Source organism: Stenotrophomonas sp. ASS1 (assembly GCF_004346925.1).
Classification (GTDB): domain Bacteria; phylum Pseudomonadota; class Gammaproteobacteria; order Xanthomonadales; family Xanthomonadaceae; genus Stenotrophomonas; species Stenotrophomonas maltophilia_A.
Window position 1 is genome coordinate 4,359,258 of record NZ_CP031167.1, and the last position, 113,811, is coordinate 4,473,068.

Annotated in this window: 103 protein-coding genes, 1 tRNA gene, 1 pseudogene and 1 riboswitch (2 of these 106 running past the window's edge); of the genes and pseudogenes, 37 read left to right on the forward strand and 68 right to left on the reverse strand. The window is 67.3% G+C overall.

Annotated features, from left to right (window positions below):
- Positions 1-752, forward strand: the 3' portion of a protein-coding gene (locus MG068_RS20120) for a lytic polysaccharide monooxygenase (protein ID WP_132811001.1). 424 nt of this gene lie to the left of the window's left edge; the window shows 752 of its 1,176 coding nt (coding positions 425-1,176); its start codon lies beyond the left edge, outside the window; it ends in the stop codon at positions 750-752.
- A 112-nt stretch (positions 753-864) separates the two neighbouring features.
- Here MG068_RS20120 and MG068_RS20125 read toward each other — a convergent pair whose 3' ends face one another.
- Positions 865-1,614: a ferredoxin--NADP reductase gene (locus tag MG068_RS20125; protein ID WP_024958208.1), complete on the reverse strand. Its 750-nt coding sequence runs from the start codon at positions 1,612-1,614 to the stop codon at positions 865-867.
- Positions 1,615-1,698: 84 nt separating this feature from the next.
- On the opposite strand from MG068_RS20125, the gene MG068_RS20130 reads away from it, so the two are divergent.
- The 5 genes from MG068_RS20130 (at position 1,699) to MG068_RS20150 (ending at position 6,683) form a co-directional block, all read left to right on the forward strand.
- A complete protein-coding gene (locus MG068_RS20130) occupies positions 1,699-2,667 on the forward strand; it encodes an ABC transporter ATP-binding protein (RefSeq protein ID WP_049400895.1) in 969 nt (322 codons plus the stop codon).
- Positions 2,664-3,455 (forward strand): ABC transporter permease, encoded by a 792-nt coding sequence (locus tag MG068_RS20135; protein ID WP_010482250.1) that lies wholly within the window; start codon positions 2,664-2,666, stop codon positions 3,453-3,455. The genes MG068_RS20130 and MG068_RS20135 overlap by 4 nt, the downstream gene beginning before the upstream one ends.
- 340 nt (positions 3,456-3,795) lie before the next feature.
- The gene (locus MG068_RS20140; RefSeq protein ID WP_132811002.1) at positions 3,796-4,563 is read left to right on the forward strand and encodes a hypothetical protein; all 768 of its coding nucleotides are present in this window, start codon (positions 3,796-3,798) and stop codon (positions 4,561-4,563) included.
- A gap of 300 nt (positions 4,564-4,863) precedes the next feature.
- Positions 4,864-5,802: a 2-dehydropantoate 2-reductase gene (gene panE, locus MG068_RS20145; protein WP_132811003.1), complete on the forward strand. Its 939-nt coding sequence runs from the start codon at positions 4,864-4,866 to the stop codon at positions 5,800-5,802.
- A 29-nt stretch (positions 5,803-5,831) separates the two neighbouring features.
- On the forward strand, positions 5,832-6,683 hold the full coding sequence (locus tag MG068_RS20150; protein WP_206138731.1) for a Rossmann-fold NAD(P)-binding domain-containing protein: 852 nt from the start codon (positions 5,832-5,834) through the stop codon (positions 6,681-6,683).
- A gap of 55 nt (positions 6,684-6,738) precedes the next feature.
- Here the strand turns inward: MG068_RS20150 and MG068_RS20155 are convergent, their stop codons facing one another.
- Positions 6,739-7,536, reverse strand: a complete 798-nt coding sequence (locus MG068_RS20155; protein ID WP_132811166.1) for a TatD family hydrolase — start codon at positions 7,534-7,536, stop codon at positions 6,739-6,741.
- A 67-nt stretch (positions 7,537-7,603) separates the two neighbouring features.
- On the opposite strand from MG068_RS20155, the gene hrpB reads away from it, so the two are divergent.
- Positions 7,604-10,108: an ATP-dependent helicase HrpB gene (gene hrpB / locus MG068_RS20160; RefSeq protein ID WP_132811005.1), complete on the forward strand. Its 2,505-nt coding sequence runs from the start codon at positions 7,604-7,606 to the stop codon at positions 10,106-10,108.
- A 135-nt stretch (positions 10,109-10,243) separates the two neighbouring features.
- Positions 10,244-10,618 (forward strand): hypothetical protein, encoded by a 375-nt coding sequence (locus MG068_RS20165; RefSeq protein ID WP_019336760.1) that lies wholly within the window; start codon positions 10,244-10,246, stop codon positions 10,616-10,618.
- A 94-nt stretch (positions 10,619-10,712) separates the two neighbouring features.
- Here the strand turns inward: MG068_RS20165 and MG068_RS20170 are convergent, their stop codons facing one another.
- The 3 genes from MG068_RS20170 to MG068_RS20180 all read right to left on the reverse strand — a co-directional run bounded on the left by MG068_RS20170 (position 10,713) and on the right by MG068_RS20180 (position 12,561).
- Positions 10,713-11,252 (reverse strand): pseudouridine synthase, encoded by a 540-nt coding sequence (locus MG068_RS20170; RefSeq protein ID WP_132811167.1) that lies wholly within the window; start codon positions 11,250-11,252, stop codon positions 10,713-10,715.
- Positions 11,253-11,320: 68 nt separating this feature from the next.
- Entirely contained in the window at positions 11,321-11,584 is a 264-nt protein-coding gene (locus MG068_RS20175) for a hypothetical protein (protein WP_223276875.1), read from the reverse strand.
- A gap of 119 nt (positions 11,585-11,703) precedes the next feature.
- Complete coding sequence (locus tag MG068_RS20180) at positions 11,704-12,561, reverse strand: class I SAM-dependent methyltransferase (RefSeq protein WP_132811006.1); 858 nt, start codon at positions 12,559-12,561, stop codon at positions 11,704-11,706.
- 169 nt (positions 12,562-12,730) lie between these two features.
- On the opposite strand from MG068_RS20180, the gene MG068_RS20185 reads away from it, so the two are divergent.
- From MG068_RS20185 to MG068_RS20200, 4 genes are all read left to right on the forward strand, one after another.
- Positions 12,731-13,687 carry an aldo/keto reductase gene (locus MG068_RS20185; RefSeq protein ID WP_049447040.1) on the forward strand — a complete coding sequence of 319 codons (957 nt, stop codon included), beginning with the start codon at positions 12,731-12,733 and terminating at the stop codon, positions 13,685-13,687.
- A 644-nt stretch (positions 13,688-14,331) separates the two neighbouring features.
- Positions 14,332-14,405, forward strand: a tRNA-Thr gene (locus MG068_RS20190).
- Between the two features lie 357 nt (positions 14,406-14,762).
- Positions 14,763-15,887 carry a slipin family protein gene (locus MG068_RS20195; protein ID WP_049398660.1) on the forward strand — a complete coding sequence of 375 codons (1,125 nt, stop codon included), beginning with the start codon at positions 14,763-14,765 and terminating at the stop codon, positions 15,885-15,887.
- A gap of 57 nt (positions 15,888-15,944) precedes the next feature.
- A complete protein-coding gene (locus MG068_RS20200; RefSeq protein ID WP_132811007.1) occupies positions 15,945-17,165 on the forward strand; it encodes an RtcB family protein in 1,221 nt (406 codons plus the stop codon).
- Between the two features lie 164 nt (positions 17,166-17,329).
- Here MG068_RS20200 and MG068_RS20205 read toward each other — a convergent pair whose 3' ends face one another.
- The gene (locus MG068_RS20205) at positions 17,330-18,235 is read right to left on the reverse strand and encodes an NAD(P)/FAD-dependent oxidoreductase (protein WP_049424167.1); all 906 of its coding nucleotides are present in this window, start codon (positions 18,233-18,235) and stop codon (positions 17,330-17,332) included.
- Positions 18,225-18,680, reverse strand: a complete 456-nt coding sequence (locus tag MG068_RS20210) for an Rrf2 family transcriptional regulator (RefSeq protein WP_033833804.1) — start codon at positions 18,678-18,680, stop codon at positions 18,225-18,227. Before MG068_RS20210 ends, MG068_RS20205 begins: the two co-directional genes overlap by 11 nt.
- 183 nt (positions 18,681-18,863) lie before the next feature.
- On the opposite strand from MG068_RS20210, the gene MG068_RS20215 reads away from it, so the two are divergent.
- The gene (locus MG068_RS20215; RefSeq protein ID WP_132811008.1) at positions 18,864-20,984 is read left to right on the forward strand and encodes a methyl-accepting chemotaxis protein; all 2,121 of its coding nucleotides are present in this window, start codon (positions 18,864-18,866) and stop codon (positions 20,982-20,984) included.
- A 197-nt stretch (positions 20,985-21,181) separates the two neighbouring features.
- On the opposite strand, the gene MG068_RS20220 is transcribed toward MG068_RS20215, so the two are convergent.
- Positions 21,182-22,084: a LysR family transcriptional regulator gene (locus tag MG068_RS20220; RefSeq protein WP_132811009.1), complete on the reverse strand. Its 903-nt coding sequence runs from the start codon at positions 22,082-22,084 to the stop codon at positions 21,182-21,184.
- Positions 22,085-22,191: 107 nt separating this feature from the next.
- Between MG068_RS20220 and MG068_RS20225 the strand changes: the two genes are divergently transcribed.
- The gene (locus tag MG068_RS20225; RefSeq protein WP_132811010.1) at positions 22,192-23,406 is read left to right on the forward strand and encodes an MFS transporter; all 1,215 of its coding nucleotides are present in this window, start codon (positions 22,192-22,194) and stop codon (positions 23,404-23,406) included.
- Between the two features lie 125 nt (positions 23,407-23,531).
- The gene (dkgB, locus tag MG068_RS20230) at positions 23,532-24,341 is read left to right on the forward strand and encodes a 2,5-didehydrogluconate reductase DkgB (RefSeq protein WP_019336772.1); all 810 of its coding nucleotides are present in this window, start codon (positions 23,532-23,534) and stop codon (positions 24,339-24,341) included.
- 68 nt (positions 24,342-24,409) lie between these two features.
- On the opposite strand, the gene MG068_RS20235 is transcribed toward dkgB, so the two are convergent.
- Together MG068_RS20235 and MG068_RS20240 are read right to left on the reverse strand one after the other, a co-directional pair.
- Positions 24,410-26,155 carry an ATP-binding response regulator gene (locus MG068_RS20235; RefSeq protein ID WP_132811011.1) on the reverse strand — a complete coding sequence of 582 codons (1,746 nt, stop codon included), beginning with the start codon at positions 26,153-26,155 and terminating at the stop codon, positions 24,410-24,412.
- 12 nt (positions 26,156-26,167) lie between these two features.
- On the reverse strand, positions 26,168-26,560 hold the full coding sequence (locus MG068_RS20240; protein WP_240792102.1) for a hypothetical protein: 393 nt from the start codon (positions 26,558-26,560) through the stop codon (positions 26,168-26,170).
- 309 nt (positions 26,561-26,869) lie between these two features.
- On the opposite strand from MG068_RS20240, the gene MG068_RS20245 reads away from it, so the two are divergent.
- Positions 26,870-27,646, forward strand: a complete 777-nt coding sequence (locus MG068_RS20245; protein ID WP_132811013.1) for a YdcF family protein — start codon at positions 26,870-26,872, stop codon at positions 27,644-27,646.
- Here the strand turns inward: MG068_RS20245 and MG068_RS20250 are convergent.
- Positions 27,609-28,310 carry an alpha/beta fold hydrolase gene (locus MG068_RS20250; protein ID WP_132811014.1) on the reverse strand — a complete coding sequence of 234 codons (702 nt, stop codon included), beginning with the start codon at positions 28,308-28,310 and terminating at the stop codon, positions 27,609-27,611. The two genes, MG068_RS20245 and MG068_RS20250, sit on opposite strands and share 38 nt — an antisense overlap.
- Positions 28,311-28,448: 138 nt before the next feature.
- On the opposite strand from MG068_RS20250, the gene MG068_RS20255 reads away from it, so the two are divergent.
- Positions 28,449-28,829: a YbjQ family protein gene (locus MG068_RS20255; protein ID WP_071228577.1), complete on the forward strand. Its 381-nt coding sequence runs from the start codon at positions 28,449-28,451 to the stop codon at positions 28,827-28,829.
- Positions 28,830-28,892: 63 nt separating this feature from the next.
- Here the strand turns inward: MG068_RS20255 and MG068_RS20260 are convergent, their stop codons facing one another.
- Together MG068_RS20260 and mgtE are read right to left on the reverse strand one after the other, a co-directional pair.
- Positions 28,893-31,613 carry a bifunctional acetate--CoA ligase family protein/GNAT family N-acetyltransferase gene (locus MG068_RS20260; protein ID WP_132811015.1) on the reverse strand — a complete coding sequence of 907 codons (2,721 nt, stop codon included), beginning with the start codon at positions 31,611-31,613 and terminating at the stop codon, positions 28,893-28,895.
- Positions 31,614-31,756: 143 nt separating this feature from the next.
- Positions 31,757-33,127 carry a magnesium transporter gene (gene mgtE, locus MG068_RS20265; RefSeq protein WP_132811016.1) on the reverse strand — a complete coding sequence of 457 codons (1,371 nt, stop codon included), beginning with the start codon at positions 33,125-33,127 and terminating at the stop codon, positions 31,757-31,759.
- 346 nt (positions 33,128-33,473) lie between these two features.
- Between mgtE and MG068_RS20275 the strand changes: the two genes are divergently transcribed.
- Positions 33,474-35,252 (forward strand): monovalent cation:proton antiporter-2 (CPA2) family protein, encoded by a 1,779-nt coding sequence (locus MG068_RS20275; RefSeq protein ID WP_132811017.1) that lies wholly within the window; start codon positions 33,474-33,476, stop codon positions 35,250-35,252.
- Between the two features lie 132 nt (positions 35,253-35,384).
- On the opposite strand, the gene MG068_RS20280 is transcribed toward MG068_RS20275, so the two are convergent.
- From MG068_RS20280 to MG068_RS20415, 28 genes are all read right to left on the reverse strand, one after another.
- Positions 35,385-38,723 (reverse strand): ankyrin repeat domain-containing protein, encoded by a 3,339-nt coding sequence (locus MG068_RS20280; RefSeq protein ID WP_132811018.1) that lies wholly within the window; start codon positions 38,721-38,723, stop codon positions 35,385-35,387.
- Positions 38,716-38,976, reverse strand: coding sequence for a YcgL domain-containing protein (locus tag MG068_RS20285; protein ID WP_010482302.1), 261 nt, complete (start codon positions 38,974-38,976; stop codon positions 38,716-38,718). The genes MG068_RS20280 and MG068_RS20285 overlap by 8 nt, the downstream gene beginning before the upstream one ends.
- Positions 38,977-39,136: 160 nt before the next feature.
- Complete coding sequence (locus MG068_RS20290) at positions 39,137-39,577, reverse strand: hypothetical protein (protein ID WP_010482305.1); 441 nt, start codon at positions 39,575-39,577, stop codon at positions 39,137-39,139.
- A 62-nt stretch (positions 39,578-39,639) separates the two neighbouring features.
- A complete protein-coding gene (locus tag MG068_RS20295) occupies positions 39,640-40,878 on the reverse strand; it encodes a beta-ketoacyl-ACP synthase (RefSeq protein WP_032129167.1) in 1,239 nt (412 codons plus the stop codon).
- Entirely contained in the window at positions 40,878-41,609 is a 732-nt protein-coding gene (locus MG068_RS20300; protein WP_012512461.1) for a 3-ketoacyl-ACP reductase FabG2, read from the reverse strand. The genes MG068_RS20295 and MG068_RS20300 overlap by 1 nt, the downstream gene beginning before the upstream one ends.
- Entirely contained in the window at positions 41,606-42,061 is a 456-nt protein-coding gene (locus tag MG068_RS20305) for a hotdog family protein (RefSeq protein ID WP_032129169.1), read from the reverse strand. The genes MG068_RS20300 and MG068_RS20305 overlap by 4 nt, the downstream gene beginning before the upstream one ends.
- Positions 42,058-43,242, reverse strand: a complete 1,185-nt coding sequence (locus tag MG068_RS20310; RefSeq protein ID WP_049424190.1) for a beta-ketoacyl-[acyl-carrier-protein] synthase family protein — start codon at positions 43,240-43,242, stop codon at positions 42,058-42,060. Before MG068_RS20310 ends, MG068_RS20305 begins: the two co-directional genes overlap by 4 nt.
- Positions 43,239-43,796 (reverse strand): DUF3261 domain-containing protein, encoded by a 558-nt coding sequence (locus MG068_RS20315; protein ID WP_132811019.1) that lies wholly within the window; start codon positions 43,794-43,796, stop codon positions 43,239-43,241. The genes MG068_RS20310 and MG068_RS20315 overlap by 4 nt, the downstream gene beginning before the upstream one ends.
- The gene (locus MG068_RS20320) at positions 43,784-45,034 is read right to left on the reverse strand and encodes an NAD(P)/FAD-dependent oxidoreductase (RefSeq protein ID WP_132811020.1); all 1,251 of its coding nucleotides are present in this window, start codon (positions 45,032-45,034) and stop codon (positions 43,784-43,786) included. Before MG068_RS20320 ends, MG068_RS20315 begins: the two co-directional genes overlap by 13 nt.
- Before the next feature lie 52 nt (positions 45,035-45,086).
- A complete protein-coding gene (locus tag MG068_RS20325) occupies positions 45,087-47,462 on the reverse strand; it encodes an MMPL family transporter (RefSeq protein ID WP_132811021.1) in 2,376 nt (791 codons plus the stop codon).
- Positions 47,434-48,063: an outer membrane lipoprotein carrier protein LolA gene (locus tag MG068_RS20330; RefSeq protein WP_071228588.1), complete on the reverse strand. Its 630-nt coding sequence runs from the start codon at positions 48,061-48,063 to the stop codon at positions 47,434-47,436. Before MG068_RS20330 ends, MG068_RS20325 begins: the two co-directional genes overlap by 29 nt.
- Positions 48,060-48,491, reverse strand: coding sequence for an acyl-CoA thioesterase (locus MG068_RS20335; RefSeq protein WP_006402018.1), 432 nt, complete (start codon positions 48,489-48,491; stop codon positions 48,060-48,062). The genes MG068_RS20330 and MG068_RS20335 overlap by 4 nt, the downstream gene beginning before the upstream one ends.
- Positions 48,478-50,028, reverse strand: a complete 1,551-nt coding sequence (locus MG068_RS20340; protein WP_132811022.1) for an HAL/PAL/TAL family ammonia-lyase — start codon at positions 50,026-50,028, stop codon at positions 48,478-48,480. The genes MG068_RS20335 and MG068_RS20340 overlap by 14 nt, the downstream gene beginning before the upstream one ends.
- Positions 50,018-50,959: a lysophospholipid acyltransferase family protein gene (locus tag MG068_RS20345; protein ID WP_110714117.1), complete on the reverse strand. Its 942-nt coding sequence runs from the start codon at positions 50,957-50,959 to the stop codon at positions 50,018-50,020. Before MG068_RS20345 ends, MG068_RS20340 begins: the two co-directional genes overlap by 11 nt.
- 1 nt (position 50,960) lies before the next feature.
- A complete protein-coding gene (locus MG068_RS20350) occupies positions 50,961-51,731 on the reverse strand; it encodes a glycosyltransferase family 2 protein (protein WP_132811023.1) in 771 nt (256 codons plus the stop codon).
- Complete coding sequence (locus MG068_RS20355; RefSeq protein ID WP_132811024.1) at positions 51,721-53,406, reverse strand: ApeI family dehydratase; 1,686 nt, start codon at positions 53,404-53,406, stop codon at positions 51,721-51,723. Before MG068_RS20355 ends, MG068_RS20350 begins: the two co-directional genes overlap by 11 nt.
- Positions 53,399-53,950 (reverse strand): COG4648 family protein, encoded by a 552-nt coding sequence (locus MG068_RS20360; RefSeq protein WP_132811025.1) that lies wholly within the window; start codon positions 53,948-53,950, stop codon positions 53,399-53,401. Before MG068_RS20360 ends, MG068_RS20355 begins: the two co-directional genes overlap by 8 nt.
- 22 nt (positions 53,951-53,972) lie before the next feature.
- Entirely contained in the window at positions 53,973-54,230 is a 258-nt protein-coding gene (locus MG068_RS20365; RefSeq protein WP_005411609.1) for an acyl carrier protein, read from the reverse strand.
- Between the two features lie 17 nt (positions 54,231-54,247).
- On the reverse strand, positions 54,248-54,505 hold the full coding sequence (locus tag MG068_RS20370; protein WP_005411610.1) for a phosphopantetheine-binding protein: 258 nt from the start codon (positions 54,503-54,505) through the stop codon (positions 54,248-54,250).
- Positions 54,492-55,289, reverse strand: a complete 798-nt coding sequence (locus MG068_RS20375; protein WP_132811026.1) for a lysophospholipid acyltransferase family protein — start codon at positions 55,287-55,289, stop codon at positions 54,492-54,494. Before MG068_RS20375 ends, MG068_RS20370 begins: the two co-directional genes overlap by 14 nt.
- Positions 55,282-56,025: a beta-ketoacyl synthase chain length factor gene (locus MG068_RS20380; RefSeq protein ID WP_110714121.1), complete on the reverse strand. Its 744-nt coding sequence runs from the start codon at positions 56,023-56,025 to the stop codon at positions 55,282-55,284. Before MG068_RS20380 ends, MG068_RS20375 begins: the two co-directional genes overlap by 8 nt.
- A gap of 217 nt (positions 56,026-56,242) precedes the next feature.
- Positions 56,243-57,256: a cytochrome d ubiquinol oxidase subunit II gene (gene cydB / locus MG068_RS20385; RefSeq protein WP_005414876.1), complete on the reverse strand. Its 1,014-nt coding sequence runs from the start codon at positions 57,254-57,256 to the stop codon at positions 56,243-56,245.
- A gap of 1 nt (position 57,257) precedes the next feature.
- On the reverse strand, positions 57,258-58,655 hold the full coding sequence (locus tag MG068_RS20390; RefSeq protein WP_054172818.1) for a cytochrome ubiquinol oxidase subunit I: 1,398 nt from the start codon (positions 58,653-58,655) through the stop codon (positions 57,258-57,260).
- Positions 58,656-58,783: 128 nt separating this feature from the next.
- On the reverse strand, positions 58,784-59,971 hold the full coding sequence (locus MG068_RS20395) for an ABC transporter permease (RefSeq protein ID WP_240792104.1): 1,188 nt from the start codon (positions 59,969-59,971) through the stop codon (positions 58,784-58,786).
- Between the two features lie 13 nt (positions 59,972-59,984).
- Positions 59,985-61,283, reverse strand: a complete 1,299-nt coding sequence (locus MG068_RS20400; RefSeq protein ID WP_107433476.1) for an ABC transporter permease — start codon at positions 61,281-61,283, stop codon at positions 59,985-59,987.
- A 318-nt stretch (positions 61,284-61,601) separates the two neighbouring features.
- Complete coding sequence (locus MG068_RS20405; protein ID WP_132811028.1) at positions 61,602-61,817, reverse strand: hypothetical protein; 216 nt, start codon at positions 61,815-61,817, stop codon at positions 61,602-61,604.
- A complete protein-coding gene (locus tag MG068_RS20410) occupies positions 61,814-62,467 on the reverse strand; it encodes an RNA polymerase sigma factor (protein ID WP_132811029.1) in 654 nt (217 codons plus the stop codon). Before MG068_RS20410 ends, MG068_RS20405 begins: the two co-directional genes overlap by 4 nt.
- A gap of 37 nt (positions 62,468-62,504) precedes the next feature.
- Positions 62,505-62,834, reverse strand: coding sequence for a hypothetical protein (locus tag MG068_RS20415; protein ID WP_012512481.1), 330 nt, complete (start codon positions 62,832-62,834; stop codon positions 62,505-62,507).
- Between the two features lie 167 nt (positions 62,835-63,001).
- Here MG068_RS20415 and MG068_RS20420 point away from each other — a divergent pair, with 167 nt between their 5' ends.
- The 6 genes from MG068_RS20420 to hemF are packed head-to-tail and all read left to right on the forward strand — an operon-like array spanning position 63,002 to position 70,137.
- A complete protein-coding gene (locus MG068_RS20420) occupies positions 63,002-65,371 on the forward strand; it encodes a S9 family peptidase (protein ID WP_132811030.1) in 2,370 nt (789 codons plus the stop codon).
- Positions 65,368-65,787 carry an NUDIX hydrolase gene (locus MG068_RS20425; protein WP_132811031.1) on the forward strand — a complete coding sequence of 140 codons (420 nt, stop codon included), beginning with the start codon at positions 65,368-65,370 and terminating at the stop codon, positions 65,785-65,787. The genes MG068_RS20420 and MG068_RS20425 overlap by 4 nt, the downstream gene beginning before the upstream one ends.
- A gap of 30 nt (positions 65,788-65,817) precedes the next feature.
- The gene (locus tag MG068_RS20430; RefSeq protein WP_049398641.1) at positions 65,818-66,378 is read left to right on the forward strand and encodes a hypothetical protein; all 561 of its coding nucleotides are present in this window, start codon (positions 65,818-65,820) and stop codon (positions 66,376-66,378) included.
- Between the two features lie 35 nt (positions 66,379-66,413).
- Positions 66,414-67,532 carry a hypothetical protein gene (locus tag MG068_RS20435; RefSeq protein ID WP_132811032.1) on the forward strand — a complete coding sequence of 373 codons (1,119 nt, stop codon included), beginning with the start codon at positions 66,414-66,416 and terminating at the stop codon, positions 67,530-67,532.
- 37 nt (positions 67,533-67,569) lie between these two features.
- Positions 67,570-69,186: a hypothetical protein gene (locus MG068_RS20440; RefSeq protein ID WP_132811033.1), complete on the forward strand. Its 1,617-nt coding sequence runs from the start codon at positions 67,570-67,572 to the stop codon at positions 69,184-69,186.
- 54 nt (positions 69,187-69,240) lie between these two features.
- Positions 69,241-70,137: an oxygen-dependent coproporphyrinogen oxidase gene (gene hemF / locus MG068_RS20445; protein WP_132811034.1), complete on the forward strand. Its 897-nt coding sequence runs from the start codon at positions 69,241-69,243 to the stop codon at positions 70,135-70,137.
- Positions 70,138-70,220: 83 nt separating this feature from the next.
- On the opposite strand, the gene MG068_RS20450 is transcribed toward hemF, so the two are convergent.
- Positions 70,221-70,700: a DUF421 domain-containing protein gene (locus tag MG068_RS20450; protein WP_049424227.1), complete on the reverse strand. Its 480-nt coding sequence runs from the start codon at positions 70,698-70,700 to the stop codon at positions 70,221-70,223.
- A 328-nt stretch (positions 70,701-71,028) separates the two neighbouring features.
- Positions 71,029-73,803, reverse strand: a complete 2,775-nt coding sequence (gene polA / locus MG068_RS20455; protein ID WP_132811035.1) for a DNA polymerase I — start codon at positions 73,801-73,803, stop codon at positions 71,029-71,031.
- A gap of 98 nt (positions 73,804-73,901) precedes the next feature.
- On the opposite strand from polA, the gene MG068_RS20460 reads away from it, so the two are divergent.
- Entirely contained in the window at positions 73,902-74,186 is a 285-nt protein-coding gene (locus tag MG068_RS20460; RefSeq protein WP_014038952.1) for a DUF2782 domain-containing protein, read from the forward strand.
- Between the two features lie 259 nt (positions 74,187-74,445).
- On the opposite strand, the gene MG068_RS20465 is transcribed toward MG068_RS20460, so the two are convergent.
- The 9 genes from MG068_RS20465 to rpmB form a co-directional block, all read right to left on the reverse strand.
- Complete coding sequence (locus MG068_RS20465) at positions 74,446-74,892, reverse strand: universal stress protein (RefSeq protein WP_005411629.1); 447 nt, start codon at positions 74,890-74,892, stop codon at positions 74,446-74,448.
- Between the two features lie 294 nt (positions 74,893-75,186).
- On the reverse strand, positions 75,187-75,741 hold the full coding sequence (locus tag MG068_RS20470) for a hypothetical protein (RefSeq protein ID WP_132811036.1): 555 nt from the start codon (positions 75,739-75,741) through the stop codon (positions 75,187-75,189).
- A gap of 178 nt (positions 75,742-75,919) precedes the next feature.
- Positions 75,920-76,246: a low molecular weight protein tyrosine phosphatase family protein gene (locus MG068_RS20475; protein ID WP_053498324.1), complete on the reverse strand. Its 327-nt coding sequence runs from the start codon at positions 76,244-76,246 to the stop codon at positions 75,920-75,922.
- Positions 76,247-76,424: 178 nt separating this feature from the next.
- Complete coding sequence (gene uvrD / locus MG068_RS20480) at positions 76,425-78,617, reverse strand: DNA helicase II (RefSeq protein WP_132811037.1); 2,193 nt, start codon at positions 78,615-78,617, stop codon at positions 76,425-76,427.
- A 9-nt stretch (positions 78,618-78,626) separates the two neighbouring features.
- Complete coding sequence (locus MG068_RS20485) at positions 78,627-80,048, reverse strand: FAD/NAD(P)-binding protein (protein WP_132811038.1); 1,422 nt, start codon at positions 80,046-80,048, stop codon at positions 78,627-78,629.
- 105 nt (positions 80,049-80,153) lie between these two features.
- Positions 80,154-80,786, reverse strand: a complete 633-nt coding sequence (locus MG068_RS20490; RefSeq protein WP_132811039.1) for a hypothetical protein — start codon at positions 80,784-80,786, stop codon at positions 80,154-80,156.
- Positions 80,787-80,852: 66 nt separating this feature from the next.
- On the reverse strand, positions 80,853-82,271 hold the full coding sequence (cls, locus tag MG068_RS20495; protein WP_014038958.1) for a cardiolipin synthase: 1,419 nt from the start codon (positions 82,269-82,271) through the stop codon (positions 80,853-80,855).
- A 338-nt stretch (positions 82,272-82,609) separates the two neighbouring features.
- Positions 82,610-82,777, reverse strand: a complete 168-nt coding sequence (rpmG, locus tag MG068_RS20500) for a 50S ribosomal protein L33 (RefSeq protein WP_170272460.1) — start codon at positions 82,775-82,777, stop codon at positions 82,610-82,612.
- A 10-nt stretch (positions 82,778-82,787) separates the two neighbouring features.
- Positions 82,788-83,024 carry a 50S ribosomal protein L28 gene (rpmB, locus tag MG068_RS20505; RefSeq protein ID WP_005411638.1) on the reverse strand — a complete coding sequence of 79 codons (237 nt, stop codon included), beginning with the start codon at positions 83,022-83,024 and terminating at the stop codon, positions 82,788-82,790.
- 278 nt (positions 83,025-83,302) lie between these two features.
- On the opposite strand from rpmB, the gene MG068_RS20510 reads away from it, so the two are divergent.
- Positions 83,303-84,517 (forward strand): glycosyltransferase, encoded by a 1,215-nt coding sequence (locus tag MG068_RS20510; RefSeq protein WP_132811040.1) that lies wholly within the window; start codon positions 83,303-83,305, stop codon positions 84,515-84,517.
- 13 nt (positions 84,518-84,530) lie between these two features.
- On the opposite strand, the gene dnaQ is transcribed toward MG068_RS20510, so the two are convergent.
- Positions 84,531-85,040 (reverse strand): DNA polymerase III subunit epsilon, encoded by a 510-nt coding sequence (gene dnaQ, locus MG068_RS20515; RefSeq protein ID WP_032130518.1) that lies wholly within the window; start codon positions 85,038-85,040, stop codon positions 84,531-84,533.
- A gap of 55 nt (positions 85,041-85,095) precedes the next feature.
- Complete coding sequence (locus tag MG068_RS20520) at positions 85,096-85,989, reverse strand: LysR family transcriptional regulator (protein WP_132811041.1); 894 nt, start codon at positions 85,987-85,989, stop codon at positions 85,096-85,098.
- Between the two features lie 108 nt (positions 85,990-86,097).
- Here MG068_RS20520 and MG068_RS20525 point away from each other — a divergent pair, with 108 nt between their 5' ends.
- From MG068_RS20525 to MG068_RS20545, 6 genes and pseudogenes are all read left to right on the forward strand, one after another.
- Positions 86,098-86,487 carry a RidA family protein gene (locus MG068_RS20525; protein WP_012512496.1) on the forward strand — a complete coding sequence of 130 codons (390 nt, stop codon included), beginning with the start codon at positions 86,098-86,100 and terminating at the stop codon, positions 86,485-86,487.
- Positions 86,488-86,691: 204 nt separating this feature from the next.
- A pseudogene (locus MG068_RS21360) lies at positions 86,692-86,778 on the forward strand (RidA family protein); the annotation flags it as partial.
- 199 nt (positions 86,779-86,977) lie between these two features.
- A complete protein-coding gene (locus MG068_RS20530; protein ID WP_049399170.1) occupies positions 86,978-87,319 on the forward strand; it encodes a hypothetical protein in 342 nt (113 codons plus the stop codon).
- A 56-nt stretch (positions 87,320-87,375) separates the two neighbouring features.
- The gene (locus MG068_RS20535) at positions 87,376-88,629 is read left to right on the forward strand and encodes a TolC family protein (protein WP_132811042.1); all 1,254 of its coding nucleotides are present in this window, start codon (positions 87,376-87,378) and stop codon (positions 88,627-88,629) included.
- Complete coding sequence (locus tag MG068_RS20540; RefSeq protein WP_132811043.1) at positions 88,626-89,831, forward strand: efflux RND transporter periplasmic adaptor subunit; 1,206 nt, start codon at positions 88,626-88,628, stop codon at positions 89,829-89,831. The genes MG068_RS20535 and MG068_RS20540 overlap by 4 nt, the downstream gene beginning before the upstream one ends.
- A gap of 10 nt (positions 89,832-89,841) precedes the next feature.
- Positions 89,842-93,051, forward strand: coding sequence for an efflux RND transporter permease subunit (locus MG068_RS20545; protein WP_132811044.1), 3,210 nt, complete (start codon positions 89,842-89,844; stop codon positions 93,049-93,051).
- Between the two features lie 133 nt (positions 93,052-93,184).
- On the opposite strand, the gene MG068_RS20550 is transcribed toward MG068_RS20545, so the two are convergent.
- The 9 genes from MG068_RS20550 to MG068_RS20590 form a co-directional block, all read right to left on the reverse strand.
- Positions 93,185-94,957 (reverse strand): DUF885 domain-containing protein, encoded by a 1,773-nt coding sequence (locus MG068_RS20550; protein ID WP_132811045.1) that lies wholly within the window; start codon positions 94,955-94,957, stop codon positions 93,185-93,187.
- A 269-nt stretch (positions 94,958-95,226) separates the two neighbouring features.
- Entirely contained in the window at positions 95,227-95,574 is a 348-nt protein-coding gene (locus tag MG068_RS20555; protein WP_005414908.1) for a lipid-A-disaccharide synthase N-terminal domain-containing protein, read from the reverse strand.
- A complete protein-coding gene (locus MG068_RS20560) occupies positions 95,574-96,296 on the reverse strand; it encodes a glycosyltransferase family 2 protein (protein ID WP_010482377.1) in 723 nt (240 codons plus the stop codon). Before MG068_RS20560 ends, MG068_RS20555 begins: the two co-directional genes overlap by 1 nt.
- Before the next feature lie 89 nt (positions 96,297-96,385).
- Entirely contained in the window at positions 96,386-97,351 is a 966-nt protein-coding gene (locus MG068_RS20565) for an NAD-dependent epimerase/dehydratase family protein (RefSeq protein WP_049424262.1), read from the reverse strand.
- Between the two features lie 46 nt (positions 97,352-97,397).
- Entirely contained in the window at positions 97,398-98,138 is a 741-nt protein-coding gene (locus MG068_RS20570; protein ID WP_132811046.1) for a suppressor of fused domain protein, read from the reverse strand.
- A 126-nt stretch (positions 98,139-98,264) separates the two neighbouring features.
- Positions 98,265-99,188: a ParB/RepB/Spo0J family partition protein gene (locus MG068_RS20575; protein ID WP_008267278.1), complete on the reverse strand. Its 924-nt coding sequence runs from the start codon at positions 99,186-99,188 to the stop codon at positions 98,265-98,267.
- Positions 99,188-99,985 carry a ParA family protein gene (locus tag MG068_RS20580; protein ID WP_032128472.1) on the reverse strand — a complete coding sequence of 266 codons (798 nt, stop codon included), beginning with the start codon at positions 99,983-99,985 and terminating at the stop codon, positions 99,188-99,190. Before MG068_RS20580 ends, MG068_RS20575 begins: the two co-directional genes overlap by 1 nt.
- A gap of 112 nt (positions 99,986-100,097) precedes the next feature.
- A complete protein-coding gene (gene rsmG, locus MG068_RS20585; RefSeq protein ID WP_012512505.1) occupies positions 100,098-100,736 on the reverse strand; it encodes a 16S rRNA (guanine(527)-N(7))-methyltransferase RsmG in 639 nt (212 codons plus the stop codon).
- A gap of 39 nt (positions 100,737-100,775) precedes the next feature.
- On the reverse strand, positions 100,776-101,375 hold the full coding sequence (locus MG068_RS20590; RefSeq protein WP_107433456.1) for a 4'-phosphopantetheinyl transferase family protein: 600 nt from the start codon (positions 101,373-101,375) through the stop codon (positions 100,776-100,778).
- 84 nt (positions 101,376-101,459) lie between these two features.
- Here MG068_RS20590 and MG068_RS20595 point away from each other — a divergent pair, with 84 nt between their 5' ends.
- A complete protein-coding gene (locus tag MG068_RS20595; RefSeq protein WP_005411656.1) occupies positions 101,460-101,711 on the forward strand; it encodes a GlsB/YeaQ/YmgE family stress response membrane protein in 252 nt (83 codons plus the stop codon).
- A 104-nt stretch (positions 101,712-101,815) separates the two neighbouring features.
- Here MG068_RS20595 and xth read toward each other — a convergent pair whose 3' ends face one another.
- From xth to MG068_RS20615, 4 genes are all read right to left on the reverse strand, one after another.
- Complete coding sequence (gene xth, locus MG068_RS20600) at positions 101,816-102,598, reverse strand: exodeoxyribonuclease III (RefSeq protein WP_132811047.1); 783 nt, start codon at positions 102,596-102,598, stop codon at positions 101,816-101,818.
- Between the two features lie 118 nt (positions 102,599-102,716).
- Positions 102,717-104,126: a coniferyl aldehyde dehydrogenase gene (locus tag MG068_RS20605; protein ID WP_132811048.1), complete on the reverse strand. Its 1,410-nt coding sequence runs from the start codon at positions 104,124-104,126 to the stop codon at positions 102,717-102,719.
- 183 nt (positions 104,127-104,309) lie between these two features.
- Positions 104,310-105,971, reverse strand: coding sequence for an MFS transporter (locus MG068_RS20610; protein WP_132811049.1), 1,662 nt, complete (start codon positions 105,969-105,971; stop codon positions 104,310-104,312).
- Positions 105,972-106,131: 160 nt separating this feature from the next.
- Entirely contained in the window at positions 106,132-107,559 is a 1,428-nt protein-coding gene (locus MG068_RS20615) for a DcaP family trimeric outer membrane transporter (protein ID WP_132811050.1), read from the reverse strand.
- A gap of 245 nt (positions 107,560-107,804) precedes the next feature.
- On the opposite strand from MG068_RS20615, the gene acs reads away from it, so the two are divergent.
- The 4 genes from acs to MG068_RS20635 all read left to right on the forward strand — a co-directional run bounded on the left by acs (position 107,805) and on the right by MG068_RS20635 (position 112,075).
- Positions 107,805-109,748, forward strand: coding sequence for an acetate--CoA ligase (gene acs / locus MG068_RS20620; RefSeq protein WP_032128463.1), 1,944 nt, complete (start codon positions 107,805-107,807; stop codon positions 109,746-109,748).
- 121 nt (positions 109,749-109,869) lie between these two features.
- Positions 109,870-110,535: a response regulator transcription factor gene (locus MG068_RS20625; protein WP_005420420.1), complete on the forward strand. Its 666-nt coding sequence runs from the start codon at positions 109,870-109,872 to the stop codon at positions 110,533-110,535.
- A 168-nt stretch (positions 110,536-110,703) separates the two neighbouring features.
- Entirely contained in the window at positions 110,704-111,075 is a 372-nt protein-coding gene (locus MG068_RS20630) for a hypothetical protein (RefSeq protein WP_132811051.1), read from the forward strand.
- A gap of 246 nt (positions 111,076-111,321) precedes the next feature.
- A riboswitch (yybP-ykoY riboswitch) is annotated at positions 111,322-111,411 on the forward strand.
- A gap of 88 nt (positions 111,412-111,499) precedes the next feature.
- Positions 111,500-112,075 (forward strand): manganese efflux pump MntP, encoded by a 576-nt coding sequence (locus MG068_RS20635; protein WP_107433447.1) that lies wholly within the window; start codon positions 111,500-111,502, stop codon positions 112,073-112,075.
- Positions 112,076-112,121: 46 nt separating this feature from the next.
- Here MG068_RS20635 and MG068_RS20640 read toward each other — a convergent pair whose 3' ends face one another.
- Positions 112,122-113,811, reverse strand: the 3' portion of a protein-coding gene (locus MG068_RS20640; RefSeq protein WP_132811052.1) for a hybrid sensor histidine kinase/response regulator. Its footprint extends 1,757 nt past the window's final position; the window shows 1,690 of its 3,447 coding nt (coding positions 1,758-3,447); its start codon lies off the right edge, out of view; its stop codon occupies positions 112,122-112,124.

The window sequence follows — 113,811 nt, forward strand, 5'->3', positions numbered from 1 at the left end:
GTTGGCAGCCGGGCAGCCCGCTGCGCTGGGCCGACCTGCAGGAATTCTGCACCCTGGGCAACGTGCCGCTATCCGAAGGCGGTGTCTACAAGCTGGACTGCCCGCTGCCCAAGCGCACTGGCCAGCACATCATCTACAACACCTGGCAGCGCTCGGATTCGCAGGAAGCCTTCTACACCTGCATGGACGTGCGCTTCGAAGGTGGCGGTGGCGTGGTTCCGCCGCCGCAGTGGCAGGATGCCGGCGCGGTGACCGCCAATGGCGCACTGGACGTGGACAGCACCGTGACCCTGCGTGTGTTCAATGCCAACGGCAACGATCTGGAGCGCGTGGAAACCAAGCTGGCCGCTGGCCAGACCAGCCCGACGCAGTGGCCGCTGGCCCTGGCCCGCAAGGTCAATGCCAGTGCACAGCATGCGCGCGTGGGCGTGATGAAGAACGGCGTGATCACGCCGGTCGCCTCGGCCACCGACAACCGCGTGTACCTGAAGCCGGGCAACCGCTTCCAGCTGGAAACCCAGGTGCCGGGGCCGGGCCCGATCGATCCGGTCGATCCGCCGGGCGGCGACTTCGACTTCGTGTACCCGGCCGGCCTCAGCAACTACAAGCCGGGCGAGACCGTGGTGAAGGGCACTGACGGCAAGCTGTATGCCTGCCGCCCGTTCCCGGAAGGCGCCTGGTGCAACATCAATGCCGATGCCTATCGTCCGGGCACCGGCTATGCGTGGCGCGACGCCTGGATCGCGTACTGAGGCAGGACACCGGGGGCGGCGTGATGCCGCCCCTGGTTCATGGGCTGCCGGCCAGCGGCCGGCACTACCAGGGTCCACGCGGTTGCCGGCCAGCGGCCGGCACTACGCAGGCTTACTTGCTGCTGACGTACTTCTCGCGGCGGATCTGCGGGTTGCCCAGGCCAGCGGCCTTCAGCAGTTCGGCACAGGCGTCGACCATGTCCGGGTTGCCGCACAGGTAGGCAATGTCGGTGGCCGGGTCCGGGGTGAAGCCGGCCAGCGCCTGCTGCACGTAGCCGTGCTGCACGTCCGGATGCGGATCAGCCGGCAGTTCGCGCGACAGGCATGGAACATAACGGAAGTTCGGGTGCTTTTCGGCGAAGCTGTAGAAATCTTCGCTGTACAGCAGCTCACCCGGGCTGCGCGCGCCCTGCAGCAGCACGATCTGCACCCCGCGCTCGGCCATGGCCTTTTCCAGCAGCGGCAGCATCGAGCGGTACGGGGTAACGCCGGTGCCGGTGGCGATCAGCAGGTAGCGGGCATTGTGGTCACCGGGATTCAGGCAGAACCGGCCATAGGGGCCGGACGCACTGATCTGGCCGCCCTGCTCCAGCGCCTCGAACAGGGCCGTGGCGGCGCCACCGGGGACGAAACTGACCGCGATATCCACCGCCTCGCCCGGGCCCAGCGCGTGGTCGTGGATGGTCGCCAGCGAGTAGCTGCGCTTGGTTTCGGTGCCGTCGGCGTAGCTGAAATGGACCTGGATGAACTGGCCGGGCTGGAAATCCAGCGGCTGCCCATCGTCACGCACGAACTGGTAGTGGCCGACGGTCGGGGCCAGCATGCGGCAGCCGACCAGCTTGAGGGGGAATTGAACAGGCACGACTTTTCGGGACAGTGTGTAGCCGGGGCAAGCCCTCGGGGTCTTCTATAATAGCCCCTCCCCGCCCCTCTCCAGCGCCAGCCCATGGGCGCGAAGGCTTCGAGCTTGGCATCCCAGAACGATACGGCGCCCGCCCTGCGCGTGCGCGACCTGCGCAAAACCTATGACAACGGCACCCAGGCCCTGAAGGGCGTTTCCCTGGAAGTGGCCCCGGGCGACTTCTTCGCCCTGCTCGGCCCCAACGGTGCCGGCAAGTCCACCCTGATCGGCATCATCAGCTCCCTGGTCAACCTCAGCGAGGGCCAGGTGGAAGTGTTCGGCAGCGACCTGGTGCGCAACCGCAGCGCCACCATGCGCCTGATCGGGCTGGTGCCGCAGGAAATCAACTTCAACCTGTTCGAAAAGCCCTTCGACATCCTGGTGAACTACGCCGGTTTCTATGGCGTGCCGCGCGAGGAAGCCGAGCAGCGTGCCGAAGAGGAACTGAAGCGGGCGCACCTGTGGGAAAAGGCACAGGTGATGAGCCGTACGCTGTCCGGTGGCATGAAGCGCCGACTGATGATCGCCCGCGCGATGATGACCCGCCCGCGCCTGCTGATCCTGGACGAGCCGACCGCCGGCGTGGACATCGAGATCCGCCGCGACATGTGGCGCGTGCTGAAGGAGATCAACGCCGCCGGCACCACGATCATCCTCACCACGCACTACCTGGAAGAAGCCGAGTACCTGTGCCGCCACCTGGCGATCATCAACCATGGCCAGATCGTCGAGCAGGGACCGATGCGCACCCTGCTGGCCAAGCTGGACGTGGAAGGCTTCCTGCTGGACATCGACGGTGACCTGCCGGCGCAGCTGCCGGTGATCGAAGGCGCGACCCTGACCGCGCCGGACCCGCATACGCTGGACATCGACATGCCGCGCGCGATGGACCTCAACCGCGTGTTCGCCACGCTCAACGAGTCCGGCATCCGCGTGCGTTCGATGCGTACCAAGAGCAACCGCCTGGAGGAGCTGTTCGTGCGCCTCACCGGCAACCTGGAGAAGCCTGCATGAGCACCACCGAGCTGACCGACGGCCAGCGCAACCGCGTCGCACTGATGACCATCGTGCGCCGCGAAGTCGCCCGCATCATGCGCATCTGGGGCCAGACCCTGGTGCCGCCGGCGATCACCATGACCCTGTACTTCCTGATCTTCGGCAACCTGATCGGGTCGCGCGTGGGGGACATGGGCGGCTACACCTACATGCAGTTCATCGTGCCGGGCCTGGTGATGATGAGCGTAATCCAGAACAGCTACGGCAACATCAGCTCCTCGTTCTTCGGCGCCAAGTTCGGCCGCCACGTGGAAGAGCTGCTGGTCAGCCCGATGCCGAACTGGGTGATCCTGTGGGGCTACGTGGCCGGTGCCGTGCTGCGCGGCCTGATGGTGGGCGTGATCGTGCTGATCATCGCGATGTTCTTCACCCCGGTGCGCATCCCGCACCCGCTGGTGATGCTGACCACGGTGATCCTGGGTGCGACGATCTTCTCGCTGGCCGGTTTCATCAACGCGGTGTATGCGAAGAAGTTCGATGACGTGGCGATCGTGCCGACCTTCATCCTGACCCCGCTGACTTACCTGGGTGGCGTGTTCTATTCGGTGAAGCTGCTGCCGGGCTGGGCCGAGGCCGCGACGCACGCGAATCCGATCTTCTACATGGTCAATGCATTCCGCTATGGCCTGCTGGGCAGCAGCGATGTGCCGCTGCCGGTGGCCTACGGGTTGATGATCGGATTCGTGGTGGTGCTGACGGCGCTGGCGCTGTGGTTGCTGCGCCGTGGCGTGGGCATGCGCAGCTGAGGCGTGCCTGCAGGGCCTGCGGCCCTGCACCTGCAGTGGTAGTGCCGGCCGCTGGCCGGCAACAGCAACAGCCAAGGCGGAAGCATCACGAGTTGGGCAGGGCGGTGTGGGGGTGCAGGACACGCCGTAAACCCGTCCGTGGGGGCTCGATGGCGCCATCCATGGCGCCAACGGTCCTGCACCCCCACACCGCCCCACCCCTGACAGTTTCCGGTCGCTGTTGGTAGGTGTCGACCTTGGTCGACACGATGGATACATGCCATGCGTGGATGAAGCGTTCCCTGTAGAGCCAAGCCGATGCTTGGCTCTTTTCGTTTCGGATTACGGCTAGGCTGTAGCGATGAAGATCACTTCCATTGCGTTGGACAAGGCCGTGTCGGATGGTCCGATCGATGCGTTCAGCCATGTCCTGCTGAGCGATTCGCCCATGCTGGATGAGGTGCTGGATTGCCTGGCCTCGCTGCACGTGGCTGATCCCCTTCATCGTTATCTGTGCACGCTCGACGAAGTCGGCCAGTGCCGCTACACCAGCATGCACGCGTCCGACGACGAGCGCATCGCGCTGTACGAGAACGAAGACCCGGCGACGCCTGAAGATGCGTTGGCGGCACGCGAGCGGTTGCTGGCGCACGTCGTCGCGCAGCTTGAGCATTCCACGCATCGGCTGCAGTGGACAGCGCTGGCGGGTACGTTGATGTGCAGCGACGAGGACGTCGAGGCGCTGGTCGCTGCCAATGCGACACCTGATCTCATCATCGATGACGCGGTCTGCGTGCAGCAGGTGCCCGTGACCCGTGATGACCTGCTGATCGCCGCCCTGCCCAACGGCTACTTCAGCGCGGACTGGGACATCTTCCAGAACCACGCCCTGATCCGGTATCTGCAGGAGCGCTACGACTACCGCCTGTTCGGACTCGGCGCATCGTGGCTCGGTTTCCAGCGCGACCGCGCACCGTCGCCTGCAGAGGCGAGCGCGTTGGTCGCGGACCTGCAGCACATCTACGCGGCCGGAACGCACGACACGTGGGCACAACTGGCTGCAACGCTGGCCACCCGCACCACACTGCTATTGGGCTACACCGAAGACTTCAGCGAACAACTACCCTGAGCACCGCTCTACACGAGCGAGCGCAGCGAGCGACCCGCTTCCGCTCTTGATCTGTCTTCCGTGGTGGCCGCACCCGGAACATGTCCGTGGCCGGGCGGGTAGGTTGCGCAGAGGCGTGAGCCGCATGGATGCGGCGACCGAGCTTACATGGATGTACTTGCAGCGTCCCCTGCGCGGCCTACCCGCCCGGCCAACCCCAGTGAACAGTGCATTCCGCGAACCACCACGAGGGGCTCCGCCGTTGGCCGCAATCTCCGGCACAATCGCACTCCTGATTCCCCAGAAAACGGTGAACGTGCAATGCGCATCCTGATCCTCGGCGCCGGCGGTACCGGCGGTTACTTCGGCGGTCGCCTGGCCCAGGCCGGCGTAGATGTGACCTTCCTGGTGCGCCCCGCACGCGCCGCCCAGCTGGACCGCGATGGCCTGGTCATCCGCAGCCCGCTCGGTGATGCCAGCTTCCCGGTGCAGCACGTCACCGCCGACGCCCTGCCCGCGCTTGCCGCACAGAAGCCGTTCGACCTGGTTATCCTCAGCTGCAAGGCCTATGACCTGGACAGCTCGATCGATGCCATCGCTCCGGCCGTGGGCGCGAACACCACCGTGCTGCCGATCCTCAACGGCCTGCATCACTACAACGCGCTGGACCTGCGCTTCGGCCGCGACGCTGTGCTCGGTGGCCTATGCTTCATCAGCGCCACCAAGGCCCCCGACGGCGCCGTGCTGCACTTGGGCAAGCCGGCCAAGCTCACCTTCGGCGAGCGCGATGGCGGCGCGGCGTCCGCACGCGTGCGTGCCTTCGCCGCCGCCTGTGCGCAGGCCAACCTCGATCACCTGGCCAGCGAGCACATTGGCCAGGAACAGTGGATCAAGTACACCTTCCTGACCGCGCTGGCCGCCTCGACCTGCCTGCTGCGCGCGGATATCGGCAGTATCGTCGCCACCGATGATGGCGAGGCGATCGTGCGTGGCCTGTACGACGAATGCCTGGCCGTGGCCGAAGCTGCCGGTGAGCCGATTCCCGATGCCGCGCAGGACACCGCACGCGGCACCCTTACCCAGGCGGGCTCGGCATTGAAGGCGTCGATGCTGCGGGATCTGGAAGCCGGCCAGCAGGTAGAGGCCGAACAGATCGTCGGCGACATGCTGGCGCGTGCACGCAAGGCCGACCAGGAAGCCCTGCTGCTGCAGGTCGCCTACAGCAGCCTGCAGGCCTACCAGGCACTGCGCGGCGCGTGAGCCTCCCGTTGCAGGCCGGCGCGCTGCCTATGCGGGTGCTGATCCTCGGTATGGGCTGGAGCGGATGCGTGCTGGCCCCGCATCTGCAGGCGCGGGGCGTGCACGTCGTCGGCACGGTGCGTAACCCCTCGTCGGCGCCGGACGATGGCCTGCTGCGGCATCAGCTGCACGCTGACTCCCCACCGTCGCCCGCCCTGCTCGATGAGGTCGCGCAGGCCGAGGCCGTGCTGTGCAGCGTGCCGCCAGATGCCGCGGGCGACCCGGCACTGCGCCTGCTGCTGCCGGCTCTGCGGGCCAGCCCGGCACTGCGCTGGGTGGGCTATCTGTCGTCCACGTCGGTGTATGCCGATAGGGCCGGCGGCTGGGTTGACGAGCGCAGCGCAGCCGATGCCACCGAAGCAGCCGGCGTGCAGCGCCTGCGTGCCGAAGCGCAATGGCGTGCGCTTGCAGAGGTACGTGGCATCGCTTCGGCGGTGTTCCGCCTGCCCGGCCTGTACGGGCCGGGGCGCAATGCGTTGCTGCAGCTGTCACAGGGCCGTGCCCGCCATGTGATTCGGCCGGGCCTGGCGTTCAACCGCCTGCACGTAGAGGATCTTGCGGCAGTGATCGTCGCGGCGATGCAGCGACCGGTTGCGCAGGGGATATACCTGCCCAGCGATGACGAGCCGGCACCACCGCAGGATGTGCTGGCCTTCGCCGCGAAGCTGGGCGGGTTTGCGATGCCACCTGCCGTGGCATGGGACGACCCTGCACTCAGCCCGACGCTACGGCGCTTCTACGAGAGCAACAAGCGCATCGACAGTCGTGGCACGCGTGAAGCGCTGGCGTGGCAGCCGCGCTTCCCCAGCTACCGTGAGGGCCTGCGCGACCTGCTCCGGTAGTGCCGGCCGCTGGCCGGCACCACGGTTGATTGCCGGCCAGCGGCCGGCACTCCCATCAACCCGCGTCGGGCAGGCGGAAGAACGCACGCGTGGCGGCAGTGGCATTGGCCGCCGTCACTGCAACGTCCTCGCCACGGTCACGTGCCAGTTCTTCCACGATATGCGAAAGGAACATCGGTTCGTTGCGGCGGTCCTTCGGCATCGGCTTCAGCGTGCGTGGCAGCAGGTAGGGCGCATCGGTCTCGATCATCAGGCGGTCGGCCGGGATGTTCTTCACCAGTTCGCGCAGGTGCGCGCCACGGCGCTCGTCGCACAGCCAGCCGGTGATGCCGATGTACCAGTCCTGGTTCAGGTAGTCGAACAGCTCGTCGCGTTCGCCGGTGAAGCAATGCACCACCGCCGGGCCGATGCGACCTTCGAAGTTCTTCATCTGTGCCATGAAATCGGCATGCGCGTCGCGCTGGTGCAGGAACAGCGGCTTGCCATTGTCCGCGGCCAGCTGCAACTGGCGCTCGAAGGCACGGTGCTGCGCCGGGCGCGGCGAGAAGTCACGGAAGTAGTCCAGCCCGCACTCGCCCACCGCCACCACTTCCGGGTGGTCATGCAGCGCGCGCATCTCGGCATCACATTCCTCGGTGTACTCCACCGCATGATGCGGGTGCACGCCGGCGGTCGCATACAGGAAGCCCGGGTGCTGCTGCGCCAGCTGCACGGCCAGCGGCGAGTGCTCGCGGCTGGCACCGGTGATGACCATCTGCACCACGCCGGCCTGCCGTGCGCGGTCCAGCACGGCATCGCGGTCGCGGTCGAAGGAGTCGTGGGTCAGGTTGGCGCCGATATCGATCAGGTGCATGGTCATCGCGGGGGAAAAGTGCCCGCGCATTGTACCTGCGGCTGCCATGGCCCCTTATCCTTTGCACATGAACGCCCCGCTCTTCCCGATTTCCCCGCTGCTGCCGCAGATCCAGCAGCACCTCGCCGCGCAGCCACGACTGGTGCTGGAGGCGCCGCCCGGCGCCGGCAAGACCACCCAGGTGCCGCTGGCGCTGCTCGATGCACCGTGGCTGCAGGGGCGGAAGATCATCCTGCTGGAACCGCGCCGGGTCGCCGCACGCAGCGCCGCGCTGTTCATGGCGCGGCAGCTGGGCGAAGAGGTGGGCGGCACCGTCGGCTACCGCATCCGCTTCGAGAACAAGGTCTCGTCGCGCACCCGCATCGAGGTGGTTACCGAAGGCATCCTGACCCGCATGCTGCAGGACGACCCGATGCTGGAAGAGGTCGGCGCGATCCTGTTCGACGAATTCCACGAACGCCACCTCAGCGGTGATCTCGGCCTGGCACTGGCGCTGGACGTGCAGGCACAGCTGCGCGATGACCTGCGCCTGGTGGTGATGTCGGCGACGCTGGATGGTGAGCGGCTGGCCCGCTTCCTCGATGCACCGCGCCTGAGCAGCGAAGGCCGCAGCTACCCGGTGGCGATCAGCCATTTCCCGGCGCGCCGCGATGAGGCGCTGGAACTGCAGGTTCGCCGCGCGGTGCAGCAGGCCCTGGCTGAATATCCCGGTGACCTGCTGGTGTTCCTGCCCGGCCAGCGCGAGATCGCGCGGGTGCAGGCCGGGCTGCAGGAATCGCTGGATGCCGGCGTCGAAGTGCTGGCCCTGCACGGCGAACTGCCGGTGGAGCAGCAGGCGCGGGTCCTGCAGGCGGCCAGTGATGGTCGTCGGCGCGTGGTGCTGGCCACCAACGTCGCCGAGTCGTCGGTGACGCTGCCCGGCGTGCGCGTGGTGATCGACAGCGGCCAGGCGCGCGAACCGCGCTACGACCCCAACAGCGGCTTCACCCGGCTGGACGTGGTGGCCATCGCCCAAGCGTCGGCCGACCAGCGCGCCGGTCGCGCCGGTCGCGTGGCCGAAGGCGTGGCCTGGCGGCTGTGGCCGCAGTCGCAGCGGCTGGAGCCGCAGCGCCGCGCCGAAATCGATCAGGTCGAGCTGGCCGGACTGGCGCTGGAACTGGCCGCCTGGGGCAGCAGCGACCTGCGCTTCCTCGATCCGCCACCGGCCGGCCCGATGGGTGCCGCCCGCGAACTGCTGCAGCGGCTCGGCGCGCTGTCCAGCAGCGGTGCGATCACCGCACTTGGCCGCCGTGTGCTGGCGCTGGGCACGCATCCGCGGATGGCGGCGATGCTGCTGGCCGCGCCCCATGCCCGCGCACAGGCGCTGGCCGCCGATCTGGCCGCCCTGCTGGAGGCGCGCGATCCGTTGCGCCAGGGCGGTGATGCGCTGGCCGCGCGTTGGCGTGCGCTGGCGGCATTCCGCAATGGCCGCGCACCGGGCGACGCCAACCGCAGCGGCCTGGCCGCGATCGATGCCGCCGCCAAGCAGTGGCGTCGCCGCCTGCGCTGCGAGGCCGCACCACCGGCCAGCATCGAGGCGCACGAAATGGGCGACCTGCTCGCGCACGCGTTCCCGGACCGCATCGGTGTCCAGCACCCCAGCGATCCGCTGCGCTACCTGCTGGCCAATGGTCGCAGTGCACGCCTGCACGATCTGAGCGACCTGCGTGGCGAGCCGTGGCTGGTAGCCAGTGAACTGCGCTTCGAGGCACGCGACGCGCTGCTGCTGCGTGCCGCACCGGTGGACGAAGGCCAGCTGCGCAAGGCCTGGCCGGAGCGCTTCGTGACCGAGGACGTAGTGCGCTGGGACAGCGAGCGTCGCGCCCTGGTGGCACTGCGCGAGACCCGTTTCGACCGCATCGTGCTCGACACCCGCTCGGCCGGGCGGGTCGATCCGCAGCACGCCGCGCAGGCCCTGACCGACGCGGTAGCTGAACTCGGCCTGCAGGCGCTGCCGTGGACCGAAGGCCTGCGCCAGTGGCAGGCACGGGTGGAATCGCTGCGGCGCTGGATGCCGGAGCTGGACCTGCCCGACTGCAGCGACGACGCCCTGCTGGCCACGCGCGCGCATTGGCTGCAGCCCGCGTTCGCCGGCAAGAGCCGCCTGGATGCGCTGGACGAGGCCAGTTTCGGCGAAGCGCTGAAGTCGCCCTTGGAGTGGTCGCAGCGGCAACTGGTTGAACGGCATGCACCCACCCGCATCACCGTGCCGTCCGGGCTGGAGCGGCCGATCACCTACGCGTTGGACAGCGAGAACGGCGAACCGTTGCCGCCGGTGCTGGCGGTGAAACTGCAGGAACTGTTCGGCCTGGCCGACACGCCGCGCATCGCCGACGGCCGCGTGCCGCTCACCCTGCACCTGCTCTCGCCCGGTGGCCGCCCGCTGCAGGTCACCCAGGACCTGCGCAACTTCTGGGAAAACACCTACGCGGAAGTGAAAAAGGAAATGAAGGGCCGCTACCCGCGCCATCCGTGGCCGGATGACCCGTGGACGGCGACGGCCACCCATCGGGCCAAGCCGCGCGGGACCTGACCGGTGGGGCCGGCTGCGGACCCTGCCTGATCCTGAATGGCTGCGGTAAAGTCACACCACGTGCCACCCCGGCTGACATACCGTTTACGGGCAACACGCGACACTGGACTTCGACCCGAGGCAAAGGACCCCCGCATGAGCAAGCTGACCGTAATCACCGACCGCGCTCTGGAGCGCGCCCTGGAGCTGGCCCACACCGCCGGCGATGGCCTGAAGAGCGCCGGTGGCAGCCTGCGCAATGCGGACTGGATCAAGACCGGCGCCGCCATCGGCGCAGTGAAGACCGGCGGCAAGGCCGCAACCAAGTTCGTGCGCCGCAATCCGGCAGTGGCCGTGGCCGCCGCTGCGGTCGGTGTAGGCCTGCTCGGCTACGCGCTGTACCGTAAGCAGCAGAAGAAGAAGGCCGCCAATGGCCACGTGGTGAATGGGCAGGCGCAGCGCATCAACGCACGTGACCGCCGCAACGACACCGTGGTGGACGAGCACAGCGATATCGGCAGCGACGCCTGAGCCTGCCGGGGTCGGTTCCCTTCCACAGGAAGGGCGCTGACCCCAAGGCACTACATGAGGGCCGGACACCGGAAGGTATCCGGCCCTTTCTGCATCAACCGATCTGCAGCCACTGCCCCGGCTGCAGGTCGTCCAGCCGGTAAGGCCCCATCGACACGCGGACCAGCCGCAGCGTCGGCAGGTTCACCGCCGCGGTCATCCGCCGCACCTGGCGGTTGCGGCCCTCGCGGATCGTGATCGCCAGCCAGGCATCGGGCACGGTCTTGCGGAAGCGCACCGGCGGATCGCGTGTCCACAGCGACGGCGCCGGATCGAGGCGCTCGATCTTCGCCGGCAGGGTCGGCCCGTCATTGAGCACCACGCCGTCGCGCAGCTGTTGCAGCTGTTCGTCGCTGGGCATGCCTTCCACCTGCACCCAGTAGGTCTTGTCAGCCTTGTGCTTCGGGTCGGTCAGCTTGTGCGCCAGCGTGCCGTGGTCGGTCAGCAGCAGCAGGCCTTCGCTGTCATGGTCCAGGCGACCGGCGGCATACACGCGCGGCGGCAGGCCGAACCCGGCCAGGGTCGGCCGTGGCGGCACGCTGCGGTCGGTGAACTGGCAGAGCACGTTGAAGGGCTTGTTGAAGGCGATCAGCATTGCGGGCACGGCAGGCGGCGGGTGGGGCATTGTCCCATTCCCGCATCGCCGCCGCGATCACGGCCGGCTCAGCCGAAAACCTTCCATTCCAGCAGGAACGAGCCCAGCACCAGTGCGATGCCGCACGCGGCGATGACATTGGCCCGGCGCCGCAGGCCTGCGGCCGGCGGGTCGGCCCTGCGCGAACGTTCCTCCAGAAGGGCACCCGCGAACAGCACGGCAAACCCTACCGTCGCCATCAGATCGTGGGCATGACCACCGTAGAACACAAAATCGATCAACCGCCCCAGCACCAGCACCGCGACAGCGATGTAAAAGACCTTCTTCAACAATTCATGTCCTTGCATACGATCGAATTCCGGCGCATGGCCGGTTGGGACCAGCCATGCGCCGCGCTACGCGGGATGAGCCGAGCAGGAACGATGTCGGCCGTCCTGACCGGCACCCCCTCTTACGGCTTGATGAAGCGCAGGGTCATGCGGTCGCTTTCGCCAATGGCCTGATACTTCGCATCATCGGCCTTGTCATGCTGGTTGGTCGGCGGCAGCGTCCACACACCGTTCGGGTGGTCCTTGGTATCGCGCGGGTTGGCGTTGACCTCACTGCGCGCATCCAGCTTGAAGCCGGCGGCTTCGGCCATCGCGATCACCTGCTGCTGGCCGACGTAGCCGGTGTCATCGTCGTCGGCCACGTCGGCCTTGGCGCGATGCTCGACCACGCCCAGTACGCCGCCCGGCTTGAGCACGTTGAAGAAGCCCTGGAACATGCCCTGTGCCTGGCCGGCCTTGCGCCAGTTGTGCACGTTGCGGAAGGTCAGCACCACGTCGGCTGAACTGGCCGGGCCGAACACCGGCTTGGCCGGATCGTAGGCCACCACGGCGGTCTTGCCGAACTGTGCCGGCGCACCGGCGTACTTCTTTTCCAGGCTGTCGCGGCTGCGCTGCTGGTAGTCACGGCCGCGCCCTTCGGCAACCGCCATCGGATCGACCACGGCAGCAATGTAATGGCCCTTGTCATGCAGCAGCGGCGCCAGGATTTCCGAGTACCAGCCGTTGCCGGGGGTGATCTCGATGACGGTCTTTTCCGGCGTCACCTTGAAGAACGACAGCGTCTGCGCCGGATGACGGAAGCCATCGCGCTTGACGTTGTTGGCATCACGGGTCGACGCCTTCACCGCCGCATCGATGGCCGGTGACACCTGGATCTTCGCCGGTGCCACCGTGGCCGGTGCGGCGAACGCGGGAACAGCGGCAAGCAGGGCTGAAGCAAGCAGCAGGCGGCAACCACGCAGGGACGAAGCAGGCATCATCGGAGCGACTCCAGCGGAAGATGCGGCGAGACTAGCAGCCGCGGCGTCCCAGGTGTTCACAAAACGTTAGCTGCGTGCGCATCGCGGAACACTGTTTTGTGGTCACCGCCGCAGCACGGTCACACAACGCGTTTTATTCTGGAGCACTTCCCCCAAGGAGTCCGTGCCCATGACGGCAACCCGCGAACTGGGCCGTTCCGGCCTGCATGTACGTCCGCTCGCCTTCGGTGGCAACGTGTTCGGCTGGAGCGCCGATGAGAAGGCCAGCTTCGCCCTGCTCGATGCCTTCGTCGATGCCGGCTTCAACCTGGTCGACACCGCCGATGTGTATTCGGCGTGGGTGCCGGGCAATGCCGGCGGCGAATCGGAAACGCTGATCGGCAAGTGGTTTGCCCGTAGTGGCAAGCGCGACAAGGTGGTGCTGGCGACCAAGGTGGCCAAGTGGGCCGAGCGCCCCGGCCTGACCCCGGACAACATCAACGCCGCGGTGGAAGATTCGCTGCGCCGCCTGCAGACCGACGTGATCGATCTGTACCAGGCCCACGAGGATGACGAGTCAACGCCGCTGGAAGCGACCCTGGCCGCATTCGGTCGGCTGATCGAAGCCGGCAAGGTGCGCGCGATCGGTGCCTCCAACTACAGCGCCACGCGCCTGGCCGATGCGCTGAAGGTATCCACCGACTACAAACTGCCACGCTACGAAACCCTGCAGCCGGAGTACAACCTGTATGACCGCGCCGGCTACGAAAAGGAACTGGAACCGCTGGTGCAGCGCGAACAGATCGGCGTGATCGGCTACTACGCGCTGGCCAGCGGCTTCCTCAGCGGCAAGTACCGCACGCCGGCTGATGCGGCCAAGAGCCCGGCACGTGGCGAGAACGTGGTGAAGCGCTATCTGAATCCGCGTGGCCTGCGCATCCTGCAGGCGCTGGATGACGTGGCCAGTAAGCACAGCGCCAGTGCCGCGCAGATCGCACTGGCGTGGCAGATCGCACGGCCGTCGATCACCGCGCCGATCGTCAGCGCCACCAGCGTCGAGCAGCTGCACGATCTGTTGGCCGCAGCCAACGTGTCGCTGAGCGTGCAGGATGTCGCGCAGCTGGATGCCGCCAGCAAAGAAGGCTGAGGGGTAGTGCCGGCCGCTGGCCGGCATCGCACAATGCCGAAGAAAATAATTGAACAAAATGGTTGCGCACGAATAAATCGTGGTTTATCGTGCGCACCTCGTTTCAACAACCACTGGAAACTTCCCTTGAACGCGCATTCCGTCGCCATCGCCAAACTGCTGCCATGCCTGCGCATGGACGTGCTGGCGCGCGCGTTCGGCAAGGAAGTCCAGCTGACAACGGCCTGATACCCGCCCTGCGGAGATCGGCCACCCCGATCTCCGAGGCTTGACGACGCCCTCGGAACGCAAGTCCCGGGGGCGTTTTCGTTTGCGTCGGCACAAGGACCCGCGATGCCAGAACTGCACCCCGCGCGGCAACCCGCCGCTCACTGACACAGGTTTTTTCCGCTCCGCCGAAGGATTTACTTCGCGCGAGTGGCGACGCCTGGACATTATCTGCATCGCATCAAAACATTATCGCTCGCGATAATGTCGATGGCCTGCACCCTCGATTCTCCAACGGTCCCGTTTCCACCACGGGCTGGTGCGCGCGGCGTTGCCGTGGCGTATGCCGGAGGTCGCGGACATGCCATCGCCTGGATCGCCTGCTGGAAGCAGGCATCGGTTCGCCGGTACGCGGTTCGATTCCGCGCGGTCCCCAACTGGATAGCTCAGCTTGGTCAGAGCAACGGATCCGTAATCCGTCTGTCGTGGGTTCGATTCCCACTCCAAACCACATGACCTGTCACGTCATGACTTGAAGCAACACCCGGGGCGCAAGCCCCAGCGGCCATCGCCGCCGTCCACGGACAACGCCTTCGGGCAGGAGCGTGGAAGGCAACGGACCGCACGCCGGGCCCCGGCCCGCCGCCACTGCCAGCCACGTTCCGCACCGGTGCTGCCTGCCGGGAACGACGATGGCAGCAGTGCCGGTGCACCGAAGGCTCCGCGCGCGGACCGTCCGCCGATGGCCGCCCTCTTCCGCTGCCTGCACGTGGTGTGCAGGCGGCCTCGCCACGACCTGATCGGCCCGGGTCATGGCGATTCATTCCCATCGGGTCGAACCACCAGAGCCATACAAGGAGAGACTCCCATGTTCTGGACCATCAAGGTCGTGATCGGCGACGGCGAGCGCGGCCTGGTGTATCGCAACCGTCGTTTCCAGCAGATCCTGCTGCCGGGGGTGCACCGCCTGTCGCCGTTCGGCGGCCGCCCGCACGTGGACATCCACACCGCATCGAAGGGCGCGGCCTATACCGGCAGCGACCAGGACAGCCTGATCGAAGCGCTGGGCACCGAGCTGGACACGCACTTCGTGCTGGCCAACGTCGGCGCCAGCGAGGTCGGCCTGTTGCTGCGCAACGGCCGCATCGATGAAGTGCTGCCGCCGGGCAGCCGCCGTCTGTACTGGCGGGGTTCGGTCGACACCCAGGTGCGCGTGATGGCGCTGGGTGACGAGCCGCGCATTCCGGCGGACGTGCAGCAGCGCCTGGGCCAGTTGGGCGTGCTGCCGCGTGTGGCGGTGATCAGCACCGTGCCGAGCGAGTCGGTCGGCCTGCTGTTCATCGATGGCACGCTGCGACAGACGCTGGACGCCGGCCTGCACGCGTTCTGGAACTTCAACGGCAACGTGTCGGTGGAGCGTGTGGAGCTGCGTGCGCGTTCGCTGGACGTGTCCGGCCAGGAACTGCTCAGCCGCGACAAGGTGACCCTGCGGGTGAACCTGGCCGCGACCGTGCAGGTGGTCGACCCGGTGCGTGCACACCGCACGCTCAGCAATGCCGACGAGTTCGTCTACCGGCAGCTGCAGTTCGGCCTGCGTCAGGCGATTGCCGCGCGCAGCCTGGACGAGCTGCTGGGTGACAAGGCGGCACTGGACGGCGAGATCGCCGCCCATGTGCAGGCGGCGATCGAGGGCCACGGCGTGCGGCTGCTCGGCGTGGGCATCAAGGACGTGATCCTGCCGGGTGAGATGAAGGAGATCCTCAACGGTGTGGTGCTGGCCGAGAAGCAGGCCCAGGCCAGCGTGATCCGCCGTCGCGAGGAGGCCAACGCCACGCGTTCGCAGCTCAACACCGCAAAGCTGATCGAGGACAACCCGGTGCTGATGCGCTTGAAGGAGCTGGAGGCACTGGAGAAGGTCACCGAGAAGATCGACAAGCTCACCGTGTTCGGCGGCCTGGATGGCGTGCTGAAGCAGCTGGTGACGATCAGGTAGGGGGGTCGCGGCGGCGCAGGGACGCGCCGCCGGCCCATCAAGGACATACACGAAGACATGGACACTCAACACAATTATCAATGGCTGCACGCCGAGGGCACCACGCCGATCAAGGGCTGGGTCAACGGTGTGCCGCTGGAAGCGCAGGCGCATGAGCAGCTGCGCAACATCGCCGCGATCCCGTTCGTCGGGCCGTGGGTGGCCGTGATGCCGGACGTGCACCTGGGCAAGGGCGCGACCGTGGGCTCGGTGATCCCGACCCGCGGTGCGATCATCCCGGCGGCGGTCGGCGTCGACATCGGCTGCGGCATGGCCGCGGTGCGTACCACGCTGCGTGCCAACGACCTGCCCGATGACCTGCGGCAGCTGCGCAACAGCATCGAGCGCAGCATCCCGGTCGGCAACGGCCGTGGCGGCGAGCACCACCGCATGCCCGACAGCATCCATACGCGGCTGGTGCAGTCCGGGCTGGCCGCCGGCCTGGAGAACATCAAGGACAAGCACCGCAGGATCCGCACCGACAAGCTCGACCGCCAGCTGGGTACGCTGGGCGGCGGCAACCACTTCATCGAACTGTGCCTGGACGAGACGGACACGGTGTGGGTGATGCTGCACAGCGGATCGCGCGGCACCGGCAACCTGATCGGCACCTACTTCATCGAGAAGGCGCGCGAGGAACTGGCCCGGCGCGTGCTCGGCTTCCACCTGCCGGACAAGGACCTGGCGTTCTTCATGGAAGGCGAGCCGCTGTTCGATGACTACGTCGAAGCAGTGTCGTGGGCGCAGGACTACGCCCGGCAGAACCGCGAGGCAATGATGTCGCGGGTGCTGGCCGAGATGCGCCACCGGCTGCCGAAGTTCCAGCTGGCGGCGATGGCGGTGAACTGCCACCACAACTACGTGCAGAAGGAGACGCACCACGGCCAGGAGCTGCTCGTTACGCGCAAGGGTGCAGTGAGTGCCCGCGAGGGCGAGCTGGGCATCATTCCCGGCAGCATGGGCACGCGCAGCTACATCGTGCGTGGCAAGGGCAACGCGGAAAGCTTCCACAGCTGCAGCCACGGTGCCGGCCGGGTAATGAGCCGTGGCGCTGCGCGCCAGCAGATCACGCTGGCCCAGCACCGCGAGGCCACCGCGCATGTGGAATGCCGCAAGGACAGCGGCGTGCTGGATGAGTCGCCGGCCGCGTACAAGTCGATCGACGATGTAATGGCCGCGCAGCTCGACCTGGTCGACGTGGTGCACACGCTGCGCCAGGTGCTGTGCGTGAAGGGATGATGGAACGGTGCCGGCCTCGGCCGGCACCTGCTCGACGGGCACGGGCGAATGGATGCCCGGGATCCGTAGCGTCGAGCTTGCTCGACTGCTCTTCCACGCCATGCGTGGATGAAACGGCGCCGACCAAGGTCGGCATCTACCAGAGCAGCACGTCGCGTCGGGGGTCAGCGCGGCACGCTGTCCTCGGCCACCAGCGCATGATGCACGCCGATCCCCGCGCGCACGCCTTCGGCGGCGGCCAGGGTGATGTTGCCGACCGTGGTCGCATCGCCCGCGGCGTATACGTTCGGCACCGAGGTCTGCTTCATCATGTCGACCTCGATCAGCACCCCCAGCGGGCTCTCGACCAATGTGCACCCCAGCTGCTGCACCAGCGGCGTGGCCATCGCCTGGGTAGCCGGCACGAACAGCGCACGCTGTGCGATGCGGCGGCCATCGGCCAGCTCCACTTCCAGCCAGGTCGGCTGGTCGCCCTGCACACCCAGCACGGGTGACGTCTCGATGTGCACGCCACGCTGCTGCATGGCGGCGCGTTCCTCATCGGTGATCTCCAGACCCATGCTGAAGAACGTGACATTGCCCCAGTCGGCGAACAGCGGCGCCTTGCTGGCGGACATCGGATGCCCGCCGAGCAGGCCGATGGCACCACCACCGACTTCATAGCCGTGGCAGTAGGGGCAGTGCAGCACGGTGCTGCCCCAGCGCTCGGCCAGTCCGGGCAGTTCCGGCAGCTGATCGGCGATGCCGCTGGCCAGCAGCAGCTTGCGCGCGGCCAGCACCTGGCCATCGGCGGTACGCACTTCCACGCCTTCGGCGGTGGTGCGGGCGTGCTCCACTTCGGCATGCACCCAACGCACCGTGGGGTAGTCCAGCAGCTGCTGACGCGCGGTCTTCAGCAGCTCGGCGCCGCTGATGCCATCCAGCCCCAGCACCCCGTGCGAATGACTGGCGAAGCGATTGCGCGGTGAACCGGCATCGATGACGGTGACCGGGCGACGGGCACGGGCCAGGATCAGGCCGGCGGCAATGCCGGCGTAGCTGCCGCCGACGATGAGCACATCAGGATTCATGGTGACCTTCCAGGGAACGGTGATGGGCAAGATGGCGGGCGAAGTCGGCGCCGAGCTGGTCCAGCGTGGTCGCCTGCAGGCGCTGCTCAAGCAGCCGCTGCGCCTCGCGCGCGCCTTCGAGCAGGGCGCTGTTGACCAGCTGCTGGATCGGGCAGCCACCGCCGGAATCGCGAGCGCCGACCTGGACCAGCGGCGGTGCTCCCACCGCCAGATAGATGTCATGCAGGGTGATCGCCGCGGCATCGCGTGCCAGCAGGCTGCCGCCGCCGTGACCACGGGTGCTGCGCACCAGGCCGGCCTTGTGCAGCTGTGCCAGCAGACGACGGATCACCACCGGATGGGTCGGCAGGCACGACGCCAGCTGTTCGGACGTGCGCGGGGCGGCATGGCCGACCAGATGCGCCATCACGTGCAGGGCGTCGGAGAGGGGGTTCGCGGATTTCATGTAACAACATTAGTTACATTTAATTCCTCTGTCGAGGGTCTGCTTTCGTTCCATATGGACACATCTGTCCTATGAAACATCTCCTTCACATCACTAAACGAAACGCGAATGTGATCAACATCCCACTTCAGGGCGTGCGCAGCGGGTCGATACCGCAGTGCCCCTTCCCGAGAGTTCTTCCCCATGAATGCGTCTGTCCGTGCTCCGCGCCTGCAGTCCAAGCTGCTCGGCGCGGTTTCTGTTGGTCTGGCTGTGGTCCTGCTGTGCGCTCTGGCCGGCCTGGCCTCCGCCTGGTTGAAGTTGTCCACCGAGGTTCCACCCGAAGTCGCGCACAGCCGCGATGCCGAACGCCTGCAGCGCGAGTTCCGCGGTCAGGTGCAGGAATGGAAGAACGTGCTGCTGCGCGGCCACGACGACGCGTTGCGCCAACGCCACCTGGACGCCTTCGACAGCGAGGGCCGTCTGGTCGAGCAGCTGGCCAAGGGCCTGGTCAGCAGCCCGGATGCACGCACGCGCGAACTGGCGCAGGCCTTCATCGGCCTGCATGCGCAGCTGCAGCAGGACTATCACGCGGCGCTGCAGGCGTTCGCCGAGGCCAGCTACGATCCCGCCGCCGGCGACAACCTCGTGCGCGGCAAGGACCGCCCGGTGGCAACCGCGCTGGATGCGTTGAGTACGCACGCCACGCAGGTGGCCGAAGCGGCGGTAGCGGTCCGTTCGCAGCAGGCGCGGCAGACGCTGCTGCTGTGCGCGGCGCTGACCGTGCTGGCCGCCGTGCTGCTGCTGATGGGCCTGGGATGGTGGCTGCGGCGTGCGGTGGTGCAGCCGGTGCTGGCGGTGGAAGCCGCTGCGCGTGCAGTGGCCGCCGGTGATCTGCAGCATGTTGTGCAGGTGCGCAGCCGCGATGAGATCGGTCGCCTCGCGCAGGCCATGCAGGCCGTGCAGTCCACGCTGCGCGGTGTGCTCGATGCACAGGCCACGATGGCACAAGCGCATGAAGCCGGCACCATCAGCCACCGCATGGATGCCAGTGCCTTCCCCGGTGCATTCGGCACGATGGTGGCCGACAGCAACGCGCTGGTCGATGCGCACATCCAGGTGAAGCTGCGCGCGATTGCGATCATGGGCCGTTACGCCATCGGTGACCTCAGCCAGGACATGGAGCGGCTGCCGGGCGAGAAGGCCGTGATCACCGACGCACTGGATACCGCCAAGGCCAATCTGGGCACGATCAATGGCGAGATCCGCCGCCTGGCCGAAGCCGCTGCCATGGGTGACTTCGGCCAGCGTGGCGACAGCGCGCGCTTCGAGCATGACTTCCGCGCGATGGTCGACGGCTTGAACCGATTGATGCAGACCACCGAACTGAACCTCGGCGAGGTCTCCAGCATGCTGCGCGCGATTGCCGATGGCCGCCTCGGCGCGCGCATGCATGGCGATTTCCAGGGCGTATTCGCACGCATCGCCGGTGATGCCAACACCACCGCCGCACAGCTGGCGACCATCGTCACCGACATCAAGCACGCCTCCGGCAACATCCACACGGCGGCGGCGGAGATCGCCGCCGGCAACAACGATCTGTCACGCCGCACCGAACAGCAGGCGGCCAACCTGGAAGAGACCGCCGCCTCCATGGAGGAGCTGACCTCCACCGTTCGCCAGAACGCCGAGCATGCGCGCCAGGCCAACCAGCTGGCGATCGGCGCACACACCGTTGCCTCCCACGGCGGCAGCGTGGTCGGTCAGGTGGTGACGACGATGAGCGCGATCGAAACCTCGTCGCGGCAGATCGCCGAGATCATCAGCGTGATCGATGGCATCGCGTTCCAGACCAACATCCTGGCGCTGAACGCGGCAGTAGAAGCGGCGCGGGCCGGCGAACAGGGCCGCGGCTTCGCGGTGGTTGCCAGTGAAGTACGCACGCTGGCGCAGCGCTCGGCCGCGGCCGCGAAGGAGATCAAGGCGTTGATCGAAGCCTCGGTTGAGCAGGTCGGGCACGGTGCACAGCGCGTGCGCGAGGCCGGTGACACCATGGCCGAGATCGTGGCATCGGTGCAACGCGTGACCGACATCATGGCCGAGATTTCCGCGGCCTCGCAGGAGCAGAGCGCGGGTATCGAGCAGGTCAGCCAGACCGTGATCCAGATGGATGGCACCACCCAGCAGAACGCCGCGCTGGTGGAGGAAGCCAGTGCCGCCGCACGCAGCCTGGAACAACAGGCGAACCGGTTGATCGACGCGGTGGATGTGTTCGATCTGTCGACCACGGCGGCAGCGAAGGACGCGTTGGCGCGTGCGGCCTGATTGATCCGGTTGCCGGCCAGCGGGCGGTACCACCCGTGCGATGTGCCGGCCGCTGGCCGGCAGCGTCCGCCGCCACATGGGTAGCGCCCGACCGTTGGTCGGGCGACGGCAGGATCAGTGCGGACCAACGGTCCGCACCCACCAGAGCAGCCGCGCCCACCGGCGCGTGCGGTAGTGCCGGCCGCTGGCCGGCAACCTCAGCGCACGTAATCGCTCTGCGCCATCGCGTCGGCCAGGTAATCCACGAACGAGCTGATCCGCGACGACACGGCGGTGTTGCGGTAGTACACCGCATGGATCGGCTGGTACACATCCAGCGTCTGCGCCGCCAGCACCTGCACCAGGGTGCCGGCGCTGCGGTCGCGATCGGTGACGAAGTCAGACAGGCAGGTGATGCCCACACCTTCCACCGCCAGCCGGCGCAGCGTCTCGCCACTGGATACGGCAATATCCGGGCGCACCAGCAGCAGCCCATCCGACTCTCCGGGCAGCGGCCAACGGTTGAGTGATTCCGGCTCGTTGAAGCTGAGCAGCGTGTGCTGGCCCAGCGCGGCGACGCTGGCCGGTTCGCCGTGCCTGGCCAGGTAGTCCGGGCTGGCCACCAGCCGCAGCTGGCAGCGGCCCAGCAGCCGCGCATGCAGGGTGGAGTCGGCCAGCGGGCCGATCCGGATCGCCAGATCGGTGCGCCGTTCGAGCAGGTCGATGTAGCGGTCGGAACTGTTCAACTCCAGCTGTACTTCCGGGTAACGCGCGCGATAGCCGGCCACCAGCGGCGCAATCACGTGCAGCACGAACGGCATCGCCGCATCCACGCGCAGGCGCCCCGCCGGGCGTTCGCGGCGCGCCGCCATCTGTTCCTCGGCCGATTCCACCGCATCGATGATCGCGCGCGCATGGCGCAGGAACGCCTCACCCTCGGCAGTCAGGTGCAGGCGGCGGGTGGTGCGGGTCAGCAGGGTGATCCCCAGCTTGTCCTCCAGCCGCCCCAACGCACGGCTCACGCCCGAGGGCGTCTGCCCCAGCTGCTCAGCGGCGGCACTGATCGAGCCGCTGTCGATCACCGAAAGGAACGCCTGCATTTCATCGAGAGTGGTCTTCATGCCCCTATTATTGACTGCACAGCAATAGTGATTGGCGTGAAGACCGGTTTTTCAGCAAAGGTCGGCGGCGCAGACTGCGCAGCCTCTTCCTCCTGCTGGACCCTGTCATGACCCGTGGCATTCCCCTCGCCCTGCTGGCGTTGACCCTCGGTGCCTTTGCCATCGGCACCACCGAATTCGTCATCGTCGGCCTGATCCCGACCATCGCCGGCAACCTGCAGGTCAGCCTGCCCTCGGCCGGCCTGCTGGTCTCGCTGTACGCGCTGGGTGTGGCCATCGGTGCGCCGGTGCTGACTGCGCTGACCGGACGCGTACCGCGCAAGCAACTGCTGGTGGCGCTGATGGTGTTGTTCACGCTCGGCAATGTCGTCGCCTGGATGGCACCCGGCTATACCTCGCTGATCATCGCCCGCATCCTCACCGGCCTGGCGCACGGCGTGTTCTTCTCGATCGGCGCGATCATCGCCACCGCCGTGGTACCGAAGGAGAAGGCGGCCAGCGCGATCGCCATCATGTTCACCGGCCTGACCGTGGCGCTGGTGACCGGCGTGCCGCTGGGCACTTTCATCGGCCAGCACCTGGGCTGGCGCGCCACCTTCCTGGCGGTGGCCGGGCTCGGCGTGATCGCATTGCTGGGTGCGCTGCTGTTCGTGCCGCGCAGCGTGCCGCAGAGCGCGCCGTCCAGCTTCCGCCAGCAGCTGGCCGTGCTCGGCCAGCCGCGCCTGCTGCTGGTCTATGCGATGACCACGCTGGGTTATGGCGGGACCTTCCTGGCCTTCACCTACCTGGCGCCGATCCTCCAGGACGTCACCGGTTTCTCGGCCAATGCGGTCAGCCTGGTGCTGCTGGTGTACGGCGTGTCAGTGGCGATCGGCAACCTGTGGGGCGGGCGCATGGCGGACCGCATGGGCCCGGTGCCCGCGCTGAAGCGCATCTTCGCGCTGCTGGCCATCGTGCTGTTCGCGCTCACCTTCACCGCCTGGAACGCCCGGCTGATGCTGCTGACCGTGCTGGCGCTGGGCGCCGTGGCCTTCGGCAACGTGCCCGGCCTGCAGGTCTATGTGGTCAAGCAGGCGCAGCGCTATGCACCGCAGGCCACCGACGTGGCCTCGGGCCTGAATATCGCCGCCTTCAACATCGGCATCGCACTGGGCGCTTCGCTGGGTGGCCTGGTGGTGGAGCACGTCGGCCTGATGCACACGCCGTGGCTGGGCGCACTGGTGGTACTGGGCGCGTATGCGCTGACCGCGCTCAGCGGCCGCCTGGACCGTCGTGATGGCATCAATGATCGCGCCGATGGCATCGCCGTGGCCGCGCATTGAGACAGGTCATGCCGTGCCGGCACCCTGCCGGTACGGTGGTGCAATGCACCGTTGCCGGCACGTATGCGGCCACTGGCCTACCCTTTGCCGGATATTCGCATCCCTCCCCTCTGCTGGAGCTCCCCATGACTGTCCCCGCCTTCGGTCTCGGCACCTTCCGCCTCAAAGACCAGACCGTGATCGACTCCGTGCGCAACGCGCTGGATGTCGGCTACCGCGCCATCGATACCGCACAGATCTACGGCAATGAAGCCGAGGTCGGCCAGGCCATTGCCGACTCCGGTGTGCCGCGCGATGAGATTTACCTGACCACCAAGGTCTGGATCACCGAGTTCAAGCGCGAAGCGCTGCTGGCCAGCCTGCGCACCAGCCTGGAGAAGCTGCGCACCGACCATGTCGACCTGGCACTGATCCACTGGCCGTCGCCGAACGACAAGGTCGACGTGCCGATGGAGGAGTACCTGACCGCACTGGCCGAGGCCAAGGCACAGGGCCTGACGAAGGAGATCGGCATCTCCAACTTCACCATCGCACAGACCCGCAAGGCGATCGAGATCCTCGGTGCCGATGCGATCACCACCAACCAGATCGAGATCCATCCGTACCTGCAGAACCGCCTGCTGGTGAAGTTCCTGCAGGACAACGGCATCCACATTACCGCCTACATGAGCCTGGCCTATGGCGAGGTGATCAAGGACCCGGTTATCCAGGCCATTGCCGGCCGTCACCAGGCCACGCCCGCGCAGATCGCGCTGGCCTGGGCACTGCAGCAGGGTTACTCGGTCATTCCGTCTTCGACCAAGCGCGAGAACCTGTCGGGCAACCTGGAAGCGGCAGCAATCCGCCTCACCGACGAAGACATGGCGCAGATCGCCAAGCTGGATCGTGGGCACCGCCTGGCCAACCCGGAAGGCATTGCGCCGGCCTGGGATTGAGGCCCCGTTGTTGTAGAGCCGAGCCCACGCTCGGCTGCCGTCTCCCTGGAGCTGAGCATGGCTCGGCTCTACAGACTGGATCCCCGGGGCGCCACCTCGTGCAGCATCCGCAGCACCTCGTGCACATCCAACGGTTTGCACAGGAAGCCGGCGGCGCCCATTGAACGCGCCCTCTCGATGACCTGCAGACGCGTGTCCGCGCTCATCACCAGGATGGGCGGACCGTCCGTTCTGGAGCCGACCGCTTCAAGTACGTCCCAACCGCTGCAACCCGGCATATGAAGGTCCAGCAGCACCACGTCTGGCGCAAGCGACGCCACCTCAGCCTGCGCATCGCGCCCGTCGTGCCGGCAACTCAGTCGATGACCTGCACATTCCATCAGCCGCTCGACCACCTGCCGGTTGGTTTCCACATCCTCGAACAGCAGGCAATGCAGGGATCGGACCGACGCCGCATGTGCCTTGAACACCGCCTCAAGCGAAGGTGATGCTGCCTCGCCGATCACGGCAGGAGCGGTGAAGCACCACTGGAACGAGGCGCCACCCCACGTGCTGCGGCCCACCTCGATCGTCGCGCCCATGGCGTCGGAAATCAGTCGCACGATGTAGAGCCCAAGCCCAACCCCCTGCTCGCAACGGGCATCACCCTCGCTCACCTGGACGAAGGGGGAGAAGATCGCCTCCTGGTCGCTCTCGTCGATACCGCACCCGGAGTCGGAAACGGTCACCCGCACCTGCCATTGCTCACCGATGCGGGAGGCGTCAATGGACACGCGGGTCTCGCCCCCCACCGGGCTGAACTTGATCCCGTTGCAGACAAGATTGCTGATCACCTGTTCGACCCGGCCTGCGTCAACCAGCATCCACACTGCGGGATCGCAGTCCTCCACCGTCAGCAGTACACCTTTCTCCGCAGCAGCCGATGCGCAGCTTTCCTGCATCGCATCGAGCGCGGACGCCAATGAACAGGGTTGAGGACGAAGCCGCAGCGTTCCACCCTCGATGCTGGCCACATCGAGGACATCATCAATGCGATGCCGCAGCGCTCTTGCCTGCCGGGCCACCATCGCAAACGAACTGCGCTGCGCCGGCGTCGCGGCGTCCATGTCCAGCAACTGGATGCCATTGATGATGGCGTTCAACGGCGTCCTCAGCTCATGGCTCATCGTTCCGATGAACCGTCCCTGGGCCTCGCGCGACGCGACGGCACGGAGCGCAATATCGCGCATGGCCGCAACCATGGAGGCAACCACGGCCGGCAGCAGGATCGTCAGCGCCAGGGCATAGGCCAGGTAGGCAGGTCGTGAGATCCAATAGCCCTCCGGCGCGGCCCACAGCAGCCCCAACGCCGTTGCAGCGATGGCTGGCGCGATCGCCCTCCGCCCGTAGGCAGCCGTCGCCGCGATCACCAGGAAGGGCAGTGTTGCATTGAGCGTCATCAGAAGAATGAAGGCTGCATCGACCTGCACCGTCACCATCACCAGGCTGAGGAGCAGGCCCACCGCGTCGCGCCATGCCACACCGCGATCCTTATGGAGGTTCACCCATGCGGCCCATGCCACGGACGCAACAAGCAGCGCAATCGACGCAGGCAGCACCTTCGCCGCCTCGTTGGCCAGCACGGGTTGTGGTCCATCCATCCAGAGCCAGCACCACAGCACGGTCAGTGCCTGCAATACCACTCTGGACAGGCTGGCACGCGGCTCCTGCAGCCAGGACAGCAACAGCGCAAGTCGTTTCATTTCCAGTGAGCGGGCCGCCTGAAGCAGTGCGTCGGGGCCAGGATCGAGCAGAGCAGAGGGTGCATGGGGCATGGCCGGACTCCTTCACCTGTGAGAAACGATGGAACGTTGCAGAAGGCGCTGCGCCGCTACCGCCAAGGCTTGGGAGCGGCGTCGTATGTGGTCTGCCGCCGCGCCCGATCGAAGGCACTCACCCAGGTCGTCGCAAGCGCTGGCGATCAGCCTGCTGCCCAGCACCGACGTGATGCTCTTGAGCGCGTGCAGGCGCGCCAGTTCTGCATCCAGATCGCTGCTGGGCGTACTCGCAGACTCCGCCCTCCAACGTGCTATCGCTTCGTCCAACGCAGCAACAAAGGACGGCAGCTCGCATGGTGACACCGCGGCAATCACCTTCAGCATTGAATGCTCGCCAAGCTCAGGGCGATCGGCGCCTGCCGCCTGCGTTCCCGCCATGCCACGTCGATCGATTGCGTGCATCTGTCTCCGCCATATGTCGCATGCGACCTGTTCGTGCATGTCGCTCCCGGCCAAATACGATTTCGTGCAGGGCCATTCGCGACAACGCATCTTCCCGATTCGCTACTGCATCCGCTCATGAATGAGAGCGAACAAACCCGGAAACCGCTCGGAAAAGACGTATCCCAGCCCTAATCCAAGCAATACGCCGCCGAGAATGACGCCCGCTCTTGCGGAGGGTGACAGTCGCTTCAGATCCATGGCATCCAGCATCCACACAACGAAGGCCCCGCGCCATCGGAATTCATTCAAACTTTCCTGAGGTGCACTGTGCTGGCGTTTACCCTTCTTCTTCTGCTGGCATGTGCTGCACTGATCGCCACACGCCGATTCCGCACCGCGGCACTCCTGTCGGTGCTGCCCCTGATGGCCTTGTCCAGCGCAACGGGCCCGATAACGCAATGGATGCTCGACCGGGCCCAGGCCAGCGCTGCATTCACGACACCTGCAGATCGGCCGAAGACAACGATCGTGCTGCTGGGCGGTGGCATCGAGCACCATGCCGAGGGCTCCAGCCCGGGTCTGGTGGGGTACAGCCGATTACTGGTTACGGCGCAGCGCTATCTGCTCTGCCAGCAGAAGCACGAGACCTGCAGGGTGATCGTGAGCGGAGGTGCCTCACGAAACCGTAATAACAGCGAGGCCAACGTCTACGCGCGCGAGCTGGTCCGTCTGGGTGTGCCGATGGATCGCATCGAGCAGGAGGATGCCAGCGCCAACACCTGGGAGAACGCCCGGAACAGCAGTTCGATGCTCCACCACGACCCATCGCGCGTGGTAATCGTGACCTCGGGCCTTCACCTCAGGCGAAGCCTGCTCTATTTCCAGCATTTCGGCGTGATTGCCGAAGGCCTGCCCAGCGACCGGCTACGCGCCACACCCGGATGGCTCCCCTCGGCCTTCAACCTGCTGCTGGCTGAGGTGATGTTGCACGAACGTATCGGCGTGCTTCGTTACCACGCCTACAACAGACTGGGGTGGAACGAACCGCCGATGCCACCGATCCCCTTCAATCCACAGACAGCCACCCACGCATCGCCGCACTGACCTCGTCCGGCTTTTCCATCGGGGCCAGGTGCCCACAATCGGGCACCACCACCAGCTGCGAGTGCGGCACCAGATCGTGCATTTCCTCGCTCACTGCCAGCGGCGTGATGCGGTCGTTGGCCCCGCAGACGATCAACAGCGGATCTTGGTAACCCGCCAGCACGTCATGGCCGTCGCGCCGCTCCAGCGCACTCTGGCGCAGGAATACCTCCGCCCCCAGGCGGGCGGTCATGTCGCGCACGCGCTGCACCAGCACGTAGTCGTCCAGCCGCGAGGCGTCGATGTAGCTGCGCATCAGCGCATCGCCGAAGCCGTGGAACCTGCCCGGCAGGCGCACGCTGGCGCGCTGGCTGCGGCGTTGTTCGGCACGTTCCGGTGAATCGGCGTGGATCGAGGTATCGATCAGCGCGAGCTGCAGCACGCGCTCCGGGGCGATGCGCAGGATCTGCTGGGCCACGAAGCCACCCAGCGAGAAACCGGCCAGGGCGAAGCGCTCCGGTGCCTGTGCCAGCACGTCCTCGGCGACCGCCTGCAGGGTCTCGCCACGGGTCTGGTCGCCTACCGTGCAGTCAGCGATGTCGGCCAGGTCGGCCATCTGCGCGCGCCACAGCTCGGCATCGTTGAGCAGGCCGGGCAGCAGGAGCAGGGGGGTACGGTCGGTCATGGGGTATTGTCGCGCCATCACGGTGACGGAGCCATGCCGCAACAGGGGGTTGGATTGTAGCGTCGAGCCACGTTCGACGGCTGCACAGCCAGTGGCGCATGGCTCGACGCTACAGAAAGCGACGACACGGACGCGACCATGGCAGACCCCTACAACAGCGGCTCCCCTTCCCCGCCCGCGCTGCGCTTCGACGATGCGCTGGTCACCACCGCCTTCGAGCTGCCCGGCCACCGTGTCGTGCGCAATCTGGGTGTGGTCCGCGGCATCACCGTGCGCTCGCGCTCGATCGTCGGCAACTTTCTGGGCGGCATCCAGACGATCTTCGGCGGCAACATCACCATCTACACCGAACTGTGCGAGCAGGCCCGCGAGGAAACCTACCGCGACATGGTCAAGCACGCGCGCCAGCTCGGTGCCAACGCCATCATCGGCATGCGCTACGACGCCACCGACGTGATGACCGGGCTGACCGAGGTGCTGTGCTATGGCACGGCGGTGGTGGTGGAGCCCCTCCGCTAACCTGGCCGTAGAGTCGAGCTTGCTCGACTGCTTCCCGATGGCGACAGTCGAGCAAGCTCGACTCTACAAGTCCGGTGCCGGCACCTCTACCTGCTGCACCGGCAGGGTCACCATCATCACCGTCGGATCGTCTGGATCCAGCCTGGTCTTGAAGCCCAGGCTCTGGCACATCGCCAGCATGGTGCTGTTCTCGCGCAGCACCTGGCCTTCGACCACGTCCAGGCCCAGCCACTTGGCGTACTCGATCATGATCGCCATCAACCGCCAGCCGATGCCGTGGCCCTTCAGGTCCGAACGGATCAGGATGCCGTACTCGCCACGGTGGTAATCGGCATCGGCGTGCAGGCGTACCGCGCCCAGCATTTCGCCGCTGCGCGGTTCGATCGCCACCAGCGCGATCGAGCGCGCGTAATCGAGCTGGGTCAGGCGCGCGATGAACTCGTGGCTGAAGTGCTTCACGGACTGGAAGAAACGCAGGCGCAGATCCTCGTCACTGACGCGGGCGAAGAACGCACGGAACAGTGCGTCGTCCTCCGGCCGCACCGGGCGCACGAAGGCACGGCCGCCATCGGACAGCTCGATGGTGCGCTCCCACTCCTTCGGGTACGGGAACACCGAGAAACGCGGATGGCCGCGGCCCTTGTGCAGGATGCGCGACGGCGCCACCGCTACGCGGGCATCGAGGGCGAGGATGCCCTTGCCGTCGACCAGCAGCGGGTTGATGTCCAGCGTGCGCACTTCGGGGATATCGGCAGCCAGTTGTGCCAGCTTCACCAGCGCCAGCGCCAGTGCGCGCTCGTCAGCCGCCGGCACGTCACCGTAAGCCTTGAGGATGCGCGAGGCGCGGGTCTGGCCGATCAACTCATGGGCCAGGCGCAGGTCCAGCGGCGGCAGCGCCAGCGCCTTGTCGTTGATCACTTCGACGGCAGTGCCGCCGCGACCGACCACAATCACCGGACCGAACGTCGCGTCATCGGCGATGCCGACGATCAGTTCGCGCGCCTTCGGGCGGACGATGGTCGGCTGTACCAGCAGGCCATCGATGCGTGCATCCGGCCGCAGCTGGCGTGCACGCGACAGGATCGCGTTGGCCGCGCTCTGCACCGCCGGCAGCGTGGACAGGTTGAGGCGCACGCCATCCACTTCCGACTTGTGCGGAATATCCGGCGAGAGAACCTTCAGTGCGACCGTGGCACCGCGCTCCAGCAGCGGCTGCGCCAGGTCCATCGCCTCGTGCGCATTGCGCGCATGCATCACCGGCGCGGACGGAATGCCATAGGCCTTGAGCAGTTCATGGGTGGCCAGCGGGTCCAGCCACTGCTGGCCGTTGGCCAGGGCGGCATCGACCAGTGCGCGCGCGGCGGCCGTGTCGACACTGAAATCCTGCGGCAGGCTGGGCGGCGTTTCCATCAACGCGTTCTGCGCTTCGCGGTAGCGCACCAGATGCTGGAAGCCACGTACGGCTTCGGCCTCGGTCGGGTAGGTCGGGACGCGTGCCGCGTTGAGCGTGGCCGTGGCCTGGTCGTCGTTGCCCAGCCACACCGCGAAGACCGGCTTGTCGCGGTGATGGCGCGGCCGCAGGCCGAGCGTGCGGGTCAGCGCTTGTGCGGCGTCGGCCGATGACGTGAATGCGGTCGGTACGTTGACGACCATCACCGCATCATTCTCGTTGTCGGCCAGCAGCGCTTCGATGGCCGCGGCATAGCGGTCACCATCGGCATCGACCACGATGTCGACCGGATTGCTGCGCGACCAGCCCTGCGGCAGCACCGCGTCAAGCTTCTCCACCGTGCTGTCGGACAGGTTGGCCAGCGTGCCACGCAATGCGATCAACTGATCCACGGCGAGACGCCCGACACCACCGCCATTGCTGAGGATGGCCAGGCGACGACCGGGGAACGTCCCCAACCGACCCAGCGACTCGGCGGCAGTAAACAGTTCGTCCAGCGCACCCACGCGCAGCAGGCCGGCGCGGTTGAAGGCCGCGCCGTAGACGTCGTCGGCGCTGGCCAGGGCCTGCACATGGGTATCGCGGCTGCCCGGCTGCACGCGCTCGGCGCGGCCGGACTTCACCACCACCACCGGCTTGGCGCGGGCGGCGGCACGCGCGGCCGACATGAACTTGCGCGCGTCCTTGATCTGCTCGACGTAGAGCAGGATGGCGCGGGTACGGTAGTCGGTGGCGAAGTAATCGAGCAGGTCGCCGAAGTCGACGTCCATCGTGTCGCCCAGCGAGACCACGGCGGAGAAGCCGACCGAGCGCGCCACACCCCATTCCACCAGCGCCGCCGCAATCGCCGAGGATTCGGAGATCAGGGCGAGGTCGCCGGCCTGCGGGAAGTGCGCGGCGATGCTGGCATTGAGCCGCGCATGCGGTGCGATCACACCCAGGCAGTGCGGGCCCAGGATGCGCAGGCCATGCTTGCGCGCCACCGTTTCCACCTGTTCCGACAACGAGCCCGGGCCTTCGCCCAAGTGCGCGGTGAGGATGATCGCGGCCTGCACGCCGCGTTCGGCGGCGGTACGCACTACCTGCGGCACGATCGCCGCCGGTGCGGTGATGACGACCAGGTCCGGTACCCAGTCCAGATCCTTCAACCGCTTGATCGTGCGGATGCCATCGATCTCGGCATGCCGCGGGTTGATCCAGGCCACCTTGCCGGGGAAGCCAGTGCCACGCAGGTTGCGCATCACCGCGCGCCCGGCCGAACGCTCACGTGGACTGCCGCCGATCACCGCGACCGACTGCGGACGAAACACGGACTGCAGGTGGTAGGTACTCATGCGCCTACGGTACCCAAAAAAGGGGACGGAGGGGATTAAGTCGTTTGTGCCTCATGTGCCTTGAACGACTTAATCCCCTCCGTCCCCTTTTTGTTCTGCGTGCCGACCAAGGTCGGCACCTACCGGAGCACGATGGTTCCGACTTACAGCAGCGTGCCGTGCAGGATCACCGCGGCGATGCTGAAGTAGATCACCAGGCCGGTCACGTCCACCAGGGTGGCCACGAACGGGGCCGAGGCACTGGCCGGGTCGAAGCCGAGCCGTTTCAGGATGAAGGGCAGCATCGAACCGGACAGCGAACCGAAGGTGACGATGCCGACCAATGCCGCGCCGATGGTGATCGCCAGCAGGATCCAGTGCTCGCCGTAGTCGTGCAGGCCGCCCAGCTGCCAGATCACGATGCGCACGATGGCCAGGCAGCCAAGGATCGCGCCCAGCACCATGCCGGTGGGCACTTCGCGCAGGGCCACCTTCCACCAGTCGCGCAGGCGCAGTTCGCGCAGTGCCAGGCTGCGGATCAGCAGCGAGGTGGCCTGCGAGCCGGAGTTGCCGCCCGAACTCATGATCAGCGGAATGAACAGGGTCAGCACCACGGCGCGCGCCAGTTCATCCTCGTAGTGCTGCATCGCGCTCGCGGTCAGCATCTCACCCAGGAACAGCACGCTCAGCCAGCCGGCGCGTTTGCGCAGCATCTCGAAGAAGCCGATCTGCATGTACGGCTTGTCCAGCGCTTCCATGCCGCCGAACTTGTGCGCGTCCTCGGTGGATTCCTCGATCAGCGCATCCAGTACGTCGTCCACGGTGACGATGCCGAGCATCTGCTGCTGGTCGTCGACCACCGGGATCGCCAGCAGGTCGTGGCGACGGATCAGCCGTGCCACTTCTTCCTGGTCCATCAGTGCGTCCACCGTCACCGGTGGATTGACCTGGGCCACGTCCAGGATCGACTCCTCCGGGAGGCCGGTGATCAGCCGGCGCATGGTCACCACCTGCTGCAGCTGCTGGCTGGCCGGGTCCAGCACGTAGATCGCGTACACCGTTTCACGGGTGCGCTCGACCTGGCGGATGTGCTGCAGGGTCTGCGCCACGGTCCAGCTGGCGGGTACCGCCACGTACTCGGTGGTCATCAGCGCGCCGGCGGTGTTCGGCGGGTAGCTGAGCAGCTTCTGGATGGCCTGGCGGGCGTCGGTGCCCAGCAGCGGGATCAACCGGGCGCGTTCTTCCTCATCCAGCTCATGGACGATGTCGGTGGCGCGGTCGTCGGCCATCAAGCCGAGCAGGGCGGCAGCGCGCGCCGGCGGCAGCGCAGCCACCAGTTCGCCGCTGCGGTGCAGTTCCGGCGCTTCCAGCATTTTCACTGCACGCGGCAACGGCAGCGCAGCCAGCGTTTCCGCGGCGCGGGTCAGTTCCAGCGTGTTGAGGAATTCCACCGCATCGGCGGTGTTGAAATTCGCCAGCGGCGCGGCCAGTGCGGCGGCATCGGCCACCGGGCGCAGCAATTGCTTCTGGTTCATCGGGTTTGCCTTGTGGGGGTGCGACCTCGCGCAACGCCAACGCAGGCAAACCGTCCCGATGTCAGGCGGTGGCCATCGCTGGCGTCGAACGAGGTCGACTTCTACTGTCGCTGGACATGGGTTGGGGACTCCGGGATGCGTGTGCCGACGGACGCGCCGCCAGCGGCGGGCAGTCTGGACCCGTGGACCATGCAGGTCAACCCGGCAGCCTTGCGCAGGGCGCCTGCCCGGCAGGTTGTTCTCGTGCATACACGGGCCGGCGCGCATAATGACGCGGTGGCACTCGCCTCCCCTTCCCCCACCCGAACGGACGCACCGCGGGCTTCTCCGATGACCAGGTATTCCCATGCATAGCGGTGGTCTGGAACTGGCCCTGGTGCTGCTGCTGGCGGCGGTCATCGCCGTGCCGGTGTTCAAGAAGTTCGGCTTCGGCGCGGTGCTGGGCTATCTGGCGGCCGGTGTGGTGCTGGGCCCGGACGGGCTGGGCTTCGTGCAGGACGCCGACCGCATCCTCGGCGCCGCCGAGATCGGCGTGGTGATGCTGCTGTTCGTGATCGGTCTGGAACTGTCGCCGGCCCGCCTGAAGGTGATGCGGCGCTCGGTGTTTGGTGCCGGTGCGGCACAGGTGGCGCTGTCCGGGCTGGTGCTGGGCGGCCTGCTGCTGCTCGACCATTTCCAATGGAAGAGCGCACTGGTGGTGGGCGTGGCACTGGCGCTGTCGTCCACCGCGGTCGGCCTGCAGCTGCTGTCAGAACACAAGGCGATCAACAGCGACCATGGCCGGCTCGGGTTCGCCATCCTGCTGTTCCAGGACCTGATCGCGATTCCGCTGCTGGCGGCCATCCCGCTGCTGGGCGGGGTAAAGAACGAGACCCTGCGCTGGGAAGACGCCGCCGTGGCCCTCGGCGCGCTGGCGGTGGTGATCCTGTGCGGGCGACCGGTGCTGCGCAGGGTGTTCAGCATCATCGCGCGTACCCGCAGCCCGGAAGTATTCACCGCCACCGCACTGCTGGTGGTGCTGGGCACTGCCTGGTTCATGCAGGAGGCCGGCCTCAGCCCCAGCCTGGGCGCGTTCCTGGCCGGCGTGCTGCTGTCCGATTCGGAGTTCCGGCACGAACTGGAAGCGCAGATCGAGCCGTTCAAGGGGCTGCTGCTGGGCCTGTTCTTCATCGCGGTGGGCATGGGCATCGACCTCGACCGCATCGTTGCCGAGCCGTGGCTGATCGCCGCCGGCGTGGCGATCCTGCTGGTGGTCAAATTCAGCCTGCTGTACGTGATCGGGCGCATCGCAAAGCTCAGTTCACGGCACTCGCTGCTACTGGGCAGCGTGCTGTGGCTGGGCGGCGAGTTCGCCTTCGTGGTGTTCAACGAAGCGCAGCGCGCGCACCTGCTGGGCAACGCCAACCATGACCGCCTGGTGGCGATCGTCGGCCTGTCGATGGCGATCACGCCACTGCTGATGATCGCGCTGCTCAAGCTGCTCGGCCAGGAGAAGGTAACGCCGCGCGAGGCAGCCGAGGCCGACAAGGTGGCGCCGGACAACCGGCCGAAGGTGCTGATTGCCGGCATGGGCCGCTTCGGCCAGGTCATCGCGCGCCTGCTGACCGCGCAGAAGGTGCCGTTCGTGGCGCTGGAAGCGAATCCGGACACCGTGGCCGACCTGCGCCGCTTCGGCAACCAGCTGTACTACGGCGACCCGACCCGGCCAGAGATGCTGCGCGCTGCGGGCGGCGAACACATCGATGTGTTCGTGATCACCGTGGACGACCCGGAGACCAACCTGCGTGCGGTGCGCATGGTGCGCCGGCTGTACCCGGACGCGAAGGTGCTGGCGCGTGCACGCAACCGCCAGCATGCGTGGCGCCTGATGGACATGTCGGCCGAGCCGTTCCGCGAAGTGTTCGGCACCAGCCTGGAGATGAGCGGCCGCGTGCTGACCGCGCTGGGCGTGGCACCGGATGTGGCCGAGCGCCACGTGCAGCGCTTCCGCGAGCACGATGAGCAGCTGCTGCGCGACCAGTACCTGGTGTACGACGACGAGGCAGCGGTGATCCAGACCTCGCGCGACGCACGCAACGACCTGATGCACCTGTTCGAGGCCGACGCGGAAAGCGACGGCAAGTAGGCGTGCCGACCAACGGTCGGCACCCACCACAGATTGAGGTTGCGGATTCCGGCAGTAGATCCACGCCATGCGTGGATGCTTTGGCTTCCGGGCACGATCATCCACGCATGGCGTGGATCTACCGGGTCCCGATCAGCCGTTGTCGCGCAGGAACCGTGCCATCGAGGAAACGCCCGGCACGCGCGGCTCGAACTCGCCGGCCACGTCGATGAAGCCACGCATCACCGCAATCTCGCGCGGGCTGCGGTTGAGGCTGTCGCGCGCTTCAGGATCGGCGCCGGCGCGCAGCAGGCGCTGCACCAGCAGCGGCAGGCCATGCAGCGCGGCCAGATGCAGCGGGCCGAAGCCACGCGGGTCGCGTACGTCCAGGCTTACGTCCTCGTCCAGCAGGCGCTCCACTGCGGCCATCACCACCTGCTCGTCGCAGGCGGTACCCGGCTCGGCGCGCGCGCCCAGCAGCAGCAGCAGCGGCGTGACAGAACCAGCGGCGGCCTGGTCCGGTTCGGCACCGGCCAGCAGCAGGGTGTCGAGCAGCGCCAGCAGGCGCGAGCGGTCGCGGGCACTGAAACCGTACAGCGCGGCACAGTGCAGCGGACCCAGCTGCTGCGCGTCACCGGCATGCACGTCGGCACCCGCCGTGAGCAGGCGCGCGACGATGTCCGGAAGGCCCAGCGCGGAGGCCAGCATCAGCACCGTCACGCCACCCGGCAGGCGGTGTTCCAGCTTGGCGCCAGCGTCGAGCAGGGCCGAAACGATGTCCACCTGGCGCATGCTGACCGCCGCCGACAGCGGCGTCGCGCCACTGGCCGCCGCGTGCTGCGGATCGGCGCCGCGCGCCAGCAGTAGGTCGGTTACCGCCAGGTGGCCGCCACCGGCAGCACGCAGCAGCGCGGTGCAGCCCTGTGCGTCGACGGCGTCGACGGCGAAGCCCAGATCGATCAGGCGGCGCACTGCATCGACGTCACCGGCCATTGCGGCGGCCGGCAGATCGGCCTCGCGCAGGGTGCGGCGCGGCAACGGCCACACCCGCCAATCGAGCCAGTCGGCCAGATCGCGGCGACCGATCGACAGCGCCACGCCCAGCGGTGTCTGGCCGTCGGCGGCACGTGCTTCCGGCGAGGCACCATGCTGCACCAGCAGCTTAAGCGCGCCTTCGCGGGCCAATGCGGTGGCCAGGTGCAGTGCGGTCATGCCGTGGCTGTCGCGTGCTTCGCGATCAACGCCGGCCTTGAGCAGGGCCTGCTGCAGCCGCAGCCACCCCAGGCGCACCGCCAGCGACAACGGCGGGTCACCCGCCGGCGAGGCGGCGAACGGATCGGCACCACGCTCAAGCAGTTCCAGTGCCAGCTGTTCCAGGCCACGCGCGGCCTGGTCGTGCTGTGCGCAGGCAGCAAGGAAGCGCGCCAGGCCACCGCGGCCGGCCGGCGACAGGCCACGCTGCAGCATCACCTGCAACGCCGGCACCGCATCGATGCCGCGCGACAACAGCGCGAACATCGGCGTATCGGAGCAGGCATCACGCACATAGGGATCGGCGCCGTGGCCCAGCAGCCAGTCCACCGCACGCGGTTCCAGCGCCAACTCCGGATCGAGCAGCAGCCCGCCCAGTTCCTCCGGTTGGCACAGCCTGGCCAGCGCCGCCATGCCGTCGGTGTTGCCGAAGCCCAGGGCCTCGCGCAGCAGGGTCAGCGGCGGACGGTCCGGCAGCAGGCCGCTGGCACTGGCTGCTTCGCCACGATCGGCCAGGCCATCACTGACCGCGGCCGGCAACGGATAGGACGGGTCCAGCAGGGCTACGATCGCCCAGCGGCCGGCCTCGGCGGCGTAGTCCACCGCACGGCGGCCGACCGGATCGGTGGCATCGGCGGCGATGCCCAGCTCGACCAGGCGCTTGATCAGCAATGGCGAGACATCCTCGGCCATCGCCGCCAGCTGCACCGCATTGCGGCCTTCGCCGTCCACCGCAACCAGATCCGGCTTGTGCGGCAGCAGATGCTCGACCACGGCAGCGCGGCCGGCACGGGCCGCTTCCAGCCACGGCGTACGGCCCAGCGCATCGCGCGCTTCCAGATTGGCACCGGCACCCAGCAGCACGCCGATGATCTCGACGTGGCCAGCCAGTGCGGCCTCATGCAGCGCGCTGCGGCGCTGGCGATCACGCGCGTCAGCCCGCGCCTTGTGCTTGAGCAGCAGCTGCACGCCGGCCGGATCGTCGTCTTCGGTGGCGGCTGCGGCCAGCAACACCGGGGTGCCTTCGGCCGGTTCGCTGCGCGCACCGCGTTCGAGCAGGAAGCGGGCCAGGCGCCAGTTGCCGACCTGGCAGGCCACGGCCAGCGGCGACCAGCCCTCGTTGTTCAGCGCGTCGACTTCGGCGGCGGCATCGCGCAGCAGCGCGGCCACGCCCGGGTCGGAACTGCGCGCCGCATGGTGCAGCGGGGTGTTGCCATCGCTGTCGATGGCACGCGAATCGGCACCGTTGGCGAGCAGGGTCATCACCGCTTCGGGGCGGCCGTGCCAGCTGTCGCGGGTGGCGGCCAGCAGCGGGGTCATGCCCCGGTGCGGCGCATTCACATCGACGCCGCGGGCGATCAGTTCGCGCAGCAGGCGCAGGTCCGGCAGCACCGCCGCCAGCACCGCCAGGCTGCGCTGGTCGCGCCAGTTCGGGTCCGGTAGCGCGTACGGATCGGCACCGGCCTGCAGCAACTGCAGGCCCCGGTCGATGCGGCCATGGCGGGCGGCTTCATACAGGGCCGGGGTCAGCTCCTGCGGCGCCATCGCCTCCAGCGGCGCGGTTTCGACTGCGGCGGCGAACATCGGTTCGTGCTCGTTGCTGGCGCTGGCCAACGGGCTCGCGCGCAGCGACACCAAGGGTGCCGGCGCCACCCGCTGCAGCAGCAGGTGCAGTACGGGAGACACCACCACCACGGCCAGCGCAGCGGGCCAGCGCGCGCTCTCCGGCAGCAGTCCCGGCCAGGCCGGCAGCACCACCAGCGCGGCCAGCGCGATCACCAGCGCCGCCACGCCGAGACCGCGCCAGGCGGTCAGGTCGCGACCGGCCAGCGCCTGCCAATGATGGGCCAGGCGGCCTTCAAGCCGTTCGACATCGTTCCACAACGGCCAGGTGCGCCAGGCAGCGAGCAGGCCGGCACTGACCAGCACGCTCAGGCCCAGCACCGCCGCAAGGCTGCCGCTGTCACGCAGCGCCGCCAGCGGCCAGGCCAGCAGCAGCGCCAGCAGCAGCGGTGCGGCCGCCCACAGTGCCAGCAGCGCCGGCAGGTCCTGGCGTGCAACCACCTTCAGCGGCAGCAGCGCACGGCTGCGCCGCCACCACGATACGCCCAGCGCGAACGCCGGTTGCGCCAGTGCCGCAAGGATGGCGCCTGGAACGCCGCCCACAGCGGCGCCAAGCGCCAGCACGGCGCCTACGGCGAAGGCGATCGACAGGGCGCGCGGACGGGACGTGTCAGTCATAGTGGCGCGGCATCAGGCTGGCCACCGATGGCGGCACCTGCAGGTAGAACCCGCGCTCGCTCATTTCGCTGCGGACCTTTTCCGGATCGGCCTGGGCCAGGCGGCGCTGGGCATCCAGGGCCACGTCCAGGACGAAGGCGAGCGTCCCCAGCGAGGTGAGCAGCGGCGCAGGCAGCGCGCTGAAATCATCGCGACGGGGAACGTAGACGTAGGTGTCCGGCTTGAGTTGGCTTTTATAGACGTAGGCGTGCATGTCCGCGGGACGATAACCCGGGAAGAGCCATGATTGTGTCGGAAAGCCGACACCGGGGAAAGCCGTCAGCCGACGATGGCGGCGTGATCGGCGGCGTTTCCCCGGCGGGATTCAGCAATGTGGCGACGGCGTTCAGCCAACGCCGCCGCCACACGGGCGCTTACTTGACCTTGGCGTAGGTGCCCTTCAGCGCGACACCGGCGAGGATCGCACCGGCATAGCATTCGTAGTTGGTGCTGCTCTTGAACTCGTTCTTCTTGTAGTAGCTGACGATGTCGACCACGGCGTTGGCACCGCGCGACTTGGCACCGTCCTGCAGCGCGCGCAGCGCCGACAGCGCGACCCAGCGGCAGGCCTCGGCGTCGCTCTTGTTGGCGGCGTTGGTCTTCTTGTTGGTCACGTCTTCGCCCAGGCGCTGCTGCACGCTGACCGGCTGGCCGGCCAGGTAGAAGCGGACGCTGCCGTCGATGCCGGCGTCCTTGGCAGCCTGCGAGCTGACCAGTTCCTGCAGGGACTGCTCCACGCGGGTATCGCGGGCAGAAGCGGTGGAGGCCAGGGCCAGCAGTGCGGTGGCCGTGGCGATCATCAGGGTGCGGCGCATCGGAACATCTCCTTGTCGAGGGTGCGGGTAGGTTGCGGGAACAGCGGCGGTGGGGCGGTGGATCACTCGCGCCAGCGGCGGAACACCAGCGAGGTGTTGATGCCACCGAAGGCGAAGTTGTTGCTCATCACGTACTCGGCCTGCAGTTCACGGCCCTGCCCGGTGATGAAGTCGAGCTGGCCGCAGCGTGGATCGACCTCGGCCAGGTTCAGGGTGGGCGCGAACCAGCCGGCGCGCATCATCTCGATGCTCATCCAGGCCTCGAACGCACCGCAGGCACCCAGCATGTGGCCGACGTAGCTCTTCAGCGAGCTGATCGGCATGCGGCTGCCGAACACCTGCGCGGTGGCCTGGGTCTCGGCGATGTCACCGTGGTCGGTGGCGGTGCCGTGGGCGTTGACGTAGTCGATCTGCGCCGCGTCCAGCCCGGCATCCTCAAGCGCCAGGCGCATGGCCTGGGCCATGGTGTCGGCACTGGGCTGGGTGACGTGCTGGCCATCGCTGTTGGTACCGTAGCCGACCACCTCGGCAAGGATGGTGGCGCCACGTGCCTGCGCGTGCTCCAGGTCTTCCAGGATCAGCGTACAGGCACCCTCGCCCAGCACCAGGCCATCGCGGCCGGCATCGAACGGGCGCGGCGTGGTCTGCGGCGCATCATTGCGCACGCTGGTGGCGAACAGGGTGTCGAACACTGCCGCGGCAGTGGCATCGAGCTGCTCGGCACCGCCAGCCACCATCACCGTCTGCTTGCCGCTGCGGATCGCTTCGTAGGCCGCGCCCACGCCCTGGCTGCCCGAGGTGCAGGCACTGGAGGTGGTGTAGACGCGCCCGGACAAACCAAAGAACACACCGATGTTGACCGGCGCGGTGTGGCTCATCATCTTCAGGTAGGTGGTGGCACTGATGCCGTCGGTGGTGAACTCGTTGAGCATGCGGCCGAATTCACCGGTGGCCTCGTGGCTGCCCGAGGACGAACCGTAGGCCACGCCGGTACGGCCACTGCGCAGCACCGGGTGCTCGTGCAGGCCAGCCTCGCGCAGTGCCACCTCGGTGGCGCGCACCGACATGATCGCGACCTTGCCCATCGAGCGGGTGGTCTTGCGGTTGTAGTTCGGCGGCAGCTCGAAGTCCTGCGCCGGCGCGGCCAGCTTGGTGTTCAGGCCAGCGTAGACATCCCATTCGGGCATCGTGCGCACGGCATTGCGGCAGCTGCGCAGGTGCGCTTCGATGGTCGGCCAGTCGTGGCCGAGCGGACTGATGGCGGCCGCACCGGTGACCACCACGCGACGATCGGCAGCCATCAGAGCATGCCTCCGTTCACCGAGATCACCTGGCGGGTGATGTAGCCAGCCGGTTCGGACAGCAGGAACGCCACCGTGGCCGCCACTTCGTCGGGACGACCGACGCGGCCGGCGGGAATCAGCTTGAGCGCGTGTTCGATCACTTCATCGTTGAGCATTTCGGTCTCGATCAGGCCCGGGGCCACGCAGTTGACGGTGATCTGGCGGCTGGCCAGTTCCAGCGCCAGCGCCTTGGTGGCACCGATGATGCCGGCCTTGGCGGCACTGTAATTGACCTGGCCGCGGTTGCCGGCCAGCCCGGACACCGACGACAGGGTGACGATGCGGCCCGGCTTGCGCCGCCGCACCATCGGCATGATCAGCGGATGCAGCACGTTGTAGAAGCCATCCAGGTTGGTGTGGATGACCTGGTCCCAATCCTCCGCCGACAGCGCCGGGAAGGCGCCATCACGGGCGATGCCGGCATTGCAGACCACGCCGTAGTACGCGCCGTGCGCTTCGACATCAGCCTCCAGCGCGGCGCGTGCGGCCTCGCGGTCGGCTACGTCGAACGCCAGCACGCGGGCCTGCTGGCCCATGGCCTGGATCTCGGCCACCACGGCCTGTGCCTCTTCCAGGCGGCTGCGGCAATGCACCACCACGTCGAAGCCATCGCGCGCGATGCGCAGCGCGATGGCCCGGCCGATGCCCCGGCTGGCGCCGGTCACCAGCACGCTTCGATTCCCTGTCATGCCTGTCCACTCTCCAGATAGGCCATCGCGTCGGCCGGTTCGAACACCGACACGTTGGCTGTCGCCCATTCGTCCTCGCCCGCCAGGATGCGGCAGGCGAACATCCCCAATCCATTGTCACCCAACAGCTCGCAGCGCGCCTGTACGCGCAGCCGCGAACCGCTGGGGAAGCTGCTGCGCGCGCTGCTGTAGCGGCGGCTGCCGAGCAGGAAGCCCAGCTGCGGCGGCTTGCCGGCCGCACGCGCGCGGCAGCCGGCCCAGGCCGCGATGGCCTGCGCCATGTATTCGATGCCGACCCACGCCGGCACTTCGCCGTTCTCCACGAACAGGCCGGATTCGGGCACCACCAGTTCAGCCTCGAGGGTGTCCTGGTCCCACTGCGTGATGCGCTCCAGCAGGCACATGTCCTGGCGGTGCGGCACCACGTCCTCGATCGCGTACAGCGTGTTCATCGACGCTCCAGCGCCAGCACGGCATTGCTGCCGCCGAAGGCGAACGAATTGCTCAGCACCCGCCGCGGCGCCTGCGCCAGGCAGGAGCCCGGCGCGACCAGCGGCAGCACCGGCAGTGCGGGGTCGGGCACGCCGTCCCACCAGTGCGGCGGCAGCTGCTGCTGTGGGTTCTCGGCCAGCAGGATCCAGCACAGCGCCGCCTCGATCGCGCCCGAGGCACCCAGCGTATGGCCGGTCAGCGGCTTGGTCGAACTGGCCGGCACGCCGTTGCCCAGCACCTGCGAGACCGCCAGGCTTTCCATCGCATCGTTGTGCCCGGTGGCGGTGCCATGCAGGTTCACGTAATCCACTTCGTCGGCGCCCCAGCCGGCGCGCAGCAGCGCCTGCTGCAGGGCGTCGATGGCCCCCATCCCCTGCGGATCGGGGGCGGACATGTGATGGGCATCGGCCGATTCGCCCCACCCGGCCAGGCACACCGGACCCGGCTCGCGGGTAAGCAGGAACAGCGCGGCGCCCTCGCCGATGTTGATGCCGGAGCGGTGCTGCGAGAACGGATTGCAGCGCAGTGCCGACACCGATTCCAACGCGCTGAAGCCGGCCACGGTGAAGCGGCACAGCGAATCGGCACCGCCGGCAATCACCGCATCGACGATGCCGGCGCGCAGCATGCGCGCGGCCGACATCAGCGCCTTGGCGCTGGACGAGCAGGCGGTGGACAGGGTCCATGCCGGCCCCTGTGCACCACTGCGCTGGCGCACGAACTGCGCGGCGGTGCCCATTTCCTGCTGGGCGTAATCGAAGCCCTGCGGCCACTGGCCCTGTTCGGCGTGGGTGCGCAGGGCCTGCTCGGATTCACCAATGCCCGAGGTGCTGGTGCCCAGCACCACCGCCACACGCTCGGCACCATGGCGGGCGATCGCGGCGGCCACCGCTGGTGCGATCTGCGCCAGTGCCACGTCCAGCAGGGCGTTGTTGCGCCCGCGCAGGGCCACCGGCAGGTCCTCCAGCGCCGGCAGCGGCGTGCGCACCTCTCCCAGCGCCAGGGTGCGCCCCGGCAGCAGGCTGTCGTTGTCGCTGAGCCCGCCCGGCACATCGGCGAACATCGCCGACGCGACCGCGGCGCGGCCATCGCCGAGCGCGCAGACCACGCCCAGGTCGTTCAGGTAGATCGGTGCACTCATCGGTCCTGCCCGGCCATGTCGATCGATTCGATGCGCAGCGCATAGCCTTCGGCGCGGTTGTCCAGCTGCACGCTGCCATCGTCCAGGCGCCGCAGCTGCAGCCACACCGTGCCGTCGCGCGACAGGCTGCGCTGCCGGCCGTCATCGCTGACCTGCCAACCGGCCGGCAACGCGGCGGCAATGGCCGCGGTCGGCCACAGCGCGAACTGCAGGTCATCCAGCACGCGCTCGGCACGTACCTGCGGCGGCAGCCACGGCGCGCGCTGCTGGGTCAGCTGCAGGCCATCCCACTGCAGGCGCACGCCGGTCTGGCCCATCGCCTGCACCGCCAGCTGCACCTGCTGCGCATCGGCTTCCAGCAGAGCATCCAGGTCGCGCTCATGCGTACCGAAACGGAAATGCAGCTGCTGCTGCAATGCCAGCGGCGCCGGCAGGCTGGCCGGCGACAGGCGCAGCGGCGGCAGTTCCACCAATGGCTTGGGCATGCGGCCGGCACAGGCGGCCAGCAGCAGGCACAGCAGCACGGCCGCGGTACGGGCGATCAGGCGCTGCACAGCTGCTCCAGCACGCGCATGCGGCGGCCGCTTTCGTCGGCCACATACGGGTTGTTGGTGTCCCAGGCGTAGCCGGCCAGGATGGAACTGATCATGTCGCGTACTTCGGGCTGCTGCTGCGGGTGGTAGATGATCTTCTGGAAGCCGCCCTCGTACCAGCTTTCAACGAAGCGGCGGAAGGTCTTCACGCCGGCACGCAGCGGGATCGAGAATTCAGCTTCCCAGTCGACGGTTTCGCCGGCATAGCGGCGCGCCAGGCATTCGCTGGCCAGCTGCGCGGACTTGAAGGCGATGGTGACGCCGGAGGAGAACACCGGGTCAAGGAACTCGCCGGCATTGCCCAGCAGGGCGTAGCCCGGGCCCCACAACGAGCTGACATTGGCCGAGTAACCGGTGATGCGACGCACCGGCAGCACCGCCCATTCGGCGTTGGCCAGCAGCCGGGTCAGGTTCGGGTCCTCGCCAACGATGGCCTGCAGCTTCTGCAGGTCGTCGCCTTCGTAACGTTCGAAGAACGACGGCTCGGCGACCACGCCCAGCGAGCAGCAGCCGTTGGAGAACGGGATCGTCCAGTACCAGACGTCGATGTGCTCGGGATGGGTGGTGATCAGGATCTTGTTGCGATCGAAGTCCGCTTCGGCCGGAATGTTGTCGCGCACGTGGCAGAAGATCGCGCCGCGCACCGGGAAGTTGGACGGCGATTCCAGCTGCAGCAGGCGTGGCAGCAGGCGCGCGAAGCCGGATGCATCGAGGATGAAATCGGCCTCGATGCGGTACTCGCTGCCGTCCGGACGACGCACGGTCACCGCCGGCTGCTCGCCCGGCTCGACCGCAAGCACTTCATCGCCGAAGCGCAGCGTGGTGCCCATGCGCTCCGCGCCGCGCGCCAGCACGTTGTCGAAGTCGGCGCGCTGCACCTGGTAGGTGGTGCCCCAACCCGGCGAGAACTTCTTCCTGAAGTCGAACGCGGTGCGCGCCTCGCCATGCACGAAGGCCGCGCCGTTCTTGTGCTGGAAGCCCGCTTCGACCACGTCCTGCAGCAGGCCTGCCGCTTCGATGTACTCCATGCTCTGCGGCAGCAGGCTTTCACCGATCGAGAAGCGCGGGAACTGCTGGCGCTCCAGCATCAGCACCTGGCGGCCCTGCTGGCGCAGCATCGCCGCGGCCACCGAGCCGGCCGGGCCTGCGCCGATGATCAGGATTTCAGTGCGTTCGACAGCATCCACAGCAGTACTCATCGGGGCGTCCTTGTTGCTCGATCAGGGGAAAGAAGAAAAGCGGAAGGCGGACTCAGGCCGGCGGCAGGTCATGCGGTGGCGGCCGGAACAGTGGCGAGATCAACCAGACCAGGCCGATGCCGAACAGCAGGGTCAGGCCGAACGCGCGCAGCGCCGGGGTCTGCGACAGGCCCAGCAGGCCGAACGACAGCCAGGTGCTGGCCGCGCCCACGCACACTGCCAGCCAGGCGCTGGCATCGCCACGGTGCTCGATCAGGAAGATGCCGTAGTCGATGCCCATGCCCAGCAGCAGCATCAGTGCCAGCACGTTGAACAGCTGCAGCGGCTGGCCGAACAGACCCAGCAGGCCCAGGGTCAAGGCACCGGCAATCAGGGTCGGCGCGAACACGCGCCAGGCCTGGCGGCGGTAGCGCAGCCACAGCGCGCCGAACACCAGCGCGATGCCGACCAGCAGCAGCCCACCCATCAGCTTGCGGTAGTGGCCCAGCAGCGTGGAGAAGTCGGCGGTGCGGTCCACCCAGCGCACGCCGGGCAGGCCTTCGGCCGCGCCCTGCAGGGTGGCCAGCGCATCGGCGCGCGACAGGTCATCGACCATCACCACGCTGATCATCTGCCCACCGACCTCACCCACCCACAGGTGACGGAACGGCTGCGAGGCCGGCGAGGCCAGGAAGGCTTCGGCGGTCAGCGGCGCGGCGGCGAAGGCCGGCCGCGGCAGCGGCTCGCCCACGGCTTCGGACACCGCCGCCAACACGCCCGGTTCCACCTTGGCGGTCAGCGCGGCATCGGCCTGCTGGCGCGCCGGCGATGGCAGCCAGTCACTGATCGCGCGGTAGCCACCGATGCGCTTGTCGCTGGTCAGTGCGCGCAGGCGTCCGGTCAGCGCTTCTTCGCGCTCCAGCAGCTGCGCCGCGTCGGCGCCCTGCACCAGGTAGAACTGTGCCGGGCTGGGCATGCCCAGCAACTGGCTCAAGCGGATCTGCTGCGCCATCAATGCCGGCGGCGACGACTGCAGGCTGCGCAGGTCGTCGTTGCTCTGCAGGCGCGCGATGCCTACGGCAGACAGTGCCAGCGTGATCACCACGAACATCGTCACCGCGCGGCGGCCATGCAGGCGCGGGAAACGCTCCAGCGTGTTGCCCAGCCACTGCGAGAAGCGGGTCTGGCGGATCTCGCCACCATCCAGCCACGGGAACCAGAAGATCACCGTGAGGAAGGCGGCAGCCAGGCCGACCACCGAGAACAGCGCCATCTGGCGCAGGCCCGGGAACGGGGCCAGGCCCAATGCCAGGTAGGCCAGCGCACTGGTCAGCAGGGCCAGCCACAGGCCAGGCAGCAGGTGTCGCAGCAGCTTCCAGCGACGATCGGCCGGCTCGGCCTGGCGCGAGGCAAACCAGTGGATGCCGTAATCCTCGGCCACGCCCACCAGCGATGCACCGAACACCAGGGTCAGCACATGCACCTTGCCGAACACCAGCACGGTCACCGCCAGCGCCACACCACAGCCGATCAGCAGCGAGGCGGCCACCAGCAGGATCGGCCGCAGCGAGCGGAATGCCAGCCACACCAGCAGCAGCACCGCCGCCAGCGACCCCCAACCGATGGTGTTGATCTCCTGGTTGGCCTGCACCGCGGCGGCCTCGGCATGCAGCGGCACGCCGGCGTGCAGGATTTCCAGCTCCGGCGCCGCTGCTTTTGCGGCCTGCCCGGCACGTTCCAGCAGGCCATCGAGATGGCGCTCGCCATCCAGCTGGAACGCCGAGCCGGGCGTATCGAACTGCAGCACGGCCCAGTGCCTGCCCTCGGCTTCAAGCAGGCCGTCATCGCCCAACCGCAGCCCCGACCCCTGCGCCTGCTGCTGCCACCATTGCGGCCACAGCGACAACGGGTCCTGCCGCCAGTCGGTCAGGCGCGGCGCGCCCATCGGGCCGTACAGCGCGGCCAACGCCTGTTCGGCCAGCGCGCCCGGCTCGCTGCCCTGCAGCTGCTCGCGCTGGGCCGGGGTCAGCAGGCGGTCACGGTACGGCGCGTAGAACGCGCGCGCCTCATCGAACCAGCCTTCGATCGAGCCGCTGGGTACCAGCAGGGCGTGATCGGCGTCCTTGGCCATGGCCGCGGCAAAAGCCGCCTGCGCACGCTTGGCGGCGGCGCCGTCCTTGCTGCCCAGCAGCACCACCACCTGCCGCGAACTGCCATCGGCGATGCGCCGGGTGACATCGCTCAACAGGCGGTCGTGTGCATCCTGCGGCAGCAGGGCGAGGATGTCGGTGTCGATCCGCGATTGCTGGCTCCACAGGCGCCACTGCTGCGCGCCCATCACCAGCAGCACCAGCAGCCAGGCGATGCCCAGCCAGTGCCACCAGCGCCGCAACCGGTCCGGTGCGTTCGATGCCGCGGCCTCACTCAAAGCGGCGGGCCTCGTCGGCATTGAGCGTGACCGGCGTCTCGCTCAACGCGCTGAACTGGATCTGCGTGCGGTCCTTGTTGGCCTCCACGATCTCGACCTGGCGCACGTAGCGGTCGCCCTGCAGGGTCAGCGATTCGAAAGCCTTGGCCAGCATCGCCGACTTCGGCGTCAGGCGCAGCCGCCAGCCTTGTCCTTCACGGCTGGCCGCCACGTTGAACTGGCTGGACAGCGCCTGCACGTCGCCACTCATCAGCGCGAACATGATCGCGTTCACCGAACGCATCGCCGGTTGCTGCCGTGCATCGAGTTCGACGCGGGTGCTGCCATCGCGCTGGCGGCTGAGGATGCGGTCGGCGGTGACCACCACCTCGGAGGGGAACGGCTTGAGCGTGGACCAGATCACGCCGTGCTGGCGCGCGACCACGAACCGGCCCTGAGAACGCAGCGGGTTCTTGAAGCCGCTGACCTGCTTTTCCTGGCTGAACTGGCCACGCAGCACATCCGGCCGGGCCACCGCCTGGGTGATCGCATCGATGGCCGGATCGGCGGCCTGCACCAGCGGTGCGGCCAGCAGCAGCGACGCGCATAGCAGTGCGCGCGCAAAACGGTTCGCTCGGTTCATGGCGCGGGCACTCCCAGGCGTTCCCACAGTACCGGCGGGCACTGGTACAGCATTTCCTTGCTGGCCGCGTCCACCGCGACCTGGATGGTCATCGCGCGGGTCAGCACCTGGCCACTCTGCGCATCGACGATTTCGTACTCGATCTTCAGCCGGTTCTCCCATTCCACGATGCGCGCGATCACGCGCAGGGCCTGGTTGAACAGCAGCGGGCGCACGTACTTCACCCGGGCATCGACCACCGGCCACAGATAGCCCGATTCGAGCATCTGCGGGTAGTCGTAGTCATAGCGCCCGAGCAGCGCGCAGCGCGCGATCTCGAAGTACTTGAAGTAGTTGCCATGCCAGACCACGTTCATCGGATCGCAGTCATGGAAGGCGGGGGTCAGCGCAATCTCGCCGGCCCGTTCGATTGCTTCATTCACCGGCATACAGCTCCCAACGTTGCGCGCGGATCTCCACCAGCAGCTCCCGCAGTTCGCGATCCAGCGCGCGGTCTTCTTCAACCAGGGCGATGCGCTGCCCCAGGTCGGCGTACATGTCGGCCAGACTGCCATGCAGCTGCGCGTTCAGGCCAACCCGTTCGCGCAGCGCCAGGCCCTGGCGGGCAGCGACCAGCATCGCGGCCACCACCTGTTCAGTCAGCTCGATCACGCGCAGGCAATCGCGCGCGGCAATGGTGCCCATGCTGACCTTGTCCTGGTTGTGGCATTCGGTGGAACGCGAGAACACGCTGGCCGGCATGGTCTGCTTCAGCGCTTCGGCGGTCCATGCCGAAACGCTGATCTGCAGCGCCTTCAGGCCATGGTTGATGGCCGCGCGCGGGCCGGTGGCCGCCGACAGGTTGGCCGGCAGGCCGTGGTTGTAGCGGGCATCGACCACCAGTGCCAGCTGCCGGTCGAGCAGATCGGCAACGTTGGCCACGGTGTTCTTCAGGGTGTCCATCGCCAGCGCAATGTGGCCCCCGTAGAAGTGGCCGCCATGCAGGATGCGCTCGCCGTCGGCATCGATCAGCGGGTTGTCGTTGGCGCTGTTCAGTTCGGTTTCGATCAGCTGGCGCAGGAACGGCAGGCTGTCCTCCAGCACGCCGATCACATGCGGCGCGCAGCGCAGCGAGTAGCGGTCCTGCAGACGCTGTTCATTGCGCGGCGGACGCTCGCTGTGCAGGTCGCTGCGCAGGCGCGCGGCGATGCGGCCCTGGCCCGGGTGCGGCTTGGCGGCGAACAGGGTTTCGTCGAAGTGATGCGCGTTGCCGTCGCTGGCCAGCACGTTGAACGCAGTCAGCCGCGTGGCCATGCGCGCCAGGTAATCGGCGCGCTGCCAGGCCAGGCAGGCCAGGCCGGTCATCACCGCGGTACCGTTCATGATCGCCAGGCCTTCCTTCGGCCGCAGCTTCAACGGGGTCATGCCGATCTTCGCCAACACATCCGCCGCCGGCTGCACGCGGCCGTCGTGCAGCACCTCGCGCTCGCCGCACAGCACCGCGGCCACGTAGGACAGCGGGGTCAGGTCACCGCTGGCACCCACCGAGCCCTCGGCCGGAATCATCGGCAGCACGTCGTGCTGCAGCAGTGTGGCCAGGCCTTCCAGCAGCGGCACACTGACACCGGACATGCCACGCACCAGCGACGCCAGGCGCGCAGCCAGCACCGCGCGGGTCTCGACCGGGTCCAGGTAACGGCCCAGGCCACAGCCGTGGTAGGTGTACAGGTGGTGCGGCAGCTCAGCCACCAGCGCCGGCGGGATGTTCACCGTGCACGAGTCACCGTAGCCGGTGGTCACGCCATAGATCACGCCATCCTCGCGCAGCAGGCGGTCGAGGAAGTCGGCACCGCGCTGGATATGCGCGCGGAACGCCGGCGCGTCGCTCAGGGCGGCGTCGCACTGGCGCTGGGCCAGGGCAACCACGTCTTCAATGGTCAACGGTGCATCGCCAAAGCGGCACACGGGTACGGCGTCAGTCGTCATGCGGAGCCTGATCCCAGAAGGGGAAGAAATTGAACCAGTCCAACGGGGACTGGATGACCTGGAGTTCCAGCCAGCGTGCGAAGCGCTGCGCCTGTTCGGCCAGTGCGGCGTCGCGCGAGCCACGCGGCAGCACGATGCGTTCGGCGAACTGTTCGAATGCCACGCGATAGCCCTCGCCCTGGTGCAGGCAGGCCATGGTGTAGACCGGGCAACCCAGCGCGGCGGCGAGCACATAGGCGCCGATCGGGAACGGCGCGCGGTGGCCAAGGAAATCGGCGGTGACGCTGCGGCCGCCCTGCACCGGCGTGCGGTCGCCGACGATGGCGACGAAGCCACCCGCCGCCACGCGCTCGGCCAGCATCACCGCCGTGGCCGGGCCCATTTCGGTTACCTGCACCAGTTCCACCGCTGCCAGTGGGTCCAGCCGCTGCAGCAGGCGGTTGAAGCGCTGCGCATGCGCGGTGTGCACCAGCACAGTGATGCGGAACCCAGGCACCTGTTCGGCCAGCACCTGGCACAGTTCCAGGCAGCCGATGTGCGCAGTCAGGATCAGCCCGCCTTCGCGGCGCGCGATCTTTTCCAGCACCAGGTCGCGATGCAGGTGGATGCGTTCGGCCGGATAGCGTCCACCCAGGCCGAGGATCTTGTCCAGCATCGTGTCGGCAAACGCGAAGAAGTGGCGCAGGCTGTCACCCCGGGTCGGCGCGCGACCCAGCGCACCGCTGTGCGCCTGCAGGCGCTGCAGGTACTGCATCGAGGCCTGGCGGCCAACGCGGTTGCCCAGCCAGTGGCAGGCCACCACCGGCCACACGCACAGGCGGAACGGCCAGCGCCCGAACCAGCGGTGCACCCAGCACAGGAACAGCACGCCGGCCACCGACGTCGATTCGCCGATGTCGGCCCAGTGCGGGGCACCCTGCGCGGCCGCCATCTCAGCGCTGCCCCCGCAGGCGGCGCCACAGCAGGCGCGGTGCGCGCCAGAGCATGCCGAAGAACAGGCGGGTGTGCATGCGGCTGATGCGCACGTTGTCGCGCCACACATCGAAGTGGGACACACCGTCGGCCGGATAGGTCACGCGGGTGGCCAGGTGCTCGACCGGCACCTGCCGCCAGTACAGGCGCACCATCACTTCGGTATCGAAATCCATGCGCCGGCCGATGGTTTCCTCGCCGACCAGGCGCAGCACCGGCGGCAGTGGATACACGCGGAAGCCGCACATGGTGTCGCGCAGGTGCAGCGACAGCGTGTTGATCCAGACCCAGATGTGGGTGGCGTAGCGGCCGTACAGGCGCGCCTTTGGCACGCTCGCGTCGTAGGCCGGAATGCCACAGATCACTGCATCGGGATGCGAGCGCGCAGCCTCGATGAAGCGTGGCAGATCACTGGTATCGTGCTGGCCGTCGGCATCGATCTGCAGCACGTGGCTGTAGCCACGCGCGCCCGCCTCGGCGAAACCGGCCAGCATCGCCCCGCCCTTGCCCTGGTTGATGTCCAGGCGCAGCAGGTCGACGCCCTGGCGCTGTGCCAGCGAACGCAGTGATGCCGCGCACGCCTCATGCGAGCCATCGTCGACCAGCAGGCACGGCAGGCCGGCGGCCTGCACGCCGTCGACCACCGCCGCGATGGCGTGCTCGTGGTCGTAGACGGGTATCACCACCAGTGGCGCGAACGCGGCACCGGCAACGGCCGGGTCAGTCCGCATCAGCGAAAACCACCTTGCCGCTGGCATGCACACCATGGCTGGAGGTGTAGCGGAAGGCCAGCACGTTGCGTGCGGCATCCCAGTCCAGCCGCAGGGTCAGCTCATCGCCCGGGCGGGCCACGTGCTGGAACTTCACCGCATCCATGCGCAGGAAACCGCTCGGCATCGTGAACGCCTGGCGGCCGAAACGCACCGCCCAGTCCAGCTGGGCCACGCCGGGCAGGATCGCCGCCTGCGGGAAGTGGCCCTGGAACGGTCGCAATGCGGGATCGAGGGTCATGCGCAATGTGGCGCTGGCCGCATCACGCTGCTCCCAGACTGGCACCGGCATCAGCGGCTGGAACAGCGCCGCCAGTGCTGCCTGGGTGACCTTGCCCTGTGCGTTGATCGGCAGCGCCTGCACCAGTCGCCAGCGGCGCGGCCGGGTGACGGCATCATGGCCCTGTGCCAGGCGTGCCCCCAGACGCTGCGGGAGCGCGCGACGCGCGGCATCGCCACCGGCCAGCAATGCCGGGTCAGCCGGCACCACCACGGCAGCCAGCTGCTCGCGCTGCCCGGGCAGCACCAGCACGCGCACGTCATCCACTTCGGCGTCTTCGCGCAGCGCACGTTCCAGCGCATCCAGCGAAACGCGGCGTTCTTCAATCTTGACGATGCGGTCGGCACGGCCCAGCAGGCGGAAGCGGCCATCGGCCAACGCTTCAACGCGGTCCTGGGTACGCCACCAATCCGGGGTTTCCAGATGTGCGGAGGCCACCGCCAGGCAGCCCTCCTCGATGCGCCACTGCACGCCGGGCAGCGGCTGCCACGGCGGCAGGTCGGTGTCCCAGCGGCGCCAGGCGATGCCGCCGGTCTCGCTGCTGCCATAGACCTCGGTCGGTGCCACGCCGAGCCACTGCCGCACCTGGCGTGCGGCGTCTTCCGGCAGCGGGCCGCCAGAGGAGAATACCGCGCGCAGGCGGCCATGCAGGCTGGCCCAGTCGAGCTGCTCGGGCAGGCGCTTGAGGTGGGCCGGGGTCGCGACCAGCACCGTATCGGTACCGGCCAGCGCACCCACCAGATCTTCGTGGAAGAACCGGCGTGGATGGATCAGGCGGCCGGCAGCCAGCGGCCACAGCACGCGGAACAGCAGGCCATAGATGTGCTGGTGCGACACCGTGCCATGCACCTGCACGCCTTCCAGCTGCGTGCCGAACGCAGCCTGCAGTGCGTCCACCTCGCGCGTCAGCTGGTCCATGCGCTTGTTGATCGCACTGGGTTGTCCGGTGCTGCCGGAGGTGAACACGCACAGCTCGCAGGCGCGCTCGTCCAGCGCCTGAAGACCCTCGTCCGGTGCGGCGTCCAGCGCCGCCAGCGGACGATAATCGGCGGACACGTCGCCTGCGAAACCACTCACCTGCGGCTGCAGCGCCTGCAGCGTGGCCGGCAGATTGTCGGCAGCCAGGAACACCCGCTTGCCGGCATGCCAGGCACCGAACAACGCAGCGGCAAAGGCCACCGCATCATCGAAATACAGGGCCCAGTCACGGCCTTCGGCCGCCGCAAACGCGGCGCGCCAGGCCAGTACGCGCTGGCGGAAGCGGGCGTGGTCGATCACCTCGCCATCGCAGACGCCAACGCTTCGATGCGGCCGCGCCGCCAGCAGCAGCCGGTCCAGGGCAATCCACTCAGCCATGCGCGTGCGCCGCCTTCACCCGCCGCCGCACCAGCCACTCACCTGCGAACAACACGCCCATCATCACGTACGCCAACAATCCGTTGTAGAGCATCCAGACCCTGTCCGACGCGTACAGCGCGGTCAGCAGGGCCAGGCTGCCGTTGAAAACGAAGAAACCGCACCACACCTGGGTGACGCGGCGGGTATAGGCCACCGCGAACGGGGGCAGGTCCGGCTCCTGCAGCCGCGCCAGGCGCTCCACCAGCGGCGGCCCGAAACGCAGGCTGGTGCCGAACACCGCCAGCATCACCGCATTGACCAGCGCCGGGTACAGCTTCAACGGCAGGGCCTGGTTGAGCACGGTGGCCAGCACCGCCAGCAGGCCGGTGCCGGCGGCGGCCGCCCACCACAGCGGCTGTCGCGTGCTCAACGCACGCAGCAGGGCCAGGGTGAACAGCAGCAGCGACAGCCAGCGCGGCTCGAAACGGCCCATCGCCAGGTACACCAGCAGTGGATAGGCAAGCGAAATCGCTGCCACCACGACGGTACGTGCGCGAGCCATGGCGAAGCCGCCGGCGCTGCGGTCAGGCGGCTGCCTGGTCCGGCAGCAGTCCATGCACGACATCGACGATGTCCTGCACGGTGCGCACGGCCTTGAACGCTTCCGGCTGCAGGTTGCGGCCGAGCAGCGGCTTCAGCTGAACGATCAGGTCGACCGCATCGATGCTGTCGATGTCCAGGTCGTCGTACAGGCGGGCCTCGGGGGTGATCCGGGCGGTTTCGATCTCGAAGCTGTCGGTCAGGATGCTGACGATGCGTTCGAACAGTTCATTCTTGGTCATGGCAATTCCTGGCGCCGTTACGACTGGCGGGCGGCGACGAACTCGCCGAGCGCGCGCACGCTGGAGAAATGGCGACGGGTTTCTTCCGAATCGGCCGAGAGGCTCACACCGTACTTCTTCTGCAGCGCCAGGCCCAGCTCCAGCGCGTCGATCGAATCCAGGCCGAGGCCCTCCACGAACAGCGGCGCGGTCGGATCGATGTCCTCCGGCGTGATGTCCTCCAGCGAAAGCGAGGAAATGATCAATTCCTTGATCTCGTGCTCAAGTGCTTGCACGGTTCGGATCTCCAGACAGGTCGAAGTAACGAGAAAGGTGCTCGGTGACGCGGCGTGCTGCCAAGGCATCCCCCCTTGGCGAGTCGTCATCGGCCAGGAAGGGCGCGATCGGGATATCTTCGCCGATCTGCAGCCGAACGTGAAAGCGACGTGAGGGGACACGATACCACTTCTGTCCCTTGGTCAACGTGGGTGGGGTACAGGTGATCCGCACCGGGGTGATGTCCAGCCGGCCCCGTACGGCGATGTTGGCGGCCCCGCGCTGCAGCCGCGGAGGCTGTCCGGGCACGCTGCGGGTGCCCTCCGGGAAGATCACCAGGGTGCCGCCGGCATGCACCGCCGCCACGCAGTCATCAACCAGGCCGGCGCCGTCATCGTTGGCGATGTAGCCGGCCGCCCGCACCGGGCCGCGCATGAACGGGTTGCAGGCCACGGCCCGCTTCACCACGCAGTCGGCGTTGGGCAGCAGCGAGATCAGGCAGACCACGTCGATCAGGGTCGGGTGATTGGCCAGCACCAGCAGACCGTCGCGCTGCAGGCGTTCACCGCCCTCGATCTGGTAGGTCATTACCCCCAGCGCACGCATCAGGCGCAGGTGGCTGGCAAAGGCGACCTGGACCACGCGGCGGGCCCGGCGGCGGCGGACCACCGGGTCGCGCATCAGCAGCAGCACCGGCATCACCAGCACGCCCAGCAGCAGGCCGCCCACGCCGAATGCGGCAAAGCTCAGGCCGGTGCCAAACACCCGCCAGGCATGATCGAGGCGGCGCAGCGCCTCAGCCACGGCGCCCCCAGCACCAGCGCTGGCCGTGAGCGACATGCTCCAGCGCCGGCGCACCGGACAGCAGGAAGCGGTGCAGGTCCAGCGCATGCGGCAACAGGCCTGGCGCAGTGGTGGCCTGGCCTTCCGCCGGATGCCACTGCAGCGACAGCGTCGGCCGGCCCTCTGCCGGGGCAGTCAGGCGCCAGCACCATGCAAAGAACGGGTCAGGTTCGTCGGCGAACGTCGCGTAAATCTGTGGAAGCGGCGATTCATAGACCACCACCCGCACCTCGCGGGCACCCTCGGCCAGCAGGCCAGCGGCTTCCAGGCAGGCCGCCTCCACCGTCGCCTGCCCGGCGGCCAGCGCCAGGTAATTGCCGCGGTGGCCGCGGGCGATGGAGTACAGCGCGGCGATCGCGTTGTGCACGGACAGGCCGAATCCGGTCGGCGACAGCGGCTGCTCGCCAACCAGCGCGCCCAGCAGGTCCATCGAACGGGCCACGTCGCCGTGGCGGCTGGCGAACACCAGCGGCACGTCACTGTCCGCGCCCTGTCCATCCTCGCACCAGCACGCGGCCTGGATCGCCATCCGGCCCAGCCGCTCGATGCGGCGGCGCTGCATCGCTGGCACTTCGGCCAGCGCCGGCGTGTCCCCGCCGTGCGGCAGGTACGGCGCATCGGCCCAGCCCAGCCACTGGCTACGCTCACTCAGGCCGGGCGCCCAGGCGGCCCAGTCGACGATGGAGAATTCGATCATTTAGCGATGGTGCTTCAACGGGAGAACGATAGGCACGAGCCACTACGGCGACGCGCGGCGGCCCCCCGTTCCTGCAGCCGTGCGTCCGTCCAGGACGTCGCCGGCTGCCCCCCTGGCCGCCGGAAAGGAGCGCACGCTAGCACGTCCCGCCCAGAGTGTGCAGGTTTCACATTCCCCAACACGGGGCCCGGCAACGGCAGGCCACGTGTCCAATCGATCAGTGGTAACCGGTGTCGGCGTGCACCTTGCCGCGGAATACCCGGTAGGACCACGCCGTATAGCCGAGGATGACCGGCAGCAATATGACCAGCCCGACCAGCGTGAAGCCCAGCGACGACGCCGGCGCGGCGGCCTGCCACAGGGTCATCGACGGTGGCAGCAGATAAGGCCACATGCCCAGCACCAGGCCGAGGAAGCCGAGCACGAACAGGGCCAGGCTGAGCAGGAACGGCGGCAGGTCACGGCGCGGGTGGGTGGCACTGCGCCACAGCGCGGCGGCCACCGCCAGGGTCAGCAACGGCACCGGCGAGAGCCACCAGAAGTTGCCGTCGCTGAACCAGCGCGCCATCAGGCGCGAATCGAGGAACGGCAGCCAGCTGCTGACCAGGCCCATCGCCGCGATCACCGCCACCACCAGCGGCCGGGTCATCTGCCGCGCCAGCGCCTGCACGCGCCCTTCGGTCTTCAGGATCAGCCAGGTGCTGCCCAGCAGCGCATAGCCGGCCACCAGCGCGGCGCCGGTCAGCATCGCAAACGGGCTGAACCAGGCGAACGGCCCGCCCTGATAGACGCCGTCCACCAGCGGGATGCCCTGCACCAGGGTGCCGAGGATCACGCCCTGGGCGAACGTGGCCAGCAGCGAACCGAGGCCGAACGCCACGCTCCACAACCGGCGCGATCGATGCGCCTTGAAGCGGAACTCGAAGGCCACACCGCGGAATACCAGTGCCACCACCAGCAGCAGCACCGGCAGGTACAGCGCCGACAGTAGAACTGCGTACGCCTTGGGGAACGCCGCCAGCAGGCCGGCGCCGCCCAGTACCAGCCAGGTCTCGTTGCCGTCCCAGATCGGCGCGGCGGTGTTCATCATCAGGTCCAGCTGTTCCTCGTCCTCAGCGAACGGGGCAAGGATGCCGATGCCGAGCACGAAGCCGTCCAGCACCACGTACATCAGCACGCCGAAGCCGATCACCGCGAACCACGCCACCGGCAGCCAGGTCATCAGGTCCATGTCAGCGCTCCTCCAGCGGTTCGTCGGCGGCCGACAGCGGGCGCGCCGGGGTATGGCTGCCATGGTCCAGCGACGGCCCCTCGGCATACGGCTGCGGCCCATGCCGCAGGATCTTCACCAGGTACCAGATGCCCCAACCGAACACGAAGGCGTAGCCAACCACATAGACGCCCAGCGACAGCGCGGTCATCCACGCGCTCTGCGGCCCCACCGCATCGGCGGTGCGCAGCACGCCATACACCACCCACGGCTGGCGCCCCATCTCGGTGACGAACCAACCGGACAGCAGTGCGATGAAACCGCTGGGCAGCATCCAGTTCCAACCGCGCAGCAGCCACGGCGAATCCAGCAGCTTCCTGCGCCACAGCTGGAAAGCCGACACCCAGGCCAGCAGCAGCATCAACGTGCCCAGCCCGACCATGATGCGGAAGGCGAAGAACACCGGCGTCACCGGCGGACGTTCGCTGGCCGGCACCGAGGTGAGCGGATCGAAGGTGCCGTCCAGGCTGTGGGTGAGGATGACGCTGCCCAGCTTCGGGATGGCCACTTCGAAGTCGTTGCGCTCTTCCTTCTCGTTCGGCAGCGCGAACACCACCAGCGGCACGCCCTCGCCTTCCTTGGTTTCATGCCAGTGCGCTTCCATCGCCGCGATCTTCATCGGCTGATGCTTGAGCGTGTTCAGGCCATGCATGTCGCCGACGAAGATCTGTACCGGCACGGTCAGTGCGGCGAACGCCACCGCCGCGATCAGCATGCGCCGGCCGGCCTCGACATGTGTGCCCTTGCGCAGGTACCACGCGCCGACGCCACCGATCACGAAACAGGTGGTGATGAACGAGCCCAGCGCCATGTGGGCCAGGCGATAGGGGAACGAGGGGTTGAACACCACCTGCCACCAGTCCACCGGATGCACGATGCCGTTGACCATCTCGTAGCCGGCCGGTGTATGCAGCCAGCTGTTGGACGACAGGATCCAGAACGTGGAGAACAGCGTGCCCAGCGCCACCATGCAGGTGGAGAAGAAATGCAGGCGCGGCGAGACCCGGCCCCAGCCGAACATCATCACGCCGAGGAAGCTGGCTTCCAGGAAGAACGCGGTCAGCACCTCGTAGGTCAGCAGCGGTCCGATGACCGTGCCGGCCACCTCGCTCAGCCGTGGCCAGTTGGTGCCGAACTGGAAGGCCATGACGATGCCGCTGACCACGCCCATGCCGAACGACACGGCGAAGATCTTCTGCCAGAAGAAATACAGCTCGCGCCACACGGGCAACTTCGTGCGCAGCCACCGCCATTCGATGAAGGCCAGCCAGCTGGCCGTACCGATGGTGAAGGCGGGGAACAGCACGTGGAAACTGATGACGAATCCGAACTGGATCCGGGACAACAACAACGCGTCCAAGGGACGCCTCCTGCCTGTGACCGGTGGGATACCGGACCACTTTAGGAGGATTTCGTTAAGGTGGGATGCGACCGGGTGACGCGCTGCTTCACTTTGTCGCAGGGAAGCTGGATGACAGGATGAACGGGCTACAGGGGCTTCAGCAGGGTCAAGGGCGGCTCCTTGGCGATTCGCCGGGCCCGGGGTACCAATGCAGTCAAGCAGGCCGCCATCACCAGCACGACAGCGCTCGATATCGAGAACCACAGTGAACCTGTGATGCCATCCTGTGGCGGCCCTAGCCACTGCAACGACAACGCGCCGAGCAGGGCGCCCAGTGTGGTGAACAGTGAAACTTCGAACATGATTTCGGCAAAGATCACTGAGCCGCGAGCACCGAGTGTCCGTCGAACCCCAATGGAGTGCCGGCGCCGATCAAGCCAGGCGCCTACGACTCCGGAAACCCCGGCCATCAGCACACCGAGAACGATGGCCGTCATGACCGCGAGCACGGTCGTAGCGAAGCGATCAGCTTTGACGTAGGCGTCGCGATATCCCGCCAGCGTCTCGACACCGGTCGAATTCACGATCCGATAGGGCCGCTGCAGCGCATCGACAATGCGATCAAGCGAAGAACGATCAACCTCCGACCTCCACTTCGCCAGATAATAGCGACTGGCGCCCATGGGAAGGCCCGGAAGCAGCGCCCACTGCAAGTCCCGCTCATTGCCTCCTGGTGCCGGTCCAGCAACAGACGCAAATACGCCCACGATGACCCGGCTGCTGCCGGGGCCGAAATGCAGGTGGCGGCCAACAGCACGCTCCGTTCCGAACAGACGGGCAGCCAGCGCTTCACTGATCAGCACCACCGGAGCACCTTCAGCCATGTCGTCCTCTGTGGCATCCCGCCCCAGGACGATTCCCGCGCCCAGCATCGCCAGCAAGCCAGAGCTGGCAGTTACCACAGGAATGCGATCACATCCAGCAACGTCTGTCGTACCCGCGTTCATCGAGTACGCCATGGCCGACTCGCTGGTGCACACACCGTATCGATGGGCTCTTCCCCCGAACGGAACAGCGTCGCTCACAACCGTGCCCTGAACACCGGGCAGCCGGATCGCGGACAGGTCTGCCCGCAGCACTGCAGCATCAGCGCCTTCTTCGACATCCGAGACCCTGACCACACCAATCGATACTGCGTCCCGGATGCTGCGGGTGTTCAATCTGGCGAAGCTGTCCAGCACAGATTGCAGTGCGAACGCACATGCCAGGCTTGCAAGCGCAGCCTGCACTGCAAGCAGTGCGGCGCTTCCCAGATGTCGTCGAGTCTCCCTCATTGATTCGAACATTTCAGGCAGCCCCCTTCGCGAAGGCACTCGACAGTGAGCTGACCCTGCAGATTTCAAACGATGGGACCAATGAACAGAGCAACGTCGTGACGACTCCCAGACCAGCCGCCATCAGCATTGCCCCGGCATGCATCGCTGTTATCGCGCTGGGCAGAACGTCTCCCGCAGCAACCACCCGTATTCCCAGCGTATAGGTGACGACAGCGAGCGCACCGCTTGCGACGCCCGCCGCGATGGATTCCCACATGAGCTGGATGAACACGTCTCGGCGTCGTGCTCCCAGTGCACGTCGTATCGCGAGCTCCCGCCGACGGCGCCCCAGACTGAAGCTCAGCAGCGCAGCCGCGTTGACGATGCACACGCCGAGCAGGATCAGCGACAACCGAAGCTGCATCCTGGCCTGCTCCGGAACCAATCCCAGCCTGTCCAGCCAATCCATCAACGGCCAGAGTGCCACCTGCTGGGCGCCTGGCTCGATCCGAAGCCCCTTTTCATGCGCATAGGCATTCAGACTCGCGCGGTAAGCGGCGACATCGTCTGCGGTGGGCAGCCACGCCCACAATTGAAGCCAGGAAACGTTGGCCCCTGCAGGATCCGTGTCCTGGTCACCACCCCAGATCGCAGTCCCGTCCAAAACAGTCAGCTTGTCTGCGATTGCGGTTTCAAGCGGCAGGTAGATCTCGTCAGGCTCCACAAACGGCCTGCGCGTGAGGTCTCCCTGAAACATAGGCACCGGATGCCAATCCTCCGCGACACCCACCACGGTATAGGTGCGTCTGCCCAGGTCCAACTGATGACCAACACAGCCCTGTGCACACTCGCGCTCTGCGAGCGCACGCGACAGAACCACGATTCGACTCGCAGCATGCCCCTCCTCGGCGGTCCATGCGCGCCCTTGAACAACGGCAATGCCGAGGACACTGAAGACTTCGGACGTGGCGAACCTGGCGCGCAATCTTGCGCTGGGCTCTCCCGGCCGGGAGAGCGTCACCGCGCCCCCTGCCATTGCTGCCTGCTTCCACGTCCGGCCTTGGTTCAGAAGCACCTTCGCGTCTGGCCAGGTCAGTGACTGACCAGGATCCGGAGAGCCACTGCGCAGTGCATCTGGACGCGCGTCAAGGTAAGGGCGGAACAGTGCCGAGCTCCGGCCTGGAGCGGGATCCGACGATGCCTGGAGAACAATGGAAAGCATCACGGTGGTGATCCCTACCCCCGCACCCAGCATGAGAGCGATTGACAGATGAGTGCCGACTCGCTGCTTGAATCGGGCAAGCGAAAGCTGGACGTAGTAGAGCATCATCCAACTACATCCGGCATTGGCTTACTCGCGCACCTGTCCATGTGATTCTCACTCCATGCCTTTGGAAGCTGATGGTTGAGAATCTCTGATTGTGAAACTACGCCTCAAGTGGAGACATGGGATTTGCAACTTTCCTCAGGAAACACACGCAGCTCGTGGGTCCTGGATAGAGCCATCGCCACCGACGACGAGACCGAGGTGACGGAATCTGACGCGGAAGACCAACTGTCGATTTGCAGACAACGCCCGATGCCTGGCCATCTGATCAGGCGTTGGAGGAAAAAGCGTCCAGAATCAGGTGCAGGCGTCAGTGTTTTTCTAGACCCAGAAATACCAGACAGCCGCCGCCACCAACGCACCCAACAACACCACCTGCACCACCACATAGCCCACACCACTATCGCGCGATTCAGCGGCAATGCGCTTCTGCAGCGCTTCGCTCACATCCGGCGTTTCTTCCTGCTGTGTCTGCTCACGCAACGCCTGCGCCAGCGCGCGCTTTTCCGCATCGCGAGGGTCGGTCGATGGGCTCACAGCAGTTCTCCGGCGGCGGCATGCCGCGTCAGTTCCTGCTTCAGGACCTGGCGCGCGCGGTGCAGGTGGCTCTTGATGGTACCGCGTGCCAGCCCGGTCACCTGCTCGATCTCGACCAGGTCGAAGTCCTCCAGGTAGTGCAGGCCGACGATCAGGCGCTGCGGTGCACTCAACCGCTCCAGCGCCACGCCAAGATGGCGCCCCGCCTGCAGCGCCTCGCTCAGTTCAGCCGGCCCCGGGCCCTCATCGCCGATTCCCAGTTCCTCCGGCACCTCCACCGCCACCATCCATTGCGCCTCCAGCCGTCGCCGGCGCAGGTGCTGCAGCGCGGTGGTGTAGGCCACCCGGGAAACCCAGGTGCGCAGCGAGGATTCAAAACGAAAGCGGTGCAGCTGGCGGAACACGGCCAGGAAGGTCTCCTGCAGCAGGTCGGCCAGCTGATCGCGGTCGCCCACCATGCGCCCGATCACATGTGCGCAGGTGCGCTGGTGGGTCTCGACCAGCTGCGAAAACGCCACCTGCGAGCCGTCGATGATGGCCCGCACCAGGGCCTGGTCCGCGTCCAGCGGTGCGGCGGGTGCCGCCGTCTCCGCTGCATCGTGGCGGCGACGGCCCCGCAGTGCCAACAATGCTTCGCCGAGCAGGCTCATCTGCGGGGCGCCCCCTGTGCCCGTGACATGGGCCGGCTCAGCCCTTGCGCGCGACGGGACGGGTGAAGTGCCAGGCCAGCAGCTGGCCGAGGCCGGCACTGCCCACCATCGCCGCAGCGGCGCCGAAGGTCAGGTCACGGGCACCGATGGCTTCCAGCAGGGCCATGGCCAACGCCAGGCAGACCAGGCTGATGCCCCAGCGCAGCGCCCCTTGGCGGCGGCGCTCTTCCTCCAGCATGGCCAGCGAGCGGATCACTTCCTCGGGCACGTGCGGAGCGACCAGTTTGCTGCGGGCGCGGGCATCGGCAATGGCGTGGATCGCGTAGGCGATGCAGATGAAGAGAGTGATCGGGATCAGTTCCTGCATGGTCGGGCTCCTGTTCGGTGGATGATGCGGGTTCAGGAGAATGGATGCGCAAGCCCGGCAACCGGTTGCACCACTTTGCCAATCCCGCTGCCATGACCTGTGGCCCCTGCCCCGGGCCCTTGCGGCTGCTACGCTTGGCCGGTTTCCTCTTCTGGTGCCGTCCGCCCATGTCCCGAGTGCTGCCCCTGTCCCTCCTGCTGTCGGCCGTGCTGGCCGCACCGGCTGCGCATGCCGCGCCGACGCCGATCACCATCGAACAGGCCATGGCCGACCCGGACTGGATCGGTCCGCCGGTCGAAAAGGCCTGGTGGTCGTGGAACAGCCAGCAGGTGGAATACCAGCTCAAGCGCAACGGCAGCCCGGTGCGCGATACCTTCCGCCAGCCGGTGGCCGGTGGCGTGGCCGCACAGGTGGCCGATGACCAGCGTGGCACCCTGGACGTGGCCGAGCCGGTCTACGACCGCAGCCGCAGCCGCAGCGCCTTCGTCCGCAATGGCGACGTGTTCGTGCGCGACCTGCGCAGCGGCGCGCTGACCCAGCTGACCCGCAGCAACGAGCGCGCGGGCAACGTGAACTTTGCTGCCGACAATGGCGTGATCTGGCGCGTTGGCCAGAACTGGTTCCACTGGACCGCCGCGAGCGGCGTGCAGCAGGTGGCCAGCCTGAAGGCCGAGAAGGATCCGCGCACGCCGCCGAAGGCCGACGTGCTGCGTGACCAGCAGCTGCGCACGCTGGAAACCCTGCGCCGCGACCGCGACCAGCGCGAAGCACTGAAGGACCAGGACCAGCGTTGGCGCCAGGCCGACCCGACCCGCGCGCCGGGCCCGGTGTACCTGGGCACCGACGTGGAGATCGCCGACAGCGTGCTGTCGCCGGACCTGACCCACCTGATCGTGGTGACCAAGCCGAAGGACTTCGATGACGGCCGCGGCGGCAAGATGCCGCTGTACGTGACCGAGTCGGGCTACGAGGAAACCGAAGACACCCGCACCCGCGTCGGCCGCAACGGCTTCGAACCGCACACCCTGTGGTATGTGGACGTGCGCACCGGCAAGGCCGAGAAGGTCTCGCTGTCCAGCCTGCCTGGCATCAGCACCGATCCGCTGGCCGAGCTGCGCCGCAAGGCCGGCAAGGATGCGCTGAAGGGCGAGCGCAGCCTGCAGGTGATGAGCGACTTCATGGGCGGTGGCATCCGCTGGAGCGCCGACGGCCAGCAGGCCGCGGTGATGCTGCGTGCCAACGACAACAAGGACCGCTGGATCATCAGCGTCAACGCTGCCGATGGCCGCGTGCAGAACCGCCATCGCCTGACCGACAACGGCTGGATCAACTGGGGCTTCAATGATTTCGGCTGGATGGCCGATGGCCGCACGCTGTGGCTGCTGTCGGAGGAATCGGGCTTCTCGCACCTGTACACGCAGGCCGGCACGGCCAAGCCGCAGGCGCTGACCAGCGGCAAGTGGGAAACCTCGGCGCCGGTGCCGTCGGCCGATGGCAAGGGCTTCTACTTCCTGTGCAACCAGCAGGCGCCGCATGACTACGAAGTCTGCGCGGTCGATACCGGCAGCCGCCAGGTGCGCGAGCTGACCAGCCTCAACGGCGTGGAAGACTTCTCGTTATCGCCGGACGGCCAGCAGCTGCTGGTGCGCTATTCCGGTGCCTACCTGCCGCCGCAGTTGGCCGTGCTGCCGAGCACCGGTGGCCAGGCCCGCGTGCTGACCGACACCCGCACCGCCGACTACAAGGCGCGCCAGTGGATCCAGCCGAAGCTGGTGGCAGTGCCGTCCAAGCATGGCGCCGGCGTGGTCTGGGCCAAGTACTACGAACCGGAAAACAAGGAACCGGGGAAGAAATACCCGATCGTGATGTTCGTGCACGGCGCCGGCTACCTGCAGAACGTGCACCAGCGCTACCCGGCCTACTTCCGCGAGCAGATGTTCCACAACCTGCTGGTGCAGAAGGGCTACATCGTGCTGGACATGGATTACCGCGGCAGCGAGGGCTACGGCCGCGACTGGCGTACTGCGATCTACCGCAACATGGGCCACCCGGAACTGGAAGACTACAAGGACGGCCTGGACTGGCTGGTCGACACCCAGCAGGGTGACCGCGACCACGCCGGCATCTACGGCGGTTCCTACGGCGGCTTCATGACCTTCATGGCGCTGTTCCGCTCGCCGGGCACGTTCAAGGCCGGCGCCGCGCTGCGCCCGGTGGTCGACTGGCACCAGTACAACCATGGCTACACCAGCAACATCCTCAACACCCCGGACATCGATCCGGAGGCGTACCGCGTGTCCTCGCCGATCGAGTACGCGCAGAACCTGCAGGACAACCTGCTGATCGCCCACGGCATGATGGATGACAACGTGTTCTTCCAGGACTCGGTGAACCTGACCCAGCGCCTGATCGAACTGCACAAGGACAACTGGTCGATCGCTCCGTACCCGCTGGAGCGCCACGGCTACGTCCGCGCCGATTCCTGGCTGGACCAGTACAAGCGCATCCTCAAGCTGTTCGAGCAGAACCTGAAGTGAGCAACGCCGCGGCCACGATCCATATCGTGGCCGCGGTCATCCTGGATGACCGCGGCCGGGCGCTGGTGGTGCGCAAACACGGCGCCAGCCGCTTCATCCAGCCCGGCGGCAAGCCCGAACCCGGCGAAGCACCGCTGCAGGCGCTGGCCCGCGAGATGGACGAGGAACTCGGCGTGCAGCTGTGCGTCGAGACCGCCGTCGCGCTGGGCACGTTCGAAGACTGGGCGGTGAACGAGCCCGGCCACCGCGTGCAGGCCCAGGCCTGGTGGGTGCAGGTGGACGGCATGCCACAGGCACGCGCGGAGATCGCTGAACTGGCCTGGGTGCCGCTGCAGCCACCGCACGGCCTGCCCTTGGCACCGCTGAGCGAACACCATATCCTGCCGGCCGTCGCCACCCGGGTGACGGCCCGCTGAGCGCGCGGGCACCGATTGCAAGGACACCGGATGTCAATGTCGATCCCGCCGATTCCTTCGCTGGTCCAACCGACCTATCACGCCTGGGTGCGCCCGATCGCACACGCCTCGTTCTGGCTGTCACTGCTGCTCACGGTCTACTTCGTGATGCAGGGACTGCTGCTGTGGCCGCTGCACAACCTTCCGATCTGGCACCTGGTTGAGAGGGAAGTACAACTCCAGCACCTGCACAGCCTGATCTGGCTTCTGGCGCATCCGGTGGCCGCGTCGATGATCGTCGCACTGCTGTGCCTTGCCTCGACACTGGCCAGCTGGGGACTGCTGCGCGAGCGCAGCTGGGGCCTGTGGAGCTTTGTGGCGATCCTGCTGATGAGTGCATTGACCAACTTTGCGATCGCCGGGTGGCTGGACGTGTTCATGCGCGACGTCATCCCGTTTCTCTCCGACGACGCCGTCCTGCAACAGGAACTCCATCTGAAACGCTGGTTGATCACGCTGACCATGGTGGCCATGTCGTTCGTACTCCTCGGCCTGCAGGGCTGGCTGGCCTGGCGCCTGCTGCGACCAGACATCCGCTCGCGCTTCCACTGAGCCACACCCCTTTTCCGCTCGACAAGGACCGTCGCATGCGCTTGCTGACCCTTCTCCCCGCGCTGCTGCTGTTCGCCGCGCTGCCTGCCGCCGCCGATGCGCTGCGCTGTGGCGAATACCGCAGCACCGACGGTGGCATGGCGCTGATATTCACATCACCCAGCAGCGGCTACCGCCGCGACGACGGCAGCGAGCCGGGGCCGCTGTGGGTTGATCGCAGTGCGGCGCAGGCCCGACTGGTCATGCTCGACGATGGCGTGGCACTGCCGGTCCGGATCAGCGCCGATGGGCAGCGCATCGAAGACGACGTGGTGGTCTACACGCTGCGCCAGTCCCGGGGCTGCGCCAGCGAACCCGCCGCGATTGCCGGCAGCTGCCGCGCCGCCGGCAGCCACTGCATTGCGCAGCTGCCCGCGGCTTCGCCCGGCCAGATCCAGCGCGCGTGCGACGAAGGCGTTGGCGCGGGCTGCTCGGCGCTGCTGCGACAACTGCGGGATGGCAGCCCAGCAAAGGCCACCGACGACGTCGGTGCCACGGGCTTTGAACGCCCGCCTGCCTGCCGCGAACACACGCCCGGGCATGACCCGCAGGCCTGCGAGGCGCTGACCAATGATGCATTGGCTGCCGCCATGCAGCGGGTGAATCAACGCCTGCAGCAGGAAGACGAAGACACGCTGGGTTCGCCGCTTCAGGCCGCTGCTCGCGATCAGCTGCAGCAGCGGTGCCTGCAGCACCGCAGTGGCCGCCTCTGCGTGGAAGTGGCCGCGCAGCAATTGAACGCGCTGGAACCTGCGTTGGCAGTGCAGGCCCTGCAGGTGGTCTGCGATGCAGGCCGCATCAGTGCCTGTGGACGTACCGCGCCACTGCGTGAACTCGGCGCCGACCTGCGCCTGGTGCCGTTGCAGCAGGTACCGTGCGGCCGCTACCAGGCCGACGGTGGCGTGATCGACATGCTCGACTTCGGTGATGGCGCGCGTGCCCGCCTGCACGATGGCGCCGTCCAGCTGCAGCAGAACGGCGAAACCCTTGTGCTGCGCCAGCTCGGCAACGGCGACCTGCTCGGCATGGACAACCAGACGGCCTACCAGCGTTACCAGCTCGTGCCCGGCACGGCACAATGCACGCCCCCGCGCGAGGGCCAGGGTTCGCCGTAGCGCCAGGAGCTTCCCGTTCGATCGTCAAGGAGACGACATGCATTCACCCGCACCGCGCCGCCGCTGGCTGGCCTGGGCGTTGCTGCTGGCCGCGCCGATGGCTGCCGCACAATCGCCGCAATGCGGCCTGTTCAAGGCCGATGAAGGCAGCAGCACGCTGCGCATCAGCTCACCCAACCGCGGCGAGCAGAAGCACTTCGGCAGTGCGCCGTCTCCGGTCGCGTTCCAGCAGATCGACGGAAAGCTGCAGCTGGTGAACCTGGAGTACGGCCTGCCCAGCGCGCTGCAGGTGCGCGATCGTGGCCGCACGGTCGAGGTAGATGGCACGGTCTACCTCCTGCAGGCGGCAGCACAGTGCGCCGCAGCCGCCACGCCGGTTGATGGCAGCTGCCTGGCCGATGCGGCCGCGTGCCTGGACAACCGTCGCGAAGCGACCCCGACCGCGCTGGAAGCAGGGTGCCGGGAAGGCGTGCCCGGCATGTGCCTGCAACTGGCCGATCGTTGGCACGAGGAGGCCAAACCCACGGTCGAGGCCGATCCCGCCCTGGCAAAGGCAGCGCTCGACGCCGCCTTGTCCGACATCAAACTCCCCGCCGCCTGTGACAACGGTGGCTTCGAACAGGGAACCCCGGCGTGTGCCGCCGCACTCGAGGCCGACCCGGCGGCGCAGGAGCAGCTGGTCAAGGCCGCGATGACGGCCGCCATGACCGAAGCCATGGTGACGATGACGGCGCCGACCGTGCCGGTGATCATTCCAGCTGAGCGGCGGCAACAGTTGTTGCGGTTATGCCGCGAGGTAGCGCACGGCGGTTTCTGCACCCGCGTGGCTGAGCTGTCCTGGGACGCGGGAGATCCCCAGCAGGCGGTGCAGGCCCTGGCTGCAGCCTGCACCCCCGGCAATGACACCGCCACCTGCGAGCGCCTGCCGGCGTTGCAGGCAGTGGGCGCATCGCTGCGACCGCAGCCCGCAACTGCATTGCCCTGCGGCAATTACCGGTCCGACGGCGGCCTGATGGACACGCTGGACTTCGGTGACGCCGGCCTGGTCGGTGTGGGCTGGAGCAGCCATCTTCGCGCACGCGTCGAAGCGGGCGACATCCGCATCCACCACGACCGGGACGGCGACTTCGTGCTGCGCCCGCTGCCCGGCGGCCAGTTGCTGGGCCTGGATAACTGGACCCGCTTCCAGGTGTTCGTCCCCACCGGCGAGGGCCCGACCCGGTGCAGTGCACCGAAGCAGTTCAAGGTGCTGCCACTGCCGCAGGATTGCCCGCTGGCGCTGGCCAACGAGGGCGGTGCCGAAGCCTGCTGCGCGCAGGGCAAGCTGCAGGGCTGCAACATTCTCGGCAACCGCCTTGCGCTGTCCGGGAACTGGCTGCAGGCTGCCGAACACTACACCACGGTCTGCCGCGCCGGCGTGCGCGAAGGGTGCGAGAACCTGGTGACCGCGCAGGGCAACGGCGCGGAACTGGACGCACGGGCAACCCTGGAGCAGCTGTGCAAGGCCGACCGCAGCGGCCTGCATGTGGCCTGCGACGTGCTCGGCACCCAGAACTGGGAGCTGATCACGCTGGGTGGTGCCCTGCAGAAGGCGGTTGACGAGGCAGCCGAGGACGACGCTCCGGCGCCGCGCAACTCCAACCGCAAGCGCTGAGCCGGCCAGGGCCTGCCCGCAGCTTCGGGCGGGCCCTGCGGTAAAGTACGCGCCATGAACGAATTCGAGCGCGTGCGCGCCTACCTCACCGACCTGCAGGACCGCATCTGTGCGGCGATCGAGGCCGTCGATGGCCAGGCCCACTTCCAGGAAGACCTGTGGCAGCGGGCCGAGGGCGGTGGCGGGCGTACCCGCGTGCTGCGCGACGGTGCGGTGTTCGAGCAGGCCGGCATCGGCTTCTCCGACGTGGCCGGCAGCCGCCTGCCGCCATCGGCCTCGGCCAACCGTCCGGAACTGGCTGGCGCCTCCTGGCGTGCCACTGGCGTGTCGCTGGTGTTCCACCCGCTCAACCCCTACGTGCCGACCACCCATGCCAACGTGCGCTTCTTCCAGGCGCAGCGCGACGGCGAAGTGGTGGCCAGCTGGTTCGGCGGTGGCTTCGACCTGACCCCGTTCTATCCGTTCGACGAGGACGTGCAGCACTGGCACCGGGTCGCGCGCGACCTGTGCGCCCCGTTCGGCGAAGAACGCTATGCCGCGCACAAGCGCTGGTGCGACGAGTACTTCTTCCTGCGCCACCGCAATGAAACGCGCGGCGTCGGCGGCCTGTTCTTCGACGACCTGCACGGCGACTTCGAGCGCGATTTCGACTATCTGCGTGCGGTCGGCGATGGCTTCCTGGATGCCTACCTGCCGATCGTGCAGCAGCGCAAGGACACCGCCTACGGCGAGCGCGAACGCGAGTTCCAGCTGTACCGACGCGGCCGCTATGTGGAATTCAACCTGGTCTACGACCGCGGCACGCTGTTTGGCCTGCAGAGTGGTGGCCGCAGCGAAAGCATCCTGATGAGCCTGCCGCCGCGGGTGCGCTGGGAGTACGGCTTCACCCCGGAAGCGGGTAGCGCCGAGGCACGCCTGGCCGATTACCTGGTGCCGCGCGACTGGCTCTGATGGATGTCGTCGCGCTGGGCAAGGGCCTGGTGGGCACGCGTAGGCGGTGAAGGGCGGCCGAGCCTGGGCCCGGCGCTACAAGATCAGCTGTGCTTCCGCGCGATGATCGTGATGTGCCCGGTCGTCTCCAGCAGCGCGACCTGCACGTCTTCGATCCGCAGCCCGCCCTGCTGGCGCAGCGCGGCGTCGAAATCGGCCGGGCTGATCAGTTCGCGGCGGAGAACACCCTCCAGCAGCCGGCCATCACGCGCGATCACGGTGGGCTCTCCTTCGATCATCCGCTCCATGCGGCGATTCCGGGTGGTCAGCCAGCCCACCCCGTAATTCAGCACGATCAGGGTGGCCGCCAGCAGCAGGCCTCCGCCCAGCGAGGTGTCCGTGCCAAGCAGCGCGTTTTGTACCGCGTTGCCCAGCAACACGATCAGCAGCACGTCGAAGGGCGTGATCTGTCCCAGAGCCCGCTTGCCACCGAGCCGGACCATGCCCAGCACCACGACATACACCACCACCGCGCGCAGGATGAACTCCCACCACGGCATGGCCAGAGCGAACAGGTCGGGCATTGTCTTCCCCTGCGGAGCGGTGGCCCAGCGTGGCGCAGGCCATGGCGTCTGGCAACGGCACAAATAAAAAGCCCCGCTGACCAGGGGGAGGTCAACGGGGCCGGGGAACGGGCACTTGGGGAGGAGTCCCCGTTCCGAGATCTGCTCCAGGGGATGGGAGAGATCCACAACAGGCGTTGCGCCTGTTGAGAGTTATAGAAGCACTCCGAACACTAACGGTTCGTGAAGGGGCCCAATTTAATGAACCTCCATCAGGGCAACATTCATGATTGAGTCAGAAACCTCTGACGAATGAACGAATTCACGTCGTTTTCGGCCTGAAACACCCTCAGTGTGCTTCGTCCCAGTTGTTGCCGATGCCGGTATCGACCACCAGCGGCACCCGCAGTTTGGCCGCTTGCGACATGCGCTCGACCACCTGCAAACGCAACTCCTCGACGAAACTGCTTTCGGTTTCGAACACCAGTTCATCGTGCACCTGCAGGATCATCCGTGCCGGTGCACCGCTGTCACGCAGCCACTGGTCCACGTCCACCATCGCGCGCTTGATGATGTCTGCGGCGGTGCCCTGCATCGGCGCGTTGATCGCGGCGCGCTCGGCGCCGGCGCGCAGGCCCTGGTTACGTGCATGAATGTCGTTCAGGTACAGGCGGCGGCCGAACAGGGTTTCCACATAGCCCTGGTCGCGGGCCTGCTGGCGCATCCGCTCCATGAAATCACGCACGCCCGGGTAGCGGCTGAAGTACAGCGCCACGTAGTCCTGCGCCTGGCCACGGTCGATGCCCAGGTTGCGCGCCAGGCCGAAGGCGCTCATGCCGTACATCAGCCCGAAGTTGATCGCCTTGGCCGCGCGGCGCTCGTTCGGGGTCACTTCCTCCAGCGTGCGCCCGAACACCTCGGCGGCAGTGGCGCGGTGGACGTCGGCGCCCTGCTCGAAGGCACGCACCAGGCCCGGGTCCTCGGACAGGTGGGCCATGATCCGCAGCTCGATCTGCGAATAGTCGGCCGCCAGCAGCTGAAAGCCCTCCGGGGCGATGAACGCGCGGCGGATGCGGCGGCCATCCTCGGTGCGGATCGGGATGTTCTGCAGGTTCGGGTCCGACGAGGACAGGCGGCCGGTGGCGGCACCGGACTGGTGGTAGCTGGTATGCACTCGGCCGGTGTCCGGGTTGACCATCTCCGGCAGCTTGTCGGTGTAGGTGCTGCGCAGCTTGGCCAGGCCCCGGTAGTCCAGGATCACCCGCGGCAGCTCGTGCTGGTCGGCGATCGCCTCCAGCGCCTCTTCATTGGTGCTGGGCTGGCCCTTCGGGGTCTTCACCACCGCCGGCAGCTTCAGCTCATCGAACAGCACCGCCTGCAGCTGCTTGGGCGAATCCAGGTTGAAGCTGCGGCCGGCCAGCTCGGTGGCCTTCTGCTGCGCGGCCAGCATGCGCGAGGACAGGTCCTGGCTCTGCCGGCGCAGTTCGTCGGTGTCGATCCGCACGCCGTTGGCTTCGATCGTGGTCAGCACCGGCACCAGCGGCATCTCGATGTCGCGGTACACGCTGTCCAGCGCCGGCTCGGCCAGCAGCTGCGGCTGCAGCGCGCGGTGCAGGCGCAGGGTGACGTCGGCGTCCTCGGCCGCATAGCGGCTGGCTTCGTCGATGCCCACCTGCGAGAACGGAATCTGCTTGGCACCCTTGCCGGCCACGTCCTCGAACTTGATGGTGCTGTAGCCCAGGTAGCGCAGGGCCAGCGAATCCATGTCGTGGCGGGTGGCGGTGGAATTGAGCACGAAGCTCTCGAGCATGGTGTCATCGTGGTAGCCCTGCACGTCCACGCCGTGGCGGCGCAGCACATGCAGGTCGTACTTGCCATGCTGGCCCAGCTTTTTCTTGGCCGGGTCCTGCAGCACCGGGCGCAGCGCATCCAGCACCTGCTGCATCGGCAGCTGCGCCGGCGCACCCGGGTAATCGTGGCCGACCGGAATGTAGGCCGCCTTGCCCGGCTCGACCGCCAGGCTGACGCCGACCAGGCGCGCGCGCATCGCGTCCAGCGCATCGGTTTCGGTGTCGAAGCTGATCAGCTCGGCCTGCTGCAGGCGCTCGACCCAGGCCTGCAGCTGCTCGCTGGTCAGCACGGTCTCGTATTCACCCGGTGCGGCCAGCGCCGGATCCAGCGTGCCAGCGGCTGGCGCCTCGGCACTGCCACGGGCGAAGCCTGCGGCGGTACCGCGCAGGCTCGGGGTGGCCTCGCTGGCGGCAGCCGGCGCCGGCAGCGGCGCACCCAGTTCCTTCAGCGCCTGGGTGAAGCCGTAGCGCGTGTACAGCTCGGTCAGCGCCGGCACGTCCTGCTCGCGCAGGGCCAGCGTGGTCGGGCCGGCGTCCAGCTCCACGTCGGTGCGGATGGTCACCAGCTCACGGTTCAGCGGCAGGCGCTCCAGCGCGGCGCGCAGGTTCTCGCCGATCTTGCCCTTCATGGTCGGCGCGGCCGCCATCACCCCGTCCAGGTGCTGGTACTCGGCCAGCCACTTGGCAGCGGTCTTCGGCCCGCACTTCTCCACGCCCGGCACGTTGTCGACGGTGTCGCCCATCAGCGCCAGCAGGTCGATGATCTGGTCGGCGCGCACGCCGAACTTCTCCATCACTGCGGCATCGGAATCCATGCGACTGCCGGTCATGGTGTTGACCAGCTCGATGCCCGGCCGCACCAGCTGGGCAAAGTCCTTGTCGCCGGTGGAGATGGTCACCTTCAGGTCCTGTGCCACGCCCTGCAGGGCCAGCGTGCCGATCACATCATCGGCCTCCACGCCGGGAACACGCAGGATGCTGATGCCCAGCGCTTCGACGATGCGGCACATCGGTTCGACCTGGCTGCGCAGCTCGTCGGGCATCGGCGGGCGGTTGGCCTTGTACTGGTCATACAGGTCATCGCGGAAGGTCTTGCCCGGCGCATCGACCACGAACGCCACGTAGGCCGGGCGCTCCTTCAGTGTCGAGCGCAGCATGTTGACCACGCCGAACAGCGCGCCGGTGGGTTCGCCCTGTGCATTGGACAGGGGCGGCAGCGCGTGGAACGCGCGGTACAGGTAACTGGACCCGTCGATCAGGACTAATCTGCTCATGGGTCGATTCTACGCGCCCGTGCCTGCACTGCGACGACACGGCACAGCCGCGGCGATGGGGCATAATCAAGGCTCTTTCCAGGCAAAGGCCCCCGCCGATGAAGACCCTGATGCTGGCTTCCCTGCTCCTGCTCGCTGGCTGCGCCAGCATGGGTGGCGCGGGCGCTCCCCCGGTGGACGTCAAGGGCGCGGATGTGTCCAAGCGCACCATGGACAACGGTGACACCATCGAGGAATACCGCGTGTCCGGCCAGCTGCGCATGGTCAAGGTGACCCCGTCGCGCGGCGCCCCGTTCTACATGTACGACAAGAACGGCGACGGCCGCATGGACAACGACAAGGACGGCGTGTCGCCGGTGTACTGGAAGCTGTACAGCTGGTGATGCGGCGGGGTCGGATCCCTTTCCACAGGAAAGGGCTCTGACCCCATCAAGGCGATCGGCACGGCCCATCCACGCATGGCGTGGATCTACCGGGACAACGGACGTGGATCCAGGTCATGCGTGGGTGACCGCCTATCAGTAGATCCACGCCATGCGTGGATATGAGCCTCCCGCCCCCCCAGAAAGAACAACGCCGGCGCGCATCCTGCGGCCGGCGTCGGGTCCCCTCCCCGGGAACGCTTGAATCAGTGGGTGTGGATCAGCGGATGACCAGCACCGGCAGCGTGCTGCGCGCCAGCACTTCGGCAGTCTGGCTGCCCAGCAGCACGCGGGTCACGCCACGGCGGCCATGCGAGGTCATCACGATCAGGTCGCTGTTGCGCTCCCCTGCTGTCTCGATGATGCCGTCGGCGGCGTAACGGTCCAGCACGTGCACCGGATTGGCGGTGATGCCCTGCTCGGCGGCCTTGGCCAGCGCCGGCTGCAGCACCTTCTGCGCGCCTTCCTCGCGGTCGGCCTTGTACTCGGGGCTGTTCATGTAGCCGACGCTCCAGCCCATGGCGTCGTACATACCGACGGCCCACGGCTCGGAAACAGTGACGATATCGACCTCGGCATTGAGGTCCTTGGCCAGCTCCAGGCCCTTGGCCAGGCCCTTGTCGGCCAGCTCGGACCCGTCAGTGGCAATCAGGATGCGCTTGTACATGGTGGGGCTCCGTGGCGGTCTGCCAGATGGGAACAACACCATTGCACACCGGATGTGCAGGCCGCGCCTTGAGCAGGATCAATCCGGCGCCGCGCAGCGGCGTGTGCGCATCGTCATGTGGTCCGGGGGAAGGGCCCGGCCCGCCCTCTTCTGTAGAGCCGAGCCCAAGCTCGGCTTCGGGTGCATGAGCCGAGCGTGGGCTATGCCGGTCGTCCTGACCGGCACCCTTCGGGCCGTCGCAAGCGACGTTGGCAGCGGCTCCTGCCGCTACCTTCGGCTCTACGACAACGTCGCTCAGGCGATCTGCACCACGCGCGCGTTCTGGCACAGCGGGTAGCTGGCAACGAATTCAGCGATCGCATCACGCATCGCCTCGAACGATTCGCCATACATGTACAGCGCCGTTTCGGTCGGGCCCTGCCACCAGCTGCAGATCTCGCCCAGGCCATCGATGTTCTCCGACAGCTGCTCGAACACGTGGTTGGAATCGCACTGTTCGTAGACCTCGTCCGGCAAGGTCAGGCCGTCCAGGTAGATGCCCAGGCCTTCGGTCACGCCGAAGCTGCGGTCGGCCTCGCCCGCACCCTGCAGCTGCGAACCCTTCGGCGCGCCCAGCTGTTCCAGCAGGTCGATCAGCTTCGGCACGCCGGCCGCATCGACCAGCGCCACTTCGATATCGCCGTATTCGACCTCGCCGAGGTCGGACATCGCGGTGCCGCCGCCGGTCAGCTCGCCCACCTGGGCTGCCTGCAGCAGCGCATCGAGCGGATCCTCGAACAGTTCGTGGCGATGCTCCGGCTGCAGCCGGGCGTTCAACTTCACGGTGACGTGCAGCGTGGGTTCGGTCATGGGGGCGTTCCTGGAAGATGTCAGGCCCCATTGTAGAGTCGAAGGTAGCGGCAGGAGCCGCTGCCAACGTCGCTTGCGACGGCCCGAAGGGTGCCGGTCAGGACGACCGGCATAGCTTGCTCGACTGCTTCTAGCGTGGCACAAGGCAGTCGAGCAAGCTCGACTCTACAACAGCCCGTCAACGCAGAAACGGCGCCACCTTGCGCTTGAGCAGCTCCACCAGCACCGGGTCCATGTAGTCGTAGTCGTCGGGGATATCCAGACAGATCACCCGCTTGCCGTTCAGCCATGCCTTGTAACGGCTGGACAGACGGTTGCGGTGCGCCTTCTCCATCACGAACACCAGGTCGGCCCACTGCAGCAACTCGGGGCTGAGTACTTCCTCGGCGTCGGCCAGCAACCCGGCTGAGGCGGTCTCGATGCCCGGCCAATCGGCAAATACCTGCTCGGCGGTGGGGCTGCGCAGGCGGTTCTGGCTGCAGAGGAAGAGCACGTTGCGGGTCATGGATACTCGCTTTTGTAGAGTCGAGCCGTGCTCGACTGACTTTTCCCGCTGCAAGCAGCCGAGCATGGCTATGCCGGTCGTCCTGACCGGCACCCTTCGGGCCGTCGCAAGCGACGTTGGCAGCGGCTCCTGCCGCTACCTTCGGCTCTACAGGAATTCCCGCCCCCCTCGACAGTGATCAGATCACCGTCAGGTTGGCATACGCCATCACCAGCCACTTGCTGCCGGCATCGGCAAACTCGACCTGCACGCGGGCGTGGGCGCCGTTGCCTTCGTAGTCGGTCACCATGCCTTCGCCGAACTTGGGATGGGTGACCAGTGCGCCGAGCTTGATCGGCGGTGCCTCGATCGAGGCATGGCCCATCACCCGGCTGGCGCCCATCGAGGCCGGCCGCGAGACCTGCACCTTCGGGCGGACTTCGTGCAGCAGCTCGCGGGGAATCTCGCGCAGGAAGCGCGACGGCAGGCTGTAGTTGTCCTGGCCGTGGATGCGGCGCGATTCGGCGTAGCTCAGCACCAGTTTCTGGCGCGCGCGGGTGATGCCGACGTAGGCCAGGCGGCGCTCTTCTTCCAGCCGCCCGCTTTCCTCCAGCGAGCGTGCACTGGGGAACAGGCCTTCTTCCAGGCCGGCCAGGAACACCAGCGGGAACTCCAGGCCCTTGGCCGAGTGCAGGGTCATCAGCTGCACGCCGTCCTCGCCCGCCTGCGCCTGGCCCTCACCGGCCTCCAGCGCGGCATAGGCCAGGAACGCGACCAGCTCGTCCATGTCCTCGCCCACTTCCTCGATGTCATCGGCGCGACGCACGAAGCGAGAGGCTACCGAGACCAGTTCGTCGAGGTTGTCGGTGCGCGATTCCGAGTCCAGCGCGTTGCGGCTTTCCTTGCTCCAGTGCTCGCGCAGCTGCGAGCGGGCCAGCACGTGGTCCACGCGCTCGGCCAGGGTCATGTGCACGGTTTGCGCCTGCAGCTCGTTGACCAGCACCAGGAAGCCGGCCAGCGCATTGCGCGCACGCGCGGCCAGCGCGCTGCCCTGGGTGACCAGCATGGTCGCTTCCCACAGCGAAATACCCTGCGCGCGCGCCTCGCGGCGCACTTCGTCCAGCGTGCGGTCGCCGATGCCACGGGTGGGCGTGTTGACCGCGCGCTCGAAGGCGGCGTCATCGTTGCGGTTGGACAGCAGGCGCAGGTAGGCCAGCGCGTCCTTGATTTCGGCGCGCTCGAAGAAACGCATGCCGCCGTACACGCGGTACGGCACCTGTTCGCTCAGCAGCGCTTCTTCCAGCGCGCGCGACTGCGCATTGCTGCGGTAGAGCACGGCCGCTTCGGTATAGCTTCCACCGTCACGCACCCACTGGCGCGCGCGCTCGACGATGTAGCGTGCCTCGTCCATCTCGTTGTAGGCGGCGTACAGGTCGATCGGCTCACCGTCGCCACTGTCGGTCCACAGCTGCTTGCCGATGCGGTCGGGGTTGTGCGCGATCACCGCATTGGCGGCGCCGAGGATGTTGGCGGTGGAGCGGTAGTTCTGTTCCAGGCGGATGGTCTGCGCGCCCGGGAAGTCGCGCAGGAAGCCCTGCACGTTCTCGACCTTGGCGCCGCGCCAGCCGTAGATGGCCTGGTCATCGTCGCCGACCACGAACACGTGACCGGAATCGCCGGCCAGCACGCGCACGAAGGCGTACTGGATGGCATTGGTGTCCTGGAACTCGTCCACCAGGATTTCGCGGAAGCGCGCGCGGTAGTGCGCCAGCAGGGCCGGGTTGTCGCGCAGCAGTTCGTGCGCGCGCAGCAGCAGCTCGGCGAAGTCGACCAGGCCGGCGCGGTCGCAGCGTGCCTGGTACTCGATGTAGGCCTGGCGCATGGTTTCCAGCCAGGCGTCGTGCGGCTCGGGCTGGATGTGCTGCGGGCGGCGACCCTCGTCCTTCTGCGCGTTGATCCACCACGCGATCTGCTTGGCCGGGTACTTGCCGTCGTCCAGTTCCAGCGCCTGCACCACCCGCTTGACCAGCCGCAGCTGGTCGTCCGAGTCCATCACCTGGAAGCCTTCGGGCAGCTTCGCGTCCTGCCAGTGCAGGCGCAGCAGGCGATTGGCCAGGCCGTGGAAGGTGCCGATCCACATGCCACGGCTGCCATTGGGCAGCTGTGCGTCGATGCGGTGGCGCATTTCGCCGGCCGCCTTGTTGGTGAAGGTCACCGCGAAAATGCCGTGGGTCGGCACGCCATCGACTTCATGCAGCCAGGCGATGCGGTGGGTGAGTACGCGGGTCTTGCCGGAACCGGCACCGGCCAGCACCAGGTGGTGGCCGGGGGGAGCGGAGACGGCTTCGCGCTGGGCCGGGTTCAGGCCATCAAGCAGGTGGGAGACATCCATGCCCTCATTTTACGGCATCGCCGTCGCGGCTCCTGCGACCACCTGGGTTGCTAGTGCCTGCGCCTGCTGACGCAGTTCAGGCACCGCCAGGCTTTCCCACAGGCTGCCGATGCGCAGGCTGCCGAGCACGCCAAGCCGTGCCTGCGGCTGGCCACCGGCGGCGCGCAGGCGATCGCCCGGCACCGTGCTGTCCAACCCCAGTCCATGCGGGCCGGGGCGTGCCAGCCCATCGGCCTGCAGCTGCTGCAGCAACGGATTGCGCAGTGCGCTGGCGCGGGTCTCCACGCCGGTGGCGTTAATCACCCCGCCGATCATCCACTGCTGTTCATTGCCCGAGGCATCGCGGCCGGACAGCTGCAGTGAATCGCCGTCGCGCCAGACGCGCTGCAGGCGGGACCGGTGAATACGCAGCTGGCCACTGTCCTGCAGGGACTGCAGCTGCGCATCCACTTCTTCGGCGATGCGGTGGCGATGCACGTCCCAATAGCGCACCACATGGCGCAGGAAGCGGCGCTGGTCGGCCGCGTCGAGGCTGCACCACAGCGCCTGCCCGTGCGGACGGATGCGGTCCATCACGCCCTGCCACGGCAGGCCGTCGGCCTGCGTCTGGCGTGCGAACCCGCGCAATGCGTGCAGGCGCTGGCGCAGGTTCATCGGCAGCAACGTGGCCGGGTCGAAGCTGGGCAGGCCGCCATGCGCATGCGGCAACGGCAGCAGGCCGTGGCGCGAGATCACGTGCAGCGGGCCGGTGTGGCCGGCAGCGACCAGCGCCAGCACGGTGTCGGCCATGCTCAGGCCGGAGCCGACAATGGCTACAGCCTGTTCGCCGGCCAGGGTGCGTACGCCGTCGTAGTCCCAGGCCTCGATCACATCATCGGCAGGCAGCGCATCGGCACCGGCCACCGGCAGCGGGCGCATGCTGTTGCCGGTGGCGAGCACCGCCTGCGCGGCGTGCAGCGTGTGGCCATCGCCGAGCGTCAGCTGGTAGCCGTGGTCATCCGGCTGCAGGCCCAGTACCGGCTGCGCGATCACCTGCAGCTGCGCCGGGCTGGCTGCGGCAGCGTCCTGCAGGCGCTGCTGCAGGTAGGCCGCGAAGTAGTGGCGGCACACGTAACGCTCGCCCAGCACCTCGCGCGCCTCGCCCGGGTAGGCGTTGGCGGCCATCAGGTAGTCGAGGAAATCGCCGGGCTGGTCGGCAAACGCACTCATCTTCGCCGCCGGCACGTTCAGCAGATGCTCCGGCCACGGCGTGGCATAGGCGATGCCCTGCGCCAGCTGCGAGGCGGGTTCGAAAATGGCCAGCGCCAGCGGCGCCTTGGCCTGGCGCAGTACCTGGATCGCCACCAGCACCCCGGCCGCACCACCACCGATGATTGCCAGGTCCAGTTCGCCATTACGCGGTGAATCAGTCATGTGCCGATTGTAGGCCATCGGCGATGACGGGCCGGATTGCCGAAATGGGCGGGATGGGCACAGCCTTATGTCGAAGTCCAAAGATCCGAAGAAGGCAAGAGGCGGCAATCCGGGAGCGCTAGCTCAGGAAGATGCTCTCACCTGACTGATCCGGATGGTGAACATTGCCTGTAGCAGGAGCTTGCTGACTGCATCGATATCGCCAGCGATTTTCTCGACCTCTGGAACGGAGTACCCCTCTGATATCTCCCCTGGGAACCTCATGGCTTCCCTTATCGCTTCGCTCTCACCAGGTGTTCCAGCCAATTGCTGGACATCCAGTAGCTTTAGTGAAAAGGCAAGGTATTGATCACGGTGAACACGGTAGAGGCGATTTCTGTCCGCTGCCTTTCGTGCCCAAGTGTCATGTTGAACCCTATTGCGCAGGAGCCGAACTGCGTCTAGTGAATCCAAGGCTTCGTTGACAATTTGCAGCTCCAGACCGCTCAAGTTCTCGACCGCGATCCTCCGTGCTTCATCGGTCGCCTTCTTCGCAGTGCCGTACTTCTTGAGCCTCGCCTCTGCTACCTCCGGCGTCGTGTTCAGCAGTACTGCAAATAGGCAGTAGAGATTGATCTCCGCTTGAGCCCAAGTCGAAGCGACAGCCCCTACGGCAGCAGCAAAGCCCTGCACGTCATCAACAACATATGGCCCAACCTCAATGAGCAAATTTCCGCCTTCATCGAATATTCGCAGCCCATGATTTTCATTGCTCATGACGGCCGTAGCTCCCTGTCAACATAATGTTCAATAAATCGAACAACGGTTTTTCACTAGCCTTCCTCACATCAACGCATCGGCCAGCCGTGCGATGCCTTCGCGGCTGCGCCGCCACGTGGGGCGGCTGCGCCACTGCTGCAGGTCCAGCTGTCGCGACTCGCGCAGGTAGCCGTCCTCGATCGCGCACAGCTGCTGCACCAGCGCGCGGTCGTAGCAGATCAGGCCGATTTCGGCATTCAGCGCGAACGAGCGGATATCCATGTTGATCGAGCCGAGCACGGCGATGTCCTCGTCCACGCTCATGTGCTTGGCGTGCAGGAACTGCGGTTCGTACAGGGCGATGCGCACGCCACAGCGCAGCAGCTCGTCGTAGTACGCCTCCTGCGCCCACGAGGTCAGCCGCTGGTTGTTGCTGGCCGACAGGATCAGCTGCACGTCCACGCCGGACAGCGCCGCGATGCGCAGCGCGCTCAGCGTGGCTTCGTCGGGCACGAAGTACGGGGTGACCATCACCAGCCGCCGCCGTGCGAGGTGGATCAGCGCCGCCACCGCGTCGCGTGCGTTGCTGTACGGGTAGGCCGGGCCGCTGGGCAGCAGCTGGGTGGCGATGTCGTCGCTGCATTCGGGTACATCGGCGATCACGTCCAGGCGCTGGCCGGTTTCCATGTACCAGTCGCTGGCGAACACCGCTTCCAGATGCGCCACCGCCGGGCCACGCACGCGCGCCACCAGCTCGCGGTTCGGGTGGCCGGGCACGAACTGCGGGCCCGCCAGGTTCTGCGAACCGACGTAGGCCACTTCGTTGTCGATCACCGCGATCTTGCGGTGGTTGCGCAGGTCCATGCGCCCGCTGCGGCGCCAGCGCAGGCCACCGGGCAGCATCGCGCGCACTTCGATGTCGCGCGCTTCCAGGCGCTTGCGATAGGCGCGCAGGCCGCGCTTGGCACCTACCGCGTCGAGCAGCACCCGGCACTGCACGCCACGCGCCGCTGCGCGCTGCAGCGCCTCGACCACCGCCTCCCCCACCGCGTCATCGAACATCAGGTAGTACAGCAGGTGCACGCGGTCTTCGGCCTGGTCGATGTCGGCGATCAGCGTGTGCAGCGATTCGTCGTAGTCGGTCAGCAGGTCCACCGCGTTGCCGTGCACCGGCATGAAGTCGCCCTGGCGCTGCACCAGCGGCACGATCTCGGCGCTGGCGGTGTCCGGCTGCGGGGCCCAGCGCAGGCGATGCTGCAGCGCCTGTTCCTCGCGGATGACCTGCGAGGCCTCGGCCTGGCGGCGGATGCGCTCGCGCGACAGCCACGGGTGGCCGAACAGCAGGTACAGCGGCAGGCCCAGCAGCGGCACGAAGCCGACCAGCAGCAGCCAGCTGCGCGCCGCCCCCGGCGTGGTGCGGGTGGGGATCCAGCACAGCGCGACCAGCCGGATCAGCCAGTCGATCAGCAGCAGGTAGGAACCCAGCAACCACTCGAACAGCATCGCGTCGCCCGTCGGGAGGTGATGGGCCATTCTGCCCAGCGGGGTGTGTAGAGTCGAGCCACGCTCGACTGCTTTGAAGCCGTGTGCCAACCAAGGTTTGTACCTACCGGGTGGGGGACAGCGTGTCGACCAAGGTCGACACCTACCGGGGGTGGGGACGGCGTGCCAACCAAGGTTGGCACCTACCGGGTGAAGGGACAGCGTGTCGACCAAGGTCGACACCTACCGGGGGCGGGACAAGTTGCCAACCAAGGTTGGCACCCACCATCTGGATGCCAGGCATGAAAAAACCCGCCACAAGGGCGGGTTTTTTCGCGGGGATCAGCAATCCTTGCGGATTACTTGATCTTGCCTTCCTTGTACGGGACGTGCTTACGCACGACCGGATCGTACTTGGAGAATTCCATCTTCCCCGGGGTGTTCTTCTTGTTCTTGTCGGTCGTGTAGAAGTGACCGGTACCAGCGGTCGAAATCATACGGACCTTATCGCGCTTGCCTGCCATGATCGTCTACTCCTCAGACCTTTTCGCCGCGCGCACGCAGCTCAGCCAGAACGGAATCGATGCCGTTCTTGTCGATGGTGCGCAGTGCATGCGCGGAAACACGAAGCTTCACCCAGCGGTTTTCGCTGGCAACCCAGAAGCGGCGCTCATGCAGATTCGGCAGGAAACGACGACGGGTCTTGTTGTTGGCGTGCGAGACGTTGTTACCCGTCTGCACTCGCTTGCCGGAAACCTGGCATACGCGGGACATTGCGCACCTCGATAGTAAGTTGTGTCAGCCCGTAGCCCGGGAGACGGCGGCCTCGATGGTTGCCCACCACACGTCAAGAGAATCAAAGGGTTACGCTGGCGTTGGGCGGCCGGGGACGTGCTCCCGGGGGCGCCGCCCGGTAGAAAACCGGACACAGCGAGCCGCGCATTATGCACGGGTTCAAGCACTTGCGCAAGTTACCCACAGGCCGGGACTGAACCGGGAGGGCCGGGAGCCCACCAACCGGCATACTGGCCCGGTTCACTGCGGAGCTTTCCATGCGGCTGCTGGCCCTGACCTACGGAACCGAAGGCGATACGCGTCCGCTGGCCATGCTCTGCCATGGGCTGATTGGCGCAGGCCACGAGGTGACACTGCTGGCCGATGGCGGCACGCTGGGCAGCGCGCAGGCGCTGAATGTGCCCCATGCGTCCCTGGAAGGTGATATCCATGACGAAGTGGTCGCGCTGGTCTCGCGTGGCAACGGTGTTGCCGCCGCCAGTAGCGGACTGGCACGGATGGCGCTGCAGCATGTCACTGGCTGGATGCGGCAGGCGGACGCGGCGGCCGAGGGTTGCGACGCGATCCTGACGGGTGGGCTGGCGGCCTTTGTCGGCATGAGTGTGGGCGAACGCCGGGGTCTGCCGGTGATCGGGACCGGCATGATTCCGCTGACCCCGACGCGTGCCTTCCGCTCCCCGTTCCTGCCGCCGGGACGCTCGCCGGGCTGGTTGAACCGGGCCAGCTATGGGCTGGTCAACGGCCTGATCTGGCGCCAGTTCCGCCAGCCGATCAACGAGGCCCGCAAGCAGCTGGGGCAATCGCCACGCCGCTCGCTGTGGTCCGGCCTGCCGATGCTCTATGGCATCTCGCCGCAGCTGCTGCCGCCACCGACGGACTGGCCGGCCGACCACATCGTCTGTGGCCAATGGCGGTTTCCTGATGCGCCCTGGACGCCGCCGGCCGATCTGCAGGCCTTCCTCGACGCCGGACCGCCGCCGGTCTATCTGGGCTTCGGCAGCATGACCGGCTTTGATCGCGAACGCGTGTTGCCGGCCCTGCTGCAGGCGTTGGCACCGCGCCGTGTCCTGCTGTTTCCCGGCTGGGTGGGACTGCCTGCGATGCGCTTGCCCGATTCTGTCTTCGTCCTGGGCCCGACCCCACACGAAGCGCTGTTCCCGCGTTGCGCATTCGCCATCCACCACGGTGGCAGCGGCACCACGCATTCGGCCTGCCGCGCCGGCATTCCTTCACTGGTGATGCCGTTCGCCGCAGATCAGTTCTTCTGGGCCGATCGCCTGTATCGGTTGGGCGTAGCACCGGCACCGTTGTCACCGAAGCGACTGGATGCAGCAGCGCTGGCAGCAGCCATCACCTTCGCTGCAACCGAAGCAACACGCGCACGCGCGGCGGCCTTGGGCGTGGCGATGAACAGTGAGGACGGGGTGGCATGTGGCGTGGTAATGATCGAGCGCTGGTTGCGGCCGATGTAACGCCGACCAGGCCTCAGCGCAAATGCGGAATCACCTGGGCCAGCAGATGGGCATCCTTCAACGCGCCGTGCAGGCCACGGTTGCCGGGAATACGCAGGCGCTGCAGCACATCGTCCAGCTTGTTGCCCTGACCCGGCCAGCGCCCGCGCGCCAGCTTCAGGCTGCAGGTGATGCGGCAATGCTGGGCCAGCGTGCCGGGGATGCCAGCCAGGCGCAGCTCGTTGTCCAGGAAGCCCACATCGAAGGTGGCGTTGTGCGCGACCATCTCGCTGCCACGCAGGAACTCCAGCAGCTCGGCGGCCTTGCTGGAGAACAGCGGCTTGCCCACCAGCATCGCGTCGCTGATGCCGTGCACGCGCTGCGCGCCCCAGTCCACCTTGCGCTGCGGCTGCAGGTAGGTGTGGAACTGGCGGCCGGTGAGCTGGCCATCGATCAGTTCGACGGCACCGATTTCGATCACCCGGTGCCCCAGGCGGTGGGAGATGCCGGTGGTTTCGGTATCCAGTGCGACGATGCGGCTCATCAGGGTGTGCGTTCTCCAGTACGTGCAGCCGGATTTTCGCACGCGACCGATGCACTCACCCCAACGCTTCCACCACCCAATCAATGAACACCCGCAGCCGCTGGCTCATGTGCCGGTTGGGCGGGAACATCACATGCATCGGCATCGGTGGCAGCTGCCAGTCCCGCAGCAGCGGCAGCAGCTCACCACGCGCCACGTGCGGTTCGGCCATGTAGCTGGGCAGCGCCACCACGCCCAACCCAGCCAACGCAGCGGCCAGATAGGCGTTTCCATCATCGAAGCCGACCGTATAGCGGCCCTGCACCTCGACGCGCTCATCGCCACGCTGTGCAGTGAACACGCGGGCGCGGCCACTGCGCGGGCTGAGGAAACCGACCATGTGGTGGTCCGGCCCTTCCAGCGCGCGCGGGTCGGTCGGCACGCCGAAGCGCTGCACATAGCCCGGGCTGGCGTGGAAGCCGATCGGCAGCGCAGCAAGCGGCCGCGCCACCAGCGCCGGGTCGGCTGGAGTGCCACCACGGATCACGCAATCGACGTTGTCGGCGATGACGTCCACCTCGCGGTCACTCACGCCGATGTCCAGCTGGATCTCCGGGTAGCGCGCCTGGAAATCCGGCAGCGCCGGTACCAGCCGCAAGCGCGCGTACGGCCCGGGCACATCGACCCGCAGGCGGCCACGCGGCTGGGTGGCCGCGTCGCCCAGTCCACCCTCCACCTCTTCCAGCTCGGCCAGCAGGCGGGCGATGCGCGGGTAATAGGCCGCGCCATCGGCGGTGACGCTGACCCGGCGCGTGGTGCGGTTGAGCAACCGCAGCCGCAGGTGCGCCTCCAGCTGCTGCACCAGCTGGGTGGCCGTGGTGCGGCTGATCTGCAGGGTCTGCGCGGCGCGGGTGAAGCTGCCGGTTTCCACTACCCGGGCAAAGGCGCGCATCGCCTCGAAACGGTCCATGGCTGGCCATGATTGTTTGGAATTGGCAATCAATCTAGGCCGATCATCGCGGTTTATCCAGACAGCGCTGGCGGGGAGGATGGCGTTCTTTCCCACGGGATCTTCCCCATGTCACAGCGTGATGTCGTTTTCCCCGCCGGCCGCCAGGCCCTGTACGAGCGCAACCGCTACTCGCCGGCGATCCGTTCCAATGGCTTCCTGTTCGTCTCCGGCCAGGTCGGCAGCCGCGAGGATGGTTCGCCTGAGCCGGACTTCGAAGCGCAGGTGCGCCGCGCCTTCGAAAATCTCAATGCGGTACTGGCTGCCGCCGGCTGCAGCTTCGATGACGTGGTCGACGTGACCGTGTTCCTGGTCGACCCCGAGAAGAACTTCGAGAAGGCGTGGGCGATCGTGCCCGAGTACTGGGGCGAAGCACCGCACCCGACCCTGACCGGTATCGGCGTGACCTGGCTGTATGGGTTCCAGTTCGAGATCAAGGTGATCGCGAAGCTGCCGTGATACGGGTAGTGCCGGCCGCTGGCCGGCAATGTGTCGGGGGTCGAAAAGCGTGTCGACCAAGGTCGACACCTACCAAGGCAGTCGGCGTGACCTGGCTGTATGGTTCCAGTTCGAGATCAAGGTGATCGCGAAGCTGTCTGCAGACCGGCGGTAGTGCCGGCCGACGGCCGGCAGCAAGGTGTCGGGGGTCGAAAAGCGTGTCGACCAAGGTCGACACCTACCAGGGCAGTCGGCGTGACCTGGCTGTACGGGTTCCAGTTCGAGATCAAGGTGATCGCGGAGCTGCCGTGATACGGGTAGTGCCGGCCGCTGGCCGGCAATGCGTCGGAGGTCGAAAAGCGTGTCGACCAAGGTCGACACCCACCAGGGCAGGAGGTCGGCACCTGCCAGAGCTGGCGTGCCCGGCGCACCTGAACGGGAGGTTCCGACGAATTCCCGAGGTGGCCATTGATATTGTATCCGGCGAAAACCGCTTGCTAGCCTCCCCCCCATGCGCCGGATCACCCGCCAACTGCGTACGTACCTGATGATGCTGCTGATGGCGGCATTCGTGGTCGTGCCGGTGGCCGACGCACTGGTGTGTGCGGTGGAACCGCATGCCAGCAGCGCCCATGTCGAATCCCTCGCGGACGATGCAGGCGGTGACAGCGACAGCGACAGCAAGCACACGGGTGCCTGCACGCATAACCACTGCCACCACTCCACGCTGAGCCTGCCGGCGAACGATTTCGCCGCCTTCGGTACGCCGCTGCCGGCGCGCTGGATGAATGCCGGCGACGTGGCGACCTATGCGGTCGCCCAGGATGAATTGACGCGTCCCCCCCGGGCGTGAGTTGAGCGCGTCCCGCAATCGCGGGCTCCCGTTTCACTCACAACCGGAATCCCCCTATGTCGATCCTGACACCTCGGTCGCCGCGCGCGGCCGGGCTGGTCGTCGCTGTACTGCTGGGCCTTGCCCCGGCAATGCAGGCGTCGGCGCAAGCCGCCCCCTCCTACGACACCCTGCTTGAACGCCTGGACCAGCTGCCCGGTACCCGTGTGGGTACGGCACTGGCCGAGGCCGCCGATGCGCGTGCCGACCAGGCCCGTGCGTTGCCCAATCCTTCCCTCTCCTACTCCGCCGAAAACGCCTGGGGCACCGGCTCCTATGGCGGCATGGGCAAGGCCGATACCGTGCTCACCCTGTCCCAGCCGCTGGAGGTCTGGGGCCAGCGTAGCGCGCGTGTCCGTGCCGCCCGCGCCGAGGCACAGGCGGCCAACCTGCGTGGCGCCCAAAGCCGCAGCGATGTGGCCAGCCAGTTGGCGGTGGTCTATGCACAGGCGGAAAGTGCACTGCGCCGCTACAGCCTGGCCGAAGAGGCACTGACCCTCACCCGCGACGACGCCAACGCCGTCAACGCGATGGTCAAGCAGGGCCGCGAGCCGCAGCTGCGTGCGGTGCAGGCGCAGAGCGAAGTGGCCAACGCCAGCGCTGCGCTGGATGAGGCACAGGCCTTCCGCGACGCCGCGCTGGCCCGCCTGGCTGGCGCCGCGCTGCTGGATGCACCGGTGCAGTCGATCGACAACAGCCTGCTCGACCGGGCCCCGCCGCTGCCGCGTGGCGCCACCGACGTGGCACTGGCGGTGCGCATCGCCGAAGCCGAAGCCGATGCGGCCGGCAAGCTGGTCGACGTGGAGCGCAAGCGCGCCCTGCCCGACCTCAGTGTCACCGCCGCACAGACCCGCTTCCGCGAAGGCGGCGAGCGTGCCTACAACCTCGGGGTCAGCCTCAGCATCCCGCTGTTCGACCGCAACCGCGGGGGCATCCGCGCCGCCAATGCCGACCAGCGCGCGGCCGAGGCCCGCCTGGACCAGCAGCGCCGCGACAGCGAGGCCGCGCGCCTCTCCGCCGTAGCCGGACTGAAAGCCGCCGGAAGCCGGACCCGCGCAGCCGATGAAAGCGTGGTCGCCGCCGAAGAGGCGTATCGCCTGGCCCGCGTCGGCTTCGACGCCGGACGTATCTCGCAGCTGGAACTACGCAGCACGCGCAGCGCCCTCATCGCCGCCCGCGGCACCGCCGTGGATGCGCGCCTGTCGCGCGTCGGCGCCGAAATCGATCTTGCCCGCCTTGAGGGGCGCGCACCTTTTGTGGAGGCCAAATGACTCTCTCCCGTACTTTCCCGCTGATCGGCGGCGTGCTGCTGACCATGCTGCTGGCCGGCTGCGCTGGCAACGCGCAGACGCCTGCCAATGAAGACCCCGCTGCGGCCAAGGCCGGCACCGACGATGGCCACGGCCATGCCGCCGACAGCAAGGAGGCCAAGGCGGAAACCGCCAAAGCCCCCGCCGACGCCGATGAAGGTGTGGTGCAGCTGACCCAGGAGCAGATCAAGGCCTCCGGTATCGAAGTGGTCGCGATCGGTCGCGGTGGCGGTGGCTCGACCCGGCTGTCCGGCAGGGTCGAGCCCACCGTGGGCGCCCGCGCTTCGGTTGCCTCCACGGTGACCGGCCGCGTCGAGCGCGTGCTGGTCGCGCCGGGCACGGCGGTGAAGCAGAACCAGGCACTGGCCATCGTGGTCAGTGGCGAGGCCGCGGTGTTCCGCGCCAATGCGCTGGCCGCCTCGGCCGAAGCAGAAGCCGCGCGCCTGGCCTATGGCCGCGACAAGGCGCTGGTCGACCAGGGCGTGGTCGCGCGCCAGGAACTGGAGGCCTCGCGCGCCCGCTCGCTGGCGGCACAGGCCCAGGCCGCTGCCGCGCAGGCCCAGGCCGCCGCCAACGGTGCGCCCGATGCCAGTGGCCGCGTGCGCATCACCAGTCCGGTGGCCGGCATCGTCGGCAACGTGCAGGTCACCCCGGGCGGCGTGGTCGCTGCCGGCAGCGCGGTGGCCGATGTCGCCGACCCGGCGATGAACGAACTGGTGTTCACCGCGCCGCCCGCGCTGGCCGCACAGGTCACGCCGGGCATGAAGCTGGAAGTGAGCGTGCCGGGTGGCAGCTTCACCGCCACCGTTACCGGTTCGGCCGCCGATGTACGCCAGCAGGGCGGCGTCGCGGTGATCCGCGCCACGCCGGTGGACGCTTCGCTGCCGCCGGCCGGTTCGCCGGTTTCGGCAGTGGTGGTCACCGAAGGCCAGGACGGTTCGCTCAGCGTGCCCGCCGATGCGGTGCAGAACGTTGATGGCAGCAGCGCGGTGTTCGTCGCCGTCGACGGCGGCTTCAAGGCGCAGCCGGTGCTGGCCGGGCGCCGTGCCGGCGACCGCATCGAGATCCTCGGTGGGCTGACCGGCAACGAGCGCATCGTCGGTGCCAACGCCTTCCTGCTCAAGGCCGAACTGGCCAAGGGCGAAGCCGAGCACGGCCACTGAGGAGGCGACCATGTTCAAGCTGATCATTGAAACAGCGGTGCGCCACCGCTGGCTGGTGGTGTTCATGGCGGCGCTGATCGCTGCCGTGGGCCTGTTCCAGCTGGGCAAGCTGCCGATCGACGCGGTGCCGGACATCACCAACCGCCAGGTGCAGATCAACACGGTGGCACCTGCACTGACCCCGGAACAGATCGAGCGGCAGGTGACCTATCCGCTGGAAACCGCGCTGGCCGGCATTCCCGGCCTGACCACCACGCGTTCGCTGTCGCGCAATGGCTTCTCGCAGGTCACCGCGATCTTCACCGATGCGACCGACATCTACTTCGCGCGTCAGCAGGTGGCCGAACGCATGCGCGAGGCATCGGAAGACCTGCCCGATGGCGCGTCGCCGATGCTGTCGCCGGTCACCACCGGCCTCGGCGAGGTACTGATGTGGACGGTGGACTTCACGGCGTTCGATCCGGCCAAGCTGGCCAAGCCCGGTGAAGCGGGTTGGCAGGCCGGCGAGGTCTACCGCACGCCGGAAGGCAACCTGCTTCGCACGCCGGAAGAACGTGCCACCTACCTGCGCACCGTGCAGGACTGGATCATCGCGCCGCAGATGCGTTCCAGCCCGGGGCTGGCCGGCGTCGATACGGTCGGCGGCTACGTCAAGGAATACGGCGTGCATCCGGACAGTGCCAAGCTGGCCGCGCACGGCCTCGGCCTGGCCGATCTGGTCACTGCCCTGCAGCGTTCCAACGTGCAGGCCGGTGCCGGTTTCGTGCAGCGTGCCGGCGAGGGCCTGGTGGTACGTGCTGACGGCCTGGCGCTGACCACCGACGATCTCGCACAGGCCCCGGTAGCCACCCGCAATGGCGTGGTGGTACGCGTGGCCGATGTGGCCGACGTCGACCTGAGCCGCGCACCGCGCCTGGGTGCGGCCAGCCGCAACGGCCATGAAGCCGTGCTGGGTACCGCGCTGATGATCGCCGGCGGCAACAGCCGCACCGTGGCGCAGGCAGCTGCGGCGCGCCTGGAACAGGTGAACAAATCGCTGCCGGCCGACATCGTGGCGGCACCGGTGCTGGACCGCAGCGTGCTGGTCAATTCCACCATCAAGACCGTGGCCAGGAACCTCACCGAGGGCGCACTGCTGGTGGTGGTGGTGCTGTTCCTGCTGCTGGGCAACCTGCGTGCGGCAACGATCACCGCGCTGGTCATTCCGCTGTCGTTCCTGTTCGCGGTGATCGGCATGAACCGCTTCGGCATCAGCGGCAACCTGATGAGCCTGGGTGCGCTGGACTTCGGCATCCTGGTGGACGGTGCGGTGATCGTGGTCGAGTCGACGCTGCTGATGCTGGGCCAGCGCCGCGCCGAACTGGGCCGTGCGTTGACCGCGATGGAACGCCTGCGCGTGGCCGCCGATTCGGCGATGAAGATGGCGCGCCCTGCGGCCTTCGGCCAGCTGATCATCCTGCTGGTGTTCGCGCCGATCCTTACTTTGGAGGGCGTGGAGGGCAAAACGTTCCACCCGATGGCAGCCACCTTCATGCTGGCCCTGGTCGGTGCCTTCATATTCTCCTTCACCTTCGTGCCGGCGATGGCCGCGCTGCTGGTGCGCGAGCCCAAGGTGAAGGACGGCGATACACATACTGACGATGGCGAGCACGAAACCACGCTGATCCGCGTGCTGCGTGCCCGCATCGAGCCGATGGTGCGCAAGGCCGTGGCGCATCCGCGCACGGTGCTGGCCGGTGCGGTGATGATGGTGGTGGTGGGCATCGGCTCGTTCTCGCTGCTGGGCCGCGAGTTCATGCCGACGCTGGACGAAGGCAACGTGGCGATGCAGGCCCTGCGCGTGCCATCGACGTCTCTGGAGCAGTCGCTGGCGATGCAGCTGGCACTGGAAAAGGCGATTGCCAAACAGCCGGAAGTGGAAACCGTGTTCTCGCGCACCGGTACCGCAGAGGCGGCGATCGACCCGATGCCGACCAACATCTCCGACAGCGTGATCGTGCTCAAGCCACGCAAGGACTGGCCGGATCCGAAACTGGGCAAGGATGCACTGGTAGCACGCTTCGAAAAGCTGGCCGGGCAGCAGCTGGGCAACAGCTTCGAATTCAGCCAGCCGATCGAGCTGCGCTTCAACGAACTGATTTCCGGCGTGCGTACCGACCTGGCGGTGATGATCTTCGGCGATGACTTCAGCCAGCTGCAGAAAGTGGCCGACCAGGTGGCGTTGAAGCTGCGTGCGGTGAACGGCGCGGCCGACGTGCGGGTGGAACAGATCTCCGGCCTGCCTACGCTCAACGTGGCGATCGACCACGTGGCGGCGGCGCAGTACGGCCTGACTGCCGCAGACGTCAGTGATGCACTGTCCACCGGCATTGGTGGCACCGCGGCCGGCAAGATCTTCGAAGGTGATCGCCGCTTCAACGTGGTGGTGCGCCTGGACGATGCCTCGCGCAACGATCCGGACCAGTTGGCGTCGTTGCCGATTGCTACGCCATCGGGGCTGGTGATTCCTCTGTCGTCGGTGGCGCGCATCACGGTGAGCGAAGGGCCCAACCAGATCAGCCGCAACAACGGCAGCCGCCGCGTGGTGGTGCAGGCCAACGTGCGTGGCCGCGACCTAGGCGGCTTCGTCGGCGAAGCGCAGGCAGCGGTGGCCGATGTGGCACTGCCGCCGGGTGCCTACCTGACCTGGGGTGGCCAGTTCGAGAACCTGCAGCGCGCGGAGAAGCGGCTGGCGACGGTGGTGCCGGTGGTGTTCCTGCTGATCGGCAGCCTGCTGTTCATGGCGCTGCGCAGCGGCAAGGAAGCCATTCTGGTGTTCAGCTGCGTGCCGTTGGCGCTGGTCGGCGGCATTCTCGCGCTGCTGCTGCGGGGGATGCCGTTTTCGGTGTCGGCGGCGGTTGGTTTCATCGCCGTGTCCGGCGTGGCCACCTTGAACGGCCTGGTGCTGATGCAGGCGATCCGCGAACGCCTGGATGCCGGTGACCTGCCGCTGCAGGCGGCGATCAACGGTGCATCGAGCCGTATCCGTGCGGTGCTGACCACGGCGCTGGTGGCGATCGTCGGCTTCATTCCGATGGCGATCGCCAGCGGTTCCGGTGCGGAGGTGCAGAAGCCGCTAGCGACGGTGGTGATCGGTGGCCTGATCACCGCCACCGTGCTGACCCTGCTGGTGCTGCCGACCTTTGCAGCGCGGGTGGCCAAGCCAAGGGCGGTGGGCTGAAAGACCACGGGGTCGGATCCTGCGATCCGACCCCGTTTTCCAATCAGGGGTAGTGCCGGCCGCTGGCCGGCAATGTCGAACAATTGCGGTGCATGCGGGTTGCCGGCCAGCGGCCGGCACTACCTTGGAACGGTCAGGCCTTCTTGCGTTCGGCGATGTACGCCTGGATCTGCTGTTCCAGCACCGGCAGCGGCACCGAGCCCTGCTTGAGCAGGGTGTCGTGGAAACCCTTGATGTCGAACTTGTCGCCCAGCTCCTTCTCGGCCTGCGCACGCAGGCGCACGATGGCGATCTCGCCCAGCTTGTAGCTCAGCGCCTGGCCCGGCCAGGAAATGTAGCGGTCCACTTCGGTGGTCACTTCATGCTCGCTCAGCGCGGTGTGGTCACGCAGGTAGGCCAAGGCCTGCTCGCGAGTCCAGCCCTTGCTGTGCACGCCGGTATCGATCACCAGACGCGTGGCGCGCCACATTTCGTAGGTCAAGCGGCCGAAATCCTCGTACGGGGTTTCGTAGATGCCCATCTCCACGCCCAGCTTCTCGCAGTACAGCGCCCAGCCTTCGCCGTAGGCGGAGATGTAGGCGTTGCGGCGGAACTCGGGCAGGTTCTTCTGCTCGGCGGCAATGGCACCCTGCAGCGCGTGACCCGGATCGGACTCATGCAGGGTCAGCGCCGGCAGGTTGTACAGCGGGCGCGACGGCAGGTTGTAGGTGTTGAGCCAGTAGGTGCCCATGCCACCGCGGCCGGCGGTCCAGAACGGCGCGATGTCCGGCGGCACCGGCACGATGGTGAAGCGCGCGCGCGGCAGCGTCATGTACTTGCCGAGCTGACCGTCGGCCCGCTTGGAGATCCATGCGGCGCGCGACAGCAGCTCTTCCGGCGTCTTGGCATAGAACTGCGGATCAGTGCGCAGGAAGGTCAGGAACTCGGCGAAGCTGCCCTTGAACTTCACCTGCTTGATGATGTCGTTCATTTCCTTCTGGATGCGTGCAACTTCATCCAGACCGATGCGGTGGATCTCGTCCGGCGACAGGTCCAGCGTGGTGTATTCGTGGATCTGCTGCTTGTAGTACGCCTTGCCATCGGGCATCGCTTCGGCGGCCAGCGTGGTGCGCGCCTGCGGCACGTACTCGTTGACGAAGAAGGTGCGCAGCTGCTGGAACGCCGGCACCACCTTGCCGCTGATCGCTTCACGCGCCTGCGCCTGCAGCCTGGCCTGCTCGGCGGCCGGAATGCTGTTGGGCAGCTTCTTGAACGGCGCGTACAGCGGCGATTCGGTCGGGTCTTTCAGCTCGGCGACGGTGGCGATCGACACCTCGCGGCCATCGAGCACCGCGCGCGGCACGCTGAAACCTCGCTTCAGGCCGGCGCGCATGTTTTCGGTCTGCTGGCCGAAGTAGCGCGGCACATCATTCAGGCGGGCGATGTAGTTCTGGTAGTCCTGCACGGTCTTCATCTCGCGCCGGGCCATGAAGGACAGGTTGGACCAGAACGAGGAGTCGGCGTTGAACGGCATCTCGTAGCCGCGCAGACGCGTTTCTTCGGCCAGGTTGAACACCTGGTCACGGTAGATCGCGTAGTTGACCTGGTTGTCGGGCGACAGGGTCTTCGGGTCGATCTTCTTCAGTGCAGCCAGGGTTTCATCCCACACCTTCAGGCGCGCCTGCTGCGCGGCCGGGCCGACGTCGGGCATGCGGGTGGCGTTGGCTGGGGCGTCCTCGTCCTCGCTGGCTTCACCGCCACCCTGCTGGCGCCACTTCCATTCCTTCTCGTACAGCGCGCGGAAGGCGGCGTCGGCGGGCGATTCAGTGGCCACGCTGGCCGGTGCGGCGGTGGCGGGAGGCGCGGCCAGCGCCACGGCGGGGGCGGACAGGGCGATCAGCAGGGCAACAGCAAGACGGGTTTTCACGAGCACAGGTTCCCGGGAAGGCAGACCCCGATCATGGCACCGCCCACGGCCCGTGGCATGGGACGAAGGTCCTGCCTGCGCAGCAGGCCGGGGCCCCGGTAGCGGCCAACCTTGGTTGGCGCTGGATTTCCCCGTGTGCCAACCAAGGTTGGCAGCTACCAGGCACGGTAGCCAGGCAAGCAGTAGATCCACGCCATGCGTGGATGGGCCGGGCCCGGATACAGATGTGCCGACCAAGGTCGGCAGCTACCGGATGAGGCCCCGAAGACCTAGTGGCTGGCCTTGTCCCGCTTCCAGCCCCGGTGCTTGATGTCCAGCTGCAGGCTGTACAGCGCGGTGAACGCCGGGAACAGGTTCTGCAGCACGCCCACCGAGTCCTGCTTGGCCGAGAACAGAAAGTAGCTCAGCGTCATCAGGCTGCCGACCACGCTCATGTACCAGAACAGGCGCGGGATCACCGGCTTGCCCGCACGCTTGGACGCGATGAACTGGACCAGCCAGCGGCCCCCGAACATCAGCGCGCCGGTATAGCCGATCAGCTTCCAGCCGGTCACATGCAGGCCGGTCCAGTACAACCAGGTCAGCGGCTGGTCGAGCCAGTGCAGCTCCAGATCCATCAACGCTCCTCCACCGCGGTGCGCTTGCTGCGGGTGATCAGCCAGGCCACGCCACGCAGGTCACGGATGCCGACCAGGGCGCGGCCGAGGTTGTTGTACTTGGAGACACCGGCGGTACGGTGGCGGTGGTTGACCGGCACGCTGGTGGTCTTCCAGCCGGCGCGCTGCATCAGCGCCGGCAGGTAGCGGTGCATGTGGTCGAAGTAGGGCAGGTCGAGGAACGCGCTGCGCTCGAACAGCTTGATGCCGCAGCCGGTATCGGGCGTATCGTCGCGCAGCATGCGTGCACGGATGGCATTGGCCCACTTGCTGGCCCAGCGCTTGCTGCCGCTGTCCTGGCGGTTGACGCGCCAGCCGGCGAACAGCTTCACCTGCGCCTCGGCGGCATCGCGCGCGGCCAGCAGCTTGGGAATGTCGGCCGGATCGTTCTGGCCATCGCCATCCAGGGTCGCGATCCACGGCGCACGTGCGTGCTTGACGCCGGTGCGCACGGCGGTGCTCTGCCCGCTCTGGTCCACGTGGTGCAGCACCCGCAGTTCCGGCGTGGTCGCCTTCAGCCCCTGCAGCACCGCCAGGGTGTCATCGCGCGAGTGGTCGTCGATGTAGACGATCTCGAACGGAAGCCGCCCACGCAGTGCGGCGGTGATTTCGGCAACCAGCGGGGCGACATTGTCGCGTTCGTTGAACACCGGGACGACAACGGAAAGCTCGGGTTGGCTCATAAGGCACTCGGCCAAAGGGGGACAAAGACCGCGCATTCTCCGAAGCCGAGGTTATCCGAAGATGAATCCGGCTGTGTGAGGATCCCTCCTCAGGCGCGGTCGCCAAAATACTCGCGGCACCACTGCACGACGGGGGGCAACCCTGCTTCGATCGGGGTCACCGCGTCGAAGCCGAATGCGTCATGAGCGCGCCGGGTATCGGCCATCGTGCGCACCATGTCGCCCGGCTGCATCGGCTTGTAGACCTTCTGCGCGGGGCGACCGGCGGCCTGCTCGATCACGCTGATGAAGCGCTCCAGCTCGACCGGCGTATGGTTGCCGAGGTTGAACACCCGGTGCGGTACCGGACCATCGGCCGGATGCGCGAGCGCGCCGAGAATACCGGACACGATGTCGGAGACATGTGTGAAGTCGCGCTGCATGCGGCCTTCGTTGAACACGTCGATCGGCCGCCCGGCCAGCACCGCGCGCGAGAACAGCAACGGTGCCATGTCCGGCCGGCCCCACGGGCCATACACGGTGAAGAAGCGCAGGCCGGTGGCATGCAGGCCGTACAGCTGCGCGTAGGTGTAGGCCATCAGCTCGTTGGCCGCCTTGGTGGCCGCATACAGCGAGCGCGGCTGGTCCACGCGCTGGTCCTCGGAGAACGGCGGCGTGGCCGAATCACCGTAGACCGAGCTGCTGGAGGCATAGACCAGGTGCTGCACGCCACGGTGGCGGCACAGCTCGAGCATGTTGACGAAGCCGACCAGGTTGCTGTCGACGTAGGCCTGCGGGTTTTCCAGCGAATAGCGCACGCCCGCCTGTGCAGCCAGATGGATCACCGCGGTCGGCTTCACCTCGTCGAACAGCGCAGCCAGGCCCTGCTGGTCGGTCAGGTCCAGGGTGCGCAGGTCCAGCGTCGGGCACAGCGCGGCCACGCGGTCGCGCTTGATCTGCGGGTCGTAGTAGTCGTTGAAGTTGTCCAGGCCGACCACCGGCTGGCCCGCCTCCAGCAGCGCGCGGGCGGTATAGGCACCGATGAAGCCGGCAGCGCCGGTAAGCAGGATGGTCATGGCAGGGGCCCGGAAGCAGAAATTCAGGCCCCTGATGTTACCGGTCTCAGAACAAACCGAAACGCTTCCTGGCGACGTTGACCCGGCCCGGCTCGATCACATCGTTGATCTGCTTCGCATCGAAGCGGTCGAGCAGGGCGTCGGCGCCCTTCTTCAGCTTCAGGTCCATCTCTTCCGGGTACAGCGGAACCAGGCTCATGAAGCTGATGGTTCTGCCGTCCTCCAGCGCCAGCGTGGCGAAGTCCTCCGGGGCGGTCACCGGCGACAGCACGATGGCACCGTCGAAACCCACGCCCGGCGCGTAGGGCTCGCTGGGATGGCCGTTGGGAATGGTGTGGCCGAAGCCCAGCCAGGTGTCGTACTCATGCGGCAACCGCGCCATGCCCTTCAACAGGCGCACCGGCCAGTAATTGCGCTCGTCCTCGAAGGCGTCCTGGGAGATCGGCCAGTCGGCCGGCAGGGTCACCATCAGCTCCATGTAGCGCGGCACATCCGCGTCCACCTCGGCGGGCACGGTCATCGGCAGGTCGCTCATGCCGGAGGTGACCAGGCGCAGGTACGGGCAGTGGTCATTGGCCGGCACCACGTGCACGTCAATGTGCACCAGGTCGGAAATGAGTTCGTGCAGGACCGTGGCGATCGGTCCGAGATGGCGCTCGATATGGCCGCTGATCGCTTCGATGTGCTGCTCTTCGCCGATGGCGAGCACAAAGTCCTTTTCGCGCCGGTGCCTCAGTATCTGGGTACCGTCCGGGCTGACGTCCTCGTACTCGTATTCGTTGCTCATGTCCTGCTCCCTGGATGAGGCCACGGACCGGAGAGCAGTGCATCCCCCGGCGCGCGCGGCGGTGCGTTCCCTGTCACCTACAGGACGCGGCAGGAACAGGCCGCATCCCCTGGCGCTGCGCCGGGCTCAGCCCTGGCGCGTACGCAGCTTTTCCAGCACGCCGTCCAGGGTATCCAGGTCGGTGTAATGAATGATCAATTTGCCCTTGCCGCCACGGCCGTGATTGATCGCCACCTTGGCCCCCAGCGCTTCGGACAGCTCGGTTTCCAGCGAGGCGATGTCGGCCTGCTGCACCTTCGGCGTGGCCACCGGGCGGTTGCTGGGCACCTTGCCGGCGGCGAAGGCCTGCGCACGGCGCTCGACCTCGCGCACCGACCAGCCTTCATCGGCCGCTTCCTGCGCCAGCTTGCCGGCCAGCTCGGGGGCCAGGGTCAGCAGCGCGCGGGCATGGCCCATTTCCAGGCGGCGGGTTTCCAGCAGCAGGCGGATTGCCACCGGCAGCTCCAGCAGGCGCAGCAGGTTGGACACCGCCGCACGCGAGCGGCCGACGGCCTCGGCAGCCTCGGCATGGGTCAGGGTGAATTCGCTGATCAGGCGCTGCAGCGCTTCGGCTTCTTCCAGCGGGTTGAGGTCTTCGCGCTGGATGTTCTCGATCAGAGCCATCGCGATGACGGTGCGGTCTTCCAGCTCGCGCACCACCACCGGCACTTCGTCCAGGCCGGCCAGCTGCGAGGCGCGCCAGCGGCGTTCACCGGCGACGATCTCGTAGTTGCCCGCCGGCAGCTGGCGCACCAGGATCGGCTGGATCACGCCCTGCGACTTGATCGAATCAGCCAGCTCGGAGAGCTTGCCCTCGTCCATCTCGCGGCGCGGCTGGTACTTGCCCGGCTGCAGCTGGCCGACGGCCAGCTTGCGCAGCACCTCACCCGGCAGCGGCTCGATCACCGCAGTGGTGGCCTGCACCTGGCTGACCGCCCCCTTGGGACCGAGCAGGGCATCCAGGCCACGGCCGAGGCCTCGCTTCTTGGCTGCCGGCTTGCTGCTGGTCATCAGACGGTCTCCACGGCCTTGGCGGCCTTGTTGCGTTCGTTGTTGCGGCGGATGATCTCGCCGGCCAGGCCCAGGTAGGCCACGCCACCGCGCGAGGCGCGGTCGTAGCCGACGATGCTCTGGCCATGGCTGGGCGCCTCGGCCAGGCGCACGTTGCGCGGCACGATGGTGCGGAACACGCGGTCGCCGAAGTGCTCGGTGAGCTCGGCCGAGACCGCGTTGGCCAGGTTGTTGCGCACGTCGAACATGGTGCGCAGCACGCCTTCGATCTCCAGCGCCGGGTTGAGGTTGGCACGCAGCGCTTCGATGGTTTCCACCAGCGCGCTCAGGCCTTCCAGTGCGTAGTACTCGCACTGCATCGGTACGATCACCGAATCGGCGGCGGCCAGCGCGTTGAGCGTCAGCAGCGACAGCGCCGGCGGGCAGTCGATCAGGATGTAGTCGTACTCGTCGCGGATCGGTGCCAGCGCGCGCTTCAGGCGCTGCTCGCGCTCGCTCTGCGCCATCAGCTGGATCTCGGCCGCGGTCAGGTCGATGTTGCCCGGCAGCAGGTCGTAGCCTTCGGCCGTCTGCACGCGCACATCGGCGGCGCTGGACTCGCCCAGCAGCAGATCGTAGGTGGAGGAGACCAGCTCGCGCTTGTCCACGCCACTACCCATGGTCGCGTTGCCCTGCGAATCCAGGTCGACCAACAGCACGCGCTTGGGTGCGTTGGCCAGGGAAGCGGCCAGGTTGACGGCGGTCGTGGTCTTGCCGACGCCACCCTTCTGGTTGGCGATGGCGATGATGCGGGCCATGCGGGTGTGCCTCGTCGACGTGTGCTGGGACCGGTCATTATGCGTACAACCGGGCCCTTGCGGAAATCGTGGATCGCCAACCTCTTGTTCCACAAGGGGCTGGCGACGGGAATCAGGGACCTGTAACAGTGACCAGGTGGCGTTCGCCGGCCAGGCCGGGCACGCTCAGCGGGGTCACCTCGCGCACCTGCCAGCCAGCCGGCAGCTCCGCGATCTCTTCATGCGGGTAGACGCCCTTCATGGCCAACAGCACGCCGCCGGGGCGCAACAGATGGCCACCGACGCGGACGATGCCGGCCAGGGTGTCCATCGCACGCGCGGTCAGCTGGTCGTAGTGGCCAGCTTCGTCCAGCGCCTCGGCGCGCGATTCGGCCACGCGGGCATTGCCCAGACCGAGCTGGCGCACGGCCTCGCGCATGAAGCGCGCCTTCTTGCCGTTGCTCTCCACCAGAGTGACCTGCAGGCCCGGGCAGGCGATCGCCAGCGGGATGCCGGGCAAGCCGGGACCGGTGCCGAGGTCGGCCAGGCTGCCATCGGCCACGAACGGCTGCATCGCCAGTGAATCGAGCAGGTGGCGGGTGACCATCTCCTGCGGATCGCGGATGGCGGTGAGGTTGTAGGTGCCGTTCCAGCGGTGCAGCAGGGCCAGGTAACGCAGCAGCGGCGGCGCCAGCGCGGCGTCCAGGCCCATGCTGGCCAGGCCCTGTTCCAGCGTGGCAGCCACGCTGGCGGGAAGTGGGTGTTCGCTCATGCCGCCATTATCGCCGGTTTTGCGCGCTGATTCCCCGCTTCAGTGTGGATACCAGGCCAATGCCGCACGGAACTGGCCGGTGGCCTGCCATTCGTGCAGGTGCCAGCGCGCGGCCTCGCCCAGTTCCGGGTCGCACCAGCGCAGGTGCAGGGCGCCATCGGCCCCCGGTGCCAGCTGCAGGCGGTGCAGGCCGAACGAGATGCCCTGCCCGTGCGCCTTCAGCATGGCTTCTTTGGCGCACCACACGCGGAAGAACCAGTGCTCGCGCCCGGCCTCGTCCAGGCTTTCCAGCCAGGCCACTTCCTCGGGGTGGAAGAAGCGCTGCACGATCTCGATCAGGCGGGCCCGCGGCCGCAGCAGCTCCAGGTCGACGCCCAACCGCACGCCCTCGCCCAGTGCCACCAGCAGCACCTCGCCACTGTGGCTCCAGCCAGTGCCGTAGTGGGCCAGCGCGCCGCTCAGCTCCGGTCGGCCCTTGTCATCACGGACCAGTGGCAGCGTGTCCGGGTCGGCGCCCAGCGCCTGCGCCAGCACCTGCCGCGCCTGCGGTTCGCCGCGCTGGCCCGGCACATGTGGGCGCCGCCAGACCGTCACCGGGCCGAAGCGCCACGGGCCGTCGAGGGTGGCTGGCAGGCTCATCCGCACGCGCCCATCACGCAATTCCACGACGGGTTCACGGCCGTGCGCGTCAACTGGTCACAGTTCCCCACCGGAGGTTCGATCATGGGCATCATCATCTGGCTGATCGTCGGCGGCATCGTAGGCTGGCTGGCCAGCATCATCATGAAGCGCGATGCCCAGCAGGGCATCATCCTCAACATCGTGGTCGGCATCGTCGGCGCGCTGATTTCCGGCTGGCTGTTCGGCGGCGGCATCAACGAAGCGATCACCATCCGCACCTTCCTGTTCTCGCTGATCGGTGCGGTGATCCTGCTGGCAATCGTCAACCTGTTCACCCGCAAGAGCATACGGTGATCTGAGGGTAGTGCCGGCCGCTGGCCGGCAGATGTTTCAGAACGGGGCCCGGCAATCGCCGGGCCCCGTTCTGTAGAGTCGAGCTTGCTCGACTGCATGGGAGATCAGTCGAGCAAGCTCGACTCTACTTCCACCCACGCCGGCGCGTGGTCACTCGGGCGTTCCCAGGTGCGCGGCTCACGATCAATGCCCGAGGCCACCGCTCTGCCCTTCAGCGCGTCGGAGACCAGGGTCAGGTCGATGCGCAGGCCCAGGTTGCGGCGGAAGCCCGCGGCACGGTAATCCCACCAGCTGAAGGTGCCCGCCTCGTCGTTGTGCAGGCGGAAGCCATCGTGCAGGCCCAGCTGCAGCAGCTTGTTGAGCGCGCCGCGCTCGGCGGTGGAGGTCAGGATGTGGTTTTCGTTCCACACCTCCGGGTCGTGCACATCGCGCGCGTCCGGGGCGATGTTGAAGTCTCCCATCACGATCAGCTTCGGGTGCCGCTGCAGTTCTTCGGCGATCCACGCATGCACCGCCTCCAACCAGCGCAGTTTGTAGTCGTACTTGTCGGTGCCGATGTCCTGGCCGTTGACCACGTACAGGTTGATCACCCGCAGGTCGCCGAAGGTACCGGCGATGACGCGCTTCTGCTCGTCCTCGAAGCCGGGAATACCGATCTGCACGTCCTGCGCCGGCTCACGCGACAGCAGCGCCACGCCGTTGTAGGTCTTCTGGCCGGCGAACACGCTGCGGTAGCCCGCGGCGATCAGCGCCGAATCGGGGAACTTGTGGTCCTCCAGCTTGGTTTCCTGGATACCGACGATGTCCGGGCCGAAGTCCTTGAGCCACTGCTCCAGGTGCGGCAGGCGGACATTGAGCGAATTGACGTTCCACGAGGCGATCTTCATGGGGGCATTCTACCCGGGTGGGCCTTGATGGGCGCCCCTATACCCCGGTAGACGCCAACCTTGGTTGGCGCCAGCAATCACCGTGTGCCAACCAAGGTTGGCAACTACCGGAACCCGATCACCGCAAGAGGAACTTCAACAACCCGGCAATCTTCGAATACGGCGGCCGCAGCCGGTCGCTGGCCGCCCAGCGCGACTGCCACAGCACCGGCAGCCGCTTGCTCATCGCATCGAACCCGGCCCGGCCGTGGTACGCGCCCATCCCGCTGGCTCCCACCCCGCCAAACGGCAGGCCATCGGCGGCGAAGTGCAGCAGCGTGTCGTTGACCGTCACCCCGCCGGCCACCACCTGGCCGAGGATGCGCTCCACCGTGGCCGTGTCATGGCTGAAGGGATACAGCGCCAGCGGCCGGTCGCGGGACAGCACGTCGCCCAGCGCGGCCTGCAGGTCCGGGTAGGCGCGCACCGGCAGGATCGGCCCGAAGATCTCCTCGCGCATCAGGTCCAGGTCGTCCGGCGGGTCCAGCACCACGGTCGGCACCAGCAGGCGCTCACGATCAGCCCGCGCATCGTCCACCTGAGCCAGCGGAATCACAGGTACACCGCGTTCGCGCGCCTGCGCCAGGTAGCCCTGCAGGCGCTGGTACTGGCCTTCGTTGATGATGCGCGTGTAATCGTCGGCATCGCTGAAGTCGCCATAGCGCTCGCGCACCTGCTGCTGCAGCGCCTGCACGAACTCGCGCTGGCGCGCGGTATCGATCAGCACGTAATCCGGCGCGATGCAGGTCTGGCCGGCGTTGAACCATTTCCCGGTGGCGAGCCGCGCTGCGGCTTTATCCAGTGGGAAATCGCGGCAGACAATCGCCGGCGACTTGCCGCCCAGCTCCAGCGTGACCGGCACCAGATGCTCGGCGGCGGCCGCCATCACCTTGCGGCCAACCGCCGTCGAGCCGGTGAACAGCAGATGGTCCAGCGGCAGCGATGACACCGCCGCCGCCACATCCGCCCCACCCTGCACCACCGCCACCCGATCGGGCGGGAACACGCTGGCCAGGAGATCGGCCAGGAACGCGCTGGTGCACGGCGTGTGTTCGGAGGGCTTGAGCAACACGTGATTGCCGGCGGCAATGGCGGTGGCCAGCGGCACCAATGCCAGCGTGACCGGGTAGTTCCAGGGCGAGATCACCCCGACCACGCCCAACGGCGTCGGCCGCAGCTGCGCGCGCGCCGGCCATAGTCGCCAACCGGCGCCCACCCGCTGCGGCTTCGACCAGCGGCGCAGGTGGCGGCGCAGGTGGTCGATGGCCGACAGCACGCTCATGCCATCGGCCAGCTTCGATTCGGTGTGGGCGCGATGGCCGAAGTCCTCGGCGATGGCCTGCGCCATTTCGTCCAAGCGCGGCTTCAGTGCCTCGCGCAGGCGGCGCAGGTCATTCTCGCGCTGGTCCAGCGACGGGCGCTGCGACTGCCAGGCGCTGCGCAGGGTGTGCAGGATGGCGGGGAGCTCGGTCGGCGTGGTGGTGGTCATGGGCCGACTATACGGCGTGCTGTGCAACGCAATGGTAGTGCCGGCCGCTGGCCGGCAGCCCCATGGATCTCCGGCAGACATCGTGCATTTGCCGGCCAGCGGCCGGCACTACCAAAAGAGGGCCGCGGTCTGCACCGCGGCCCCCGAAACCCGGTGGGTGCCGACCGTTGGTCGGCACGCCGGTTACTTGGTGATATCCACGTCCTTGGTCTCGCGCAGGAACAGGCCGCCGATCACCACCGACATCAGCGCGATGCCGATCGGGTACCACAGGCCGTAGTACAGGTTGCCGGTACCGGCCACCAGCGCGAACGAGATCGCCGGCAGGAAGCCACCGAACCAGCCGTTGCCGATGTGGTACGGCAGCGACATCGAGGTGTAGCGGATACGGGTCGGGAACAGTTCGACCAGGTAGGCGGCGATCGGGCCGTAGACCATGGTCACGTACAGCACCAGCAGCCACAGCATGAAGATCGTGCCGGCGTAGTTGATGCGCGACCCATCAGCCTTGGCCGGGTAGCCCGCGGTGGTCAGTGCCCCCTTCAGCCCGGCACCGAAGGCATCGGCCTTGGCCTTGCCTTCTTCCTTGGTCAGGCCCGCGCCTTCATACGAGGTGACCTGGCTGCTGCCCACGCTCACCATGGCCAGCGAACCTGCAGCAGCCGGCTGCACGTCATACGGAACGCCTGCCTTGGTCAGCGCAGCGGTGGCGATATCGCAGGAGCTGGTGAACTTGCGCACGGCGACCGGATCGAACTGGAACGAGCAGGTGTTCGGATCGGCAATGACCAGGGCCGGCGAGTTGGTACGGGCTTCCTCGATGGCCGGGTTGGCGAAGTGGGTCAGGCCCTTGAAGATCGGGATGTAGGTGACGGCGGCCAGCAGGCAGCCGGCGAGGATGATCTTCTTGCGGCCGATACGGTCGGACAGCCAGCCGAAGAAGATGAAGAACGGCACGCCCAGCGCCAGCGCGGCAGCGATCAGCAGGTAGGACGTGGTGGCATCGACCTTCAGCATGCTGCTCAGGAAGAACAGCGCGTAGAACTGGCCGCCGTACCAGACCACGGCCTGGCCGGCTGCGGCACCCAGCAGGACCAGCAGCATCAGCTTCAGGTTGCCGCCCTTCAGGCTGTCACGGAACGGGGTCTTGGAGCCCTTGCCTTCGGCCTTCATCTGCTGGAACAGCGGCGATTCGCTCAGCTGCAGGCGGATCCACACCGACACGCCCAGCAGCACGATCGAGACCAGGAACGGAATGCGCCAGCCCCAGGCTTCGAAGGCTTCGTTGCCGAGGAAGTAGCGGCAGGCCAGGATGATCAGCAGCGACATGAACAGGCCGAGCGTGGCGGTGCACTGGATGAAGCTGGTGTACAGGCCGCGCTTGTCGTCCGGCGCATGCTCGGCCACGTAGGTGGCGGCACCGCCGTACTCGCCGCCCATCGCCAGGCCCTGGGCCAGGCGCAGGATGATCAGGATCACCGGTGCGGCGAAACCGATCGAGGCGTAGTTGGGCAACACACCGACCAGGAAGGTCGAGATGCCCATGATCAGGATGGTGACCAGGAAGGTGTACTTGCGGCCGATGCGGTCGCCGAGGCTGCCGAAGAAGGCCGCGCCGAACGGACGCACGAAGAAGCCGGCGGCGAAGGCCAGCAGGGCGAAGATCATGCCCGTGGTTTCATTGACGCCGCTGAAGAACTGCTTGGCGATGATGGCGGCGAGCGAGCCGTACAGGAAGAAGTCATACCACTCGAAGACCGTGCCGAGGCTCGAGGCGAAGATGACCTTCTTGTGGCCCTTGGTCAGGGTGCCCGCTTTATGGGCGGTGCTGGGTGTACTGGACATGGGACGCTTCCCCTCCGAAGCAATCGTTGTTGGTGGGTGCCGAACGTTAGTCGGCACTCAATTCGGTGGATGCCGACCTTGGCCGGCACCCCATCTCGGTAGATGCCGACCTTGGCCGGCACCCCATCTCGGTAGGTGCCGGCCGCTGGCCGGCACGCTCTTAGAAGCTGTACTTCGTGGTGAACTGCAATCGGGTGATGTCACCCTTGTTGCCGTTCTCCACTTCGCGGCGGCCGTACATCAGCTCGGCGCCGATATCGACCTTGGGCAGCGGCGAATAGAAGATGTTGCCGCGGATGCTCTGCACGCTCTTGGTCACCAGCGGGCCGAGGATGCTGTCGTTGTCGTAGTCGCTGCGCGCGTAGATCAGGTTGGTGCGCAGCTTCGGCGAGAACGCATGCCGCCAGCCCACGTAGCCGGCAAGCACGCCGGTCGGGTTGAGCTCGTCGCGGGCAACGTCGTAGGCACTGTCGGCGGTGATGCCCAGGCCGATGTAGCGGGCGATGCCTTCGCCGCCGGTCAGCTGGTAGTGCAGCGAATCGCTGTCGCCCATCACCCACTTGCCGCCCAGGGTCAGGCCGCCGGCCACCTTGTCGGCCTTGGCGCCGGTGGCCTGGTTGTCGACCTTCAGCTGACGGACGATGCCGCCGACGCCGAAGGTGCCCCAGTTGCCCTTCCAGCCATAGCGCATGGTCAGATCAGGCAGGCTGCCACGATCGGAGTTGGCGCTGGCGTTGGTCCAGGCGCCGGTGACCGGGTGGCGGGTACCGGTGAGGGTGGTGGTTTCCGGGTTTTCCAGCGCGACGCTGAAGCCACCCTGGGTGTAGCGCACCTGGGCCTGGCGCACGAAGATCACGCCGTCGGTGGGGCCGACGAAGTCGACCGCTTCCGGCAGTGCGGCCGCATCCATGAAGTTGGACCAGGTCTGGCCGGCCATCCAGTTGTTCCAGTACATGTAGGCGTGGCGCAGGGTCACACCGTAGGTATTGGTCGCGGTCTGGTTGCCCAGCGAATTGCCGAAGAAGTCCATCTCGAAGAACGCACCGGCCTTGTTGCCCGATTCGCTCACGTTGTCGATGCCCAGGTTGAAGCGCGAGAACTTGGCGTGGGCGTTGAAATCGGTGCCCGAGCGCCTGCCGCTGCCGCCGGCGCCTTCCACCGGGGTCTGGCCTGGCAGGTACAGCGAGCGGCCGGTGGCGTCGTCGGCCAGCTGGCCATCGCTGGTCTGGGTGGCGAGGAAATCGGCCTTGATGAAGCCGCCGATCTTGACCGTGGTACCCGGTGCGGCGCCCGGGGTGATGGTGGTGACCTGGATCGGCTGCTTGCCCGCCGGCACCGAGGCGACCGGCTTCTGCTCGGCCTGCACCGTGCGGACTTCGGTCACCGCCTGCTGGGTCTGGCTGATCTGGGTCTGTTGTTGTTGCTGCGAAGACAGCAGCAGCTGGACCTGGCGTTCCAGTTCGGCAACGCGTGCTTCCAGCGCTTTCTCTTTGGCGGTCTCAGCGAACGCCATGCCCGGTGCGACCAGGGCGACCAACAGGCAGGCCGCCAAAGGTTTGCGCACGGCTTTCAACGTACGGTGGCTCATGTTGCCCTCTCTCCCAAGTGGCAAGGTGATGCCGCGCGTGGGGCACGGTCGAGCCGAGACTGCGGGGCGATTATGTATAGCGGCTATTCGCCATTGGTCGAACCCGGCCCTGCTGGGCGCTCACTTTCGACCATGGTCTAACCAGAGTGGTGACGCGGCCGGGGGTGGATGGGGCAAACTGAAGGGGATCGGTCGCTGCGATGCTGCGACCGCACATACAAAGTCAACGTGCAAGTGAGGGTGCCATGGCTGATATCTACCCCGTCGATCCGCAGTTCGCCGCCAAGGCACGCATCGACAAGACGTCGTACGAACAGCAGTACCAGGCTTCGGTGACCGACCCGGATGGTTTCTGGGGCAAGGCCGCCGAGCGCCTGGAGTGGATGCGCAAGCCGACGAAGATCAAGAACGTCAGCTACGACCTGTCCGATTTCCACATCAAGTGGTTCGAAGATGGCGAGCTCAATGCCAGCGTGAACTGCCTGGACCGCCAGCTGGAGAAGCGTGGCGACAAGACCGCCCTGCTGTTCGAGCCGGACGGCCCGGACGCACCGGCGCAGCACGTGACCTATCGCGAGCTGTACGAGCGCACCTGCCGCCTCGGCAACGCGCTGCGCAACCTCGGGGTCAAGAAGGGCGATCGGGTCACCATCTACCTGCCGATGATCGTCGACGCCGCCGTGGCCATGCTGGCCTGCGCACGCATCGGTGCGATCCACTCGGTGGTGTTCGGTGGCTTCGCACCGAACTCGATCGCCGACCGCGTCAGCGACTGCCAGAGCAAGCTGATCATCACCGCAGACGAGGGTCTGCGCGGTGGTCGAAAAATTCCGCTGAAGGCCAACGTCGATGCCGCGCTGAAGCTGCCCGGCACGAACACGGTTGAAACCGTGCTGGTAGTGCGTCACACCGGTGGCGCGGTGGACATGCAGGCGCCGCGCGATCGCTGGTTCCACGATGTGGTGGACAGCCAGCCGGCTACCTGCGAACCGGAACGCATGAACGCGGAAGACCCGCTGTTCATCCTCTACACCTCCGGTTCCACCGGCAAGCCGAAGGGCGTGCTGCACACCACCGGCGGCTACCTGCTGTACGCGGCCTACACCCATGAAGCGGTGTTCGACCTGCGCGAGGACGACATCTACTGGTGCACCGCCGACGTCGGCTGGGTCACCGGCCACAGCTACATCGTGTACGGCCCGTTGGCCAACGGCGCGACCTCACTGATGTTCGAAGGCGTGCCGAACTACCCGGACACCTCGCGCTTCTGGAACGTCATCGACAAGCACAAGGTGAGCATTTTCTACACCGCCCCGACCGCCATCCGCGCACTGATGCGCGAAGGCGAGGAGCCGGTGAAGAAGACCTCGCGCGCGTCGCTGCGCCTGCTCGGCAGCGTCGGCGAACCGATCAACCCGGAAGCCTGGCGCTGGTACTACGAGGTGGTCGGCGACAGTCGCTGCCCGATCGTCGATACCTGGTGGCAGACCGAGACCGGCGGCATCCTGATCTCGCCGCTGGCCGGCGCGATGGACCTCAAGCCGGGCTCGGCCACCCTGCCCTTCTTCGGCGTGCAGCCGGCGCTGGTCAATGCCGATGGCGAGATCCAGGACGGCCCAACCGAGGGCAACCTGATCATCCGCGATTCCTGGCCGGGCCAGATGCGCACGGTGTACGGCGACCACCAGCGTTTCATCGATACGTATTTCCGCACCTACCCGGGCAGCTACTTCACCGGCGACGGTTGCCGCCGCGACGAAGACGGCTACTACTGGATCACCGGCCGCGTGGACGATGTGATCAACGTGTCCGGCCACCGCATCGGCACCGCCGAAGTGGAAAGCGCTCTGGTCTCGCACCCGAAGGTGGCCGAAGCGGCCGTGGTCGGCTTCCCGCACGACGTGAAGGGCCAGGGCATCTACGCCTACGTCACCCTGGTGGCCGAAGAAGCACCGAGCGATGAGCTGCAGAAGGAGCTGGTCGCCTGGGTGCGCAAGGAGATCGGCCCGATCGCCACGCCGGACCACCTGCAGTGGGCGCCGGGCCTGCCGAAGACCCGCTCGGGCAAGATCATGCGCCGCATCCTGCGCAAGATCGCCGAGAACGCGCCGGACCAGCTCGGCGACACCTCGACCCTGGCCGATCCGTCGGTGGTGGCGTCGCTGGTGGACGAGCGCAAGGTGCGCTGATGGCGTGACCGCAGGCGCAGGACGCGCCAGGGACGTGGCCGGGAGGAGGGACCCGGCCGTGTCCGACCCGTCCTGCACCTGCCATCACGTCGCTCTTTTTCCTGATCGATAAGCTCGACCCATGACCACCCTCCTGATTGCCGATGACCACCCGCTGTTCCGCGAAGCCCTGCGTGGGGCGGTACAGCGGGTCATCCCCGGCGTGCAGCTGTTCGAAGCCGACAGCGTGGAAGCGCTGTACGCGCTGGCCGACCAGCACAACGACGCCGACCTGGTCCTGATGGACCTCAACATGCCCGGTGCGCAGGGTTTCAACGCGCTGGTGCACATGCGCTCGCTGCATCCGCAGCTGCCGGTGGTCGTGGTGTCCGCGCGCGAAGAAGCCACGGTGATGCGCCGAGCGCTCGACCACGGCGCGCTGGGCTTCATTCCGAAGTCTGCGGATTCGGACACCATCGGCCACGCACTGGGCACCATCCTCGATGGTGAGACCTGGGCACCGCCGGAAGCGCACAACGTGCCGCCCACCGGCAGCGAGGAACGCGAAGTCGGCCAGCGCCTGCGCGAGCTGACCCCGCAGCAGTTCCGCGTTTTGCAGATGCTCGGCGCCGGCCGCTTGAACAAGCAGATCGCCTACGACCTCAACGTCTCCGAAGCGACGATCAAGGCCCACGTCACCGCCATCCTGCGCAAGCTGGGCGTGACCAACCGCACCCAGGCCGTGCTGATGGCCGGCAAGCTGGCGATCGACGACGACGCCATCGTGCTGCCGCCGGAAGAAGACTGAAGGTAGTGCCGGCCGCTGGCCGGCATTGGCCTGAAGCCGCCTGAAATCGCTTCGGTAGGTGCCAAGCTTGCTTGGCACTTTTGCCCAGCCCCGCCGATGACGCAATCAGCTCTGGCGGGATGATGGATTCGGTCTCAAGCTGGACGTTCCAACTTCCCGCCCGGAACGATGGACACCTGGACACTGATCGATACCGACGGCTTGAAGATTGGTGTAGTCCAGCGCTTCCGATATGAATCCTGGCGCGTGAGTGGCAGGTTCATGCCCGATCTCGGCTATTCAAGGTACCAGCGGCTCTTCGCCGATCTTGAATATGCAGCCAATGAGCAGTTGTTCACCCATGTCGACGATCTCGAGAGAAGCATCGCTGCATTGCGCATTCGTGCAGTGGGGCCCAGCGGGGAGGACGATCCGCAGCGGGTCTCGAATCTGCAGATCATGCGTGACTGGTGTCAGTTCCAGATCAGTTCAATGACCCGCCCAGCCGATGAGCAACCTCTCACCCTGCCCTCAACAGAATCGAAAGTATCCGCACGTTGATCGCTTTCGTTCGCGAAGGCTGTCCGGATGGTCCCAGGCCTCCAGGCATGGCCCAGCACCATCAGGCACTGCTCCGGTAGGTGCCAAGCTTGCTTGGCACGCTTTTGATGGTGCACCTGCCGGCCAGCGGCCGGCACTACCAGGCACGGCTGCGCTCTCGATATAGCCATCGCTATACAAACCAGCCCTGCCTGCGCGTTTCGCTGGAAATGCGCCGCGCGTGAATCGCGATGCTAAGCTGCGCGTCCCCTTGGGGAGTAGCCGGATTCCTACGCAGGAATCGTCCACGTCAACATACTCGGCCAGTGCGCCGTGGCGTGGACAACCATGATGGTTGGCGAGACCAGCGGCCCGCGCGCGCAACGTCAGGTTGGGCGCGAGCGCAGGCCGTGCGTCCGTCCTAGCCCGACCTCAGCCGCCGCCCATGTCCCCCATTTCGATCCTCCTGATCGGCTTTGCCATGTCCACCGATGCCTTCGCCGCTGCAATCGGCAAGGGCGCGGCCATGCGCAAGCCGGTGTTCCGCGACGCACTGCGTGCCGGCATCATCTTCGGCGTCATCGAGGCGATCACGCCCATCATCGGCTGGCTGCTCGGCCGCGCCGCCCTGCAGTATGTCGAAGCCTTCGACCACTGGATCGCGTTCGGCCTGCTCGGCGCGCTGGGCATCCACATGATCTACAACGGCCTGCGCCCGGACAGTGCCGACGAAGACGAAGACCCCTCGCAGCACCACGGCTTCTGGAAGCTGGCGCTGACCGGTTTCGCCACCAGCATCGACGCGATGGCGGTGGGCATCGGCCTGGCTTTCATGGACGTGCATATCGGCGTGATGGCAGCGGTCATCGGCCTGTGCACGCTGACCATGGTCACCGCCGGCATCATGCTCGGCCGCGTGCTGGGCAGCATGGTCGGCAAGCGTGCCGAGATCATCGGCGGCGTGATCCTGGTGATCATCGGCGCGACGATCCTGTACGAACACCTGCACGGCCTGGGGTAAAACGCCGAGAGCGAGCGATTGCGTGGTTGCCGGCCAGCGGCCGGCACTACTGAGCGTCGCGCAGCGCGCCGAGGAAGGCGCGCAGCGAGGCCGGCTTGATCGGCTTGGTCAGCACGCGGTAGCCGCGTTCGCGCGCCATCCGCTTCAGCTCGTCGCGGCCATCGGCGGTCAGCAGTGCGCCCGGCAGCGGGTAACCGGCCGCCTCGCGCAGCGCTACCAGCGCATCCAGGCCGTCCATGCGGTCGTGCAGGTGGTAATCCACCAGCATCACCTGCGGGCGCTCGGCGATCTTCTCCAGCGCCTGGTCGACGGTGGCCGCAGTGATCACCTGCACCTGCCAACGGCCGAGCAGTGCGCGCATGCCGTCGAGGATCTCCTCGTCGTTGTCCACGCACAGCACACGCAGGCCCGCCAGCGAATCGCTGCGTACTGGCGCAGCGACGGCCTGTACCGGCGCGGCCAGTTCGGTGTAGCCCGGCAGCGGTGCGACCCGCGGCAGGATGATCGAGAACATCGATCCCTTGCCGACCCGGCTGCGCGCATTGAGGCGATGGTCGAGCAGGCGCGAGATGCGCTGGCAGATCGACAAGCCCAGGCCCAGCCCCTGTTCACCCCAGTCGAACGGCTGCTGGTAGCGGTGGAACTCGTCGAAGATCTGCCGCATGTGGTGCTCGGGAATGCCGGGGCCGGTATCCCACACCTGCAGTTCCACTTCATCGCCGCGTTGGCGCACGGCCAGCACGATGCGGCCCTGGCGGGTGTAGCGCAGCGCATTGGCCAGGAAGTTCTGCAGCACGCGGCGCAGCAGGCGGCGGTCACTGCGCACCCACGCAGGGCGTGCGAACAGGTCCAGGCGCAGGCCGCGGCCAGCCGCGACCGGGGTGTACTGCGCGGCCAGCTCACGCATCAACGCGCTCACGTCGAACTCGCCGATCACCGGATGCAGGCCGCCGGCATCCAGCCGCGACACATCCAGCAGGCCATCGAGCAGCTCTTCGGCCGCACGCAACGACGCATCCACACGCTCGGCCAGGTGCTTCTGCTCATCGCTCACGTGATCGCTGTCGCGCAGCGCAGAAGCGAACAGGCGTGCGGCGTTCAGTGGCTGCAGCACGTCATGGCTGATCGCCGCCAGGAAGCGGGTCTTCGACTGCTGCGCGACCTCGGCCTCATGCGAGCGCTCGGCCACGCGCTGCTCCAGCGTCTCGTTGGCCTCCAACAGTGCTTTTTCCGCGTGCTTGTAGTCGGTGATGTCGTTGTAGCTGGTCACGTAGCCGCCACCGGGCAGTGCCTGGCCGCGCATCTCGATCACCTTGCCGTCGCTGCGGGTGCGCTCGAACACGTGCGGTGAACCGGCGCGCATGTAGCCGATGCGGCGGTTGATCTGCACCTCGATATCGCCCTCGCCCAGCTCGCCGCGCTCGGCGTTGTAGCGGATCAGGTCGGCCACCGGGCGGCCCACGTAGAGCATGCCGTCGGGGTAGCCGAACATGTCCTGGTAACGCCGGTTCCAAGCGGTCAGTCGCATGTCCGGGTCGACCACGCTGACCCCGGCGCTGATGTTCTCCAGCGTGGTCGACAGGATCTCGCGGTTGAAGCGCAGCTCCTGCCCCGCTTCGTCCAGCACCGCCACCACTTCGCCCAGGTCCATGCCCGAGCCACGCAGCAGGCTGGTCAGCAGCAGGCGCGCCGATGCCGCACCGATCGAGGCGGCCAGCAGGCGCTCGGTGAACTGC

What these genes read in the sequence shown, in the direction of transcription:
- MG068_RS20130 (WP_049400895.1), top strand. Translation starts at nt 1,699, where the DNA reads ATGGGCGCGAAGGCTTCGAGCTTGGCATCCCAGAACGATACGGCGCCC.
- MG068_RS20135 (WP_010482250.1), top strand. Translation starts at nt 2,664, where the DNA reads ATGAGCACCACCGAGCTGACCGACGGCCAGCGCAACCGCGTCGCACTG.
- MG068_RS20140 (WP_132811002.1), top strand. Translation starts at nt 3,796, where the DNA reads ATGAAGATCACTTCCATTGCGTTGGACAAGGCCGTGTCGGATGGTCCG.
- panE (WP_132811003.1), top strand. Translation starts at nt 4,864, where the DNA reads ATGCGCATCCTGATCCTCGGCGCCGGCGGTACCGGCGGTTACTTCGGC.
- MG068_RS20150 (WP_206138731.1), top strand. Translation starts at nt 5,832, where the DNA reads ATGCGGGTGCTGATCCTCGGTATGGGCTGGAGCGGATGCGTGCTGGCC.
- MG068_RS20155 (WP_132811166.1), bottom strand. Translation starts at nt 7,536, where the DNA reads ATGCACCTGATCGATATCGGCGCCAACCTGACCCACGACTCCTTCGAC.
- hrpB (WP_132811005.1), top strand. Translation starts at nt 7,604, where the DNA reads ATGAACGCCCCGCTCTTCCCGATTTCCCCGCTGCTGCCGCAGATCCAG.
- MG068_RS20165 (WP_019336760.1), top strand. Translation starts at nt 10,244, where the DNA reads ATGAGCAAGCTGACCGTAATCACCGACCGCGCTCTGGAGCGCGCCCTG.
- MG068_RS20170 (WP_132811167.1), bottom strand. Translation starts at nt 11,252, where the DNA reads ATGCTGATCGCCTTCAACAAGCCCTTCAACGTGCTCTGCCAGTTCACC.
- MG068_RS20180 (WP_132811006.1), bottom strand. Translation starts at nt 12,561, where the DNA reads ATGATGCCTGCTTCGTCCCTGCGTGGTTGCCGCCTGCTGCTTGCTTCA.
- MG068_RS20185 (WP_049447040.1), top strand. Translation starts at nt 12,731, where the DNA reads ATGACGGCAACCCGCGAACTGGGCCGTTCCGGCCTGCATGTACGTCCG.
- MG068_RS20195 (WP_049398660.1), top strand. Translation starts at nt 14,763, where the DNA reads ATGTTCTGGACCATCAAGGTCGTGATCGGCGACGGCGAGCGCGGCCTG.
- MG068_RS20200 (WP_132811007.1), top strand. Translation starts at nt 15,945, where the DNA reads ATGGACACTCAACACAATTATCAATGGCTGCACGCCGAGGGCACCACG.
- MG068_RS20205 (WP_049424167.1), bottom strand. Translation starts at nt 18,235, where the DNA reads ATGAATCCTGATGTGCTCATCGTCGGCGGCAGCTACGCCGGCATTGCC.
- MG068_RS20210 (WP_033833804.1), bottom strand. Translation starts at nt 18,680, where the DNA reads ATGAAATCCGCGAACCCCCTCTCCGACGCCCTGCACGTGATGGCGCAT.
- MG068_RS20215 (WP_132811008.1), top strand. Translation starts at nt 18,864, where the DNA reads ATGAATGCGTCTGTCCGTGCTCCGCGCCTGCAGTCCAAGCTGCTCGGC.
- MG068_RS20220 (WP_132811009.1), bottom strand. Translation starts at nt 22,084, where the DNA reads ATGAAGACCACTCTCGATGAAATGCAGGCGTTCCTTTCGGTGATCGAC.
- MG068_RS20225 (WP_132811010.1), top strand. Translation starts at nt 22,192, where the DNA reads ATGACCCGTGGCATTCCCCTCGCCCTGCTGGCGTTGACCCTCGGTGCC.
- dkgB (WP_019336772.1), top strand. Translation starts at nt 23,532, where the DNA reads ATGACTGTCCCCGCCTTCGGTCTCGGCACCTTCCGCCTCAAAGACCAG.
- MG068_RS20235 (WP_132811011.1), bottom strand. Translation starts at nt 26,155, where the DNA reads ATGCCCCATGCACCCTCTGCTCTGCTCGATCCTGGCCCCGACGCACTG.
- MG068_RS20240 (WP_240792102.1), bottom strand. Translation starts at nt 26,560, where the DNA reads ATGCACGCAATCGATCGACGTGGCATGGCGGGAACGCAGGCGGCAGGC.
- MG068_RS20250 (WP_132811014.1), bottom strand. Translation starts at nt 28,310, where the DNA reads ATGACCGACCGTACCCCCCTGCTCCTGCTGCCCGGCCTGCTCAACGAT.
- MG068_RS20255 (WP_071228577.1), top strand. Translation starts at nt 28,449, where the DNA reads ATGGCAGACCCCTACAACAGCGGCTCCCCTTCCCCGCCCGCGCTGCGC.
- MG068_RS20260 (WP_132811015.1), bottom strand. Translation starts at nt 31,613, where the DNA reads ATGAGTACCTACCACCTGCAGTCCGTGTTTCGTCCGCAGTCGGTCGCG.
- mgtE (WP_132811016.1), bottom strand. Translation starts at nt 33,127, where the DNA reads ATGAACCAGAAGCAATTGCTGCGCCCGGTGGCCGATGCCGCCGCACTG.
- MG068_RS20275 (WP_132811017.1), top strand. Translation starts at nt 33,474, where the DNA reads ATGCATAGCGGTGGTCTGGAACTGGCCCTGGTGCTGCTGCTGGCGGCG.
- MG068_RS20280 (WP_132811018.1), bottom strand. Translation starts at nt 38,723, where the DNA reads ATGACTGACACGTCCCGTCCGCGCGCCCTGTCGATCGCCTTCGCCGTA.
- MG068_RS20285 (WP_010482302.1), bottom strand. Translation starts at nt 38,976, where the DNA reads ATGCACGCCTACGTCTATAAAAGCCAACTCAAGCCGGACACCTACGTC.
- MG068_RS20290 (WP_010482305.1), bottom strand. Translation starts at nt 39,577, where the DNA reads ATGCGCCGCACCCTGATGATCGCCACGGCCACCGCACTGCTGGCCCTG.
- MG068_RS20295 (WP_032129167.1), bottom strand. Translation starts at nt 40,878, where the DNA reads ATGGCTGCCGATCGTCGCGTGGTGGTCACCGGTGCGGCCGCCATCAGT.
- MG068_RS20300 (WP_012512461.1), bottom strand. Translation starts at nt 41,609, where the DNA reads ATGACAGGGAATCGAAGCGTGCTGGTGACCGGCGCCAGCCGGGGCATC.
- MG068_RS20305 (WP_032129169.1), bottom strand. Translation starts at nt 42,061, where the DNA reads ATGAACACGCTGTACGCGATCGAGGACGTGGTGCCGCACCGCCAGGAC.
- MG068_RS20310 (WP_049424190.1), bottom strand. Translation starts at nt 43,242, where the DNA reads ATGAGTGCACCGATCTACCTGAACGACCTGGGCGTGGTCTGCGCGCTC.
- MG068_RS20320 (WP_132811020.1), bottom strand. Translation starts at nt 45,034, where the DNA reads ATGAGTACTGCTGTGGATGCTGTCGAACGCACTGAAATCCTGATCATC.
- MG068_RS20325 (WP_132811021.1), bottom strand. Translation starts at nt 47,462, where the DNA reads ATGCCGACGAGGCCCGCCGCTTTGAGTGAGGCCGCGGCATCGAACGCA.
- MG068_RS20330 (WP_071228588.1), bottom strand. Translation starts at nt 48,063, where the DNA reads ATGAACCGAGCGAACCGTTTTGCGCGCGCACTGCTATGCGCGTCGCTG.
- MG068_RS20335 (WP_006402018.1), bottom strand. Translation starts at nt 48,491, where the DNA reads ATGCCGGTGAATGAAGCAATCGAACGGGCCGGCGAGATTGCGCTGACC.
- MG068_RS20340 (WP_132811022.1), bottom strand. Translation starts at nt 50,028, where the DNA reads ATGACGACTGACGCCGTACCCGTGTGCCGCTTTGGCGATGCACCGTTG.
- MG068_RS20345 (WP_110714117.1), bottom strand. Translation starts at nt 50,959, where the DNA reads ATGGCGGCCGCGCAGGGTGCCCCGCACTGGGCCGACATCGGCGAATCG.
- MG068_RS20350 (WP_132811023.1), bottom strand. Translation starts at nt 51,731, where the DNA reads ATGCGGACTGACCCGGCCGTTGCCGGTGCCGCGTTCGCGCCACTGGTG.
- MG068_RS20355 (WP_132811024.1), bottom strand. Translation starts at nt 53,406, where the DNA reads ATGGCTGAGTGGATTGCCCTGGACCGGCTGCTGCTGGCGGCGCGGCCG.
- MG068_RS20360 (WP_132811025.1), bottom strand. Translation starts at nt 53,950, where the DNA reads ATGGCTCGCGCACGTACCGTCGTGGTGGCAGCGATTTCGCTTGCCTAT.
- MG068_RS20365 (WP_005411609.1), bottom strand. Translation starts at nt 54,230, where the DNA reads ATGACCAAGAATGAACTGTTCGAACGCATCGTCAGCATCCTGACCGAC.
- MG068_RS20380 (WP_110714121.1), bottom strand. Translation starts at nt 56,025, where the DNA reads ATGATCGAATTCTCCATCGTCGACTGGGCCGCCTGGGCGCCCGGCCTG.
- cydB (WP_005414876.1), bottom strand. Translation starts at nt 57,256, where the DNA reads ATGGACCTGATGACCTGGCTGCCGGTGGCGTGGTTCGCGGTGATCGGC.
- MG068_RS20395 (WP_240792104.1), bottom strand. Translation starts at nt 59,971, where the DNA reads ATGAGGGAGACTCGACGACATCTGGGAAGCGCCGCACTGCTTGCAGTG.
- MG068_RS20400 (WP_107433476.1), bottom strand. Translation starts at nt 61,283, where the DNA reads ATGATGCTCTACTACGTCCAGCTTTCGCTTGCCCGATTCAAGCAGCGA.
- MG068_RS20410 (WP_132811029.1), bottom strand. Translation starts at nt 62,467, where the DNA reads ATGAGCCTGCTCGGCGAAGCATTGTTGGCACTGCGGGGCCGTCGCCGC.
- MG068_RS20415 (WP_012512481.1), bottom strand. Translation starts at nt 62,834, where the DNA reads ATGCAGGAACTGATCCCGATCACTCTCTTCATCTGCATCGCCTACGCG.
- MG068_RS20420 (WP_132811030.1), top strand. Translation starts at nt 63,002, where the DNA reads ATGTCCCGAGTGCTGCCCCTGTCCCTCCTGCTGTCGGCCGTGCTGGCC.
- MG068_RS20430 (WP_049398641.1), top strand. Translation starts at nt 65,818, where the DNA reads ATGTCAATGTCGATCCCGCCGATTCCTTCGCTGGTCCAACCGACCTAT.
- MG068_RS20435 (WP_132811032.1), top strand. Translation starts at nt 66,414, where the DNA reads ATGCGCTTGCTGACCCTTCTCCCCGCGCTGCTGCTGTTCGCCGCGCTG.
- MG068_RS20440 (WP_132811033.1), top strand. Translation starts at nt 67,570, where the DNA reads ATGCATTCACCCGCACCGCGCCGCCGCTGGCTGGCCTGGGCGTTGCTG.
- hemF (WP_132811034.1), top strand. Translation starts at nt 69,241, where the DNA reads ATGAACGAATTCGAGCGCGTGCGCGCCTACCTCACCGACCTGCAGGAC.
- MG068_RS20450 (WP_049424227.1), bottom strand. Translation starts at nt 70,700, where the DNA reads ATGCCCGACCTGTTCGCTCTGGCCATGCCGTGGTGGGAGTTCATCCTG.
- polA (WP_132811035.1), bottom strand. Translation starts at nt 73,803, where the DNA reads ATGAGCAGATTAGTCCTGATCGACGGGTCCAGTTACCTGTACCGCGCG.
- MG068_RS20460 (WP_014038952.1), top strand. Translation starts at nt 73,902, where the DNA reads ATGAAGACCCTGATGCTGGCTTCCCTGCTCCTGCTCGCTGGCTGCGCC.
- MG068_RS20465 (WP_005411629.1), bottom strand. Translation starts at nt 74,892, where the DNA reads ATGTACAAGCGCATCCTGATTGCCACTGACGGGTCCGAGCTGGCCGAC.
- MG068_RS20470 (WP_132811036.1), bottom strand. Translation starts at nt 75,741, where the DNA reads ATGACCGAACCCACGCTGCACGTCACCGTGAAGTTGAACGCCCGGCTG.
- MG068_RS20475 (WP_053498324.1), bottom strand. Translation starts at nt 76,246, where the DNA reads ATGACCCGCAACGTGCTCTTCCTCTGCAGCCAGAACCGCCTGCGCAGC.
- uvrD (WP_132811037.1), bottom strand. Translation starts at nt 78,617, where the DNA reads ATGGATGTCTCCCACCTGCTTGATGGCCTGAACCCGGCCCAGCGCGAA.
- MG068_RS20485 (WP_132811038.1), bottom strand. Translation starts at nt 80,048, where the DNA reads ATGGCCTACAATCGGCACATGACTGATTCACCGCGTAATGGCGAACTG.
- MG068_RS20490 (WP_132811039.1), bottom strand. Translation starts at nt 80,786, where the DNA reads ATGAGCAATGAAAATCATGGGCTGCGAATATTCGATGAAGGCGGAAAT.
- cls (WP_014038958.1), bottom strand. Translation starts at nt 82,271, where the DNA reads ATGCTGTTCGAGTGGTTGCTGGGTTCCTACCTGCTGCTGATCGACTGG.
- rpmB (WP_005411638.1), bottom strand. Translation starts at nt 83,024, where the DNA reads ATGTCCCGCGTATGCCAGGTTTCCGGCAAGCGAGTGCAGACGGGTAAC.
- MG068_RS20510 (WP_132811040.1), top strand. Translation starts at nt 83,303, where the DNA reads ATGCGGCTGCTGGCCCTGACCTACGGAACCGAAGGCGATACGCGTCCG.
- dnaQ (WP_032130518.1), bottom strand. Translation starts at nt 85,040, where the DNA reads ATGAGCCGCATCGTCGCACTGGATACCGAAACCACCGGCATCTCCCAC.
- MG068_RS20520 (WP_132811041.1), bottom strand. Translation starts at nt 85,989, where the DNA reads ATGGACCGTTTCGAGGCGATGCGCGCCTTTGCCCGGGTAGTGGAAACC.
- MG068_RS20525 (WP_012512496.1), top strand. Translation starts at nt 86,098, where the DNA reads ATGTCACAGCGTGATGTCGTTTTCCCCGCCGGCCGCCAGGCCCTGTAC.
- MG068_RS20530 (WP_049399170.1), top strand. Translation starts at nt 86,978, where the DNA reads ATGCGCCGGATCACCCGCCAACTGCGTACGTACCTGATGATGCTGCTG.
- MG068_RS20535 (WP_132811042.1), top strand. Translation starts at nt 87,376, where the DNA reads ATGTCGATCCTGACACCTCGGTCGCCGCGCGCGGCCGGGCTGGTCGTC.
- MG068_RS20540 (WP_132811043.1), top strand. Translation starts at nt 88,626, where the DNA reads ATGACTCTCTCCCGTACTTTCCCGCTGATCGGCGGCGTGCTGCTGACC.
- MG068_RS20545 (WP_132811044.1), top strand. Translation starts at nt 89,842, where the DNA reads ATGTTCAAGCTGATCATTGAAACAGCGGTGCGCCACCGCTGGCTGGTG.
- MG068_RS20555 (WP_005414908.1), bottom strand. Translation starts at nt 95,574, where the DNA reads ATGGATCTGGAGCTGCACTGGCTCGACCAGCCGCTGACCTGGTTGTAC.
- MG068_RS20560 (WP_010482377.1), bottom strand. Translation starts at nt 96,296, where the DNA reads ATGAGCCAACCCGAGCTTTCCGTTGTCGTCCCGGTGTTCAACGAACGC.
- MG068_RS20565 (WP_049424262.1), bottom strand. Translation starts at nt 97,351, where the DNA reads ATGACCATCCTGCTTACCGGCGCTGCCGGCTTCATCGGTGCCTATACC.
- MG068_RS20570 (WP_132811046.1), bottom strand. Translation starts at nt 98,138, where the DNA reads ATGAGCAACGAATACGAGTACGAGGACGTCAGCCCGGACGGTACCCAG.
- MG068_RS20575 (WP_008267278.1), bottom strand. Translation starts at nt 99,188, where the DNA reads ATGACCAGCAGCAAGCCGGCAGCCAAGAAGCGAGGCCTCGGCCGTGGC.
- MG068_RS20580 (WP_032128472.1), bottom strand. Translation starts at nt 99,985, where the DNA reads ATGGCCCGCATCATCGCCATCGCCAACCAGAAGGGTGGCGTCGGCAAG.
- rsmG (WP_012512505.1), bottom strand. Translation starts at nt 100,736, where the DNA reads ATGAGCGAACACCCACTTCCCGCCAGCGTGGCTGCCACGCTGGAACAG.
- MG068_RS20590 (WP_107433456.1), bottom strand. Translation starts at nt 101,375, where the DNA reads ATGAGCCTGCCAGCCACCCTCGACGGCCCGTGGCGCTTCGGCCCGGTG.
- MG068_RS20595 (WP_005411656.1), top strand. Translation starts at nt 101,460, where the DNA reads ATGGGCATCATCATCTGGCTGATCGTCGGCGGCATCGTAGGCTGGCTG.
- xth (WP_132811047.1), bottom strand. Translation starts at nt 102,598, where the DNA reads ATGAAGATCGCCTCGTGGAACGTCAATTCGCTCAATGTCCGCCTGCCG.
- MG068_RS20605 (WP_132811048.1), bottom strand. Translation starts at nt 104,126, where the DNA reads ATGACCACCACCACGCCGACCGAGCTCCCCGCCATCCTGCACACCCTG.
- MG068_RS20610 (WP_132811049.1), bottom strand. Translation starts at nt 105,971, where the DNA reads ATGTCCAGTACACCCAGCACCGCCCATAAAGCGGGCACCCTGACCAAG.
- MG068_RS20615 (WP_132811050.1), bottom strand. Translation starts at nt 107,559, where the DNA reads ATGAGCCACCGTACGTTGAAAGCCGTGCGCAAACCTTTGGCGGCCTGC.
- acs (WP_032128463.1), top strand. Translation starts at nt 107,805, where the DNA reads ATGGCTGATATCTACCCCGTCGATCCGCAGTTCGCCGCCAAGGCACGC.
- MG068_RS20625 (WP_005420420.1), top strand. Translation starts at nt 109,870, where the DNA reads ATGACCACCCTCCTGATTGCCGATGACCACCCGCTGTTCCGCGAAGCC.
- MG068_RS20630 (WP_132811051.1), top strand. Translation starts at nt 110,704, where the DNA reads ATGGACACCTGGACACTGATCGATACCGACGGCTTGAAGATTGGTGTA.
- MG068_RS20635 (WP_107433447.1), top strand. Translation starts at nt 111,500, where the DNA reads ATGTCCCCCATTTCGATCCTCCTGATCGGCTTTGCCATGTCCACCGAT.